Source organism: Hamadaea tsunoensis DSM 44101 (assembly GCF_000428945.1).
Lineage (GTDB): Bacteria > Actinomycetota > Actinomycetes > Mycobacteriales > Micromonosporaceae > Hamadaea > Hamadaea tsunoensis.
Genome location: NZ_AUAX01000033.1, coordinates 1 through 100,364, shown reverse-complemented (window position 1 = coordinate 100,364; position 100,364 = coordinate 1). Strand labels below are relative to the sequence as shown.

General features: G+C 71.3%; 90 protein-coding genes and 1 pseudogene. 45 read left to right on the top strand and 46 right to left on the bottom strand.

The window, feature by feature from the left end; all coding sequences use genetic code 11:
- Positions 1-576: HNH endonuclease signature motif containing protein (locus G401_RS55240; RefSeq protein WP_157546683.1), on the top strand; the 576-nt coding region annotated here is incomplete at its 5' end.
- Positions 577-817: 241 nt separating this feature from the next.
- Here G401_RS55240 and G401_RS50275 read toward each other — a convergent pair.
- Together G401_RS50275 and G401_RS0133760 are read right to left on the bottom strand one after the other, a co-directional pair.
- The gene (locus tag G401_RS50275) at positions 818-1,699 is read right to left on the bottom strand and encodes an SDR family NAD(P)-dependent oxidoreductase (RefSeq protein WP_064741916.1); all 882 of its coding nucleotides are present in this window, start codon (positions 1,697-1,699) and stop codon (positions 818-820) included.
- 66 nt (positions 1,700-1,765) lie between these two features.
- Positions 1,766-3,205, bottom strand: coding sequence for an FAD-binding oxidoreductase (locus G401_RS0133760; RefSeq protein WP_027345961.1), 1,440 nt, complete (start codon positions 3,203-3,205; stop codon positions 1,766-1,768).
- Positions 3,206-3,375: 170 nt separating this feature from the next.
- Here G401_RS0133760 and G401_RS50270 point away from each other — a divergent pair, with 170 nt between their 5' ends.
- Positions 3,376-3,987 (top strand): hypothetical protein, encoded by a 612-nt coding sequence (locus tag G401_RS50270; protein WP_034593937.1) that lies wholly within the window; start codon positions 3,376-3,378, stop codon positions 3,985-3,987.
- Between the two features lie 87 nt (positions 3,988-4,074).
- Here G401_RS50270 and G401_RS0133745 read toward each other — a convergent pair whose 3' ends face one another.
- Together G401_RS0133745 and G401_RS50265 are read right to left on the bottom strand one after the other, a co-directional pair.
- Entirely contained in the window at positions 4,075-5,058 is a 984-nt protein-coding gene (locus G401_RS0133745) for a methyltransferase (protein ID WP_027345960.1), read from the bottom strand.
- A 152-nt stretch (positions 5,059-5,210) separates the two neighbouring features.
- Positions 5,211-6,308 carry a glycoside hydrolase family 11 protein gene (locus tag G401_RS50265; RefSeq protein ID WP_034593936.1) on the bottom strand — a complete coding sequence of 366 codons (1,098 nt, stop codon included), beginning with the start codon at positions 6,306-6,308 and terminating at the stop codon, positions 5,211-5,213.
- Positions 6,309-6,730: 422 nt separating this feature from the next.
- On the opposite strand from G401_RS50265, the gene G401_RS50260 reads away from it, so the two are divergent.
- Complete coding sequence (locus G401_RS50260; RefSeq protein WP_034593935.1) at positions 6,731-7,609, top strand: LLM class F420-dependent oxidoreductase; 879 nt, start codon at positions 6,731-6,733, stop codon at positions 7,607-7,609.
- Between the two features lie 21 nt (positions 7,610-7,630).
- Here G401_RS50260 and G401_RS0133730 read toward each other — a convergent pair whose 3' ends face one another.
- Complete coding sequence (locus G401_RS0133730; protein ID WP_027345959.1) at positions 7,631-8,023, bottom strand: hypothetical protein; 393 nt, start codon at positions 8,021-8,023, stop codon at positions 7,631-7,633.
- On the bottom strand, positions 8,020-8,283 hold the full coding sequence (locus tag G401_RS0133725; protein ID WP_027345958.1) for a hypothetical protein: 264 nt from the start codon (positions 8,281-8,283) through the stop codon (positions 8,020-8,022). Before G401_RS0133725 ends, G401_RS0133730 begins: the two co-directional genes overlap by 4 nt.
- Positions 8,284-8,426: 143 nt before the next feature.
- On the opposite strand from G401_RS0133725, the gene G401_RS0133720 reads away from it, so the two are divergent.
- Positions 8,427-9,623 (top strand): hypothetical protein, encoded by a 1,197-nt coding sequence (locus G401_RS0133720; protein ID WP_027345957.1) that lies wholly within the window; start codon positions 8,427-8,429, stop codon positions 9,621-9,623.
- Between the two features lie 176 nt (positions 9,624-9,799).
- Positions 9,800-9,952 (top strand): hypothetical protein, encoded by a 153-nt coding sequence (locus G401_RS56380; protein ID WP_157546682.1) that lies wholly within the window; start codon positions 9,800-9,802, stop codon positions 9,950-9,952.
- Positions 9,953-10,092: 140 nt separating this feature from the next.
- Here the strand turns inward: G401_RS56380 and G401_RS50255 are convergent, their stop codons facing one another.
- Positions 10,093-10,656, bottom strand: coding sequence for a hypothetical protein (locus G401_RS50255; protein WP_034593934.1), 564 nt, complete (start codon positions 10,654-10,656; stop codon positions 10,093-10,095).
- A gap of 278 nt (positions 10,657-10,934) precedes the next feature.
- Here G401_RS50255 and G401_RS50250 point away from each other — a divergent pair, with 278 nt between their 5' ends.
- Entirely contained in the window at positions 10,935-11,783 is an 849-nt protein-coding gene (locus G401_RS50250) for a class I SAM-dependent methyltransferase (RefSeq protein ID WP_064741915.1), read from the top strand.
- On the opposite strand, the gene G401_RS0133700 is transcribed toward G401_RS50250, so the two are convergent.
- Positions 11,707-12,744, bottom strand: coding sequence for a D-alanyl-D-alanine carboxypeptidase family protein (locus G401_RS0133700; protein ID WP_027345956.1), 1,038 nt, complete (start codon positions 12,742-12,744; stop codon positions 11,707-11,709). The two genes, G401_RS50250 and G401_RS0133700, sit on opposite strands and share 77 nt — an antisense overlap.
- 680 nt (positions 12,745-13,424) lie before the next feature.
- On the opposite strand from G401_RS0133700, the gene G401_RS0133695 reads away from it, so the two are divergent.
- The 3 genes from G401_RS0133695 (at position 13,425) to G401_RS0133685 (ending at position 16,363) form a co-directional block, all read left to right on the top strand.
- Complete coding sequence (locus tag G401_RS0133695) at positions 13,425-14,789, top strand: UDP-glucose dehydrogenase family protein (RefSeq protein ID WP_027345955.1); 1,365 nt, start codon at positions 13,425-13,427, stop codon at positions 14,787-14,789.
- 80 nt (positions 14,790-14,869) lie between these two features.
- Entirely contained in the window at positions 14,870-15,376 is a 507-nt protein-coding gene (locus G401_RS0133690; RefSeq protein WP_245601921.1) for a SigE family RNA polymerase sigma factor, read from the top strand.
- Positions 15,377-15,490: 114 nt separating this feature from the next.
- Positions 15,491-16,363, top strand: coding sequence for a hypothetical protein (locus G401_RS0133685; protein WP_027345953.1), 873 nt, complete (start codon positions 15,491-15,493; stop codon positions 16,361-16,363).
- A 17-nt stretch (positions 16,364-16,380) separates the two neighbouring features.
- Here the strand turns inward: G401_RS0133685 and G401_RS56375 are convergent, their stop codons facing one another.
- On the bottom strand, positions 16,381-16,986 hold the full coding sequence (locus G401_RS56375; protein ID WP_051367531.1) for a TetR/AcrR family transcriptional regulator: 606 nt from the start codon (positions 16,984-16,986) through the stop codon (positions 16,381-16,383).
- 169 nt (positions 16,987-17,155) lie between these two features.
- Between G401_RS56375 and G401_RS0133675 the strand changes: the two genes are divergently transcribed.
- The 3 genes from G401_RS0133675 (at position 17,156) to G401_RS56370 (ending at position 19,322) form a co-directional block, all read left to right on the top strand.
- Positions 17,156-17,905: a hypothetical protein gene (locus tag G401_RS0133675; RefSeq protein ID WP_051367530.1), complete on the top strand. Its 750-nt coding sequence runs from the start codon at positions 17,156-17,158 to the stop codon at positions 17,903-17,905.
- Positions 17,906-17,976: 71 nt separating this feature from the next.
- Positions 17,977-18,459 (top strand): SigE family RNA polymerase sigma factor, encoded by a 483-nt coding sequence (locus G401_RS0133670; RefSeq protein ID WP_027345951.1) that lies wholly within the window; start codon positions 17,977-17,979, stop codon positions 18,457-18,459.
- A complete protein-coding gene (locus G401_RS56370) occupies positions 18,459-19,322 on the top strand; it encodes a hypothetical protein (protein ID WP_027345950.1) in 864 nt (287 codons plus the stop codon). The genes G401_RS0133670 and G401_RS56370 overlap by 1 nt, the downstream gene beginning before the upstream one ends.
- Positions 19,323-19,450: 128 nt before the next feature.
- On the opposite strand, the gene G401_RS0133660 is transcribed toward G401_RS56370, so the two are convergent.
- The 7 genes from G401_RS0133660 to G401_RS50230 form a co-directional block, all read right to left on the bottom strand.
- Entirely contained in the window at positions 19,451-21,361 is a 1,911-nt protein-coding gene (locus tag G401_RS0133660; RefSeq protein WP_157546681.1) for a thioester domain-containing protein, read from the bottom strand.
- A 173-nt stretch (positions 21,362-21,534) separates the two neighbouring features.
- On the bottom strand, positions 21,535-24,279 hold the full coding sequence (locus G401_RS0133655; protein WP_157546680.1) for a protease-associated domain-containing protein: 2,745 nt from the start codon (positions 24,277-24,279) through the stop codon (positions 21,535-21,537).
- Positions 24,280-24,296: 17 nt separating this feature from the next.
- Positions 24,297-26,831: a carboxypeptidase regulatory-like domain-containing protein gene (locus G401_RS56365; protein WP_051367528.1), complete on the bottom strand. Its 2,535-nt coding sequence runs from the start codon at positions 26,829-26,831 to the stop codon at positions 24,297-24,299.
- Between the two features lie 17 nt (positions 26,832-26,848).
- Complete coding sequence (locus G401_RS56360; RefSeq protein ID WP_157546679.1) at positions 26,849-27,016, bottom strand: hypothetical protein; 168 nt, start codon at positions 27,014-27,016, stop codon at positions 26,849-26,851.
- Positions 27,017-27,111: 95 nt separating this feature from the next.
- Positions 27,112-30,006, bottom strand: coding sequence for an AAA family ATPase (locus G401_RS50235; RefSeq protein WP_034593933.1), 2,895 nt, complete (start codon positions 30,004-30,006; stop codon positions 27,112-27,114).
- A gap of 360 nt (positions 30,007-30,366) precedes the next feature.
- A complete protein-coding gene (locus tag G401_RS0133635) occupies positions 30,367-30,834 on the bottom strand; it encodes an NUDIX domain-containing protein (RefSeq protein WP_027345947.1) in 468 nt (155 codons plus the stop codon).
- Between the two features lie 7 nt (positions 30,835-30,841).
- Positions 30,842-31,150, bottom strand: a complete 309-nt coding sequence (locus G401_RS50230) for a hypothetical protein (RefSeq protein WP_211240920.1) — start codon at positions 31,148-31,150, stop codon at positions 30,842-30,844.
- A gap of 315 nt (positions 31,151-31,465) precedes the next feature.
- Here G401_RS50230 and G401_RS0133625 point away from each other — a divergent pair, with 315 nt between their 5' ends.
- Positions 31,466-31,801 (top strand): hypothetical protein, encoded by a 336-nt coding sequence (locus G401_RS0133625; protein WP_157546678.1) that lies wholly within the window; start codon positions 31,466-31,468, stop codon positions 31,799-31,801.
- Between the two features lie 192 nt (positions 31,802-31,993).
- Here G401_RS0133625 and G401_RS0133620 read toward each other — a convergent pair whose 3' ends face one another.
- The 4 genes from G401_RS0133620 to G401_RS0133605 form a co-directional block, all read right to left on the bottom strand.
- Positions 31,994-33,202, bottom strand: coding sequence for an MFS transporter (locus tag G401_RS0133620; RefSeq protein WP_034593932.1), 1,209 nt, complete (start codon positions 33,200-33,202; stop codon positions 31,994-31,996).
- 5 nt (positions 33,203-33,207) lie between these two features.
- Complete coding sequence (locus tag G401_RS0133615) at positions 33,208-34,254, bottom strand: LacI family DNA-binding transcriptional regulator (protein WP_027345944.1); 1,047 nt, start codon at positions 34,252-34,254, stop codon at positions 33,208-33,210.
- A gap of 221 nt (positions 34,255-34,475) precedes the next feature.
- Positions 34,476-35,525 (bottom strand): nitronate monooxygenase, encoded by a 1,050-nt coding sequence (locus G401_RS0133610; RefSeq protein ID WP_027345943.1) that lies wholly within the window; start codon positions 35,523-35,525, stop codon positions 34,476-34,478.
- A gap of 89 nt (positions 35,526-35,614) precedes the next feature.
- The gene (locus tag G401_RS0133605; RefSeq protein ID WP_084557918.1) at positions 35,615-36,439 is read right to left on the bottom strand and encodes an SDR family NAD(P)-dependent oxidoreductase; all 825 of its coding nucleotides are present in this window, start codon (positions 36,437-36,439) and stop codon (positions 35,615-35,617) included.
- Positions 36,440-36,549: 110 nt separating this feature from the next.
- On the opposite strand from G401_RS0133605, the gene G401_RS0133600 reads away from it, so the two are divergent.
- Entirely contained in the window at positions 36,550-37,194 is a 645-nt protein-coding gene (locus G401_RS0133600) for a winged helix-turn-helix transcriptional regulator (protein WP_027345941.1), read from the top strand.
- Between the two features lie 3 nt (positions 37,195-37,197).
- Here G401_RS0133600 and G401_RS50225 read toward each other — a convergent pair whose 3' ends face one another.
- On the bottom strand, positions 37,198-38,091 hold the full coding sequence (locus tag G401_RS50225; protein ID WP_034593931.1) for an RNA polymerase subunit sigma-70: 894 nt from the start codon (positions 38,089-38,091) through the stop codon (positions 37,198-37,200).
- Positions 38,092-38,205: 114 nt separating this feature from the next.
- Here G401_RS50225 and G401_RS0133590 point away from each other — a divergent pair, with 114 nt between their 5' ends.
- Positions 38,206-38,892: a DUF899 family protein gene (locus G401_RS0133590; protein WP_027345940.1), complete on the top strand. Its 687-nt coding sequence runs from the start codon at positions 38,206-38,208 to the stop codon at positions 38,890-38,892.
- On the opposite strand, the gene G401_RS0133585 is transcribed toward G401_RS0133590, so the two are convergent.
- On the bottom strand, positions 38,849-39,664 hold the full coding sequence (locus G401_RS0133585; RefSeq protein ID WP_157546676.1) for a hypothetical protein: 816 nt from the start codon (positions 39,662-39,664) through the stop codon (positions 38,849-38,851). The genes G401_RS0133590 and G401_RS0133585 overlap by 44 nt on opposite strands.
- 130 nt (positions 39,665-39,794) lie before the next feature.
- On the opposite strand from G401_RS0133585, the gene G401_RS0133580 reads away from it, so the two are divergent.
- From G401_RS0133580 to G401_RS50215, 5 genes are read left to right on the top strand one after another with little or no spacing between them, the layout of a single operon-like run.
- Positions 39,795-41,243 carry a serine hydrolase domain-containing protein gene (locus G401_RS0133580; protein WP_051367526.1) on the top strand — a complete coding sequence of 483 codons (1,449 nt, stop codon included), beginning with the start codon at positions 39,795-39,797 and terminating at the stop codon, positions 41,241-41,243.
- Positions 41,244-41,245: 2 nt separating this feature from the next.
- Positions 41,246-42,388 carry a sensor histidine kinase gene (locus G401_RS50220; RefSeq protein WP_051367525.1) on the top strand — a complete coding sequence of 381 codons (1,143 nt, stop codon included), beginning with the start codon at positions 41,246-41,248 and terminating at the stop codon, positions 42,386-42,388.
- Positions 42,385-43,035, top strand: coding sequence for a response regulator (locus G401_RS0133570; protein WP_027345937.1), 651 nt, complete (start codon positions 42,385-42,387; stop codon positions 43,033-43,035). The genes G401_RS50220 and G401_RS0133570 overlap by 4 nt, the downstream gene beginning before the upstream one ends.
- Positions 43,036-43,081: 46 nt before the next feature.
- Positions 43,082-43,663 carry a winged helix-turn-helix domain-containing protein gene (locus G401_RS0133565; protein ID WP_051367523.1) on the top strand — a complete coding sequence of 194 codons (582 nt, stop codon included), beginning with the start codon at positions 43,082-43,084 and terminating at the stop codon, positions 43,661-43,663.
- Positions 43,664-43,711: 48 nt separating this feature from the next.
- The gene (locus G401_RS50215; protein WP_051367520.1) at positions 43,712-45,073 is read left to right on the top strand and encodes an MFS transporter; all 1,362 of its coding nucleotides are present in this window, start codon (positions 43,712-43,714) and stop codon (positions 45,071-45,073) included.
- A 50-nt stretch (positions 45,074-45,123) separates the two neighbouring features.
- Here the strand turns inward: G401_RS50215 and G401_RS0133555 are convergent, their stop codons facing one another.
- On the bottom strand, positions 45,124-45,942 hold the full coding sequence (locus G401_RS0133555; RefSeq protein WP_027345935.1) for a class I SAM-dependent methyltransferase: 819 nt from the start codon (positions 45,940-45,942) through the stop codon (positions 45,124-45,126).
- 56 nt (positions 45,943-45,998) lie between these two features.
- Positions 45,999-47,852 (bottom strand): right-handed parallel beta-helix repeat-containing protein, encoded by a 1,854-nt coding sequence (locus G401_RS50210; protein ID WP_084557917.1) that lies wholly within the window; start codon positions 47,850-47,852, stop codon positions 45,999-46,001.
- Positions 47,853-48,068: 216 nt separating this feature from the next.
- On the opposite strand from G401_RS50210, the gene G401_RS0133545 reads away from it, so the two are divergent.
- The gene (locus tag G401_RS0133545; RefSeq protein WP_027345934.1) at positions 48,069-48,497 is read left to right on the top strand and encodes a nuclear transport factor 2 family protein; all 429 of its coding nucleotides are present in this window, start codon (positions 48,069-48,071) and stop codon (positions 48,495-48,497) included.
- A gap of 128 nt (positions 48,498-48,625) precedes the next feature.
- On the opposite strand, the gene G401_RS0133540 is transcribed toward G401_RS0133545, so the two are convergent.
- Together G401_RS0133540 and G401_RS0133535 are read right to left on the bottom strand one after the other, a co-directional pair.
- Positions 48,626-49,375: an SRPBCC family protein gene (locus G401_RS0133540; RefSeq protein ID WP_027345933.1), complete on the bottom strand. Its 750-nt coding sequence runs from the start codon at positions 49,373-49,375 to the stop codon at positions 48,626-48,628.
- Positions 49,372-49,977, bottom strand: a complete 606-nt coding sequence (locus G401_RS0133535; RefSeq protein ID WP_027345932.1) for an ArsR/SmtB family transcription factor — start codon at positions 49,975-49,977, stop codon at positions 49,372-49,374. The genes G401_RS0133540 and G401_RS0133535 overlap by 4 nt, the downstream gene beginning before the upstream one ends.
- Positions 49,978-50,207: 230 nt before the next feature.
- Here G401_RS0133535 and G401_RS0133530 point away from each other — a divergent pair, with 230 nt between their 5' ends.
- A complete protein-coding gene (locus G401_RS0133530) occupies positions 50,208-50,714 on the top strand; it encodes an RICIN domain-containing protein (RefSeq protein WP_027345931.1) in 507 nt (168 codons plus the stop codon).
- 67 nt (positions 50,715-50,781) lie between these two features.
- Here G401_RS0133530 and G401_RS0133525 read toward each other — a convergent pair whose 3' ends face one another.
- Positions 50,782-51,621 (bottom strand): SDR family NAD(P)-dependent oxidoreductase, encoded by an 840-nt coding sequence (locus G401_RS0133525; RefSeq protein WP_027345930.1) that lies wholly within the window; start codon positions 51,619-51,621, stop codon positions 50,782-50,784.
- A gap of 146 nt (positions 51,622-51,767) precedes the next feature.
- Here G401_RS0133525 and G401_RS0133520 point away from each other — a divergent pair, with 146 nt between their 5' ends.
- Positions 51,768-52,295 (top strand): PadR family transcriptional regulator, encoded by a 528-nt coding sequence (locus G401_RS0133520; protein ID WP_027345929.1) that lies wholly within the window; start codon positions 51,768-51,770, stop codon positions 52,293-52,295.
- Positions 52,296-52,319: 24 nt separating this feature from the next.
- Here the strand turns inward: G401_RS0133520 and G401_RS0133515 are convergent, their stop codons facing one another.
- Positions 52,320-52,595, bottom strand: a complete 276-nt coding sequence (locus G401_RS0133515; protein WP_027345928.1) for a YrhB domain-containing protein — start codon at positions 52,593-52,595, stop codon at positions 52,320-52,322.
- 77 nt (positions 52,596-52,672) lie between these two features.
- Between G401_RS0133515 and G401_RS0133510 the strand changes: the two genes are divergently transcribed.
- From G401_RS0133510 to G401_RS50200, 6 genes are all read left to right on the top strand, one after another.
- Entirely contained in the window at positions 52,673-53,437 is a 765-nt protein-coding gene (locus G401_RS0133510; protein WP_027345927.1) for an alpha/beta hydrolase, read from the top strand.
- Between the two features lie 27 nt (positions 53,438-53,464).
- Positions 53,465-54,451, top strand: a complete 987-nt coding sequence (locus G401_RS0133505) for an LLM class flavin-dependent oxidoreductase (RefSeq protein ID WP_027345926.1) — start codon at positions 53,465-53,467, stop codon at positions 54,449-54,451.
- Entirely contained in the window at positions 54,448-54,930 is a 483-nt protein-coding gene (locus G401_RS0133500) for a hypothetical protein (RefSeq protein ID WP_027345925.1), read from the top strand. The genes G401_RS0133505 and G401_RS0133500 overlap by 4 nt, the downstream gene beginning before the upstream one ends.
- 562 nt (positions 54,931-55,492) lie before the next feature.
- Positions 55,493-56,161 carry a class I SAM-dependent methyltransferase gene (locus tag G401_RS0133495; protein WP_027345924.1) on the top strand — a complete coding sequence of 223 codons (669 nt, stop codon included), beginning with the start codon at positions 55,493-55,495 and terminating at the stop codon, positions 56,159-56,161.
- Between the two features lie 16 nt (positions 56,162-56,177).
- Entirely contained in the window at positions 56,178-57,023 is an 846-nt protein-coding gene (locus tag G401_RS50205) for a phosphotransferase family protein (protein ID WP_064741914.1), read from the top strand.
- Positions 57,024-57,084: 61 nt separating this feature from the next.
- Complete coding sequence (locus G401_RS50200) at positions 57,085-59,034, top strand: FAD-dependent oxidoreductase (protein WP_051367518.1); 1,950 nt, start codon at positions 57,085-57,087, stop codon at positions 59,032-59,034.
- Here the strand turns inward: G401_RS50200 and G401_RS0133480 are convergent.
- From G401_RS0133480 to G401_RS0133470, 3 genes are all read right to left on the bottom strand, one after another.
- Positions 58,995-59,981 (bottom strand): hypothetical protein, encoded by a 987-nt coding sequence (locus G401_RS0133480; protein ID WP_027345923.1) that lies wholly within the window; start codon positions 59,979-59,981, stop codon positions 58,995-58,997. The two genes, G401_RS50200 and G401_RS0133480, sit on opposite strands and share 40 nt — an antisense overlap.
- An 87-nt stretch (positions 59,982-60,068) precedes the next feature.
- Positions 60,069-61,694 (bottom strand): L-glutamate gamma-semialdehyde dehydrogenase, encoded by a 1,626-nt coding sequence (gene pruA / locus G401_RS0133475; protein ID WP_027345922.1) that lies wholly within the window; start codon positions 61,692-61,694, stop codon positions 60,069-60,071.
- A gap of 13 nt (positions 61,695-61,707) precedes the next feature.
- A complete protein-coding gene (locus G401_RS0133470; RefSeq protein WP_027345921.1) occupies positions 61,708-62,634 on the bottom strand; it encodes a proline dehydrogenase family protein in 927 nt (308 codons plus the stop codon).
- 170 nt (positions 62,635-62,804) lie between these two features.
- Here G401_RS0133470 and G401_RS0133465 point away from each other — a divergent pair, with 170 nt between their 5' ends.
- Positions 62,805-63,962 (top strand): PucR family transcriptional regulator, encoded by a 1,158-nt coding sequence (locus tag G401_RS0133465; RefSeq protein WP_027345920.1) that lies wholly within the window; start codon positions 62,805-62,807, stop codon positions 63,960-63,962.
- A 116-nt stretch (positions 63,963-64,078) separates the two neighbouring features.
- Here the strand turns inward: G401_RS0133465 and G401_RS0133460 are convergent, their stop codons facing one another.
- The 3 genes from G401_RS0133460 to G401_RS0133450 all read right to left on the bottom strand — a co-directional run bounded on the left by G401_RS0133460 (position 64,079) and on the right by G401_RS0133450 (position 66,446).
- Entirely contained in the window at positions 64,079-65,068 is a 990-nt protein-coding gene (locus G401_RS0133460; RefSeq protein WP_245601920.1) for a sigma-70 family RNA polymerase sigma factor, read from the bottom strand.
- Positions 65,065-65,604: a hypothetical protein gene (locus tag G401_RS0133455; RefSeq protein WP_027345918.1), complete on the bottom strand. Its 540-nt coding sequence runs from the start codon at positions 65,602-65,604 to the stop codon at positions 65,065-65,067. The genes G401_RS0133460 and G401_RS0133455 overlap by 4 nt, the downstream gene beginning before the upstream one ends.
- A gap of 89 nt (positions 65,605-65,693) precedes the next feature.
- Entirely contained in the window at positions 65,694-66,446 is a 753-nt protein-coding gene (locus G401_RS0133450; RefSeq protein WP_027345917.1) for a class I SAM-dependent methyltransferase, read from the bottom strand.
- Positions 66,447-66,576: 130 nt separating this feature from the next.
- On the opposite strand from G401_RS0133450, the gene G401_RS50195 reads away from it, so the two are divergent.
- The gene (locus tag G401_RS50195) at positions 66,577-67,116 is read left to right on the top strand and encodes a hypothetical protein (RefSeq protein ID WP_157546674.1); all 540 of its coding nucleotides are present in this window, start codon (positions 66,577-66,579) and stop codon (positions 67,114-67,116) included.
- Between the two features lie 17 nt (positions 67,117-67,133).
- Here the strand turns inward: G401_RS50195 and G401_RS0133440 are convergent, their stop codons facing one another.
- From G401_RS0133440 to G401_RS0133415, 6 genes are all read right to left on the bottom strand, one after another.
- Entirely contained in the window at positions 67,134-67,556 is a 423-nt protein-coding gene (locus G401_RS0133440) for a hypothetical protein (protein WP_034593929.1), read from the bottom strand.
- Positions 67,556-67,819 (bottom strand): hypothetical protein, encoded by a 264-nt coding sequence (locus tag G401_RS0133435; protein WP_027345915.1) that lies wholly within the window; start codon positions 67,817-67,819, stop codon positions 67,556-67,558. Before G401_RS0133435 ends, G401_RS0133440 begins: the two co-directional genes overlap by 1 nt.
- 11 nt (positions 67,820-67,830) lie before the next feature.
- Positions 67,831-68,475, bottom strand: coding sequence for a hypothetical protein (locus tag G401_RS0133430; RefSeq protein ID WP_027345914.1), 645 nt, complete (start codon positions 68,473-68,475; stop codon positions 67,831-67,833).
- A gap of 187 nt (positions 68,476-68,662) precedes the next feature.
- A complete protein-coding gene (locus G401_RS0133425) occupies positions 68,663-69,076 on the bottom strand; it encodes a DNA-binding protein (protein ID WP_245601919.1) in 414 nt (137 codons plus the stop codon).
- Positions 69,077-69,207: 131 nt separating this feature from the next.
- Positions 69,208-71,655: an excinuclease ABC subunit UvrA gene (uvrA, locus tag G401_RS0133420; protein ID WP_034593928.1), complete on the bottom strand. Its 2,448-nt coding sequence runs from the start codon at positions 71,653-71,655 to the stop codon at positions 69,208-69,210.
- Between the two features lie 581 nt (positions 71,656-72,236).
- On the bottom strand, positions 72,237-72,791 hold the full coding sequence (locus G401_RS0133415; protein ID WP_027345911.1) for a helix-turn-helix domain-containing protein: 555 nt from the start codon (positions 72,789-72,791) through the stop codon (positions 72,237-72,239).
- A gap of 52 nt (positions 72,792-72,843) precedes the next feature.
- Between G401_RS0133415 and G401_RS0133410 the strand changes: the two genes are divergently transcribed.
- A complete protein-coding gene (locus tag G401_RS0133410) occupies positions 72,844-74,061 on the top strand; it encodes a benzoate/H(+) symporter BenE family transporter (protein WP_027345910.1) in 1,218 nt (405 codons plus the stop codon).
- Positions 74,062-74,160: 99 nt separating this feature from the next.
- Positions 74,161-74,586 (top strand): annotated as a pseudogene (locus tag G401_RS0133405) (SGNH/GDSL hydrolase family protein); the annotation flags it as partial.
- Between the two features lie 456 nt (positions 74,587-75,042).
- Here G401_RS0133405 and G401_RS50190 read toward each other — a convergent pair.
- The 3 genes from G401_RS50190 to G401_RS0133390 all read right to left on the bottom strand — a co-directional run bounded on the left by G401_RS50190 (position 75,043) and on the right by G401_RS0133390 (position 77,478).
- A complete protein-coding gene (locus tag G401_RS50190) occupies positions 75,043-75,606 on the bottom strand; it encodes a dihydrofolate reductase family protein (protein ID WP_034593927.1) in 564 nt (187 codons plus the stop codon).
- A 107-nt stretch (positions 75,607-75,713) separates the two neighbouring features.
- Positions 75,714-76,568, bottom strand: coding sequence for an SCO6745 family protein (locus G401_RS0133395; RefSeq protein ID WP_027345908.1), 855 nt, complete (start codon positions 76,566-76,568; stop codon positions 75,714-75,716).
- 7 nt (positions 76,569-76,575) lie between these two features.
- Positions 76,576-77,478: a hypothetical protein gene (locus G401_RS0133390; protein WP_157546673.1), complete on the bottom strand. Its 903-nt coding sequence runs from the start codon at positions 77,476-77,478 to the stop codon at positions 76,576-76,578.
- Positions 77,479-77,781: 303 nt separating this feature from the next.
- Here G401_RS0133390 and G401_RS0133380 point away from each other — a divergent pair, with 303 nt between their 5' ends.
- The 4 genes from G401_RS0133380 (at position 77,782) to G401_RS0133365 (ending at position 82,503) form a co-directional block, all read left to right on the top strand.
- On the top strand, positions 77,782-78,753 hold the full coding sequence (locus G401_RS0133380; protein WP_027345905.1) for a hypothetical protein: 972 nt from the start codon (positions 77,782-77,784) through the stop codon (positions 78,751-78,753).
- A 281-nt stretch (positions 78,754-79,034) separates the two neighbouring features.
- Positions 79,035-81,215 (top strand): hypothetical protein, encoded by a 2,181-nt coding sequence (locus G401_RS0133375; RefSeq protein WP_027345904.1) that lies wholly within the window; start codon positions 79,035-79,037, stop codon positions 81,213-81,215.
- A 70-nt stretch (positions 81,216-81,285) separates the two neighbouring features.
- Positions 81,286-81,663, top strand: a complete 378-nt coding sequence (locus G401_RS0133370; RefSeq protein WP_051367515.1) for a hypothetical protein — start codon at positions 81,286-81,288, stop codon at positions 81,661-81,663.
- Positions 81,664-81,696: 33 nt separating this feature from the next.
- Positions 81,697-82,503, top strand: a complete 807-nt coding sequence (locus tag G401_RS0133365; protein ID WP_027345902.1) for a helix-turn-helix domain-containing protein — start codon at positions 81,697-81,699, stop codon at positions 82,501-82,503.
- Between the two features lie 31 nt (positions 82,504-82,534).
- Here G401_RS0133365 and G401_RS0133360 read toward each other — a convergent pair whose 3' ends face one another.
- Positions 82,535-83,911 (bottom strand): lamin tail domain-containing protein, encoded by a 1,377-nt coding sequence (locus G401_RS0133360; protein ID WP_027345901.1) that lies wholly within the window; start codon positions 83,909-83,911, stop codon positions 82,535-82,537.
- Positions 83,912-84,089: 178 nt separating this feature from the next.
- On the opposite strand from G401_RS0133360, the gene G401_RS0133355 reads away from it, so the two are divergent.
- Positions 84,090-84,896 (top strand): hypothetical protein, encoded by an 807-nt coding sequence (locus G401_RS0133355; protein WP_211240919.1) that lies wholly within the window; start codon positions 84,090-84,092, stop codon positions 84,894-84,896.
- A 9-nt stretch (positions 84,897-84,905) separates the two neighbouring features.
- The gene (locus G401_RS53680; protein WP_051367512.1) at positions 84,906-85,343 is read left to right on the top strand and encodes a ribosomal protein L7/L12; all 438 of its coding nucleotides are present in this window, start codon (positions 84,906-84,908) and stop codon (positions 85,341-85,343) included.
- 33 nt (positions 85,344-85,376) lie between these two features.
- Here the strand turns inward: G401_RS53680 and G401_RS0133345 are convergent, their stop codons facing one another.
- Complete coding sequence (locus tag G401_RS0133345) at positions 85,377-86,222, bottom strand: LPXTG cell wall anchor domain-containing protein (RefSeq protein ID WP_027345899.1); 846 nt, start codon at positions 86,220-86,222, stop codon at positions 85,377-85,379.
- A gap of 155 nt (positions 86,223-86,377) precedes the next feature.
- On the opposite strand from G401_RS0133345, the gene G401_RS0133340 reads away from it, so the two are divergent.
- Positions 86,378-86,743 carry a nuclear transport factor 2 family protein gene (locus tag G401_RS0133340; protein WP_027345898.1) on the top strand — a complete coding sequence of 122 codons (366 nt, stop codon included), beginning with the start codon at positions 86,378-86,380 and terminating at the stop codon, positions 86,741-86,743.
- A 132-nt stretch (positions 86,744-86,875) separates the two neighbouring features.
- Here G401_RS0133340 and G401_RS0133335 read toward each other — a convergent pair whose 3' ends face one another.
- Entirely contained in the window at positions 86,876-92,362 is a 5,487-nt protein-coding gene (locus tag G401_RS0133335; RefSeq protein WP_027345897.1) for an ATP-binding protein, read from the bottom strand.
- Between the two features lie 254 nt (positions 92,363-92,616).
- On the opposite strand from G401_RS0133335, the gene G401_RS0133330 reads away from it, so the two are divergent.
- The 5 genes from G401_RS0133330 to G401_RS0133310 form a co-directional block, all read left to right on the top strand.
- Complete coding sequence (locus G401_RS0133330; protein ID WP_027345896.1) at positions 92,617-93,567, top strand: Gfo/Idh/MocA family protein; 951 nt, start codon at positions 92,617-92,619, stop codon at positions 93,565-93,567.
- 219 nt (positions 93,568-93,786) lie between these two features.
- Entirely contained in the window at positions 93,787-95,982 is a 2,196-nt protein-coding gene (locus G401_RS0133325; protein ID WP_084557909.1) for a carbohydrate-binding module family 20 domain-containing protein, read from the top strand.
- Positions 95,983-96,105: 123 nt separating this feature from the next.
- A complete protein-coding gene (locus G401_RS0133320; protein WP_027345894.1) occupies positions 96,106-97,236 on the top strand; it encodes a LacI family DNA-binding transcriptional regulator in 1,131 nt (376 codons plus the stop codon).
- A gap of 202 nt (positions 97,237-97,438) precedes the next feature.
- Positions 97,439-98,884, top strand: a complete 1,446-nt coding sequence (locus G401_RS0133315; RefSeq protein ID WP_051367510.1) for a ricin-type beta-trefoil lectin domain protein — start codon at positions 97,439-97,441, stop codon at positions 98,882-98,884.
- 207 nt (positions 98,885-99,091) lie between these two features.
- Positions 99,092-100,364 (top strand): HNH endonuclease signature motif containing protein (locus G401_RS0133310; RefSeq protein WP_169734281.1); only part of this gene is annotated, 1,273 nt, incomplete at its 3' end.

Genomic DNA, 100,364 nt, shown 5'->3' with positions numbered 1-100,364 from the left:
GACACCCGCACCGCCGCCGCCCGCCGCGCCGACGCCCTGACCTTCCTCTGCGCCCAAGCCTTAGCCGAGGGCAGCCTGCCCGAATCCGGTGGCGAACGCCCACACCTCGTAGTGACACTGTCCTGGGAACAACTACGCGACAAGTACAGCTACGGCATCCTAGACACCGGCGACCTACTCACCCCCGAAACCGTCCGCCGACTCGCCTGCGACGCGAAGATCATCCCCGCCGTCCTCGGCAGCGAAGGACAGATCCTCGACATCGGCCGAGCCCGACGCCTGATCGACGGCCCACTACGCCGAGCCCTCGTCCTCCGCGACCGCGGCTGCGCCTGGCCCGGCTGCGACCGACCACCACGCTGGTGCGAAGGCCACCACATCCTGGCCTGGCAGCACGACGGACCCACCAACCTCGACAACTCCACCCTCCTCTGCGGACACCACCACCGCGAAATCCACCGCGGCGCCTGGGAAATCCGCATCAACCCCCACGACCGACAACCAGACTTCATCCCACCCAAACACCTCGACCCACTCCAACGACCACGCCGCAACAACCTCCACCGGCGAACATGAGCATCATCGGTTGAATCGTCCATCGCCGCGCTCAGCGGAGCCGGAACACAGGATCGCTCGTCCTCGTCCTCGTGCTCGGCGGCGGGCCAGCGGCGGTGCGCGGCGGGGCGGCGGGGCGGCGGCGAGCTGAACGCGGGCATCGAACACGGCGAGGGCGGACGCTGCGCCGCGCCTGCCCTCGCCCTACCCCGACCCGCGCACCGTGGACAGTCTCTCCGTGGCTGTACTCAGACTGATCCAGCTATGACAGATCCAGCTGAGACTGATCCAGCTGAGACTGATCCAGCTGAGACTGATCCGGCTCGGGCTGGTTCGGCTCGGAGTGCTGCCGGGTCTTCTCCCAGTCGGCCCACACCTGGAGGCGGTCGGCGTACGCGGGTTGCACAATGGGGAACCCTTGGCCGTCGAGGAAGGCCCGCAGCGGTGCCGGGTCCGCGTCCGCGATAGCGAGCAGGGTACGCCCGGCTGCGGCCGGATCGCCGTGCTGGATCGAGGACGCGAGCGCGCCGAATCCCTGCCGGAGGGCGTCGTAGTGCGGAAGCGGCGCCGCCTGGACGGCCTCGGGGATGGCGTCGGTGGCGTACGAGCCTGGCTCGACGATCGTCACGGCGATGCCGAACTGCGCGACTTCCTGGGCCAGGGATTCGCTGAGCCCTTCGAGCGCCCATTTCGACGCGTTGTAGCCGCCGCCGAGCGGCATCGCCGTCACGCCGCCGACCGACGAGATCTGGAGGATCCGCCCGCCGCCCTGCTCACGCAGGTACGGCAGGGCGGCCCGCACGACGCGCAGCGGCCCGAGCAGGTTCGTCTCCAGCTGCCGGCGTAGCAGCTCGTCGGGCAGTTCCTCCACCGCCCCGAACAGGCCGTACCCCGCGTTGTTCACGATCACGTCCAGCCTGCCGAAATGCTCATGTGCCCCGCGTACGCCGGCCGCGACGGCGTCTTCGTCGTTCACGTCCAACGCGAGCGGCAGGATCGCGTCGGCGTACGCGGAGACGAGATCGGTCAGCCGTTGCGGATTCCGGGTCGTGGCGGCCACCCGGTCTCCCCTGGCCAGGGCGGCCTCGGTGAAGGCACGGCCGAGGCCGCGGGCGGCACCGGTGATGAACCAGACCTTGCTCATGGAACTTCCCTCACTTCTCACGAATGCGAGCGTCTACAGTGGGCAGACATCTACTGGGACGGACGCCTACTGGGGGCGGACGTTGTGGTTGCGAGCGAACAGGTTCTCCGGGTCGTAACGCCGCTTGACGCTCGCCAGCCGCTCATAGGTCGCCGGCGGGTAGACCGCGGCGACGTCCTTCTCGTCGGCCGTCGACAGGAAGTTGGCGTACGCGCCGGCCATGTGGGGATCGAGGCGGTCCCAGAACGCGGCGAGCACCGGCTTCGCGGCCTCGATGGCGGGTGCCGGTCCCAGCGTGGTCGTCGAGAGCATCAGCTCCGCCTGCCGGTACGCGTACGCGGTCGCGTCGTCGGCCACCTGGGACACGGCGCCGCCGACGCTGCGGATGGCGAAGTAGGGCGTACCCGGGGCGGAGGCGACATCGGTGATGACGGGCAGCGCGGAAGAGACGGCCTTGGGATCGACGAAGGCGGAGCGGGTGACGAGCTGGATGCCCGGCGGCGGGGTCATCGCGTCGACGAGGATGTCGGCGTACGCCTTGCGCTCGACCTGATCGGAGAGGACCGTGCCGAGGGCGCGGACGGGCGCGATCGCCGCCGCCGCGGCCGCCGGGTCGTCCCCGTCGTACGCGACCATGACCTCGACCGGTGCCGCCGGGCCGCCCGCGAACGGATTGCCCAGCATGATGATCGACGTCAGCTCGACCGGCGCTTCCCGCAGGTACGCCGCCCAGCCGTCGAGGACCTCCACCGCTTCGGTCGCGGGGAACGTGATACGTCCGAAGTGGACATCGGTGGTCCGGTGCGCCACGAACGTGAACGCGGTGACGATGCCGAAGTTGCCGCCGCCGCCCCGGATCGCCCAGAACAGGTCGGGGTTCTCGGTCGCGCTCGCGGTGCGCACCTGGCCGTCGGCGGTGACGATCTCCGCCGCGACCACGTTGTCCAGGGCCAGCCCGTACTTGCGTACTTTCCAGCCGATGCCGCCGGACAGGGTGAGGCCGCCGACGCCGACGTTCCGCGTATCGCCGGCCGAGATCGCCAAGCCGTGCGGGGCCAGGGCCGCGGTCACCTGGCCCCAGTTCGCGCCGCCGCCGACGCGTACGAGCCGGCCGCCGCCCGACGCCGAGCCACCCGACGCCGTGCCACCCGACGCCAAGCCACCCGACGCCGAGCCGCCGACTGCCGAGCCGACGACCACTGGGCCGCCGGCTACTGGGCCGCCGATCTCGATCTCCGCGAGGGCGCCGAGGTCGATGACGATCCCGCCGTCGTTGGTCGCGAAGCCGGGGAAGGCGTGGCCGCCACCGCGTACCGACAGCGGAAGCCCGGCGGCGGCCGCGAACCGGACGGCGACGCGGACGTCGTCGACGCTGTTCGGCCGCAGCACGTAGGCGGGGCTTCCGTCGACGAATACCGAACCCCGGGCGGCCGCGTACGCCTCAGCGTCCGGTTCGATGATGTCGCCGCCGAAGTCGCGGCGCAGGATTTCTTCCGATGAAGTCATGACATTCCTTCCCAGTGGTGCATTTCGTGAGCGAGCTACGACCACCAGACGAACGGGGAGGGAAGGATGTGACAGGTCGGGCCTCGTGACCCAGGCCACAGTCGGAACCGCAGGGCGCTGCCCCGGAGGCCCGGCTGCGATCTCGGGCGCGCACTGCCTACGCTGGCGCGATGTCCCGCCGCGCGCTCTACGCCTTCACCCTCCACGCCTTCGCCTGGCTGATGATCGGGCTCATCGTGATCGGCTGGGTGGTGGCCGGCCTGTCCCTCTGGGTCGGGTTCCCCGAGTGGCTGGGTGTCGCCATGATGGGAGTCGGCGTGGGGGTCGCCATTCTCGGCGCGTTGCTGTGCTGGCCCTTCCTCGTGGTCAGCGGCCCTGGTTTCCGGCTCGGGCCGCAGGCCGGCGATCCGCCCAGATGGCTCACGGCGCTGCTGATCGTCAGCGCCGTCGTCGCGATCGCGCTGGTGGCGTCGGGGCTGAGCCCATCGCACGGGCTGGGTCAAGCAGACGGGCTGGGTCAAGCTGGCGGGTTGGGTCAAGCGGGCGGGCTGGGTCAAGCGGGCGGGCTGGGTCAAGCGGACGGGCTGGGCCAAGCGGGCGGGCTAGGCCAAGCCCACGGGCTGGATCCATCGCACCGGTTGGGCCCACCGCACCAGTTCCGGGCGCTCATCGGGATGGCCGGCCTGTTCCTGACGATATCCACGGCCTGGTGTGCCGGGTCCGCCCGCGGAACACCGCCGGACAGCCGAAGACCACATGGCGACGATCGACCTCACCGATGACGCGGTCATGGCTCCTGTGCGGTACCGGTGTCACTGCGCGTACCCGGCGTCACCGCGCGTACGCGGCGTCACTGCGCGTACGCGGCGTCACTGCGCGTACGCGGTGACCAGGCCCATCGGCCCGGACAGCGGGGTCAGGCCGTCGGCCCGCCATCCGGTCTCGGCGAGCCAGTCGGCCGCCTCGTCGACCCGGTAGACGTCACCGCCGCCGACGGTGAGGAACTCGCCGGCCACCATCACGGTCCGGCGGTGCGGCGCCACCGGGTCCAACCACCAGTCCACCAGCAGCAGCCGGGCACCCGGCTCGACCGCCGGCCGCAGCCGCGCCAGCAGGGTCCGGTTGCGGTCCGGCGGGAGCAGGTGCAGCACGTTGGCCAGCACCACCACGTCGTGGCCGGCCGGGATGGGATCACCCAGCATGTCGCGCCCCACCACCTCGACCCGGCCGGCCAGCGGGCCGGCGGCCAGCCGGGGCCTGACCAGGTCGGCCATGGCGGGCAGGTCGAGCAGCGTACCGGTCAGATGCGGGTGGCGGTCCAGGATCGCGGTGAGGAACATGCCCGCTCCCCCGCCCACGTCCAGCACTCGCCGGCTCTGTCCGAAATCGACGGTCGCGGCCAGCTCCCTCGCCGCGGGTGCCGTCACCGTCGCTATCCCTTCCTCGTACGCCTGAGTCTGCGCGGCGGTCAACGGCGCGCGTACGCCTTCGCCGGTGCGGAACGCGCGGAGGGCGTCGACCCAGCCGGGGAAGCTGACGGCGTGGAAGTAGTGCAGCAGCGGACGGACATCGGCGGGGCCGCGTCCGGTCAGGAACGCCTCCGCGTCGGGCGCGTTGCGGTACCGGTCGCCGTCGCGCTCGACCAGCCCGAGCTGCGCCAGCGCATCGATGAGCAGCCGGGTGGTACGCGTCGGCAGCCCGCACCGGCCGGCGATCTCTTCCAGGCCGAGCCCCTGCGGACCGGTTCCGCCGAGCTGCGCGAAGACACCGGTCTCGGCGGCCACCATCACGTACTGGGCGGCCATGAAACCGTTGGCGTACTGGAGAATGCGCTGCGGATCGGGGGCGGTCATCGCAACACCTCTCGGATCCGCCGGGCAGGCCGGTGACGGCGGCCGATCCGAGCATATCCACTGTGGCGGGCCGTCAGCAGCCCGTGGCATCAGGCTTCCGCAGCGGCGCCACCCGCGTCGACAGCTCGCGGGGGGCGCCGGTCAGGAGGGAATCAGCTGCTGCAGGCCGCGCCGTTCAGCGTGAAGCCGGATGGCGCCGCGGTGTTGCCGGTGTGTGTCGCCTGGAAGCCGATCGTGGTCGACCCGCCCGGCGGTATCGAACCGTTGTAGTTGACGTTGGTCGCCGTCACCGCCCCGCTGGACGGCGAGTACGTCGCGCTCCAGCCGGAGGTGATGGTCTGGCCGGACGCCAGGTTGAACTTGAGCGACCAGCCGTTGATCGCCGCCGTGCCGGTGTTGGCGATCGTGAGGTTGTCGGTGAGGCCGTTGTTCCAGGCGTTGACCGACTGCGTCACCTTGCAGGCGCTGGTGCCGCCCCCGCCGGACGTGGGCGAGGTGCTCGGCCGCGGCGAGCCGGCCGTCGGGCTCGGCGACGTCGGGCCGCTGCCCGCGCTGACCGTGATGCTGGCGCTGCCGCTGCTCTGGTAGCCCTCGGTCGCCATGATCTGGTAGTCGAAGGAGCCGAGGTTCAGGCCGAGCGCCGCCCACGCGTTGAAGTGGTTGGCGGTGGTGATGGTGCCGCTGCTGCGGTGCGACTGGCGGACGCTCCAGTACTGGTAGAACGTCGCCGTACCGATGATCGACGGCTGGTTCACCCGCTGCGTGCGGTAGATGTCGTACGTGCTGCCGTCGGTGGTCACCGAACCCAGGTGGGTCGCCCCGGAGCTCGGGTTGTAGCTGCCGAAGTTCTCGACGACGTAGTACTCGATGAGCGGGTTGGTCGTCCAGCCGTACAGCGACAGGTAGCCGTTGCCGTTCGGGCTGAACGAGCCGGAGTAGTTCACGGTGTGGTTCGAGCCGGGCTTCCAGCCCTTGCCGACCACCATGTTGTTCATGTTGCTCCACTGGACGCCGTAGCTGCCGCCGGCGCCCAGCGTCATCGTGACGTTCCCGTTGTCCTTCCAGTACGAGTAGAAGTAGCCGTTGTGCGTACCGGTGGTGTTCGAGGTGACCGTCTGATCGGCGTCGGCGTGCGCGACGCCGGTCAGGGTCAGCGTGGTCGCCGCCAGCACGACGGCGGCGGCTGCGGCGATGAGCAACTTGAAGCGTCTGCGGCCGTGGAGTTCCGGGTGGGCGGGGGTGTCGTTCACGGGCGTACTTCCTTTTCGCGAGGGCAGCCCGAGGACCGGGCTGCGGAACTCGACGCCGTCGCCGGTTCGCCTGGGCGGGCCCCCTGCGTGGCGTCGGACCGCGCCGGGACGGTCGCGGTCGTCTGGAGGGAGGAGTTCGCTGGGAGGATCAGCGAAGGGCGGAGGATCAGTGATGGGCGGTCATCGATGGTGGAAGTATTGGAGCGCTCGCCGCTGTTGTCAACAATTTCCGGAAGAAGCGCGGAAGTCCCAGCTAGCACGGCCGGGAGACATTTCTCCAGCAGAAAGCGAGATCTACCGGGCCACACCGTCCACTTTCGAGTCAGTTCGGAGGCTCAGATCGGCACGTGACGTTCCGAAAGTTTCGGGGTCGGACCGAGCCTTTCCGGGGCAGCCGCCGCCCGCCTCGGTACGCTGACCGCGTGAACATCGGAGTCGTCTTCCCGCAGACCGAGATCGGTGCCGACCCCGTGGCCGTCCGTGCGTACGCGGCGGCCGCCGAGGAGCTCGGCTACGGCCACGTGCTCGCCTACGATCACGTGGTCGGGGCGGATCCGGCGGCGCATCCGGGCTGGTCGGGGCCGTACGACATCGACACGACGTTCCACGAGCCGATGGTCCTGTTCGGCTACCTCGCCGCGATCACGGCCATGGAACTCGTCACCGGGATCATCATCCTGCCGCAGCGCCAGACGGTGCTCGTCGCCAAGCAGGCCGCCGAGCTCGACGTGCTGACCGGCGGCCGCGTACGCCTCGGGGTGGGTCTGGGCTGGAACGAGGTGGAGTACGAAGCGCTCGGCAAGGACTTCGGCGACCGCGGCCGGCGCATCTCCGAGCAGGTGGAGCTGCTCCGTCTGCTGTGGACGCAGCGGTCGGTGACGTTCGACGGCGCGTACGAGAAGGTGACCGGGGCCGGGCTGAAGCCGCTGCCCGTGCAGCGGCCGATCCCGGTGTGGCTGGGCGCGAACACGGCCCCGGCGCTGCGCCGCGCGGGCCGGATCGCCGACGGCTGGTTCCCGCAGGTGCAGCCGGACGCCGGGCTGGCGGAGGCGCGCGAGATCGTGCACCGCGCGGCCGAGGAGGCCGGGCGCGACCCGGAACTGCTGGGCATGGAAGGGCGGGTCAGCGTCGCCGGCGGCGCCGACGGGGCGGCCCGCGCGATCGCGCGCTGGTGGAAGGCGGGGGCGACGCACGTCTCGGTCAACACGATGGGCGCCGGGTTCACCGGACTCGAAGGGCACATCGGGGCATTGGCGGAGGTGGCGCGGGCGGTCGGCCTGAGCCCCCGCCCGGTCAGCTAGAAGCCGTCCAGGAGCGGGATGTCACGACAGTTCGAGGACGTCGTAGGGGTCGACCAGGCCCTTGACCCGGCCGGGCTCGTAGGTGGCGAGCGTCGACTCCCCGTGCGCGAGGATCGAGGCCACCACGTGCGCGGTGGCGTGACCGACCTGCCCGGCCAACGCCGACACCGGAGGAACGGCGGTCTCGTCGAGCGGCAGCACGACGACCGGACCGCCGTCCTGCGAGTAGAGGTCGGTCACGATCGCGCGCTGGGCATCGTCCAGCTCCGGCCATGCGTCGACCAGCACCAGTGCGGGGATGCCGACCATGGCTCCCGACTCTTGAACGGTGTAGATCAGCTCCCCGACGGCCACCCCGTCCAGGCTGGCGTACGCCAGCACCGCCGAGGTGTCGAGCACGATCGAGACGTTCATGCGGCCTTGTGCTCGCGCTGAGCCGCGGCCTGCCGCTTCCGGTCCCGGAGACGGGCCGCCATCGTGGCCGCTCCGTCGTCGGTGACCTGCTTGTCGCCGGTGTAGCCGTGCCGGGAGAACATGGCCAGCAGGGTGTCCCGCTTGCGGTCCCGCTCGATGAGGTCGGCGATGTAGCTCGACGTGTTGCCCTTGCCCTTCGCCCTCGCGTACTCGGCGAGGTCCATGGGCAGGCTGACCGAGGTGCGTTCCGTGCCGCTCATACCGAAAGCTTAGAACCGTAATAACGATCCGCCAAGCTCGATCACCGAATCCGCCGACCCCGAAGGGGGCCTTCGAGCTGGACAGATGCGCGCGGCGGGCGCGTACGGCGCTCGGAGTGTCCGCTTTTGCGATAATCGGCGCCGTGCTGCGACGCCTCCTCGCCGTGTTCCTGGCCGTGCCCCTGGCCGTGCCCCTGGCCGCTGTCTCCCTCACCGGTTGCACCGCCCCGCACATGCCCACCGGCCCCGAGCCCACCGGCGCGGCGCCGGAGCCCGTACCGTCCGGCGTGCTGTACGGGCGGGTGCTGCGCCAGGACGGCCGTGCGGCCACCAGGTCCACCGTCACCGCGTTCCAACTGTCCGATGAGGACATCGTGCGTACCGGCGCCGCGGTGGTGTCACTGGGATTCTTCTGCCTGGTCCCCGACTTCTGCCCGCGCTCCGTCTCCGCGACGGTCGAACCCACCGGCGAGTACGCCTTCCCCGCCGACAAGATGAAGCCGGTGCCGCACGTGACCGTGACGGCCCGCCACGCCGCCGAGTCCGGCCAGGCGACCGGGCCGGCGGTGGTCGTCTCGTTCGACCGCGCGCAGGGCCGCCAACGCGTACCGGACCTGCGCTTCTGGGAGCCTTCGATCACGGTACGCACAACCGGCGCCGACACCTCCGCCGACACCGGCGCGGTCGTCACCTGGACGGGATTCCCGGGCGGGGCCGACTACGCGCTCTGGACGGTCACCGGCACCGACTCGCCGCAGCCGACGGGCGTCACGACCCGCGAGACGAGCGCCCGGCTGGATCTGCGGCCGTTCGAGGACCTGCCGACCGCGCTGATCGTCGTCGCGAGTACCAGAAGCCCCGCTGATGGGGAGATCGCCCAGGGGGATTTCGCGTACCACAGCGGGAGCGTCGCCCTGCCGTCCGCGGGCGGGCCGCCGTCGCGCGAACATCCGTGCTCGCTCGGCGACCCGGGTGGGCGCCTGACGGCGGCGGCGATGCCGTGCCCGTTGACCGACGGCGATCTCGACACCAACGCGGTGGTGGCCGCGCCGTGCGCCACGTCGTCCTGTGCGACGGTCACCCGGCATCGGATCTGTGTCGACCTCGGTACGCCCCGGCCGGTGTCGCTCGTCGCGTACCGCACGCCGTTCCTGACCGAGGGGACGATCGTCGAGCTGTCCGGAGACGGGACACACTTCCACCGGGCGGGGAACGTGACGGACAGCGGAGGACTTCACATCGCCCGGATCGCGCCTGCTCAGACGGCCCGGCTGGCCTGCGTACGCAACGACCGGTTCGGGTTCGCGGGGGCGATCCTCAACGAGATCTCGGTCTGGTGAATCCGGATCTTTCCAGTGCTGGATCTCTCCGGTGCTGGATCTCTCCAGTGAAATGCTGAATCCTCCAGTGAAATAAAAGTAGCAGAGTTCCCCATCGCGCGGTATCGGTCGGAACTGCGAGTGCGTCACGCCCGCGACCTGCCCTAATGTCTGCCTCCGGTGACGAAGGGAGCAGCGTGACCCATCCACGCGGCATGAACGAGCTGTATCTGCAACTGCACGTCCAGACGGAGCGGGACCTCGAACCGAGGGGTGCGAAACCGCGTACGGCCCGGCGCATCGCCATCAAGGCGCGGCACCGGCAGGCCCGTCAGCTCGGCAACCTGTAAACCACCGAGATCCACAACAACGGGGATGTACACCGCCGAGGTTCACAACAGCGGGGATGTACACCGCCGAGATCCACAGCGCCCGGCCCACGTCGTGGGCCGGGCGCGTGTCTACAGTGGATTATTTTGCCGGCATCGGATCACTTGGTGGTGTCGGATGACTTGGCGGCATCACCGTGGCCGGGGCCACCGCCGCCCATCAGGACGCCCGCCTCGGCCGCCTTCGTGATCGCGTCGGCCTCGGCCTGGGTGAGCTTGCCGTCCTTGACCGCCTGGGCCAGCCGCTCCTTCAGCTTCGCGGCGCGGTCGGCGGCGTCGGGCTTCGGGGACTGGTCGCCCTTCCGATCGCCGCTCTTCTGATCCCCGCCCTGGGGCTTGAGCTGCTCGCGCACCTTCGTCAGGGCGTCGGACACCTTCTGCTCGTCGACGCCGAGTTCCTTGGCCAGGGCCTTGGCGAACTCGCCCTGGTCCGCTCCGCGGTGCCCGGCCTGGCTGGACGGCGACTGCGAAGACTGCGACGACGAAGACTGCGATGCCGAAGACTGCGATGCCGAGGACTGGGACGACGAGGACTGGGACGACGAGGACGTCGAGGGGGACGGGGTCGAGTCGGCGGCGTACGCCACCGCGGGGGCGGCGAGGCCGAGGGCGAGGACGCCGCCGGCACCAAGGATCGCGATCCGCTTCTTCGAAAGGTGAGCCACGAGAAATGTTCTCCTTCTCCATCGGGGTTGAGCCGCGACCAGGCCGCGGCTCGATCGGGTGGAGCTTCGATCGGTTGTCGATCAGTGCGGGCTCGACGGTGGCCACGAAGTCTCGAAGAAATGCCTGGTCAAGCTCAAGAGAACCTCGTAATCACGAAGATCCCATGTCCGCTTTGTCGGCCGGGGCGAAGGATCCTCCCCCACGCGTTCAGGCCAGGTCCAGGGGCCGCCGAAGAAATGCGTTGCCCCGGTTCAGGGGACGAAACGATCATCGACGGATGGACACCCCCGAGCTGCGACCCGAGATCCGCGCCTACTACGAGCGGGGCGGCGAGCGTACGCGGCTGCGCCAGGGCGTCGGCCGGCTGGAGTTCCTGCGTACGCGGGACGTGCTGCGGCGGGTCCTCCCCGAGCCGCCCGGGCGGCTGCTCGACGTGGGCGGCGGGGACGGGGTGCACGCCGAGTGGCTGGCGGCCGACGGCTGGCAGGTACGCCTGATCGATCCCGTACCCGATCACGTGGCCGCGGCCGCCCGGATCCCCGGGATCGAGGCGGAGCTCGGCGACGCCCGGAAGCTGGCCGTCGATGATCATGAAGCCGACGTCGTGTTGCTGCTCGGGCCGTTGTACCACCTGACCGAGCCGGCCGACCGGGCGCGTTGCCTGGCCGAGGCCGTCCGCGCCGTCCGGCCGGGCGGTCTGGTGGTGGCCGCGACGATCAACCGGTACTCGGCCCTCCACGACCAGCTCAATCGGGGCGGCTGGTTCGAGCCGGACCGCCGTGCCCGGCTGGCCGAGACGACCGCGACCGGTGTCGTGGCACCCGACGGCCACTTCACCGTCGCGTACCTGCATCAGCCGTCGGAGATCGCCGCCGAGACCGCCGCCGCCGGGCTCACCGGCATCCGCCAGTACGCCGTCGAAGGAGCGGCCTGGCTGCTCGGCGACATCGGGGACTACCTGGACGATCCCGAGCGGGCGCAGGGCGTACTCGATGCCGTGCGGCTGACCGAGGCGGACCCGGCGCTGCTCGGGGTCTCAGGGCACCTGCTCACCGTCGGGCACGCCGACGGCGGTGCAGCAGACCCGCGAGCAGCGCGACCGCCAGGACGAACGCGCTCGCGATGAACAGCGGCGGCCCGAGCCGGCTGTCGCCGGTGGCGGCGGCGGCGACGGGGGCGCCGATCGCCGCGGCGGTGCCGGTGGGCGACGGGCTCGCGCCGACCTCGCCCGGCTCGACCAGGTGGCCCACGGACGCGTCCGCGGGCAGGGTGAACGCCCAGTTCAGCAGCGCGGCGCCCTGCTGCCAGCCGCGCAGCGGCGCGGGTTCGCCGGCCAGCAGGGTGACCACGAGACGGCGGCCGTTGCGCTCGGCGAGACCGACGTAGGTGTGCCGGGCCAGGTCGGTGAAGCCGGTCTTGCCGCCGAGCGCGCCCGGGTACTTGAAGATCAGCTGGTTCTCGTTCTGGATCTGGAAGCCCTTGTACTTCGGGCCCTGCGCGGGCATCTGCGCGGTCTTGGTGAGGGTGTAGCGGCGGAAGGTCTCCTTCCGGAAGTCCTGCCGGGCGATGAGCGCGAGGTCGTAGACGCTGGTGAACTGGCCGACGCCGTCCAGGCCGGACGGCGTGATCGCATGCGTCTGGTACGCGCCGAGCCGGGCGGCCTCGTCGTTCATGGCCTGGATGCCGGCAGCCCTGCCACCAGTTCCGCCGCCGACTCCACCGCCGAGCCGGGCGAGCACGTTGGCCGCGTCGTTGCCGGACTGCAGCAGCAGGCCGAGCCACAACTGCTCGACGGTGTACCGGCCGCCCTCGACCAGGCCGACGAGCGAGGTGCCCGGCTTGATCGCGAGATCCTCGTGGGTGACGGTGACGACCTGCTTCGGGTCGAGCTTGTCCAGGAAGGTCTCGATGAGCAGCAGCTTCAGTACGCTCGCCGGCGGGCTGCCCTCGTGCGCGCCGCAGGCCGCGACGACCGCGCCGGAGTCGAGGTCGGCGACCAGCCAGTACAGCGCGGTGACCGCCGGCGGCTGCGGGACGCCGGTCGGCAGGGCCAGGCCCGGTGTCGCGAGCTGATCTCCGCCGATCACCCGGCGGTCCTCGCTCGCGGGCGAGGGAGTCGGCCGGGGCGGGCGCTTCATCGGCGGCGCGACCGCGTGCGGGCAGGCCACGGTGCCCTGCGCGGTAGCCGTGGCTGTGGCGGCAGTGGACGCCGGCTGCCCGGCTGTTTGCGAGGCCCCGGGCGCGGGTACCGCCGAAGCGCCCGGCACTGAAGAGCTGTTCGGCTGGGCCGAGCTGCTCGGCAGGGCTGAGCTACCCGGTACTGCTGAGCTGAGAGCTGGGGGAACCGCCGCGGCGGGACTGCTGAGGAGGGGAAGGACCAGGCCTGCGGCGGCCACGAGGGCGGGCCAGCGCCGCACGGGGGCGTTCCAGATCACCGGCGTACCGTAGCGGCAATCCCCGCGATGTCGCCACATACCCCGGAGTCGCCACATACCCCGGACCGTCCCGGGCGGTTCGCCATCGCCACTGAGCTTCGGGGCCACTGAGCTTCGGGGCCACTGAGCTTCGTGGCCACTGAGCTTCGGGGCCACTGGACAGCCACTGCATAGCCGCCGCAAGACACTGCATTGTGGTCGCCTCAGAAGGCACCACTGAATACCTGCCAAAACCCCTGGTTGCCGTCAAATACCGCGTTCCGCGTCCCCCCGCACGGCCGCACCGCGGGTTAGCCTGGGCCGAACGGGGGGACCGTCGAAGGAGAACCGCAATGAAGGTCAGCGTCGTCGGCACGGGCTACGTCGGTCTCACGACCGGTGCGAGCCTCGCGTACCTCGGTCACCAGGTCACCTGCATCGACCTGGATCCCAAGAAGATCGAGATGCTGCGCGCCGGTCGCTCCCCCATCTTCGAGCCGTTCCTGGAAGACCTGCTCGCCGCCGCGTCGGCGAATCTCACCTTCACCACCGAGTACGCCGACGGCGTACCGAACGCCGACGTGGTCTTCGTCGCGGTGCAGACGCCGTCCCTGCCCGACGGGAACCCCGATCTGCGCTTCCTGCGCTCGGCGGCCGAGAGCGTCGGGCAGCACGTCGCGGGCGATTACACCGTGGTCGTGAACAAGTCCACCGTCCCCATCGGCAGCGGCAACTGGGTCGACGCGATCCTGCGGGACGCGTACGAGGAGCGGCACGGGGCCAGCGCGGACGGCCGCCTCGGTGTCGCGTCGAACCCCGAGTTCCTGCGCGAGGGCTCGGCGATCGGCGACACCCTCTACCCGGACCGGATCGTCATCGGCTCGGACGACGACCGCAGCCTCGAAGTCCTGACCCGCCTCTACCGCACGGTGCTCGACCAGTCCTTCACCGCGCCCGCGTTCCTGCCCCGCCCCGACGACCTGGGCGCGGTGCCGCTCGTCTCGACCGACCTGGCCTCGGCCGAACTGATCAAGTACGCGGCCAACGCGTTCCTCGCCCTGAAGATCAGCTACATCAACGAAATCGGCTACCTGGCCGGCAAGGTCGGCGCGGACATCACCAAGGTCGCCCGCGGCACCGGCCTGGACAGCCGGATCGGGTCGCGTTTCCTGCAGCCCGGCGTCGGCTGGGGCGGCTCCTGCTTCGGCAAGGACACGGCCGCCCTGATCTCGACGGCCGCCGAGTACAACTACGACATGCCGATCGTGCGGGCGGCCCGCGAGGTCAACGAGCGCCAGCGCGGCGCCGTCGTCGACCGGCTGCTCGACGAGCTGCGGATCATCAAGGGGCGGCGGATCGGCGTCCTCGGGCTGGCGTTCAAGCCCAACACCGACGACCTGCGCGACGCCCCGGCCATCGACATCGCGCGTACGCTGGTCGCCCGCGGGGCCCGCCCGAAGCTGCACGATCCCGTGGCGGCCGAGCGGTTCCGGCGCGAGCAGCCCGACCTCGCCGAGTACCTGTGCGACTCGGCCGAGGACGTGTTCGACGGTGTCGACGCGATCATCCTCGTCACCGAGTGGTCGCACTACCTGGAGCTGGACTGGGCCAAGCTGATGGGCATGATGCGCACGCCGATCGTGCTCGACGGCCGGTACGCGCTCGACCGCGCGCGGCTGGAGAAGTCCGGCTACCGCTATCTGTCCATGACCAACTGACCCTCCACCGCACAGTTTTCGGGGGCCGGTCAACCTTTTGACCGGGGCCGTCGTCCTTGCCGACGACGGAAGGAGAACTGGTGCGCTGGAAGAACAGCTATGAGGGATTGGACGCCCTCGTCGCCGAGCGGGGCAGTGCCCTGCTCGGTACCGCGGTCCTGCTGACCGGCAGCCGGGCGGCCGGTGAGGACCTGCTGCAGACGGCACTGGAGCGCCTGGTGCGGCACTGGAACGGCGTCCGCGGGGACCGGGAAGGCTACCTGCGCCGCACCCTGTACCGCCTCGCGGTCGACCAGTGGCGCGTGCGGCGCCGCCGCCCGGAGGTGCTGACCGAGGTCGAGCCGCCCGGGCAGTCCGACGGCACCGACCTGCTCCACCTGCGGCACGCGCTGGTACAGGCGCTTGCCACCTTGCCGCCCCGCCAGCGCGCGGTCCTGGTACTGCGCTACTGGGAGCAGCTCAGCGAGGCCGAAGCCGCCGAGGTCCTCGGGTGCTCCGTCGGCACCGTCAAATCGTCGGCCTCGCGCGGGCTGGCCCGCCTCCGCGAACTCACCGCCGCCTGGGAACCCGAGGACGTCCAGGCGTAGGCGGGCAGCCCGAACTTCCGGCTGCCCAACTTCCGGCTGCCCAGCTTCCGGCTGCCCAGCTTCCGGCTGCCCCGTCATTCCCGAAGAGCTCACCTCATGCACAGGGAGAACACCATGACAAACCTCATCGAAGAGCAGCTCACCGCCGGTATGCGCGAACACGTCGAGGGCCTGGCCCCGGACCGCGATCTCGTCGGGCAGGTGGTCCGCGCCCAGCACCGCCGCACCACGATCACCAGGACGGCGTACGCGGTCGGCGTGGTCGGGCTGGCCGGCGCGATGGCCGCCGGGGTCCTCACCGCGAACGGCGGGCCGGCCGCCCACCCGCAAGGCCGCTCGGATACGCCCGCGGCGGCCGGGACTCCACAGTTGCGGCTGGCCGCGGCCGTGGTCGCGAGCCGGCGTACCAGTTATCGGGTGAAGAACGTCATCACCGCCCGTGACCTGCCCGGCCACCCGACCATGGTCGTCGAGGGCGCGTTCGACCCGGCCACGGCGACCGGATACCTGCGAGCGCCGTTCGACAACGGTGCGACCTGGTACGAGGAGCGGCTGGTCCAGGGCGATCTGTACACGGCGGACGGCCGCCGGGGGGAGCCCATCGTCTGGCGGCACGACGAAGGCAAGCACACCGGCCTCTCCTACGACCCCAAGACCGGCATCCTCGGCATCTCGGCCGACCCGCAGGACCTGCTCGACTCCCTCAGCCGGGCCGACGCCACGATCACCCAGACCGGCCCGGACACGTACCACTTCGTGGTGGAGCTCCGCACCCGCGAAGGGCTCTCGCGAGGCAGCATGACCGGCGACGTGACGGTCGGCCCGGGGCAGCGGATCTCGAAGGTGGTCTACACGGCGACGGTGAAGTCCACCACCAACCCCGCCGACGTCGGCCGGTTCGACGCGACGCTCGAGCTGTCCGGGTACGGCGACGGGATCTTCGTGTCCCGCCCCGAGGGGACGTTTGAATCCCTGCCCGGGAAGTAGGACCTCGCCGGAATAGGTCAGGTCCGGCCCGAGGTCGCCACCAGCGCGGCCTCGGGCGCGGCCGTCGCGCCGGCCACACCCGGGCTCGCGAGAGCCCCGAACAGCGCCGCCACATGGTCCGGCCCGCCCGCGAAGTCCGTACCGATCCACCATGTGAGCAGGCCCAGCAGGGCGGCGGCGTAGAACTCCGCCACCACCTCCACCGGAACCGCGCCCACCCCGGGGCGGGCGGCCAGGTGTACGCGTACCCCGTCGGCGATCATCCGGTGCAGGTGTCCATAGACGACGGTCCCGCCGGGCCGGCCGCACATCGCCTCGTACATGCGCCGGTGGGCGTACGCGTGCTCGAAGACGACGAGCGACGGACGGCGGTGATCGGCGGGCGGCCGGCCGGGGTCGACGGCCGCCAGCTCGGCCGCGAGCGACTCGCGCAGCCCGTCGAAGCACGAGAGCAGCAGGGCCTCCTTGTCGCGGAAGTGGCTGTAGAACGTCGACCGGCCGACGTCGGCCCGGTCGAGGATGTCCTGCACGGTGACGCGGGTGTAGCCGCGTTCCAGCACGAGGCCGACGAGGGCCTCGGCCAGATCGCGCCGCGTACGCCGAACCCGCCGGTCCTCACCCATCGCGCACCGCCTTCTCGCACAGCTTCCGGTTCCCGGACAGTTCCCGAGGTCCGTTCAGAAACGGACAAAGAGCCGTAACTGCCCCTTGGTACGCCGAACACTCACGCCAATACTGAACAGAGTGTACGGGAACTCACGCGTACCGACCTCGACTCTGGGAGGGATTTCCATGACCGCACACTTCACAGCCGCACACTTCACGCCGGCGCTCACGGCCGTGCTGTGGATCGTGGTGCTGATCGGCACCATCGGCCTGCCGATCTCCGTCGCGCGGGCGCTGCGCCGCCGGGGCGTCCTGTTCGGCACCGTCTGGCTGGCCTCCTGGTCGGCCTGGATCGTCGTCAGCGGCGTGCTCGCGTACGCCGGGGTCTACGCCCAGCGCACGGACGCCGTCGTGGTCTCACTGCCGATCGCCTTCCTCACGGCATTCGCCGCCGCGTACGCCTTCGTCGGACCGGCCGACCTCGCCGGGCTCACGCGGGGGCACGCGTTCCGGGTGGCCGGGGTCGGCTTCCTGCTCGCCTGGGCGGCCGGGCAGCTGCCCGCGGTCTTCGCCCTGCCGGCCGGGTTCGGCGACATCGCGGTGGGGCTGGCCGCGCCGGCGGTCGCCGCCCGCCTCGCGGTCGCCGGCTCCGGCTCCGGCTCCAGCGACAGCGACAGCGACAGCGGGAGTACCCGGGCCCGCGCCCTGTGGTTCCACGCGCTCGGCCTGCTCGACCTCGTCGTCGCCCTCGGTCTCGGCGTGGCGGCCGCGCTCGGCCCGGTCCGCATCCTGTCGGTCGAACCGTCCACGGCGGACGCCATGCTGCTGCCGATCGTCCTCATCCCGACCACGGCGGTGCCCCTCCTGGCCGCCATGCACGTGCGGGCGCTGCTGCGGCTGCGGCACGCTCCCGCGCCCCGGCCCGTCCTCGCCTGACCGGCCGGCGCGTCGGCGGGTGTTCGCGGGCGGCGAAATATCGGCGATCTTCTCAACCTTTCCGGGCAGCTATGCGTACCACTGCTGTGAAGGACGAAGGTTTCGCCGAATACTTCGCCGCCCGGGCCCGGCCGCTGCGCCGGGTCGCGTACGCGATGTGCGGCGACTGGCACCTCGCGGAGGATCTCGTGCAGCACACGTTCGTGCAGCTCTACCGGCATTGGCGACGCGTACGCACCGAGACCGTGGACGCGTACGCTCGGCGCACGCTGCTCAACGCGTACCTCAGCAGCACCCGGCGCAGCCGCTGGGAGCGCAGCGTGGCGGAGGTGCCGGACCAGCCGGGGCCGGACGATGCGGACGGTCCGGCGGCCGACGTGCTGGCCCTGCTCGCGCAGCTGCCGCCGCGGCAGCGGGCGATGATCGTCCTGCGCCATCTGGAGGATCTGCCGGTGGCCGAGGTCGCCGAACTGTTCGGGGTGAGCGAGGGTTCGGTCAAGAGCCAGACCTCGCGCGGGCTGGCGGCGCTGCGTACGCGCCTGATGGAGGCGTGATGACCGGCAAGGGCGAAGAGTGGTTCACCGAGGCGCTGCGCGACCGGGTCGGGCAGGACGAGCCGCCGCTGATCCTGACCGCGGCCGGGGTCGCGGCGGTCGGGCGGCGGCAGCGGATGATGCGGGCCTGGGGCGCCTCGGCGATGGCCGTGGGGGTCGGGGTGTCGCTGATGGTCGTCGGCCTGCAGGTGATACCCGGTGAGGAGAACAGCGCCGCGGCCGGCTGCGCGCCGCCGGTCCCCGCGACGAGCGTGCCGCTGCCGGAGGGGTCGGCGTGGCCGTTCGTGGACGAGCTGCCGCAGGTCGGGCCGACGGCGGGGCCGCCCGACCGGGTGGGCCCCCGCCCCGACCTGAAGGCGTTCGAGTGCGCCGTCCGCGAGAACGTCCTCGGTGAGCTTCCGGACGCCAGGTTCGGCCGGATCTACACCGGCGACGGGACCACGCCGGCACCCTTGCAGGGGATGGCGGCCGACCACGCCCTGGGCGACCGCCAGGACACCCGGTACGGCGTGATGGCGGCGGCGGTCGCGGCGACGCGGGCCGGGCACGGCGCGATCCTCGTGTCGGCGCAGCCCGTCGACGGCGACCCCTATCCCGGCCGGTGTGGGCCGGGGAAGGTGTGCGATGCGCGTACCGGGCCGCATGGGGAACCGGTCGAGCTGTTCGTACGCCAGTCCCCGGCGAACCCCGGGGCGATCGGCTACACGGTGTATGTCTACACCGGACGGACGGCCGTCGTGGCGACGGTGACGAACACCCCCGACGCGGACGTCCGGCTGCCGGTGACCGCGCCGACGCCGCTGCTCACGGTGGACCAGCTCATCACCCTCGCCTGCGACCCCCGGCTGGCCCTCTGGCCCTGACCCCTCCGCCCCGCTCCCCTGCCTCGCACCCTCCGCGCCCCACCGCGTGCCCCTAGATCCCGTTTGGATCAGGGAAGTCACCCGAATCATGGGCCATGATTACGGTGAATTCCCTGATCCAAACGGGATCATCGGCGAGGCGGCGGCGGTGGGCGGCGGCGGCGGGTGGCGAGCAGGGGCGCCGTGCCGAGGAGGAGGCCGAGGAGGAGTAGGAGCAGGCCCAGCCCCGCGAGGTAGGGCGTGTGCGGGCCGCTCGTCACCGGAAGCGGGCCCGGCCCCGGTCCCTGTGACTGCCCCGGTGACGGTTGCGTGGTCGGCTCGGCGCCGGTCACGAGGACGAGTTCCGCCGGCGCCCCGAGTCCTTGCGGCGCAGGTACTTCGCCGCCGGTCACCAGCTCGGTGGTCGTGACGGCGGCGAAGCTGTAGCAGCCCGGACGGCGTACGGTCGCCGTCGCGGAGTCGTACGCGCCATCGCCCGTCACGGTCACCGGCGGCAGTGTGGCGGCGACCGGGATGCCCTCGGCCCGCCAGTTCGCCGTGGTGCAGTCGCCGGGCGTGGCGGGGATCAGCGGACCGTAGAGCGTGGTCGCGACGGTCAGCGTGGCGCCGGGGGCCAGGCCGGTCACGGTCACGTGGTCCGAGACCAGCGCGCCGACGGCGACCTTCGCGGCCGACGCCGTCGTCGCGACCTGGTAGGGCGGCGGGGGGACGTCCGGCTTCACCAGCACGGTCTCCAGCGGATCGCCGGGCGGCACGGTCACGTCCCCGGGTACGCCGACGAGCCCGAAGGAGTAGCAGCCGGGACTTGTCACGGTCTGCGGCGGCAGATCGGTTGCGCCGTTCCCGGTGAGGTCGACGGACGGATAGACGTGGCCCACCGGGACGGGACCGGTCCAGTCGACCCCGCCGCAGCCGCCGCCGACCGGGTCGAGGGGCCCGTACAGGGTCGGCGTGACGACGATCGATCCGCCGTCCGCCAGGCCGCTGGCGAAGACGGTGTCGCCGACCTGCGCGCCGACGGTCACCTCGGCCGCCGAGACCCGGCTGCGCAGCCGGACCGGTTCGGCCGGCGGGCGTACCTGGACGACGCGGGCGGCCTCGGACTCCAGGGTCAGCGCCTGGGCCAGCATCATCTGCTGCACGGGATGCGCCGGGTCGGGGACCATCAGCGTACCGATCTGGGCGACGACCGGGCCGGTCACGGAGATCTCCGCCGGTCCCGCCGCCGCGCGCAGCCACAGCCGCCCGCCCGGGGGCAGGGTCGATCCCGACGCGAACGCCACCGTTCCCGCCGCATCCGTGTACGCGTCCGCGCCCGTCACGACGGCGGTCACCGGACCGGTCGCGTTGGCCCCGATCGTGAACGGCCCGGCCAGGACGCCGGCGGTCGCGATGAGCGGCCCGTCGATCTCCGGCGTCGGGTTCGGCTGCTCGGGCATCGGGCCGACCGCGAGCGCCTCGGTGACGATCGTGCGTACGACGTCGTAGAGGGCGCGGTCCTGGTAGTTCGGCGGCAGCACGATGCCGTCGGTGAAGTAGTGGATCGCCATGGCGACCGTGCCGGACCGCTGCCGGTTGGCGACCGTCGGATTGGCCGACGGTACCGCCGGGGCGCTGGTCGCCGGCCAGTAGTTCGCGAGAATGCGGCGGACGTAGCCGGCGTCGGCGATGCGCCCGAGCGTCGGCCGCGGGTCGTAGCCGGTGCCGGAGCGCTGGCCGGCTCCCCATTGGACGCAGTAGCCGGAGCCGATGACGTTGCCGTCGTTGTCGCGGAAGTTGTAGCGGCACGAGTTCGTCCCGCTCGTCTGCGTGTAGCCGGCCGGGTCGTAGCCGTACGCCGGATACCCCGCGGTGAGGTCGGTGCCGTCCGGGACGGCGAAAGGTCGCGGCTGGTTGTAGGGCGGGTCCGGGCGTGCGCCGACCTCGATGCAGCCGTTGGTGCCGTACTGGACGGCCGCGAACGGCGGGCTCGCGGCCTCGGCCGCACCGGTCGCCGGCCCGATGCCGACGAGGGTCCCGAGCAGCACGAGAATTCCCATAAAAGCCGCATAGCTCGCCTTATTCACTGGCACTGTATACCAAATGCCGCAGACGAACAGAGTCGCTGTGTTGCCGTGTCGCCGTGCTGCCGTGCTGCTGTGTTCGGCAGCAGCGGTGCCGGCGACGCGTACGCCGCCGGCACCGTGCTCATGAGGGTCAGGACAGATGATGCTCAGGACAGGTGGACCGCCTCCAGCACCGTCTGGTCCACCTGGTTGCCGGCCGCGTCCACCGCCACGACGCGTACGCTCAGCGCGCCCGTCCCCTTCATATGCGGGGTGACGGTGTACCCGTCGCGGCCGGCGTGCACGGTCGCTGGTGTCCACTGTGCACCGTCATCCGTGCTCGTCCAGACCTGCACCTTGGTGATCCGCGGCGCCTGCTCGTCCTGGTGGTACGCCTCGACCGTGAACCCGCGCCCGGGGCTGTCCCCGAAGTGGTACGCGACGAACACGAGCGGCGTGGCCGCGCACGGATCCGTCGAGTTCGACACGAGCGTGCCGATGCAGATCGCGCCCGTACCCGGCCTGTCCACCGCGGGGAGGGCCGAGGTGAAGTCCCACTGGGTGCGCACCTCCCCGTAGGACGACAGGTGATAGGCCGTCACCAGCTTGTACGCCGACCGCTCCGGCGGCAGGGTGTACGCGACCAGCCCGGCGACCGACCCCGCGGGCACTTCCGTGCCGTCCCGGTAGAGGTGCGCCGCGGTGGTGTCGTAGCCGTACAGGCCGCTGTACAGCGAGCGGTCCGACTCCATGTAGCCGATGGGGTAGAAGGTGTTCCCCTGCCGGCAGTAGGAGCACAGCTGCACCGGATTCAGGGTCGTCCCCCAGCTTCCCGGCTGCGCGGCGAGCACGTCCGGCACCGCCGCCGGGCTGCCGGGCACCAGCGGCCGGGCCAGCCGTTCCTGCGTACGCCAGGCGGTGTCGGCGTACACGTGCAGGGACGCCTGGTACATCCCGGGGCTCTCGACCTCGTCGCGGTGCACGAGCTCGGGCGAGATCGGTCCGGTGTACTCGGTCCGCGTCACGGGCGCCCCGACGGCGTCCGCGACCCCGCCGGTGAGGAACTCGCTGGGCTGGAACGCCGCGGTGAACCGGTAGTCCAGCACGTCGTCGGCCGTATCGGTCCGGTAGACGGCCCGGGTCGGCGCGAGGTCCGCGGACCGGACCACGAAGCGCTGGTCGGCCGGCAGCCCACCCTGCTCGTAGAACTTCAGGTCGTAGACCTCGGTGGCCGGGCCGCCGTCGGCGTACGCGATGCTCGCCGGGCCCTTCGCGAGCCGGGTCCGCAGGGCGGCCGCGTCGGACGGGGTGACCGAGACGAACGGCATCGCCGGGACGGGCTCCTCGCCGACGACCCAGCCGCCCAGTACCGGCAGCGCGCAGAACTCACCCGGCGTCACCGACGGGGTCTCCGGGTCCACGAGGACCCCGGCGGCACCGGCCCGGATGGCGTTCTGCAGCTGCCAGCTCGCCACCTCACCCATCGAGCCGCCGTAGCACCGCAGGCCGGTACTGCTCGCGACGGTCAGCAGGACCAGCTTGCCCCGGGCGTTCACCTTCGCGAAGTCCGCCTCGGTCCCCTCGCCCGCGGCCACCACGCCGACCGTCCCGCGACCCTGCAGCCGGTACATCGGGTAGCCGGGGAAGGAGGCGTACGTGGGATAGAGCGGGTGCAGGGCCGGGCCGCCCTTCACCGTCATCGCCACCGGTGTCGGTCCGGCCGCCCAGCCCAGCTCCACCCGGAACTGGCCGGTGGCGGCCCGGTCGGACGGCGTCACCCAGTACTGGTGGTTGCCGTACGAGCTGAACATCATGTCGGAGATGTACTGGCCGTCGGGCAGCGTACGGGTGTCCTGCAGCATCGCGTTGTACACGGAGGACGGACGCGGCGTCTGGACCGACATCTGCCGCGCGTCCGCCACCTCGAACGACACGTCCGTGGCCCCGGCGACCGTCACCTCCGGCTTCTCCAGCCACACGTTCTGGTCGAGCGCGTCGCGGTAGAACGACACCCAGCCGTTGATCCAGTAGGTGCCCGACGGGACGTTGGCTTGCAATCCGTAGGTGGTGCACGGGTCGACGTCGGCGCAGCCGAGCAGGTTGGCCGTGAAGGTCTGGCCGGCGGCCGGGCCGGTGACGCCCATCAGGGTCACGCCCATCACGCACATCGTCGTGCGCAGACCGTTGCAGGCGAACACCGAGTGGTCCTTGTCGGCGCCCAGGTGCACGGTCACGGTCACCGGATAGGCCGCCGCACCGGGAGAAGCCGCCGTGCCGGAAGAGGCCGGCTTCGCGTACCCGAGGATGTGGTCCTTGAGCCAGAGGCGCGCGATACCGGAACCGAGCCGGCCGCCCGGCGCGACCGCGGTCCAGAAGGAAGCGGCCTGGCCCAGGTCGACGGCGAGTTCGGCGGTGTGGTCGGCATTCGCCTTGGTGACCGTCGCCCCAGGGAATACAGCACCGGGGAAGCGGGTGCTCGGGTCGGCGGTGCCCGCGTACTGGACGACCACCGGCAGCTTGGCGTCCTTGGCCGCGTAGCCGTGGGCGGCGAGCCAGGTGACGTCGAACAGGCCGGGGTCGACCGCGGCGCCGAGCCGGGCGACGTCGGCGGGCAGCGCGGTGATCCGCTGCACGCCGCCCGCCGACCCGGTCGCGGTGACCCGGATCGCGGGACCGCCGGGCCGGGGCTGCGCGGTGGCGGTCACCTTCGCCCCCGCTTCGGTGATCTTGCCGGTGCCGCTGAGCCGCACCGAGTCGCCGGTGACGAGCGGTACTACGACCGGCCCGGTGACGGGCTGTGCCGCAACCGGGAGTCCGGATCGGGCTGCCGCGGCGGGCGTACCCGCGACGGCGGCGGAGGTGACGGTCGCCAGCAGGGCCGAAGCCGCCACCGCGATCCCTATGCGGCGCATGGATTGTCTGCGCGGATTCATCGGGCCGCTCCTTCCGTGAGCGTCCAGTCCTTGCGGGTGACGTGGTCCGGCGCGGCCGTGACCGGGCCCGACGCCGTCAGGTAGCCCTTCGCGGAGGCGGTGTAGGTGCCCGAGCCGTTGGCGAAGAGCCAGTAGAAGCCGTGCGGCAGAGCCGGATCCTCGGACGCCGCGCTCAGCGCGACGCTCCCCGGCCCGGCGACGGTCGCGTTGTCGATCCCGGTCCCGGTGGTGTTGCCGTCCGGGCCTGGTCCGGAGACGACCCCGGCGACCAGTCCGCCGCCGGCGGTGACGCAGGTGTGTGTACCGAGGAAGACGTCGTCGACGCCCCACCACCAGCCGTCCCGGGCCTGGTAGTGGAATCGGACCCGGACCTGCGTGCGCCCGGCGGCCTGCGGCACGGCGACGGTCTGCGGCCCGAGGACGTTGGCGTCGGCCGCCCGCCACACGGTGGTCCACCGGCGGCCGTTGTCCACGCTGAGCTCCACGGTCGCGTGCTGGCGGCCGGCCTTCGCGTAGTACGCGCTGTCGAACCGCAGTTCCGGCGCGGACTGCCCGGCCAGGTTCACGGCCGGCGAGGTCAGGTACGCGTCCCCGCCGCCCGACGCGAGCGCGAAGGTGTCGTCGCCACCGGGCGGGGCCGACCGGTTCGCCGGGTTGTCGAACACCCAGCCCTGAGCGCGCCACCCGGAGCGGTCGGTGAAACCGTTCCCGTAGCCGTTCCACCGGTAGCCCGGCGCCGCGCAGGCCGTCAGGTCGGCGGAGATCCGCACGTCGTGCCGCACGTCGGCACCGCCCAGGTGCACCGGTTCCGCCGCGGTCTCGTAGCCCGGGTACACCGGTTGCACGTGGACGGTGTAGTCGCGGCCGTCCACGAGCCGCACCGCGTACGCGCCGGTGAACGGGTCGGTGTAGACGGGGTCGCCGGGGTAGCCGTCGATGGTGATCCGCGCGTAGACCGGCCAGCCGTGGCCGGAGCCGTCCGTCACGGTGCCGGCGAGGACGTTGCTGTCCACCGGATGCAGCTGCGCGTCCACCGTCGCCGTCTGTCCTTCCGCGACGGTCGCCGACCGGCCGGACACCGTGCCGTAGCCGTACTTGTCGAACGTCAACGTGTAGCCGCCGACGAGCGCGCCGTCGATCGCGTACGTGCCGTCGGCCGCGGTCGTGGTCGCGTACGCGCCGGGGTCGGCCTTCACGGTGACGCCCGCGAGCGGCTTGCCGTCCGCGTCGGTCACCCGCCCGGCGATGCGCCCGTGCGGGCCGCTGCTCAGCGCGCCGACGCCGTTCGGGCTGCCCAGGCCGGTCGGCCCGTCCCAGCCCGGCGCCGCCTGGCACAGCTGCGTACCGCAGTCGGCCACCGCACCGTCGGTCACGTCGAACAGGTGCGCCGAGCGCTGCGGGTCGTGGTACGGGAACGCGACCGGGTCGGTGTCGGCGGCCGGGCGGCCGGCGAGCGCGTACATGGCCGCCGTCAGCGGGGACGACAGGCTCGTCCCGCCCACCTGCAGCCAGCCGCCGTTGGTCGTGTCATAGACGCCGAGGCCCGTCGCCGGGTCCGCGACGGCCGAGAGGTCGGCGATCGCGCGCCGGTCGCAGCCGGTGTCCACCCCGTTCTGGTACGCGGGCTTCGCCTCGTAGGTCGAGCAGCCCGACCCGGCACCGGGGCCGCCGGCAGGGCTGCCCCAGGCGGATTCGTGCCAGCCGCGCGCGGAGCCGTCACGGGTCAGGCTGGTTCCGCCGACCGACACGACACCCGGGCTGGCCGCCGGGAAGTTCACGATGTAGCCGGTGTCCCCCGTGGACGCCGTGATGACCGTCCCCGGATGCGTGTAGTGCTCGTCGAACTGCACCTGCTCCGCGAACTCCCCCGGTACGCCGTAAGAGTTGGACACGAAACCGGCGCCGAGGCGTACGGCGGTGTCGACCGCGGCGGCGAGGTCGTCGACGGACGCGGAGTCGCCCTGGACGAGCAGGATGTGGCAGTTCGGGCAGGCGGCCGAGACGGCGTCGAGGTCGAGCGCGGTCTCCAGCCCCCAGCCCGGGTCGTCGGGCGGGTACGCCGTCCCGCCGTGCTGGTCGACCTTGCGGAAGCAGCCGTTGGCGGTGGTGCACGCGGACAGCCCGTAGTGTGACCGGAACACGGCGAGGTCCTCCTCGGCGTGGGAGTTGCCGAGCGCGTCGACGATCGCGACCGTCTGCCCCTGACCCCCGTCCGGCAGCTTGTACGCGTCGCGGATGTCGGCCGGCCCCAGCGCGGTCGCGGGCGGCCCGTCGGCGGCCGCGGCGGCCCGCAGCCGGTGGTCGGTGCCGGTGAGCACCATGGCGTAGCACTGCGCGGTCTTCGCGGAGGTCCACTGGTTGCAGCCGGCCGGCGTGTACCGGTCGCGGACGCTGGGATCGGCGGAAAGTCCGGGGGTGCCGGTCTTCGCGGCGGGTGAGGGGGCCAGGGCGGAGGCCGCCGCGGGGGTGAGGGCGAGGGCCAGGGACAGCGCGGCGATGATCCAGCGCCGCGCGGACAGGGGTGGTGACATGGGGGTATGCCTTTCCTTCACAGGGGCTCGTACTCGTCGTCGCGCGGGCCGGCGGTCGCGGCGCCACCACGCTCCACATCGGAGGTGGCACGCTCCGATGCGGGCGTGGTGGTGGAGGCCGCTGGCGGGACGGCCTCCCCGGCGGGCGGCGGCGGTGAGCCGGTCGGCTCGTCGTCGGTGCTCACGCACTGAGTCTTGGCACGCCGGACGGCGGTGACGAGGCGGCAGATGCCGGGTTTAAATCCGGCCCGCCCGACCCGGATAAATCACGGGGTCCTGCTCAGAGGAGATCCTGTTCGACGGCCGCCACGGCCAGGGCGGTACGCGACGAGACCCGCAGTTTCCGCATCGCCGACTCGATGTGCCCGCCGACCGTCTTCGCCGACAGGGTCAGCGCCTCGGCGATCTGCGGGGTGGTCTGCCCGGCCGCGACGAGCCGGACCACCTCGACCTCGCGCGGGGACAGCCGGTCGCCGTACCCGGGACGGCCGCGGCGGCGCGGTTGCGCCGGTGCCGACAGCCGGGCCGCGTCGGCCGTCGCCCCCAGCGCCCGCAGGGCCGTGGCCGTGCTCGCGAGCAGCGCCTCGGCAGCCGGCCGCCGGCCGAGATCGAGCAGGCACCGCGCCTGCCGTTCCCTGGCCAGCAGGGCGTCGTAGGGCCGGCCGATGCTCGCGTACGCGTCGGCTGCGGCGGCAAACGTTTCCGGATTGGGGCGCACGCTCACCTGGTGCAGGATCGCCCGGCCGAGGAGCAGGGCGGCCGCCGGAGCCGGAGCCCCCTGCGGGATCCCGCCCGCGTACGCCTCCAGGAACGCCGCCGCCTCATCCGGGCGGCCGACAGCGAGCAGGGCGTCGAGGCGTACCGGGAGGAGTTCGGTGGCCCACAGCCACAGGCCCTTGTCCTCGATGAGCTCCGCCGCCGCGCCGGAGGTCCGGGCCGCCTCGTCCGCCGAGCCGCCGCGCAGCAGCAGCCGCCCGATCGCGGCCAGCGGTTCGACGAGATGATCGTCCGCGCCCGCCTGCTCGGCCAGGCCGATCGCGATCGCGTACTGGGCACGGGCCGTGTCGGGGTCGCCCGCGGCGGCGGTCAGATGTCCTATCACGACGGTCGCTTCGCTGCGGGTCAGCGGCTGCACCGCCGGATCGCCGGCCAGCGCGGTCACCCTCGGCAGCAGGCCGGCCCAGTCCGCGCCGGTGAACCAGTCCACGTGCGCCCGCGTCGTGAGGATCATGTCGTGCAGCAGCAGGTGCTCGTGCTGCTCCGCGAGCGATCTGGCATGGTCGAGGCGGTCGCGCGCGTCGGCGTACCGGCCCCAGACGAGGGCGGCGTGGCCGAGGTTGAGCTGCCCGGCGGTCACCAGCGACGCGAGCTCCGGCATGGCCGGGACGTCCGGGATCTCGGCCGCCGCCGCCCAGCCCACCGGGTCGCCGAGCGTCAGCCGCGCGGTCACACTCGCGATCACCAGCCGCAACCGGTCGGGCGGCGGCAGCGCGTGCGTCAGCGGCGCCGCGCGCTCCAGCCACCGCCGGTGCGCGCTCACCGGCACACCGCGCCCCCGCGGGAAGGCCAGCAGCATCATCGCCCGCGCCGCCGCGGCCGGACGGTCGGCCAGCCCCGGGACCGCCGCCTCCATCGCGGCCCGCCCGGCGTCGTACTCCTGCAGGTAGAACAGCACCTCCCCGGACAACGCCAGCGCCTCGGCCGCCGCGCTCCCCTCGCCGGGTACGCCGCCGTTCCTGACAGCGCCGCCGTCCTCGCTAGTTCTGCCGTTCCCGAGTACGCGGGCCAGCTCCCGGTACCGGGCGGGATCGGTGACGCTGCTCAGCGGGATCATCCGGGCCAGCCGCAGCACGACGGGAAGATCGAGTTCGGCGTGCAGCAGCAGGTCGAGCAGGAGCGCCACGGCCCCGTCCTCGTCACCGGCGGTGAGCGTACGCGCGGCGGCCCGTTCGGCGTACGCGCACCACGACGCGGTGTCCCCGGCTTCGCGATGGTGGCGGGCGAGGCGCAGCAGCGGCTGGGGTTCGGCGGTCTCCAGGAGCCGGGCCGCGCGCTCGTGGGCCCGGCGGCGCCACGGAACGGGGATCGCGTCGTGCACCGCCCGGGCCGCCAGTTCGTGCCGGTACGCGAGCCGGCCCCGCTCGTCGGCCACCAGCAGGCCGGAGTCGAGCGCCGCCAGCGTCGCATCCAGAGCGTCCTCTTCGGACAGTCCGGCGACCCCCACGAGAACGGATTCCGTGGCGGGCGCGGCGAGGACGGCCGCCGCGTACAGGAGATGGCGGGCCTGCGGATCGAGCCGGTCGACGCGCTCGCCGACGGCGTCGCGGACGGTCGCGGACACCGCGATGTCGGCGAGCCGGCGGCGGACCCAGCGCCCGTCGCGACGCACGAGGTCGGCGCGCGCGTGCATGAGCCGGACCGATTCCTCGACCGACAGCGGCACCCCTTCCGTACGCTGATGCACGAAGGCGGCGAACCGGCGCGAGACGGGTTCCCCGGCGAGCATCGAGGAGATCAGCTCGGCGGTGTCCGCGACGTCGAGCGGGGACAGCTCGACGCGGAGCGTGCCGCGGGCCGACAGCCGCCGCAGCAGCGAGTCGGCGGGGACGTCCTCGGGCCGGTAGCTGACGACCAGCGCGACCTCGGCGGCCGGGCGGGCGGCCAGGAACAGCAGGAATTCCAGCGTGGCCGGGTCGGCCCAGTGCACGTCCTCGACCACCAGCACCCGTACGCCGAGCGCCGCGAGCAGTTCGGCCAGCGCCCGCAGCAGCCGGTGCCGCGCGGCCGAGGCGTCCGCGACGGGCTCGGGCGCGGGCGGCAGGTGGTCCGTCCACTCGGGAAACGCGGGCCGCAGCGCACCCGCGAGCGGGGTGAGGGCCAGCCCCTCCGGCGTACCGACGGCGTTCCGCAGGGCGTCCACGATGGTGCCGAGCGTCAGCGGTTCGCGAAACGGCGGGCATACGGCGAGCAGCGTGTGCGGACCGGTGACGGCGGCGCGGACCAGGCGGGACTTGCCGACGCCGGGTTCGCCCTCGACGAGCGCCACGCCCGACCCGTCCCGCACGAAGGCGCGCAGCGCCGCCAGCTCGCGGTCACGCCCGACGAGCCGGGGCGCGGCGATGGCGTGCTGCGCAACCGGAGGATGCTGTGCCCCGGGGGGATCGTGGCCGATCATGATCCACCAGCTTGCCCCGCGACGGCCGCCGACGCCAGCCCCGCGACCCTCTTGATCCCGCGCGGATCAGGTATTCGCACGTCGTCACAGGCCGCGATTCTGGAGAATCGCCCTTGAGCTGCTTGAACATAATTCAGCCAGACACTAGATGACGCTCAGCTGGCATCTTTGTCCGCTTCCTGGAGTACTCGGGAGCCTCGCTCACCGCTGGAGGGGGTCCGGCTCGACGGCGTGGACCATGTACTGAACGGCAATCATGGCTGAGGGCGTCCTTTTCATGGCACCGGGGTGGCGCCGCCACTCGCCAAGGTCCCGAGTTCTAGCAGCTGAGAGCACATTTGTGGCCGACTTCGCCACACGCTAGTCAAAGTGTGGCATCGTGTCGTTCACGTAGTGCGCGATCTGACGGCGCATCGTCCCATGGATATCAAGATCATCGATCTGGTCGATGCGGAACCAGCCCACTTCGCTGGCTTCATCGTTGGAGGTTGGATCACCCGCGATCGGGCGGGCGAGAAAGGTGACCTCGTACTCCTGGCGCACCTCGCCGTCTGTGTACGCCACGATGTGAGTGGGGTCCGAGAAGATCCCCAGGAGGCCTGTCAGCTCGACTTCGATGCCCGTCTCCTCCAGCGTCTCCCTCACGGCACAGGCGGTTGGTGATTCACCGATTTCCATCTTGCCCATGGGAAGCGCCCACTGCCCGGTATCTCGCCGTCGTTGCAGCAGTATGCGGCCATCTCGATTGATCGCTAGGACTCCGCAGGCCGGTACGAGACTGTTTGCCTTGGGGGCGGAGGGATCGTGCCAGTATTCAATACGTCCCATGACGTCGTCACACCTCCGTTCCGAGCCACGGCAGCGCCGTTTCCCATACGGCGTTAAAGCTCTCACTGTAGAGCCCGAACAACGCGCCGCCGTCGACACGCCGCACGTGCCACGTGGGGTTGAGACTCGCCGGCTGACCGTACACGTGCGAGTTGGCCAACACGTCGTCGTCGTACCGGAACAGGCTGTTGTAGAGCGTCGTGGGGTGTAGGCGAAGCTCGAAGCCATCGAGCTCTACGAGGCTTCGATAGTACGTCAAGGAGGCGCGGATCTTCGCTGCAAGCGTTCCCCCAAGCCGCTCCTCGCGGTCGCGCACTGCTACCGCCTCGCTACTCCAGCTCCGGCGGCACCTACGGCAGCGTCCACTATGGCGGGCGCATCGACTGCGACACGACCGGACTGCTCACCTTCACCTTGGAGCTGTACACCCTTCAGGGGACAGGCGACCGGGAGCACAAGGTCCTGGAGGAGACCCAATTCTTCCAGAGGGTCTCTTCGGGCGACGGTGACAGCTGGTTCACGACCTGCCTGGGAACGACAAACACGCGGTGGGAAACAGCGATCTACGCGAGCTTCAACCAGAACCCCTTCACCCCCTATCCGGGATGGGGTTCGGTCTACACTCTCCCCTGTGCTGCATGACGTGCGTAAATGGACTGTAGTCGATCACGAGGATGACGTGGGCGATGGCGTCGAGATACTCGCCGTGGCGGAGAGCCCCAAGAACCTTTGGCTCTGGATAGCCTCCGCGCCGCATAGCGCTGGGCCGCCGGCCCGTATCAGCTGCTCGGCCGTAACGGCGTCGGGCGAGCCGCTGACGTTCAGGCAGATGCAGGGCGCGGGAAGCTCGGAAGACCAGTTCTACTGGGTGCGGTTCAACGCACCCCCGGATGACGTCGTGCAGCTTGACGTGACGGTTGAAGTGGACGATGTCGTGCGGCTTCGCAAGCGGATCAATCCTCTGTAGCCGAAAGACACCGGCGCCCGGTGGCGTCCGAAGGATGCCACCGGGTGGCCGACCGCTCAGGTCCAGGGGGTCTTGGCGCGGTAGGTGACGGTGAGGTCGAAGCCTCCGACCGGGACGCTGCCGCCGACGGTCAGCCCGATGGTGTACGGGCCTCCGCGCGACGGGCGGAGCCCGGGATCGAGGGGGCGGGGATCAGAGGGCGGGTGAGCGGCGGGTCATCGCGGCCAGGCCCGCCACTGCGGCGAGGCCGAAGCAGGCGGGCAGGAGGAAGACGTGCGGCAGCCCGATCCCGGCCGCGCCGAGGCCCCCGGCCGCCCCGCCGATCGCCGAGGCGAGCGCGGTCGAGCTGAGGAAGACCGCCGACGCCGTCGCGACCGCCGTCGGCAGCAGCCGCTGCGCGACGATGATCCCGAGCGCCGCGAACACGCCCCACACTCCGCCCATGAGTACCTGCCCGGCGAACAGGCCCGCCGCGCTGCCGGACAGCGCGAAGCACAGGTTGGCCGCGACGCCGAAGCCCGCGCCGGCGACCATCAGGCGCATCATCCCCGTCCGGCGGGCGACGATCACGGCGAGCGGCATCAGCACGATCTCGACCAGCGGCTGGATGCCGATGATCGCGCCGCTCAGCCCGGCCGGGAAGCCGAGCTGCTCGCGCATGTAGATCGGCAGGTACGCGTACTTGACGGGCTCACCCGCGTACACGAGGACGTAGAGACCGGTGAAGGCCAGCAGCGGCAGCATCGCGCGCGGGCCGGGGCTCGCGGGCCGGTCCCGGACGACGGTGACCGCCCGGGTACGCAGTGTCCCCAGTGGAATGATCTGGGCGAGGGTGCACAGGGCGGTCGCGAGCAGCATGGTCCGCAGGGAGGTCTGCGCGGCGAGGAAGGCGCCCGCGACCGGCCCGACGACCCACCCGGCGGTGAGCGCCATCCGCACCACGGCCACCACGCCGTCGTTGCCGGGGCCGCCGTCATTGCCGGGGCTCTCATCGTGGACCGCGGCGAACAGCTGCGACGTCGCGGCTCCGGCGAAGCCGAGGACGACCGCGCTGATCACGTAGGGCAGCCACAGCCACGGCGAGTACGCGATCCCGGCCCAGCCCGCGAACCCGGCCACGGCACACAGGCGGAACAGCCCGAGGCGGCCGCCGGTGCGGTCGGAGCGGCGGCCCACGAGGTAGCCGGCGACCGGCGCGGTCAGGCTCGTCAGGTAGAACAGGCCGGCCGTGGTCAGCGAGCCGCCGAGATCGTCGACGAGGAACGACGCGATCTGCGGGGCGGCCGCCGAGAACCCGAGGCCGGACAGGAACAGGGCGGCGGTGGCGCCGCCGTAGAGCGGGGACGCGAGGGTGAGCCGGAGCGCCGAGGTGCGTACCGGCGGGTCGAGAGCGAGATCCACGTCAGTCACTGTCCGTGCCCGCTGCTCGCCCGGACGACCAGGTCGACCGGGAACCGTTGCCGGTATCCGGCCGCGGGCGTGCCCTCCAGGAGCAGGCGTGCGGCGGCCGCGGCCATCTCCTCGACCGGCAGCCGCATCGTGGTCAGCGGCGGATTGGTGCAGACGGCCGCGATGCTGTCGTCGAAACCGATGACGCTCACGTCCTGCGGTACGCGCCGGCCGCTCGCCGTGATCGCCTGGACGGCGCCGGCCGCCATCAGATCGCAGGCGACGAACATCGCGTCGATGCCGGGGTCCTGGTCGAGCAGGGTCCGGGCGGACGCGTACCCGCCTTCGCGATGGAAGCCGCCGTCCGCGCTGTGCTCGCCGAGGCCCAGCTCCGCGACCGCCCGCCGGTACCCGGTACGCCGGTCGATCGCGCACGGGTTGAACTCGGGCCCGTGAATGGCGGCGATCCGGCGACGGCCGAGGCGGTACAGCTCGTGCACGGCCGCGTACGCGCCGCCGACGTTGTCGGCCTCCATGCCCGGCACCGCGGAGCTGGTCGGGACCATCGAGACGGTCCGGCGGCACCGGCGCAGGAACCGTGTCGCCAGGTCCGGGGTCACGTCGGCGAGCACGGCACCGAGCGTGGCGTTCGCCGCGATCTCGTCGATCGCCGCGGCCGCCGCTTCCCGTCCGCCTGTGTTCCCGTCGCCTGTGCCCCCACAGCCTGTGTCCCGGCTTACTGAGTGCAGCCGCAACTGGGCGCCCGCGCCCTCCAGCACCGGCATCATCCCGGCCAGGACGCGGCTGAAGTAGGGATGCGTACCGAGCCAGCCGATGCCGGGGCCGTAGGTGACCGCGACCACGTCGACCGCCCGCGGCCGGCCGGACGCCAGCGCCCGGGCCACCTCGTTCGGCCGGTAACCCAGCTCGGCGACGGCCGCGTGCACCCGGTCGCGCAGCGGTCCGGAGGCGCCCGGCGCGTTGTTGACCACGCGCGAGGCGGTCGCGCGGGAGACGCCCGCCGCCCGCGCGACGTCCTCGATCGTCGGCTTGAATCTGCTCATCGGGCTGAAGGTTAGACCTGAGAGCGCTCTCAGGCGAAGAGCTCAATTCAAGATCAAATTCAAGATCACATTCGGGTCCCGGGTCCGTCGATCTCACCTCCGCTCCTCGCGCGGGAGACCGCTCCGGCACCTCCGCTTCGCTCCGGCGCCTCCACTGCCAGGCGAGTGGGGCGACGCATCGTCCGCCGTCGCCCGGTCACCGTTGCACCCCTACACGTATGTCAGTCCCGGAGAGCCGCCACCAGATCCGCGACCGGGCCGGGGCGGATGGACGCGTAGCCGGTGCCGGCCCAGAGGTTGAGCGCCTGCGCGTCGCCGCGCGCCGCGGCCGCCGCCCGGATCGGCGCCGTCAGATGGTGCACGGCCGGATAGCCGATGGGCGCGATCTCCGAGTACGCCTCCGTGAATCGGTTGCGCAGCGCCCGCGCGGGTTGGCCGGTGAACGCCCGGGTGACGACGGTCCCGGCAGCAGTCCCGGCGGCAGTCCCGGCAGCAGTCCCGGCAGCGCTGCCGGCGACGAGCGCCGTGCGGTGGGCCGGTCGGGTGCCGGCCTCGTCGGCGAGGAGGAACCACGTTCCACACTGGACGGATGCGGCCCCGGCCCGGAGGAGTGCCCGCACGTCGGCCGGTCCCGCCGTCCCGCCCGCCGCGACGACCGGGAGTTCCGTCATCGCGCGTACGCTCGCCAGCACCTCGGCGGCCGTCGTGGTCCCGGTGTAGCCGGCCGGGTTCGTGGTGGACGCGTGCCCGCCGGCGGTACCCGCCTGGGCCACGAGCCCGTCCGGCTCGACGGCCAGCGCCTCGGCCGCTTCCCGCGCGGAGGTCACCGTGATCAGCACCGCGCAGCCGGCTCCGCGCAGCAGCCGCACCGATTCCGCGTCCGGTACGCCGAACGCGAAGCTGACCAGCGGCACCGCGTACGCGGCCGCCAACTGGACCTTGTCGGCGAAGAAGTCGTCGTCGTCCACGCGTACCGGCGGAAGGTCGATCTCGTAGCGGTCGGCCTCGGGCTGTAGCGCGGTGCGGTAGTGCTCGATGGGCCGGGGATCGGCGAGCGGGGGCGAGGGCACGAAGATGTTCAGCCCGTGCGGTACGCCGGCCGCCGCGCGCAGTTCGTCCTCGACGACGGCGGGCGTCTTGTACCCGGCGGCGAGGAAGCCGACGGCGCCGGCCCGGGCGGCGCCGGTGACCAGCGCCGGGGTGGTGGGACCGCCGGCCATCGGGGCGACGGTGATGTCCGCGAGGCCGGCGGCCCGCAGCGCGGTACTCATGCTCTCAGGGTGCCCCACCTGCGGGGGTGATGTCCGCGCGGGGCGTGTATCGCCCCGCGCGGACGGTCGCGCAGGATGATCCGGCCGGATCAGTCCGTCAGCGCCCCGCCGGACACGTTGATCACGGTTCCGGTCATCGTCGCGGCGCGGTCGGACGCCACGAAGGCGGCCGTCTCCGCGACCTCGGCGAGCGTGGGCAGCCGCCGCAGCAGCGTTCCCGATGCCATGCCGCCGTCGAGGAACTCCTGGACGGACTGCCCGCCCGCAGCCGCCATCTTGGCGAAGAGTTCCCCGGTGTAGGAGCCCGCGGCCGGCGCGTCGGCGACGGCGTGCGGCCGGATGGCGACGACCCGGATGTTGGCGGGGGCCAGCTCGGCCGCGAGCAGGCGCGAGAACGCCTCCTTGCCGGCCGCGCTGACGCCGTGGCCCAGGATGCCGCCGACGGCGAGCTTGGCGCCGGGCTCGGACAGGGTCAGCACGACGCCCGGCCGGTCGCCGCCCATGTGCCGTGACACGGCCTTGCTGGTGATGAACAGCGACCGCAGGAAGTCGTCGATCGGCCGCATGAACTCCGCCAGCGACAGGTCCGCCAGCAGGGTCCCCTGGTCGTGCATGAAGCTCGTGGCGTTCAGGGCGATGTCGATCCCGCCGGCCGCCTCCGCCACGGCGGCGGCGTGCCGCTGCACGGCCTCTTCGTCGAGGACGTCCACCGTTGCCGTCTCGACCGCGGCGGTCTCGGCCGTCGCGCCCGCGGCCGCGATGTCGGCCGCGACGGCGTCGAGCCTCGCCTGCGTCCGACCGGCCAGGAACACCCGCGCGCCCTCCCGGGCGAAGACCCGGGCGACGGCCCCGCCGATCGCGCCCCCACCGCCGTAGATCACCGCGGTCTTCTTCTCCAGCAGCAACCCGCTCATGATTCCCCTCCCAATGATCATGTCTGGTGCATTAAACTAACCACAGTCGGTTGTTAAATACAACCGGCGTACGCGGTGGTTTAGGATCCCGCGGGACGAGGAGAGTGGTCATGCCAACCAGCCGCAGCTACCGGGACATCTGCGCGATCGCCCGGGCGCTCGACGTCGTCGGTGAGCGCTGGGCCCTGCTGGTCGTCCGCGAACTGCACTTCGCACCGCAACGCTTCTCCGACCTGCGGCACGCCCTGCCCAACATCAGTTCGAACCTGCTGTCCGACCGGTTGCGCGAGCTGGAGAACAACGGCGTGATCAGCCGTACGGCGGCGCCTGCGGACGGCCCCCAGGTCTACGAGCTGACCGCCCGCGGCCGGAAGCTGGAGCCCGTCCTGCTCGCGCTGAGCGACTGGGGCATGGACGCGCCGCAGCCGCCGGAGCCGGCCACGCTCAGCGCGACCTCCGTGATGTTCTACCTGGGCCTCGCCGCCCGGCCCGACCCGGCGGCACCCCCGCTGACGTGCCGCGTCGAACTCGACGGTCGAGTATGGACAGTCGAACTGACCGCGGGGCGGGCCGAGGTGCGGGCCGGCGAGCCCGCGACGGCGGCGGCGTCTCTGCGTACGAACCCGGCGACGTTCAGCGCGCTGCTCGCCGACCCGTCGACGCTTTCGGGCGCCCGCGACCGGGGCGAGGCCGCCGTGATCGGTGACCCCTCGGCAGTCGACCGGCTGCTGCGGTCGGTCAGCGCGACTGCGTGACAGTCAGCCTTCCCACGTGATGTGGCCGAATGCCGCTACGTGGCCCGCTCCGACGAAGGCGTTGATCTCCGCGATCCGCCCGTCCTCGATCCGCAGCACGTCGACCACCAACCCCCGGTAGACACTCTCCCCCGGCGTACGCAGATAGTTGATCAACGCCGGCCGCCCGTTGGCCGAGGACGGCACGGTACGCCAGTCCAGCGGCCGGCCCAGGAACTCCGCGACCGCTGCGATCCCCAGGACGGGCGGCTCCGGCGGCATGGTGATGCGTACGTCGGCGGTCAGCAGGGCGCGGAACTCGGCCGGGCGGCTCGCTTGCGCGTACCTGCGCAGGATCTCCTCGTCGGCGCTGGTGAGCGGCGGGCGGCGCCAGTCGGCCGGATCGGCGGGCACGTGACTGCGCAAGGTGTCGCGGCCGCGCTGCAGGAGGCTGTTGACGGCGGGGACGGCCGCGCCGAGCAGGTCGCCGACCTCACGCGCGGTCCAGCCGTGGATGTCGCGCAGTACGAAGGCGGCACGCTGGCGCGGCGGCAGGAAGCGCAGCGCCGCGATGAGCGCGAGTTCGACGGTCTCGCGGGCGCCGAGGTCGGTGTCCGGGCCGATCAGGGCGTCCGGGTAGGGACCCAGCTCGGCCGACCATTCCAGCGGATCGCCGCTCGGGACGGTGCGGCGGGCGGTCGACTTGCGGGCGTCGAGGAAGGCATTGGTGGCGATCCGGTACAGCCACGTACGCGCCGACGCCCGGCCCTCGAACCGGTCGCGGGCCTGCCAGGCGCGCAGGAACGTCTCCTGCAGCAGGTCGTCGGCGTCGGGGACGTTGCCGGCCAGCCGGTAGCAGTGCCGGTGCAGTTCCCGCCGATGGAGGTCGAACGCCTCGTCCAGCCAGTTGTCACCCATGACCATGTTGACGATAGCGGGGCGTGATCGTCATCGGTGACCGATGACTTCGAGCCGGTGGTGTCGTCGGTACTGGTGCCTGGTCGGTACTTGTGTCTTGGAAGGAGACCACTCATGACCGAACCCACCGCCCTGCCCCTGGTCGTCGACCGCGACGAATGGCTGCGCCAACGCGACGAGCTCTTGGTACGCGAGAAGGCGCACACCCGGGAAGGCGACGCGATCGCGGCCGCCCGCCGGCGGCTGCCGATGACCCGGGTGCCGGACGTGTCGGTGACCGGGCCGAAGGGTGAGACCCGGCTGCTGGACGTGTTCGAGGGCCGGCGGATGCTGATCGCGTACTTCCACATGTGGCACGACGGGGCGCCGTTCGAGGAGCAGTGCGAGGGTTGCACGTTCTCGACCTGCCACATGGCGCCGCTGGACTACCTGCACGCCCGCGACGTCACCTACGCCGTCTTCGCCCAGGGCCCGTACGCCGAGAGCGCCCCGTTCGCCGAGTTCATGCGGTACGAGTTCCCGTGGTACTCGGCGTACGGGTCGGATCCGGCGCTGGCGGCCGGCCGCGATTTCGGATTCATCGCCTGTTACCTGCGCGACGGCGAGGACGTCTACGAGACGTACTGGACCACGGGGCGGGGTGTCGAGGCGCTGATGACCAGCTACCACGCGCTCGACCTGACCGTCTTCGGGCGGCAGGAGAGCTGGGAGGACGCGCCGGCGGGCCGGCCGCTGGTCGAGGGGCATCCGTGGCGGCTCAACGGAAGACCGACCGCCCAGTGGAGCCGGCTGTCGGCTTAGCGGGGACCATGAGACTGCCGTGGGACTGCCTTGCCTCCTCCGCTCCGGCGATGGCGGATCGTATGAGGTCCGTCGGATCCACCCGGCCGGAGTCCCGCGCCGCCCTGGCTTCGAGCATCGCGGTGATCCTGCCGCCGGCAACCGACGCGAGCCGGCCGCCCGCGCCCGACGCCCAGAGCAGCCACAGCAGCAGATACCCCATGCTGCCCGCGATGCTCCAAGCGCTGATCCACCAGTAGTGCCAGCCGCCCTCGCCCGCGAAACCGTAGACGCCGGCCCGCTCCCCCGTGTCCAATGCCCGCACGGCCAGACCGACCCGAGCGCCGGGTGGGTCCCAGCGCACGTACACGTCCTTGCGGATGTCCTGGCCCCAGTCGCTGGCGAAGTCGCCGAACCAGTTGCACGACTGCTTCCCGCACTCATGCCTGGTCAACGTCACCGTCCCCGGCCGCCCGATGCGGTGCGCGGCCTGCCATTCCGGCCCGATGTCGGCCAGCCCCAGCAGCAGGACCAGCACCGCGATCGGTGGGAGGAACCACCGCAGGAACCAGCGCATGTACCGCTCCCGGGCGTCCTCCTCCTTCCGCCGCTCGACTGCCGTGCGCCGCGGGCCGTAGCGGCGAGCGAGGTAGGCGTAGACGCACGCCCAGTACACCGCGGCCAGCAACACCGCCAGCACGGGTGAGACGAACACGACCGGGCCCACGGTCACCGCGCACACCAGGACGGCCACGACTTTGGCGGTCCGCGGCCAGCCCCGCTCCTGCGCCACGGCTACCACCTCGGTTACATGGTCACGCAGCTGTCAAGGTTTCCGACCGCCCGGTCCATGACGAAAGTCAGGGGTGCCGACCGACGATCGGCTCAGGCGGTCATGGGGTCGCGATTCCTACCGTGGCCGCATGTTCAAGATCTTGGGAGTCGTCACCGCCGCGGCGGTCGCCTTGTCCGTCCCCGTTCCCGCGTACGCCGCCGGCAGTGTTGCCGGCGGTGTTGTCGGCGGTGTTGCCGGCAGTGGGGTCGATGAGGCGGCCGTGCGGCGGGTCGTCGAGGACTTCGCCCGTTCGTCCGGCTATCCGGGGATCGCCTACGCGCTGACCGACGGCGACCGGCTGCTGTACGCGGACGCGTACGGGGATGTGACCGCGCGTACGCCGATGCCGATCGCTTCGCTGTCCAAATCGTTCACGGCGCTGGCCGCGATGCAGCTGGTCGAGGCCGGGCGGATCGAGCTCGACGCGCCCGCCGGGCGGTACCTGGCCGGGTTCCGGACCGCCGACCCACGTGGCGCGGCGATCACCGTCCGGCAGTTGCTGAACCAGACCTCGGGGCTCAGCGACCGCGGCTTCCCCGAGAAGAGCCTGCCGCAGCCGGACACCCTGGCCGCAGCCGAGCAGCGCGTACGCGGGGCGAAGCTGGCCGCCGATCCCGGCACCGCGTACGCCTATACGAACACGAACTACCACCTCGTCGCCCGCATCGTGGAAGTGGTCTCGGGCCGGCCGTTCGACGACTACCTCCGCGAGAACGTCCTCCGCCCGGCCGGGATGACGTCGACGTTCAGCATCGAGCAGACGCCCCGGGATCTTCCAGCGGGATTCCCGGACGGACACGTGTACGCGTACGGGGCGGCGATCGGCGCCACCGAGCCGAAGCGTTTCGTGGGCGGGTCGGACGGTGTCGTGTCGACCGCCGAGGACATGGCCCGGTGGCTGATCCTGCAGCACGGGCAGAAGAGCCTGGCGAGCGCGGACAGCTTCCGAACCATGCACACGCCCGCCGCCGGTCCACACTCGACGTACGCGATGGGCTGGCAGCGCGACCCCGACGGCCGGCTGCACCACAACGGGATCTGGTTCACGTACACCGCCAGCCAGCTTCTGCTGCCGGACGGGCATGGTGTGGTGGTTCTCGGTGACAGCGGCGTCGGCCTGGCCAACGAGGGCACCGACGCGCTCGCGGACGAGCTCGCGGCGGTGCTGAGCGGCGACCGGCCCGGCGGTTTCGCGCCGGTCCGGTTGATCACCGATCTGGTCCTCGCGGTGTTCACTTTGCTCAGCATCATCCTTGGCCTGCGGGCGGTGCGCCGCGTGGTACGCGGTGAGCCCCGGCCCCGGTGGACGGTCCGCCGCCTGGCGCGGATGGTCGTGCGGCTGTGGCCGGTGGCGGTCCTGCTGGCCCTGCCCGCCCTGGTCGGTGTCGTCTTCGCCGGCCGTGACCTCACCTTCGGCCAGCTCTGGTACGCCGGCCCCGCCCTGGTCGTCTGGCTCGTCGCGGCGGCCGTGGTCAACCTCACGGTCCTGGGAACGAGCCTGGCCCGGCGGTGGGCCCGGCCGGGTAGGGTCGGCTGATCATGACGAGCCGCCGCCTCCCCGTGCCCGCGGGCATCCTGACCACGGTCGGGGTGGCGGCGGTCGTCGTCCTCGTCGGCTCCTGGGCGGAACCCTGGTGGCTGTCGGCCGCCGCGATCGGGGCGCTGCTGATCGGCGTCGGGCTGATCGGCGGATACCCGAGAATCGGATGTCCAGGAATCGCGTACCCGGGAATCGCGTACTTGGGAATCGCGTACCCGGGCATGGCTCTGGCCGTGAGCGCGGCGGCGGGCGTCGTGGCGGCGGCGGCGATCGACGACTCGGTGCCCGTCTGGTGCGTGGCGCTGGCGGCGGGCCTGTTCGCGATCGCGTTGCGGGCGGGCCGGCTGGGCGTGCGACCCCGCGCGGCGCTGATCATCTTCAGCGCGGCCGCCCTGGGTGCCCTGGTCACCGGGGTGACGGGCCTGGTGTTGCTGGCAGTGTCGGCCATCCTTCCGTGGGTGCTGGGGCGCGGGCAGCGCCAGCAGGACCAGCTGGTCACGGTCACCGCGGAGCGGGCGCGGCTGCGCGAGCGCGCCCGGATCGCCCACGACATGCACGACACGCTCGGCCACGAGCTGAGCCTGCTGGCGCTGCGCGCCGCGGCCCTCGAACTCGACCCCGGCCTCGGCGAGCCGCAGCGCCGCGCGGCCGGGGAGATCCGGGCCGGGGCGGGCAGCGCGACCGGGCGGCTCGCGGAGATCGTCACCCTGCTGCGCGACGACCGTCCGGCGCCGCTGCATCCGGCGGACGAGAGCATCGAAGATCTGATCCAGCGCACCGTACGCGCCGGACAGCCGGTCACCCTCGCCTGGAGCGGGCCGCGCGACCTGCCCGATCACGTGGCGGGAACGGCGTACCGGGTGGTGCAGGAGGCGCTGACGAACGCGGTCAAGCACGCGCCCGGTGCCCCGGTGACGGTACGCATCGCCACCACCACCTCCACCACCACAGTCGGCCGGACGACGGTCACCGCCACCAATCCGCGGGTACCGGGCGGTGCCCGCGCGCCGGGCGGCGGTTCCGGGCTGGCCGGGCTCACCGAGCTGGCCGGGCTCGCGGGCGGGACGCTGCGCGCCACGGATACCGGCGGCCGTTTCGAGGTCGTCGCGGTCCTGCCCCATGCCGTATCGGAGGACCGATGATCCGGGTGCTGCTCGCCGACGACGAGACGCTGATCCGCGCCGGTGTGCGTACGCTGCTGGGCGCCGACCCGGCCGTCGAGGTGGTCGCCGAGGCGGGTGACGGGCGGGCCGCGATCGACGCCGCGCTCGCGTACCGGCCGGATGTCGCGCTGCTGGACATCCGCATGCCCCGCCTGGACGGGCTGGCGGCCGCCGCCGAGATCGTCCGGGCGCTGCCCGCCACCGGCGTCGCGATGCTCACCACGTTCGGCGAGGACGAGTACGTCGCCCGGGCGCTCGACAGCGGCGTACGCGGCTTCCTGCTGAAGTCCGGCGATCCCCGGGAACTGCTGGCCGGCGTCCACGCGGTGGCGGCCGGCGGGGCGTACCTGTCGCCGACGGTGGCCGGCCGGGTCGTCGAGCGGCTGCGCGGCTCCGGCACCCGCGAGACCGGCGCCCGGAGCCGGGTCGCCGCCCTCACCGAACGGGAACGCGAGGTCCTCGCCCTGGTCGGCGCGGGGCTGTCGAACGCGCAGATCGCCCGGCGGCTGCACCTGGTGGAGGGCACCGTCAAGGGTCATGTCAGCACGATCCTGACCCGGCTCGGTACGGCGAACCGGGTGCAGGCGGCGATCGTCGCGTACGAGGCCGGTCTATGCGCCCCGTAATCAAGACATCTTGATTACGGAGTACTAATCAAGGTACCTTGATTACATGGCGCAGAACGATCCCGGTGACGATCCCAAGCTCGCGACGATGCGCTTGCGCGCCCTCGCGCATCCCTTGCGCTGGAAGCTGCTCGACGTCGTCACGCGCGACGGGTCGGTGACGGCCACGAGGTGCGCCGAGATCCTCGACGAGAGCGTTGCCAGCTGCTGGTACCACCTGGGAATCCTTCGCAAGTACGGCTATGTGGAGCCGATCCCGGGCACGTCGGGCCGGGAGAAGCCGTGGCGCGCGACGGCCGCCCTGCAGGGAGACCTGTCCGGCCCCACCGGCGACGCCGACACGGAAGCCGCCGGGTTCGCGGCCGCCGACGCATTCCTCGACCACGAGGTCGGACGCGCCAAGGAACGCATTCGCCGACTCGGTGCCGAGCCGCCGGAGTGGCAGGCGACGAACATGGTCGCCGCCGCGTCGGTCTACGTCACGGCCGAGGAGCTGGCCGAGATCAAGGCCGAGTTGGTGGCGATTCTCGAGCGGTACGCGGAACGCGCCTCCGATGCGGAGCGCCGTCCAGCCTCGTCCCGAGCCGCACGCATCTTCGTCAGCACGGGCATCGAACCCTCGGCCTGAGCCGGTCATCGCCGCCACCCCTGATAGCGACGACAAGAGGTGCACACCATGAGTGAGGAAGTACGCACATCCCCGCTGTCCGGAAACAAGAACTGGCAGCGGATGTGGCGCGGTCAGGCAATCTCCACCTTCGGTGACATGGTCTTCATGGTGACGGTCATGTTGTGGATCGCCACCCGCATCGCCGACGGCAAGTCGTGGGCGCCGATCGCGGTGAGCGGGGCGTTGATCGCCACCGCGGTGCCCGCCCTCCTCGTCGGTCCCGTCGCCGGCGTCTGGGTCGACCGATGGGACGGGCGGCGGACCATGCTGGTAGCCGATGCCGCCCGGATGTTGCTCATCGCGGCGCTGCTGACGATCCCGCTGCTCCAGCACACCATCTCCACCGCGGCGCAGCTCGCGATCCTCTACGCCGTGCTGGCGGCGGCGAGTTCCTTTGCCGAGTTCTTCCACCCGTCACGGCTGGCCGTCATCGGCGCCATCGTTCCCTCGGCCGACCAGACCACCGCCTCCGGCCGGCTCCAGGCGGTGACGGCGCTCGCTCAGGTCCTCGGGCCGCCGCTGGCGGCGCCGCTGCTGCTGACGTTCGGTGTGCAATGGGCGCTGATCGCGAATGCGCTCAGCTTCGGAATCTCCTGGCTCTACGTTCGAGCGATCGGCATTCCGGCCGCAGGGCAGCCGGTCATCCGGGCGCGGTCGAGCTTCGGTACCGAGTTCCGCGCGGGCATCAGGTTCTTCGCGGGCAGCAGGGTGCTCGTCGGACTCGCCGTCGGAGCGGTGATCTTGATGGCCGGCGTCGGCGCGATCAACGCGGTCGTCGTCTTCTTCGTCGTCGACAACCTGCACGCGTCCGCCGGCTGGGTGGGCGTGATATCGGCCGCGATCGGCACCGGCGCCGTCCTCGGCACGATCACCACGGGTGTTGTCGCGCGCGTCGTCGGTCTCGGCCGGCTCCCGTGGCTCGGGCTGCTCGGCGGTGGCATCGCGATCATCGCGCTGTCGCGGTGTACCGCGGTGGGACCGGCGATCGCGGCGAGCTTCGTGCTCGGCATCGCCGTCGGCATCATCAACGCGACGGATCAACCGATCACGTTGCGGGTCACCCCGCCTGACATGATCGGCCGGGTCAGCGCGGTGTTCAGCCCATTGGTGCAGCTCGCAAACCTAGTCGGGATGGGCTTGGCCGGACTTCTCGCCGGCGGAGCCTGGAAATCACTGCACCGGGCCGTTGCCGGCACGACATTCGGGCCGTACGACACCATCCTCGCCGTCGCCGGTGTGCTGTTCATCCTGGCCGCGCTGGTCACGATCCGACCGATGCGCCATCTGCCCGAGGCCGCACCGCACCAGGCCATGGCTGAGGACGGCGCAGAACCCGTACTCGCGACCGGCGAGTACGGGGCGCAATAGCGGCAGGAGGCGAGACCGGCCGCTCGTCGGCAGCGTTCGCGGACCGCGGCTTACTCCTTGACGGCCTGCAGGGTGTAGGTCAGCGGCACCCGCTCGCGGTGCTCCGCCAGCCGCCACTCCCCCCGCTCGTCCTCGACCATGCCCTGGTCGAGCGCCTTCCACGGGACGCTGTCGTGCTCCACCAGCATCGTGATCCGCAGACCCTCGGCGAGCAGGGCCGTGACCAGCTCACCCAGGCCGTGGTTCCAGCTGTGGCTCACCGTGTGCGTGAACTCGCGGTCGGCGTCCACATACGTCCCCGGCTCGTCGGAGACCAGCGGTTCCGGCGTCTCGAAATACGGGTACGCGACGCGCAGCCCGTCGGCGGTGTCCTCGTGCAGCGCCCAGAGCATCGGGTGCCCCTCCCGCAGGAAGAGGCGGCCGCCGGGCTTGAGCAGCCGCGCCACGACCGCCGCCCAGCGCCGGATGTCCGGCAGCCAGCACAGCGCCCCGATCCCCGTGAAGACCAGGTCGTACGCCTCGTTCGGCAGGACGTCCGCGGCCGCGTACAGGTCGGACTGGACGAAGTCGGCCGTCACGCCCGCGGCCTCGGCGAGCCGGGCGGCCTCGGCCACCGCGGCGGGCGAGAAGTCCAGGCCGGTCATGCGCGCGCCGAGGCGGGCGAGCGAGACGGTGTCGGTGCCGATGTGGCACTGCAGGTGTACGCCGCGCAGCCCCGCGATGTCACCGAGCCGGGGCTGGTCGAAGCGCACCACCTCGGAGAGGTGGCCGGGGTCGGCGGCGAACTTGGCGAGACCGTAGTCGGCCGACCGGGCATGGGCGGGGGCGCGTTCGTCCCAGTTGGCGAGGTTGATAGCGAAGCTGTCCACCGGGCATTCATACCGGGTGCCCGGCGCGCGGGCACCCGGATTTCGGCACCCGGATGTCAGATGTGCGCCCCGACCGCCGCCCCGTTCGCCGGCACCAGATAGACCGACGTCGGGATCGCCCCGCTCGCGGTACGCGCGCCGGTGATGGTCGAGGCGTCGGTGCTCTGCAGCGTCCAGGTGCCGCCGATGTTCCAGGAATTGCCGGAGGCGGTGGACGAGCCGAGGGCGACCGGGGCGGCGTTGCCGACCGCGAGGTTGGCGGTGAGGTTCGCGACCGACCCGCCGTCGAAGTCGAACCCCGTCTTCACGTTGTCGTACGCCGTGCACCGGTTGACGACGATCGCGCCGGTGTTGCCGTTGTCCGTGAAGCCGGCCGCCGAGTTGCCCCACGCCATCGAATTGCTGACGGTGTGCGCCGCCGCCGGGCCGGTCGTGTCGGAGCCGCCGAGCTTCCAGCCGTTGCCGTCGCCGGAGTAGTTCGGGATGCTCCAACGGTTGTACCCGTTGCCGTACGCGACGCTGTCCTGGATCGTGATCGGCGAGGTGAACAGCCACGCGTCGAACCCGTCGTCGGAGTTGTTCCACAGCCGCGCGCCGCGCACGAGGTTGCCGGAACCGCCGCCCTGCTTGATCGCCAGACCGTCGGCGCTCTCCCCGTTCTTGCGCGGATCGCGGTTGGCGTAGCTGTCGAGGTTCAGGATCTGGTTGCGGGCCGAGGTGCCCTGCAACTGGAAGCCGCTCTCGTAGTTGTCATGCGTCACCAGGCGGTCGAAGACGTTGTCGTTGCAGCCGTCGCAGTAGACCGCGTACGGGCCGTGCTCGATCTCCAGGCCGGTGATGCGCCAGAAGTTCGCCGACATGTGCACGGCACCGCGCTGCGCGGCCGGAATCGTCGACCCCACATCTCCCGGCGTGTACGCCAATCCTTCGCCGTCGATCGTCACGTGCTCGCCGTTGTAGTTCGTCAACGTGATCGGGGCGGCGGCCGTACCGCTCTTGGCGATCGTGATGTTCGTGGTGAGGGCGTAGGTGCCGCCGCGTACCGCGATCGTGCCGCCGGCCGCCACGACCGAGACCGCCTTCTGCACGGTGGCGAACGGGGCGGCCAGCGTACCGGCGTTGCCGTCGTTGCCGTTCGTGGCGACGAACAGGGTCCCGCTCGGCGTACTCGCACTGGGACTGGGACTCGCACTGGGGCTGGCACTGGGGCTCGGGCCGGCGCTGCGGCTGGGGCTCGGGCTGCTGCTCGGAACCGTGCTGGCGCTGGCCGTGGGCGATGGACTCGAACCCGCCGACGAGACCGTCACGTCGTCGAACTCCGCGCTCGCGTACGCGGTCTGCAGGCCGATCCGCCCCTGCGTGATCCGGGCGTCCGTCGCGCTCACCACCGTGGTGCCGTTCACGCTGCCGGTCAGCGTACTGCCCACTATGGACAGAGCGAGCGTGGACCAGCCGGCCGCCACCGGCTGCGCGGAGGTCGCCAGCACCGTGACCGTGCCGCTCCAGACCTGCTGCAGCTGCACCTGACCGGCCTCCACCACCGCGAGCCGGTAGAACGTGGTCGACCCGGTGGCCCGGCCGAGCAGCGCGGCGTGGCCGCCGGAGCCGATGCTCAGCGGTTTCACCCGCGCCTGCACGACATAGTCCGTCCAGCTTGTGTCCCCGGCGAACAGGCGGGCGTTGTTCGTGGTCGTGTTGGCCTGCTGGGCGACCTGGCTGCCGTCGGCCACCACGCTCCAGGTGCCGCCCGACTTCGACCACGCGTTCAGCGTCCCGTCCTCGAACGTCGCGCTGAACAGAGTCGCCGCCTGGGCGGTGGCGGCGAGGACGAGCCCCGCGGCGCCCACGGCCACGACGAGCGCCGAGACCGCGCGGATCACGGTGGAGCGGCGGCGTGCGAACCACGACATCGGTCAAGCCTCCCGGCCGGAGCGCGCCTTCGCGGAACGGGACCGCGGGCTGGAAAGCGCATTCCACACCGGAACAACTTCGCACCTGCATCCGCGCCGATCAATAGCTCACGCTTGCAGGTTTGTTGCAGCGCCTTCATTGCAGGGCTTTCGTTGCGGGATCACCACGTCCGATTCCCGCCGGACCCATGCCGTCCGGGTCGCCACAATCGGTGGGTGACCGAGGAGAGCACGTTGGACGTGCTGCAGAAGTTCTACACCGCCGAATCCGCCTACATCGCGGCCGGAGGCATGGGGAAGGCCTCATTCGGCGGGATCGCCGCGTGCCTGCATCCCGATGTGGTGATGTACCAGGCGTCCAGCCTTCCGTACGGCGGCATCTGGCGCGGGCCGGGCGGCATCGAGAAGTTCATGGCCGCGATGAGCGACGCGTGGCAGTCGCTGGAATTCCTGGAGCAGCGGTTCGTCGTCGGCGACGACGCGATCGTGGTCCTGAACCGGGGCCGCCTGACGGCCCGAGCCACCGGCCGGACGCTGGAGACCTCCGTCATGCAGCTGATCACGGTCCGCGACGGGCTGATCAGCGAGATGCATCCGTTCTACCAGGACACGATGGCGGTCGCCGAAACCCTCGGCCGACCGTAGCCCGACGGCCCTTGGTTGTTGCTCTTCCCGCGACAGGAAGAACATCGACAACCAAGGGCCGTCCATATGCGACAGTGTGGTCGCTCTCAACCCTCGGCGGGTCAAGGCTCAGGTCAGGCTGCGTCAGGTCAGGCTGCGTCGGTCGGCGCCGCGAGTGTGCCCAGCCAGGCCTGCCACGCCTCGGTCTCGGCCGTCCGGTCGCTGTCGTCGAAGTAGTGCGCGGTCGCGAACATCATGTCGTTGTACCCGTGGACCAGCGTGTACATGGCGTCCGCGGTACGCATACCGACGAAGCTGGGCGCGTGGACGAACTCCACCACCCCGTCGACCGGCTCGATGCCGGCGACGGTGAGCCGGGCCGGCTGCCCGTCCGCCGCGTCGGTGCCGGCGCCGACGGCCGCGGTCATGGCCGCCCACGAGTCCGCGGTGACCGGTCCGGGCAGGAACGTCGACAGCTTCGCCGTACGCGGCGCGAAGTGCTCGACGTACACCGCGAGCTTGGTCAGGTACGCCTGGTCGCCGACGGACAGCCCGTTGTATTCGGCTTCCCAGTCGTCGCCGAGCAGTCCGCTGTGGACGAACCGCACCACGGCCCCGCCCCCGTCACGTGCCTCGATCAGCCACTCGAAGGCCATGAACGTGCCGTCCGGGTTCTTGTCCCCCTGCGTCGCGTACCGGTGGCCGGGCTCCCAGGCGGTGATGGCCGAGGTCGCCTTGTCGCCGAACATCTCGAACGTGGCGGTCCGGCCCTCGCCGTCGATCTCGGTACGCCCCATGAGCCACGAGTCGACCCCCGGCCCTGTCGTGATCGCGTCCCAGACCTGGTCCGGCGTGGCGTCGACGGTGATCTCACCGGTCACCTCGAAGGGATGTGTCATGGCTTCTGCTCCTCTGCTGGCGGGTCGGCGTCTTCGGTGATGCTCGGGTGCACCGCGACGATCACGCGGTGCGGCCGACCGGTTTCCGAGTGGTACTTGCTGATGAGTGCGGCGAGCGAGTCGGTCATCTCGCCGATGAAAGCCGCACGGTCGGCCGGCCGGGCGAACCGCACCTCGGCGTCGAGCCCGAACGTGGCGAGCGGTTTGCGGGACCGCGCCGCGCCGTTGATGAGCGCGCCGGTCTCCCGGACCAGCCGCGCGGCGAGCGCGAGCAGCCACCGCGCCGACAGCCGGTCGGGCGACCGGGCCGGGTCGGGCGCGACGGCGGCGAGCGCCGCCGGCGAGATCACGTAGGCCGCGGCCGACGCCCGCATCACGCGCTCGGTCATGTTGCCCTTGCGGCGCTCCTCCACCAACTCCACGAGACCGTGCTGCTCCAGCGTCTTCACGTGGTAGTTGACCTTCTGGCGGGCCAGCCCGAGGCGCGCCGCGAGCGTGGTCGCGGTGTGCGGCTCGGCCAGCTCGGCGAGCAGCCGGGCCCGGGTGGGATCGAGCGAGGCCTCCGCGGCGGCGGCATCCTCGATCACTTCGACGTCCTGCATGAGGCCAGCCTGTCACCGAAAATTCTTTTTGTCAAGGAGAGGAATATTGTCAAATCGCGAGGCCGGCGATCCACCATCGCGACCCGATGCCCTCGCCGCCCGGCGCGAGCGGCCGCGACCCTGACCGCCGATGCACATAGCGGAACCGGCAACCGATCATTGACTCGCCAGCGTTACATTGCTGGCGATCAATACAGATGATCAATGCAGATGATCAATATAGTCGAGCCATGTCGAAGGCGATTCGGATCCTGGTCCTGCTACTACTGGTCGCCGGCGCGACACTCGCGATGCCCGGCGCGGCCAACGCGGCTTCCGACATCTACCCCATCCAGAGTGCCGCCGGCGCGGGCAAGTGTGTCGGCTTGGCCAACTATGGCAGCACCGCCAACGGCACCGGCCTGATCATCTGGGACTGCCACTACAACGCCGACCAGTGGTGGTACAACGGCGACGGCGGCACGATGCGCAGCTACGCCTCCAGCTGGCCCTACGGCAAATGCGTCGGCCTGGCCAACTACGGCAACACCGCCAACGGAACAGCGCTGATCCTGTGGGACTGCAACTACAACCCCGACCAGATCTGGAGCTGGCGGGCTTTGGGCAACGGAAACTACGCCCTGTACAACCCGCCGTCGGGCAAGTGCGCGGGACTGGCCAACTACGGCAGCACGGTCAACGGCACACGCCTGGTGATCTGGGACTGCCACCTCAACCCCGACCAGCAATGGAACTGAGCCCAGTTCCTCGGCCGCACGAAGGCGGCAGTGAGGATGCAGGAGCGGGTCACGCTGGTGGTCCGCCTCACCGGCTGACAATGACCTTGTTCAGGCCGAGCGTGCGCAGGATGAGGCGATCGCGCGTACCGCGGGGAAGCTTCGTCAGCAGGTCGAAGATCCGGGCGTTGCCGACGACGTAGCGCGCCTTGGGTCTCGTGTCGAGGACCGCGGCGAGCACCGCCTTCGTCACCTTGCCGACCGGGTCCAGCGGCGTACGCGCGTTCGCGGCCGCCACCGCCTCGATCGCCGACCGATACCGCCGCAGTGCTTCGGGATCTACTGTGGCCATGACGTCCGCGCTGGCCGTGGCCGCCTTCGCGAAGATCTCCGTACGCGTTCCGCCCGGGATGACCTGCACCACCGGGATCCGCCACGGGGCCAGTTCGACCCGGACGGCGTCGTTGAGCGCGTGCAGAGCCGCCTTGCTGGCCGACAGCAACGCGGCGAACGGCAGCCCGACGTCACCGGCCGGGGCGCCGATGTTGACCACCCGCCCGTGCCCTTGACGCAGTTGCGGCAGGAATTCGCGCAGAACGCGTACCGGGCCGTAGACGTTGACCTCGAAGCTGCGCCGCAATTCGGCCTCCGGCAACAGTTCCAGCGGCCCCTGCACGATGACGCCCGCATTGTTGATCACGGCGTGCAGACCTCGGCCGCCCTGTCGCCGGTCGATCTCCTGGGCGGCCGCCGCGACGCTGTCCGGATCGGTGAGGTCCAGGCGTACCGGGATCGCCCCGGCCAGTTGCGGGGCCGGACCGCGGACGCCCGCGTACACGGTGACACCACGTTTGAGCAGGGCTTGGGTGACAGCGGTGCCGATACCGCCGGCCGCTCCGGTCAGCAGGACCGCGCGTGACTCGCTCATGATTTCCCTCCGGGGGTCGCGACATGGTCTAGAGGACATGTCCCTAGGGACACCATATGCTGAACGTGTCCCCCGGTACATATCGCGGGACAGATGTGACCCACGCCACCGGCCGCCCGCCGATCCCCAGCCGAAGGGAGCGCCCCGTGTCGCTGCGACATGGCCTGCTCGGCCTGCTCGCCGAGGGTCCGGCCAGCGGCTACGACCTCGCCCGGCGGTTCGCCGAGGTGCTCGCCCCGGTCTGGCCGGCCCAGCACCCGAAGATCTACGCCGAACTCGGCCGATTGACCGCCGACGGGCTGGTCGCGGTCGACAGCCACGGCGCCCGGGGCCGGAAGGCGTACCGCATCACCGACGAAGGACTCGCCGAGGTACGCCGATGGCTCACCTCCGTCGAGGTGGACCACACCATGCGGCTGGAACCCTTGCTGCGCTCCATGTTCTTCTGGCTGATGGAGCCCGAAGCCCTGACCCGGCACCTCGACGCCGAGGCGAGGTTCTACACCGCCCAGGCCGCCGCGTTCCGCGCGTACGCCGACCGCAAGGACGCCGGCGAGTTCGGGACCGGCCCGCAGACACAGTCGATGCGCATCACCATCGAGGGCGGCATCCGGGTCTACGAGGCGCTCGCGGCCTGGGCGGAGTGGGCCAAGGACCACCCCATCCAACCCTGATCCGGTCCTCTTCTGTGGCAGGACCTATTCGCCCTGGCTGCGGCGCCGGAACTCGAACGACTCGTCGAGGTCGACATACCTGCACCGGCCGGTCGCCAGGTTCACCGCGATGTCGGCGTTACCGGCCAGTTCCGCTTCCTCGTCCCCATCGTCCAGCAACGCCTTCGAGTTCCAGGAGACGATCAGCTCGCCGTCGATCCTGAAAGCACCCTCGTGGTAGACGCGGACCGAGCCGTCGCCTTCGGTCGTGTCGGCCAGATATCGCTCGGCCTGCTCCAGCGCGGCGCCCGTGGAAAGCATCTCAGTGGGTCCTCATCAGGAAGCATCGATCATACCGGCCTGACCTCCGTGGCCGCCCGATGGCGTACAACTGATCCATGGCTCATCTACGCTGCGACTTCTTCTCCGACGCCCTCGGCTTGAGCACCTCGATGACGGTGATCCTGCCGCAGGCGTCCGGCAACCAGATCGGGATCGAGTCCGTCGCGCAGGCCACCGAGCCGCCCGTGCTCTACCTGCTGCACGGTCTCAGCGACGACGACACGATCTGGCTGCGCCACACCTCGATCGAGCGGTACGCCGCCCAGCGCGGACTGGCCGTGGTCATGCCCCAGGTGCACCGCAGCTTCTACGCCGACGAGGCGTACGGGATGAAGTTCTGGACCTTCCTGTCGGAGGAGCTGCCGGCGGTCGTCGGACGGTTCTTCCGGGTGTCCGAGCGGCGCGAGGACAGCTATGTGGCCGGGCTGTCGATGGGCGGCTACGGCGCGTTCAAATGGGCGCTGCGCCGGCCCGGGCGGTTCGCCGCCGCGGCGAGCCTGTCCGGCGTCCTCGACCTCGACCGCCGCGTACGCGAAGACGACACCGGCCTGTTCCGCCCGGTGTTCGGCGACCGGCCGGTGGCGGGCTCGGACGACGACCTGCTCGCCCTGCTCGGCCGGGCCGGGGCGGACCTGCCGCGGCTCTACGTCGCCTGCGGTACCGAGGACGTCCTCTACGCCGACAACCGCTCCTTCGTGGCGGCCTGCGCGGCGGCCGGGATCGCGGTCACCACGGACTTCGGCCCGGGCGAGCACGAGTGGGGCTACTGGGACGCCCGGATCCAGAACGTCCTCACGTGGATGTTCCCGCCTCAGCCCTGAGTTCGCGTACTGTTACCCTCCCTCGTCGTGGCTGTTCAGTGGGGTGTCGTCCTGCCGCAGGGCTGGCGATCGGATCTTCGTGACCGCGGCGACGCCGCCGCCCAGTTCGAGACGATGGTCGGCGTGGCCCGGGAAGCCGACCGGCTCGGCTTCGACTCGGTCTGGCTCTACGACCATCTCCAGGCCGTCAGCGGCGATCCCGACACCACGTTCGAGTGCTGGACCAGCCTGGCCGCGATCGCCCGGGAGACCGGGCGCGTCCGGCTCGGCCAGATCGTCACCTGCAACGGCTTCCGCAACCCCGCGCTGCTGGCGAAGATGGCCGCGACCCTGGACGCCGCCAGCGCCGGCCGCGCGATCGTCGGCCTCGGCGCCGGCTGGGACCAGCGCGAGTACGACGCGTACGGGTTCGCGCAGCCGTATCCGCCCACCGGCGAGCGCCTGGCCCGCCTCGGCGAAGCCGCCGCCGTCGTGCGGAGCATGCTGCGCAACGAGATCAGTACCGTCGAGGGCCGCTATCACCGGGTCCACGGCGCGGCCAACATCCCGGCCGCGCCTGGCGTACGGCTGCTCATCGGCGGGGCCGGCGAGAAGGTGACGCTGCGGATCGTCGCCGAGCACGCGGACGCCTGCAACCTCACCGACAGCACCGATCCCGCCTTCTACCGCCGGAAGCTGGCGATTCTCGCCGACCACTGCGCGGCGGTCGGCCGGGACTACGACAGCATTCTGCGTACGGCGAGCTTCTCCGTCTTCGCCGCCGCCACCGAGGCCGGCCTCGACCAGCTGACCGCGCCCCACCTCCACGGCCGCGACCGGGCCGAACTCGCGGCGGGCAGCGCCGTCGGGACACCGGCCCGGCTGATCGACACGTTCAACTCGCTCGTCGACGCCGGCATCCAGTACTTCATCCTGTACGTCCACGCGCCCACCGACCTCGACCGCCTCCGCCTGCTCGCCGCCGAGGTCATCCCGCACGTCGGCGACAGGGCGGACACCGCGGTCACCCGGTGACAGCACAATTCGGCGATCGGGCCGCCTTCGCGGTGGAGATCGGGGAGGCTCTGTCCCCCGACCTCCGCGTGGTCGACCTGTGGGCCGCGGGCGTTCGGATCACCACTCAGGACGACGTGGCCTACGTCCCGTCCCTCGTTCACTACATGCGCTCTACCGCGGTGCGGGTGCGACAGGGCCAGGTCCGGCCGTGTCCTTTCCCGGCGAAATCGCCTGCGGAGGTCTTCCAGCAGCTCGAGGCGGATCAGACCGACTTCCGTGAGCGGTACTGGTTCATGCGATGGAGCGAGATCGTCGACAACGTCGCAAGCTACGCCTACCTCGACGACCTCCTGGTGATCGCCTTCGCCTTCCGGCGAGCCGACCCTCCTCTACCCGAGCACCCAGGCACGGTATTCGTCGCGCGGATTCCGCCAGAGGATTTCGCGACCATAGTTCTCCAAGCGGTCGATCTGCTTGAGGCCGCGCCGATCATGTAACGCACACGTGTTGCGGCGGCCGGATTTCGACATACGAGCTACATGATCGAGGCCCGGCGCGCACGTGCGCGCGGCGGCCGACAGCGGTGATCGTTTGCGGGTGAGGTGTGAAACGGCCGACGACCGCATGATCGTTTACGGTTCCGGGGTGCACATACGACTCCTGGTCGCACCAGACGCGTAAACGATCATGCAATGAGGGCCGGAAATGACACCTCAGCCGTAAAAGATCAAGAAAGCGGCGACTGCGATCCAGCTGGCGGAAGATCTGTCCCGCATCGCGGGCGACCAGCGGCGGCGGAGCGGCTTGGGCGTGATCCACGGCGGCTGAGATGCAGAAACCGGCCCTCGTCCAAGATCCAAAGCGCTCCAGATGCAGGAAACCGGCCCCGCCTGCATCCCCGCCGCAAACGATCGAGGCAGCAGGCCCGAATCCACATCCCAGCCGCTTTCGATCACCAAGACCCGATCGAAGCCGCTGGCCGCTCCGGACACTCCGACCGGTACGCCCCGCGCTGGAGCCCACCCGCTAACGTGGGCCACAGCCTGCGAAGGGATTCCGATGCGGCCTCAGGACCCACCCGCGAACGAGACACCCACCGAACGCCAGCGCCGGGTGTGGGACCGGATGGCGCCCGTGTACGACCGGCAGATCGCGTTCTTCGAGCGGATCCAGTTCGGCGGCGGCCGGGAATGGGTGTGCTCCCGGGCCACCGGCGACGTCCTGGAGGTCGCCGTCGGCACCGGCCGTGACCTGCCTTTCTATCCCCCGGGCGTACGCGTCACCGGCATCGATCTGAGTCCGGAGATGCTCCTGATCGCCCAGCGGCTGTCGGCCGAACTCGGGATCGACGCGGACCTGCGGGAGGGCGACGCCGAGGCGCTCCCCTTCCCCGACGCGAGCTTCGACAGCGTGGTGTGCGTCCTCGCACTGTGCTCGATTCCCGATCCGCGGCAGGCGATCGCCGAGATGGTACGCGTGCTGCGGCCGGACGGCCGGTTGCTGCTGTTCGACCACATCGGCAGCCACTGGTGGCCGGTCTGGGCCGCGCAGCGCCTCGTCGAGGTGGCCACCGCGCGGTCGGGCGAGTACATGACACGCCGGCAGCTGCCGCTGCTGGCGCCGGCGGGCCTGCGGGTGGTGGAGTCCGAGCGGCTGAAGCTCGGCACCGTCGAACGCATCCACGCCGTCAAGCAAGCAGCTCACGCCGCCGGAGAGGAAGACCAGTGACACAAGAGGACAGCCAGTGACGCTGGGCACGAGGATCGCCCACGGGCGCGAGGCCGAGGTGTACGCCTGGACCGGCGTCCCGAACGCAGTCGTGAAGCTCTACCGCGCGGGATTCACCGGCGGCAGGGCCGAGGTCGCCGCCCTCCGTGGACTCGCCGGATCGGGTGTGGCGCCGAAGCTGCTGGACGTCGTCGAGGTGGACGGGCGTACCGGGCTGGTGCTGGAGCGGCTCGACGGGGCCGATCTGCTGTCGGTCCTGCAACACCGGCCGTGGCGCGTCGGCGTGCTCGCCCGGGAACTCGCCGGGGCCGCGCTCCGGCTCCACCGGGTGGCGGCGCCGGCCGAGCTGCCGGACCTCAAGGAGATGCTGGCCGAGCGAATCGACGCGGCCGGGCTCGACCCCGCGCTTCGGGACCACACGTTGCGGGTCCTCGACGGGCTGCCCGCCGGCGACCGGCTCTGCCATGGCGATCTGCATCCCGGCAACGCGGTCCGGACGGCCGCCGGGGTGAGCATCATCGACTGGCCGGGCGCGAGCCGGGGCGTTCCCTCGGCGGATCTCGCGCGGTCGTTGTTCCTGCTCCGCCTGGCCGATCCCCTGCCGGACACGGCGTGGACCATGCGCGTCATCATGGCCACCGGCCGGTACGCCTTCGCCGCCGCGTTCGCCCGCGCCTACCGCAGAGGTGCCGCGCAGCCCCTGGACCGGATCGACGAGTGGCTGCTCGTGCACACCGCGGCCCGGCTCGCCGAGGGTGTCCCGGCGGAACGCGACCGCCTCGTCGCCGCCGTCGTCGCCCATGCCGCGTCGCCCGCGCGTGCCGCCGGCACTACGCCTCAGGGCGCACGCACCAACGGGTGAGCCGCGCTCCGGTCGGCCTTTCTTCATTGGCGAAGACTCCGGTATACCGGATAATAAGGACATGTCCGGATCGACGTCTGAGGGCACGCGCGTACTCGTGATCGGCGCGGGGATCGCCGGCCTGGCCTCCGCCCGCGCCCTGCATGACCGCGGCTACCGGGTCACCGTGCTGGAGGCCCGGGAGCGGATCGGCGGGCGCATCTGGACGGACCACCACGGTGTGGATCTCGGCGCGCACTGGATCCACGGCACCGACGGCAATCCCGTGACGGAACTCGTCGAGCGCCTGGAGATCCCGTACAGCTACGTCGGCGGCGACAGCGCGTACACGGGCGGGTTCGACAGCCTGAACCTGGTCGGGGCGGACCGGCGGCCGGCCGGGCACACCGCCAAGCATCGGACGCTGGAACTGGCGGACGGCGTACTGCATGAGCTTGAACTGCGAGCGGAACTCGCGCGGCGCCGGGGGCTGCCCGACGTGCCGCTGGCGACGGCGATCGGCGAGATCCTGGCGGAGCGGGCGTACGCGCCCGAGGACGAGCAGGCCGTGCGCTACCACCTCAACGTGATCCTGCGCGAGGACGTGGGTGAGGACGCCGACAAGCTGTCGCTGAAGTTCTGGGAGGACGGCTACCTGGTCTACGGCTACGGCGACAGCGTCCTGCACCACGGCTACCAGTCGGTGGTGGCGGCCCTGGCCGACGGCCTGGACATCCGCCTCGGCGAGGTCGTCGAAAGCATCACCACGACGACGTCCGTCACGGTGTCCACATGCGACAGTGAGTACAGCGCCGACAAGGTGATCGTGACGCTGCCGCTGGGCGTCCTCAAGGCGGGGACGGTGGTGTTCGAGCCGCCGCTGCCCGACGCGAAGCAGTCGGCCGTCGCCCGGCTCGGGTTCGGCACCCTGAACAAGATCGCCCTGCACTACGCCGAGCCGTTCTGGCCCGCGAGCCAGTACGTGTTCGGCTACCTGTGCCGCGAGACCGACCGCTACCCGACCGTCGTGATCAACATGTGGAAGTCGCACGGCAAGGCCGTTCTGGTCATGCTGCTGGGCGCGTCACTCGGCCGCTCGATGGAGGACTGGGCCGACGACGAGGTGCACCGCTACGCGACCACGGTCGTGCAGGACATGTTCGGCCCGGACGCGCCCGCGCCGGAGCATGTGACGCGTACTGCGTGGACCGCCGATCCCTACGCGCGCGGCTCCTACACCTGCATCGGCGTCGACGCGTCCGCCCGGGACCTCGACGCGCTCGCCGAACCCGTCGGCGACCGGCTGTTCTTCGCCGGCGAGGCCACCAACGGCTACCACTGGGGCTGCGTGCACAGCGCGTACGAGTCGGGGTTGCGGGAGGCCGGGCGGATCTGCGGCGATCCCCGCCTCTACACGCCGCCGAGCGCCGAGACGTCGCGCCGCCAGCGCCGCGACGTCGACCGCATGAAGCGGTTCGCGCGGCTGCGGATGTCCGATCTCGACCCCGCCGAGCTGCGGGCCCGCGTCGAATGCCTGCGCGGCGGCACGGACCCTTTCGGCGTACGCCTCTTCGCTCCGCTGGCGGATGCGGAGCTGGAGACGCTGGCCTCGATGTTCGGCGAGCTGATCTTCGAGCCGGGCGACGCGCTGTGCCGCGAGGACGACGCGGCCAACGGCGTGTACCTGGTGTCGGCCGGGGAGGTGGAGGTCGACTTCGGCGGTGTCTACGAGCCCGCCGCGCTCGGCCGCGGCGCGCTGGTCGGGGCGCACGACCTGTTCTTCGGGGCGCGCACCACCACGGTCACCGCGCGCACCGGCGTCACCGCCTACTACCTCGATCACTACCGGTACAAGACTTTCCTGTACGCCTTCCCCGACGTCCTGATGCTCATGACGGCGGATCTGGTCGGCCGCTGGGAGCAGCTGGAAACCGCGCTCGGCGCGGCGGCACTGCCGGGGGCTGTGCTGCCCGGGACGGCTCGGCGGGCGCGTCAGCCGATCGGCTTCTCGCCGGAGTCGCCGGCCAGGTAGACGTCCGGCGGCGTCCAGTCGATGCTCACCGTTCCGGCCGGGCCGACCGAGCGACCGGCGAGCTGGTAGTGCGCGGTCACCTGACCGCCGGCCGGGATCGGCCCGACCGTGCAGCGCAGGTAGCGCACCGGTCCGGTGCCGTGCACGTCGGTGCAGCCGTCCCAGCCGAGACCGCCCGGGTGCAGGGTCTCCGGCACGGTGAGCAGGATGCGGGCCGACGGCATCGCGGCCGTTCCGGTGTCGCGGACGACCACGGTCAGGTCGAAGCCGTTCTTCACGGCGGACACCGCGAGCTTCGCGGCCGGCGCCTCGTCCGGGTCGGCCCACCGCGTCGGGCCGCCGACCTGCTCGATGCCGCCGTCCCGCCACGCGTACGCGCGCCGCTGGGTCGGTACGCCGCTCATCGGGCCGTCGGTGTACACATGGGACACCAGGACCGACACCCGGCCCGGCCCGTCCGTACGCAGGAAGTCGGTCATCGCGGCGCCGTCCTGCGTACCGATGAGGCGACCCATCGGCCGGAACACGTCCCCGTCCCGCCGGTACGCGACGACCTGCCGGCCAGGGCTCTCGGGCCCCTCGCCGCACAGCAGGTACACCACGTAATCCTGGACGCCGTCGCCGTCGAGGTCGGTGGCCGCGTACGCCATGACGGTGACGGCCGTCTTCCCGCTGTGCTCGACGAAGTACTGGCCGTGCTTCAGGCGTACGCGACCGGTCCAGCACCGGCTGCCGGCCTGCCGCCCCCAGCTCGGCACGACGACGTTCGCTTCGGCCAGCGGGCCGGGTCCCGTGGTCGGGTCGTCGTCGGGCGCGGGCAGCGCGACCCGGGACGGGGCCGGCGGGCTCGGCGAGGCGAGCGGCGAGGCGTTCGGTGCGGCGGGCCCGCAGGCGGCCGGCGCCATCCAGGCGGCGAGCAGCAGAGCGAGCAGGGCGGCTCTTCTCATACCTGTCTCGACGCGAGTCGATCTCCGCCGGTTGCCGCCGCGAAATGTCAGTTCGGCGGCAACCCGGCGAGGGATCAGCCGACTCCGCTACAGCTGGTGCGGGTACGCCGACCGGACCGGCGGGTCGAAGTTCTCCTTGAGCGTGCGGGGACTGGTCCACCGCAGCAGGTTGTAGATCGAACCGGCCTTGTCGTTGGTGCCCGAGGCGCGGGCGCCGCCGAACGGCTGCTGCCCGACGACCGCGCCCGTGGGCTTGTCGTTGACGTAGAAGTTGCCGGCCGCGAACCGCAGCGCCCGGCCGGCCCGCTGGACGGCGGTCCGGTCGTTCGCGATCACCGCGCCGGTCAGCCCGTAGGCCGAGCGCTGGTCGATCCGGCGCAGCACACGGTCGAAGTCGGCGTCGTCGTACACGTGCACGGCCAGGAGCGGGCCGAAGTACTCCGTGCCGAAGACCTCGTCGGCCGGGTTGTCGCCGACGACGATCGTGGGCCGCACGAAGTAGCCGTCGCTCGCGTCGGCCGTTCCCCCGGCGACCACCTCCAGGCCGGGCGTCGCGTGCGCCCGGGTCAGGGCGGCGTCGAGGCGGTCGAAGGCCCGCCGGTCGATGACCGCGCCGAGGAAGTTGCGGAAGTCGGCGACGTCGCCCATCTCCAGCGCCTGCGTCTCGGCGATCAGGTCGTCCTTGAGCCGGGCCCACACCGACCGCGGAATGTACGCCCGCGACGCCGCCGAACACTTCTGCCCCTGGTACTCGAAGGCGCCCCGGACCAGGGCGGTACGCAGGACGTCCAGGTCGGCCGAGGTGTGGGCGAGCACGAAGTCCTTGCCGCCGGTCTCCCCCACCAGCCGCGGGTAGCCCCGGTACGTGGCGATGCTCGCCCCGACCGTCGACCACAGGTGCTGGAACACCGCGGTGGAGCCGGTGAAATGGATGCCGGCCAGCGCCGGATCGGCCAGCGCGACGTCGGACACCGCGCGCCCGTCGCCGGTGACGAGGTTGATGACGCCCGGCGGGAGGCCGGCCTCCTCCAGCAGCCGCATCGTCAGGTGCGCCGCGAGCCCCTGGGTCGGGGCGGGCTTCCACACGACCGTGTTGCCCATGAGCGCCGGTGCGGTGGGCAGGTTGCCCGCGATCGCGGTGAAGTTGAAGGGCGTGACCGCGTAGACGAACCCTTCCAGCGGCCGGTAGTCCATCCGGTTCCACACCCCGTCGGCGCTCTCGGGCTGCTCGGCGTGGATGCGGCGGGCGAAGTGGACGTTGAACCGCCAGAAGTCGGCCAGCTCGCACGCCGCGTCGATCTCGGCCTGGATCGCGGTCTTCGACTGCCCGAGCATCGTGGCCGCGTTCAGCGTGTCCCGCCACGGACCGGCGAGCAGGTCGGCGGCCCGCAAGAGGATCGCCGCCCGATCGTCGAAGGGCATGTCGGCCCAGCCCGGCGCCGCCCGCACGGCGGCCGCCGTCGCGGCCCGGGCGTCGGCGTGCGTCGCGTTCGCGTACCGGCCGAGGCGCAGCTTGTGGTCGTGCGGGGCGGAGATCATGTGCCGGTCACCGCCGGCCATCCGCTGCTCGCCGTCGATCGTGCAGGTCAGCTCGACCTCCCGGCCCGCGAGCTCGGCCAGCTTCGCTTCCAGGCCCGCACGCTCCGGGGAGCCGGGCGCGTACGCGCGGACGGGCTCGTTGACCGGGATCGGCGTACGCGTGATCGCATCCATGTTCGCTGGTCTCCTACCGATGGACGAGAGAGGTCAGGAAGAACTTGACGTTCGCGGGGCGCTCGGCCAGGCGGCGCATGAAGTAGCCGTACCAGTCCGCGCCGAACGGCACGTACACCCGGCACACCTCGCCGCCCGCGACCAGCGCGCGCTGCTCCTCGGTGCGGATGCCGTGCAGCATCTGGAACTCGTAGGAGTCCGGCGTGCGGCCGGTCTCGGCGATCAGCCGGTGCGCGATGTCGATCATCCGCGGGTCGTGGCTGCCGACCATCGGGTACGCGGCCGAGCCGAACAGCGTCGCCAGCGCCCGCGCGTACGCGGCGTCGATCTGGCGCCGGTCCGGGAACGCGACCGAGGCCGGTTCGGCGTACGCCCCCTTCACGAGCCGGATGCGCGACCCGGCGACGGAGAGGTCCCGCAGATCGCCCTCGGTACGCCGGAGCATGGCCTGGATCGCGACGCCGACCCACGGGAAGTCCTTGCGCAGCACGGCGAGCGTGCCCAGGGTGGCGTCGACGGTGGTGTGGTCCTCCATGTCCAGGGTGACCGTGGTCCCCGCGCTGCGCGCCGCTTCGCAGATGGCGTACGCGTTGTCGAGCGAGATCCGCCCGGCGTCCCGGGGAAGGCGCTGGCCGAGCGCGGACAGCTTCACCGACACCTCGGTCCGCCCGGCGATGCCGAGATCGGCGAACCGCCCCAGCATCCGCAGGTACGCGTCGCGCGTCGCGGCCGCGTCGGCGGCGTCGAGCGTGTCCTCGCCGAGCCGGTCGACGGTCACCGACAGACCTTCGCCGACCAGCCGCTGGATCACCCAGGCGGCCTCGCCCAGCGATTCGCCGGCCACGAACCGGTCCACGACGCGGCGGGTCACCGGGACGCGGGTGATGACGCGCCGGGTCCGCCCGCTGCGCGACATGGCGAGGAGGGTGCGGCTGAGCATGGAGCCTCCGAGGAACTGCGGGCGGAACTAGGACGGAACCAGGACGGAACTAGGACGGAACAGCGGGACGCAACGGCAGAACCGTAGGGCCACCCGCCAGTCCCGGACCATGGACGAACGCCACGACGTACCACCCGATCCGTCATACATCTGTCTGATAGCGTCCGCGTGTGCTCACCGATCGCCTCCAGGACCTCGTCGACCGGATCTCCCGGCACGTCGCCGCCTCGGCGATCCTCGAGGACCGCGACTTCCACCTGGTCGCCTTCGCCTCCCAGTCCGGCGGGCTGGATCGCGTACGCCAGGCGTCGATCCTGGAAAGGCGGTCCACCCCCGAGGTCCGCGCCTGGTTCGAGGGGTTCGGCATCGCCCGCAGCGACCGGCCGGTCCGCATCCCCGCCGACGCCGGACTCGGCACCCTCGCCCGCGTCTGCCTGCCCGCCCGCTGGAACGGGGTGACCTACGGCTACGTGTGGCTCCTCGACGAGCACGGCGACATGCCCGAAGACCTGGTCAACGAGGTGATGCACGAGGCGTCCCGGGCCGGCGCGATGCTCGCCCAGCAGGCCCGCGTACGCGAGCACGCCGAGCACCGCCTGCAGAACCTGCTCTCGCCGGAGCGGCCGGTCGCCGAGTCGGCCGCGGAGGAGATCAGCGCCCTCGGCCTGCTCGACCGGGACCAGCCGGTCGTGGCGATCGTGCTGGAGACCGTGCACGCGGCGGACTGGCGGGCGGCCCCGCTGAACATGTGGCGCCTGCCCGGCGATGTGCTGCTGGCCAGCGAATCCGACCACATCAGCCTGCTGGCCCCGGATACCCGCGACGTCCCGGGCCTCGCCGCCCGCGTCCGCGACCTGTACGCCGAGCGGCTGCCGGCCGGAGCGCGCGACGGCGTCCTCGTCGGCATCGGCGCGCCCCGTGACGACCTCGCCGACGCCCGCGCGAGCTGGCGCGAAGCCCGCCTGGCGGTGCGGGTCAGCCGCGAGGTGCCGGCCCTGCGCCCGGTCGCGACATGGAACGAGCTGGGCATCTACCGGCTACTGGCCTGCGGGCCGCAGCGGGAGCTGCGCGACGCCGTGATCGATCCGGCGGTCCGGCGCCTCCTGCGCGAACCGGACGGCACGCTGCTGGCGACCGCCCGCGCCTACCTCGACCATGCCGGGGGCGTCCAGCCGACCGCGGCCGAGCTGAGCATCCACCGCCAGACCCTCTACCACCGGCTGGCCAAGATCGAACGGCTGACCGGGCTCGATCTCGCCGACGGCCGCGACCGGCTGCGCCTGCACCTCGGGATCTCCCTCGCGCCCCTGATCGCCGGACGCCAGTGACCGCCGGAGCTTCAGTGACCGCCGGACGTCAGTGACCGCCGGAGCTTCAGTGACCGCCGGACGTCGGTGACCGCCGGACGTCGGTGACCGCCGGAGTGTCGGGAATCGCCGGAGTGTCAGTCCGGCAGTGAGCGCGGCAGGCCGAACCAGGGCAGCACCGTGCTCTCGAACCGGGTCATGGCGCTGATCCGGTCCCCGTCGAGCTCGATCACGAACAACCCGGTCCCGTGCCAGCCGGTCGGCGTACGCAGATAGGTGCCGAAGGCGGGCTGGCCGTTGGCGCGGGTCGGGACGAGGTGGAACCGGCGGTCGGAAGCGAGGATCTCGGCGCAGAACCGGGCCGCGGCCTGCCGGCCGACGTACTCCAGCGGCATCGGCGGCATGGAGATGAAGACGTCGTCGGTGAGCAGGGCGATCAGAGCATCCAGATCCGCGGCCTCGTACGCGCTGACGAACCTGCTCACGAGCGCTTCCTCGGCGGGCGACCCGGCCGACGGCGGCGTACGCCCGGCCGGCTTCTGCAGCCCGGCCCGCGCCCGCTTGAGGGCACTGGTCACGGACTCGGCGGTGGTGTCCATCATCTCGGCGACCTCGGCGGCATGGAAGCCCAGGACGTCGCGCAGGATGAGGACGGCGACCTGGCGCGGCGGCAGGACCTGCAACGCGGTGACGAAGGCGAGCGAGATCGCCTCGGTCCGCTCGTAGCGGGCCTCGGGCCCCTGCTCCAGCGCGCCGTCGAGCAGGGCGTCCGGGATCGGTTCGAGCCAGACGACCTCGCCGAGCCGCGTGGGCTCGGGCGGCTGCACGCCGGGAATGTTCCACTGCAGCGGAGGCCTGCGCCCGGCGGCGCGGCGGGCGTTGATGCAGCGGTTCGTGGCGATCCGGTACAACCAGGTCCGCAGCCCCGAACGCCCTTCGAAGCCGGCCAGCCCCTGCCAGGCCGCCAGCAGCGTCTCCTGCAGCACGTCCTCGGCGTCCTGGAACGAGCCCAGCATCCGGTAGCAGTGCACCCGCAGTTCCCGGTGATGCGGCTCGGTCAGCGTCCGGAAGGCGTCGCCGTCACCGGCACGGGCCCGCGCGATCAGGTCGGCGGCTTCCGTGGTCACGTTCTCCATTCTCGTACGGACACCGGAAGGGCGCGGAAATGGGCGCAGCGAGTCTCATCGCATTCCGAGGCGTTCCTGGAGTGCGCGTACCGCTGTGAAGTCGACCGGATCGCCCGCGGGCCGCGGTGATACGCATCGAGATGGAGCCGGTGCCGGCCGTGCCGGTACGTCAGCGTGAGCGCCTCCGTCACGAGCGGCAGGCTCGCGGCCGGCTCGTTGAGCCCGGCGTGCGCAAAGCTCGCGTCCAGCAGCGCCGAAGTCAGGACATCCTCGGCATGACGGGCTTTCCGCAACTCGGTGATCGCCGGAAGCAGATGCGTCAGGGCGTCCTCCCACCGCCCGACGTGCGCCAGCTGCCCGCCCAGGACCGCCTGCCCGTACGCGGCGGCAGGACCACCCCAGGCCTGCGTACGCTCGTACGCCGTCCACGCGAGTTCCAGTGCGCGGCCCGGCTCGCTCGCGGCCGCCGCCTGGATCGCCGCGAACTCAGGGACGCTCTCGACCTGCCGTATCCACCGGATCACCTCGAAGATCACGAGCGGGAAGCATAGCGGCGGAAACGATCTTGCGTGGCCCGCGTTTCCGCCGGTACCGACTCAGGGCTTCGATCAGCTCAGAGCTTCGGTCACGCGGCCGTGCAGACGCAGAGCTGCACTGGCGCCTGGCCGGTGAACGGCCGGCCAGACCAGTCGCCGAACCGCTCGACGAGCCGAAGACCGCCGAGCGAGACCAGCAGTGGCAGCTCCTGCGGGAAAATGCTCCGGATCTCCAGCGGCACGACGACGAAGTCGGGCTCGGTGTCCGTCGACAGGTGCCACGTCCCGCGGGTGACCTGCGCGGACGCATCGTAGATCTCCTCGACGTCGACGCTCACCTCGCCGCGGTCGGGATCCACGAACGACAACGACTCCCGGGTACGCCGTACGCCGTCGGCATCGGCGAGCAGGCGCACGCTCGGGTTGAACACGTCGAAGACGAACCTTCCACCGGGAGCCAGGTGCTTTCGGACCGCTCGGAAGCAGTTCGCCAGATCCTCAGCCTCATGCAGATGCAGGAGGGAATTGGCGGTGATGAACACGAAGTCGAACGTGCGCCCCAGATCGAAGGCACGCATGTCGCCCTGGACCCATTCCACTGCCACACCGCGCTCGTCCGCCTTACGCCGGGCCTCGGCCAGCATGTCCGGTGAGAAGTCCAGCCCGACACACGGACGCCCGTCGGCGGCGACGGGGATCAGCTTGTGTCCGGTGCCGCACCCGAGTTCCAGGACGCTTCCGCCCTGCCGCCGGGCTTCGGCCCGGTAGAAGTCGACCGCGGGGCCGCCGCCCGGGAACATCAGGTCGTACAGCTTCGCGTGCGAGTAGAACGCTGCGCTCATCGAGCGGTCGCAAGGTGGAAGTCGGCCATGGCCCGACACTGTGTCAGAACTCAGCCGAGCCGGCGAACCGTTTCCGTGTACTCCTTCACGAGTGTTGCGCTTCGGCGCGTACACGATGATCATGTGCGGCGTGACCGACGCGGACCTTGACTATCAGCGTGAGCTCGACCGGCTGACTTCCGCTGTGGAGCGGCTCGCGCCGCGGCAGCGCCTCGGGTGGCTGCTCGCGGCGATCTCCCCGCTGCTCGACCAGGTCGCGGCGCGCGACGGCGACCTCTACGACGAGCAGGAGATGACCACGCCGGAGGCGGTGGAACGGTTCCGGCGCTACGCGGGCGGCGGCACGCGGCTCGATCCCGCGCCGATCCACTACCACCTGACCTACTTCTCGCTGGTCGAGTCGGAGGACCAGGACGTACGCATGCACGTGCGCTCGCAGGCGGCCTGGCTGGCAGCGCAGTGGCTCCAGCTGGAGACCGGGCGCGAGCTGCCCGCGGTCGAGGACGATTTCGAGCTTCGGCCGACGGCCGACATCGCCAACACGCTGGCCTGGACCCGCTCGGGCCAGATCGAGCTGCTGCCCGAGGACGCCGCCCACGGCGACGCCGGCGCGGCGGTGCGGGAGCTGCGGCTGATGCGCGACGAGCTGGCGGGGTGGCCCGAGGCCTGAGCCCGGGCCACCCCGCGCTAGCGGGCGTCGGTGACCACGTACGAGCAGGGTGAGCACGCGGCCGGCCCCTGCTCGGCGAACCAGCGGCAGGTACGCCGGATGGCGCACTTGGGCAGGTCGACCGGCTCACCCCCGACGGCCTGGTACGACTCGACGAGTTTGGCTCCCAGACCGCAGTGCTCACCGGTCCAGAAGCCGCATTTCGCGGTGACGCACGGCCCGGCGAACCGGTACGCGGCCTCCAGCGGCTGCCCGGCCTCCCCAGCGTCCATATCGGACAGAAGGACGGACGCGGGTACCGCGGGGGTCACGTAGGCCACCTTGCCGGCCGGCGTGATCATGCCGAGGAACACCGTCGCGTTGCTCGTCGGGGTGCTCGGGCACATGCGCTCGGCGGTGTCGCCCTCGGGGTGCCCGGCCCGAGGCTGGTCCTCGAGCATTACTGGTAGAAGCCGAGGTTGTTGATCTGCGCGCCGACCTGGTCGGCACGGGGGCCGTCGAGTACCCACAGCCCGTACCACTCCGGCCGCAGACCCGGCCAGTTGGCATGACCGACCGTCACCGGGCGCAGGAGCTTGACGCTGGCGGTGGCCAGCGCGGCGAGGCCGGCCTTCTGGATCTCGTTGGCGATGCGCACCTTCTGGTCGTCGGTGAGGTCCACGCCGTCGACGACGAAGGTGAACTGCTGACGGGAAGTAGCCATGGAACACTCTCCTAGAGACTGTGGTGGTTGGACAGACCTTGGCGCGCCGTGGCCTCGGTGAACGCGTTCCAGCCGGTACGGCCGGCGATGTCGGACGGGGCCTGCGCCTGTCCCCAGACCTGGGTGAGGCTGGCCCGGACGAAGCCGATCTGCTCCGAGCTTCCGGTGAAACCGGCCTGCCCGTCGGAGATCTCCAGGTGCCCGGCACGTGCCGTCACCGAGGGAAAGTGCCGGTACAGGCTGGCGACGGTCGCCCAGTACCGGCTGTCGCGGACCGCCGCGTCGAAGCCGAGCTGGGACTTGCCGGCCCGCGTGTACCCGATCCCGTTGAGCAGCAGGGCGTGGCCGCCCTGAGCGGTTCCCGAGGTGATCACGTGGAACGGGGCGATCCAGGCGCTGGGCGCGCTCGCCCACCACATGCGGATCCAGTCGCCGAGCCGGTCGTGGAAGTCGGCGGCGTAGGTGTGCGCCACCGGCAGGCCGGCCGGCGACTGGGTGACCACGGTCGCGATCCGGTCGTGCTCCCGGAACTCGGCGGGCACGGTGGATACATGGGCCGATGCCCGGGCGGGCGCGGTCAGGACGAGGACGGATCCGGCAGTGGCAGCCGCGGTGAGCAGGCCACGGCGAGACACGGCCGGTGAGACGGGCTCCATGTGCCTCCCTTCATAGATGCGCATAGTTCAATGCGTATCGCGAAATATGGTCGACACATTTACGTCTATAGATAAGTCTCGAGTCCTTGATCTGACACAGAGTCGACACGCGGTGACACACGGTGTCGAACTGTTCCGCGACGTCCTGATCGCGGTGACCGATCAGGGCATCAGCGCCGGGACCCGCTCAGGAAGCCGCCCGGCCCGCCACCCGGTCGTAGCGCTGCTTCGCCGCCTGAGCCGTGTTCAACCCTAGCCCGTACGCGATCGACTGCCAGGTCAGGCCGCGGTTGCGGGCCAGGTCGAGCAGGCCGGTTTCGAGCGTGTCGAGGTCGGCGCGTACACGCGGCAGCAGGGTCAGCGCGGCGAGGAGATCCGCCTCGTCGATCGGCGCCTCGTCCGCCTCCGGCAGCGCCGCTCCGGCCGCGAGGGACACGATCAGGCACACCGCCTCGTACGCGTCGATCACCGTCGGGTGGCTCCACCGGGACCGCTGCGCCTCGGTGGCGCCGTGCCGTTCCATGATGCGGTGCAGGGCGGCGAAGTCGCGGTGCGCGCGGGCCAGCCCGGCGTCGGGTGCGGCGAACAGCTCATCGGTCATGGGCACCATCCCAGCATGATCATGCCGATCGCGTCAACAGAATGTTGAAAACATGCTGTTGACATCAGCTCATTGGCAACAGCATGTTGGCAACAGTTCGTTGTTATCAGCTCGTTGTCATCGGCTCATCGTCAGCGCCGGGCCAGCGCCTCGGCGAGGTAGGACGCGGTCCGGCTGTCCTGGGCCGTCGCGACCGTCGAAGGCGTACCGGCAGCGACGATCCGGCCGCCCTCGTCACCGCCGCCCGGGCCGAGATCGATGACCCAGTCCGCGTACGCGACCACGCTCAGGTCGTGCTCGACGACGATCACGGTGTGCCCCTGGTCGACGAGGCCGTGCAGCTGCCGGGACAGCACCTCGACGTCGGCCGGGTGCAGGCCGGTGGTCGGCTCGTCGAGCAGGTAGAGGGTGCGACCGCGCCGGCCGCGTTGCAGCTCCGTCGCCAGCTTGATGCGCTGCGCCTCGCCGCCGGACAGCTCCGTCGCGGGCTGGCCGAGGGTCAGGTAGCCCAGGCCCACCGACGCGAGCACGGACAGGCTGCGCGCGGCGGCCGGCACGTCGGCGAGGAACGTGGCCGCCTCGTCGACGGTCAGGCCGAGCACGTCGGCGATGGACCTCCCCCGGTACGCGACCTCCAGCGTCTCGGCGTTGTACCGCGCACCGCCGCAGGTCGGGCACGCCTGGTAGGTCCCGGGCAGGAAGAGCAGCTCGACCGCGACGAAGCCCTCGCCCTCGCAGGTCTCGCACCGGCCTCCGGCGACGTTGAACGAGAACCGGCCCACCTTGTAGCCGCGGCTCTTCGCCTCCGGAGTGGCCGCGAAGATCTTGCGGACGGCGTCGAACAGCCCGGTGTAGGTGGCCAGGTTCGACCGCGGCGTACGCCCGATCGGCCGCTGGTCCACGCGTACGAGCCGGTCGATCGCGTCGAGACCGCCGGCGGTGACACCGACCGAGGCGTCGACGGGCTCTTCGTCGTCCTCGTCAGCGGCCGGCTCCGCGTCGTCCGGCCCAGTGTCGTCCGGCGAGGTACGCAGCGCGGCGGCCACCACGTCCGCGAGCACCTGACTGACCAGAGTGGACTTTCCCGAACCGGAGACCCCGGTGACCGCGGTGAACACGCCGAGCGGGAACTCCGCGGCCAGCCCGCGCAGGTTGTGCCGGTCGATCCCGGCCAGCCGCAGCCAGCCGGCGGGCTCGCGGGGTTTGCGGTCGGGCGGGGGCGGCGGGTCGAAGAGGTACCGGCCGGTGGCCGACTCCGCCACCCCGGCCAGGCCGTCGACCGGTCCGCTGTAGAGCACCTCGCCACCGTGGACGCCCGCACCCGGGCCGACGTCGACGATCCAGCCCGCACGGCGTACGACCTGGAGGTCGTGCTCGACGAGCAGCAGCGAGTTGCCCGCGGCCTGGAGGCGCGCAAGCAGGGTCAGGAGGGGTTCGGTGTCGGCGGGATGCAGTCCCGCGGAGGGCTCGTCGAGCACGTAGACCACACCGAACAGGCCGGAGCGCAGCTGCGTGGCGAGCCGCAGGCGCTGCAGCTCGCCGGCGGAGAGCGTGGGGGTGGGCCGCACGATGCTGAGGTAGCCCAGGCCGAGCTCGACGAGCAGCTCGACGCGGGCGAGCAGGTCGCGCACGATGGTGGCGGCGGGTTCGCCGGAAGCCGTGTCGCGCAGGGCGTCCGCGAGGCCGGACAGCGGCAGCGCGGCCATGGCGGCGAAGTCACGGCCGGCGTACGTGACGGCGAGCGCCTCGGCCCGCAACCGTGCCCCGCCGCACACCGGACACGCCTCCGTACGCAGGAACCGCCGCATCCGCTCCCGGATCGGCAGGCTCTGCGACGTGGCGAACGTGTGCAGCACGTAGCGTTCGGCGCTCTGATACCTCCCCTGGTACGGCCGCTGGATGCGGCCCGGCTCGCGTTCGGGGTGGACGGTCACGACCGGCTGGTCCTCGGTGAACAGGATCCAGTGGCGGTCGCGCTCCGGCAGGTCGGCCCACGGCCGGTCGATGTCGTAGCCGAGGGTCGCGAGGATGTCGCGGAAGTTCTTGCCCAGCCACGCACCCGGCCACGCGGCGATCGCCCGGTCCCGGATGGACAGCGACGGGTCGGGCACCAGCGAGTCCTCGGTGACCTTGTGCACGAGCCCCTGCCCGTGGCACTCCGGGCACGCGCCGGCGGCGGTGTTCGGCGAGAACGCGTCCGAATCCAGCCGGGCCGCGCCGGGCGGATAGTCGCCGGCCCGCGAGTACAGCATCCGCAACAGGTTCGACAGGGTCGTCACGGTCCCCACCGACGAGCGCATCCCCGGCACGGCCCGCCGCTGGCCGAGCGCGACCGCCGGGGGCAGTCCCGAGATCTCGTCGACCTTCGGCGCGCCGACCTGATGCAGCAGGCGCCGCGCGTACGGGGAGACGGATTCGAGGTAGCGGCGCTGGGCCTCGGCGTACACGGTGCCGAAGGCGAGCGAGGACTTGCCCGACCCGGAGACGCCGGTCACCGCCACGATCTCGTCGCGGGGGAACTCGACGTCCACGGATCGGAGATTGTGTTCCCGGGCGCCCCGGACGCTGATGAACCCCACGCAGTCATCGTCACACAGCGGTTTTGGAGATCAAGTACGGTTGACGAATCCCGCCAAGATCACGAGATGCCCCCGTGGCGCTTCGAACCCGATCTTGGCTATGTATACGGATGGGGTGTATCAACGGCCGCGATACACCTCATCCGTATACATCAAAAGATCACCGGGCTGGCGACGAGGCAGTAGGGCCGACACCCGAGACACTTCACCCCGACTGTCCGATGTAGGCACTCCCCCATGCCCAAGCTGCCGCATACGGGGACGCTATGGGTCGGGGCCACGGCACGATCGGCATGATCGAATACCCTTATTACGGCACTGCGATGGCGATTCCCTTGATCAAATACCACTATTGTGGCGAGAGAGCGCTTTCTGCCGTATCAGCGGTATTTGATCACGACGAGAGGGCCGAAAATGCCGTCATAGCGGCAAACGATCACCGCCAACCACTCCACGGCCGAACCACGCCCCCGATATCGAAGATCTCCTCGGACACGGTCGGCGCCGCAACGCGTATTACCGCATATCAAGAAGAAGACCGACGGCGCGCAAGCAAGCCGGAAAGGCAGAAAGGAAGACGATCACGAGACTCGCGGCGTGCGGATCAGAAGACTCGCCTCCGCCTCCCCTTCGGAAGCTGCGTAGATGTGGGGGACATCGGCGACCCAACTGAGGTGGTCGCCGGGCCCGCCGGTCTGCGGCGCCTCCACCGGCCCCGCCACGATCCGTCCCTTATAGACCGTCAGGTGCTCGGTCACCCCCGGCAGATGCGCCGGCGATGTCTGCACTACGCCGGGCACGACCACGAGGCGGAAGTACTCGTACGTCGCCGCGGGCTCGTGGAACACCTCCAGGAGCGTCGACACCACGGCCGCGCCCCGGATCGGGTCCGCCGTGCGGGCCGGCGCGCCCGGGTCGACCGTCAGCGCGCTCATCGGCAGGCCGAGGGCGGCCGCGATCGCGTACATGGTCTCCAGGGTGGGGTTGCGGGTGCCGTTCTCCAGGCCGGACAGGGTGGCCTTGCCGACGCCGGCCGTGCGGGCCAGCTCGGACAGCGAGATCCCACGCGCCTCACGCAGCTCGCGCAGACGCCGGCCGATGGCGGGGTCATAACGGCTTGTGCCACGGACGGTCATGCCCGTATCGTTCCACCCGTTCCGTAAACGGAACAGCCCGGAGGTGTGAGTCATGCGTACGCTCCAGCCGGTCCTCACCGGCCTGGTCAGCGCGGTCGTCGGGTACGCGAGCGCGTTCACGGTCGTGCTCGCCGGCCTGCACGCCGTCGGAGCGACCCAGCGGCAGGCGGCGTCGGGCCTGCTCGCGCTCTGCGCCGGCATCGCGGTCGCGGGCATCTTCCTCGCCCTGCGGTACCGCATGCCGATCGCGATCGCCTGGTCGACCCCGGGCGCGGCCCTGCTGGTGGCGAGCGGCCCGGTCACGGGCGGCTTCCGGGTCGCCGTCGGCGCGTTCCTGGTCAGCGCGGCCCTGACCGTCCTCGCGGGAGCGGTGCCGTGGCTGGCCCGCCTGGTGGCGGCGATCCCCCGCCCGATCGCGGGCGCGATGCTCGCCGGGGTGCTGCTGCCGCTGTGCACCACGCCCGTGCACGCCGTGGTCGACGTGCCGCTGCTCGCCGTACCGGTCACGCTGACGTGGGCGGTCCTGTTCCGGTTCGCCCGGCCGTGGGCCGTGCCGGGCGCGCTCGCCGCCGCGATCACGGCCATCGCCGTCCAGGGCACCCCGGGTCTGTCGGCCGCCGCGCTGCGGCCCGCCCTGGAGTTCACCACGCCCGGCTTCACCGTCGCCGCGGCCGTCGGCCTCGGCGTACCGCTGTTCCTGGTCACGATGGCGGGCCAGAACGTACCCGGCGCCGCGGTCCTGTCCACCTTCGGCTACGACCCGCCGCTGCGCGGCGCGCTGATCACCACCGGCCTCGTCAGCGCCGCCGCCGCGCCCTTCGGCGGCCACGCGATCAACCTCGCCGCGATCACCGCCGCGCTCACCGCCGGCCCCGACACCCACCGCGACCCCGGCCGCCGCTGGATCGCCACCGTCGCGCTCGGCGCCGGCCAGCTCGTCCTCGGCCTCGGCGCGGGCCTGGCCACCGCGCTCGTCGCCCTCTCCCCGCCCGTCCTGGTCACCGCCGTCGCCGGGCTCGCGCTCATCCCCGCGCTCGCGTCCGCCCTCACCAACGCGCTCGCCGAACCCGAGCGCCGCGAGGCCGCCGTCGTCACCTTCGTGGTCACCGCGGCAGGACTGTCCATTGTGGGCATCGGGTCGGCCTTCTGGGGGCTGCTGGCGGGTCTGGCCGCACTCCTGCTCACCTCTGCGCGTACGCGTACCCGGCCGCCCGCCGTCCGGGAGGTTCCCGATCCGCGGCCGGCCGCCGAGCCCGTTCCGGTCGACTGACGACCGCGTACGCAGGCCGGGCGTACGATGCCGCGATGATGGCCGCGATGAAGACGGTGCTGTGCTTCGGCGACTCCAACACCCACGGCGCGCCAGCCCCTCGACGTCATCGTGATCATGTTGGGTACCAACGACGTCAAGACCGAGTTCGGCCTGAGCGTCGACAAGCTGATCGGCCAGTGGGAGGCGTTCCTCGACGACGTGGCCCGGTACGCGCGGGCCGCGACGGTCGTCCTGGTCAGCCCGATCCGCATCGATCCTGAGCAGCCGAGATTCGCCGTGGACATGGTGGCGTTCGACGCGGGCTCGGTCGCGAAGGCCGACCGGTTCGCCGAAGCGTACGCGGCCCTGGCCCGCCGGCGGGGACTGCTGTTCCTCGACGCGGCGGGCGTGGCGGCCGCCGGCGCCGACGGCATCCACCTGACCGGCGCCGGCCACGCCCGCCTGGCCGACGCCGTGGCGGCGGTGATCCTGACCGGTCAGCCCTCCTCGACGACCGCCGGCGCCGCAACGGGTACGCGATAGGCGACGAGCAGGTGCTCTTTGTGGGAATGATCTTCCGCCAGGTGGTCCGGGTCGCCGATTTCTTGATCGTTTGCGGGCGAGGTGTAATTCCGGCCCAATCCGCATGATCGTTTACGCGTGAGGTGTAACCGGAGGCGGTCAGCGCGCTCCAGGGCCGTAAACGATCATGCGCTCGGGGGTCGTTTCTACACCTGAGCCGTAAATGATCACCCTGCCTGAAATGATCACCACGCCTGTCGACCCCATGTCCCCATATCGGACAGTCGCGACAAAGGCCAAGCACGAGGGGTGAAACGGTGACCGGACGACGGTGAAGGATGCGTCGCCCCACCACCTGGCAGTGGAGGCGCCCCGCGCCGGAACGGTCTCCCGCGCGAGGAGCGGAGGTGAGATCGACGAACCCGGGACAAGGATCTTAAAATGATCTTGAAGTTGCTCTTGACCGGAGAATATGGGTCAGATTTCCTCCCCCACCTCCGGTGACGCGGCGAGTACGCGGTAGTCGACGAGCAGGTACCCCGTCGGCGACGTCTGGCTGCGGATGACCTCCAGCCGGACCCCCGGTACGCCGTCGAAGAGCCGCCGCCCGCCGCCCGCGACGCAGGGGGCGACCACGAGCCGGAGTTCGTCCACGAGCCCGGCGATGAGCAACGTCTGCGCGACCGAGAGGCTCGCGTGTACGCCGATGTCGCCGCCCGGCTTGCGGCGCAGATCGTCAACGAAGGCCACCAGGTCGCCGTCGATCGCGGTCGAGTGGGCCCACGGCGCGTCCAGCGGCGTGGAGGTCGCGACGAATTTCGCGACCCCGTTGATGAACGTCGCGAACGGCTCGATCTGGCTGTCGGGCCAGAACTGCACCCAGTCGTCGTAGCTGCGACGGCCGAGGATCACCGCGTCCTGCGTCCCGATCACCTCGGGAATCTTGGCGTCCACCAGGTCGTCCCACTCGGTGACGAAGGTGTTCGGGGCCTCCGCGACCCCGTCCAAGGACACGTACTCGGTGACGACGATCTTGCGCATTTCCCCTGCACCTCCGGTAAGAATCCCGACTGACCTCGATGGTCACGGTGCAGACGGGAGACGGCCCCGAAACTCATCGCCGCGGCGGTCACCAGATCCGGCGAGCGTCAGCGCGGCGGTTCCGGCAGCCCGATCGGGTTCCAGGCCGGCAGGTCCCGGTAGGCCGCGTGGGCCAGCGGCGTCAGCAGTTCCGCCAGCCGGGCCGTCCGCTCCTCGCCCAGCCCGTCCCACGGCCGCATCGCCGCCCGGTCGGTCATCGCCTCGATCGCGTCGTGCGCCTCGACGCCCGTCCGGGTCGCGGCCCCGGCGGCCGACAGCCACCCGCGCCCGGCCAGCCGGTCCACCGCGGCCGCCCACTCCTCGTCGGTCCAGCCCCGCGCCGGCTGCAGGTGGTCGCGCCGCAGGTCCAAGCCTGAACGCCAGGCCTGCGTCTCGCATCCGTCCAGCCCGTGCACGACCAGCGCCGCGACATGCCCGTCCCCGCGGTGCTCCCGCAGGACCGTCGCCGCCTGCCATAGTTTCCCCAGCACATCCTCGGGTACGCCGAGGGCGGCGTTCGCGGCCCCGAGGACCCGACCGGCCGTGTCGGCGTACGCGGCGGCCTCGGCGAGCAGGTCGGCGGCCTCGGACAGGTGGTCGGCGGCGGTCCCGTCGAGCAGCCGCGCCAGCGCCGCCCGGGCACCGTCGAGCCGGGCGGAGATCGCACGCTCGGGTGTCGCGCGCGTCCACACGTCGGGCAGCGCCCTGTGCACGGTTCCCGGGGCGAAGCCGAAGAAGGCGGCGACGACCGGCGGCGCGCCGACGGCACCCAGCGGCGCGGCCCGGCCGGCGAAGTAGCCCCGCCAGAAGCCGCGCAGCCCGGCTGCCTCGAAGTGCTCCCGGCACTCCGGGGCGAAGTAGGTGACCGCGTGCAGCGGCTCGAACAGGGTCCACATGCGGCGTGCCTGATGCATGCGGGTCATTATGCGCTCAGGAGCCGGTCGCGGTCCCCGCCAGCGCCGCCACCGAGGGGGCGAGCAGTCCGTCGAGCTGCGCGTACGGGACGACGGCCGCGGGGACGCCGCACGAGAACGGGCCCAGGGCACCGCCCTCGAAGGTGAACTGCATTCCCTTGTCCGTCCAGTTCGGGAACACGGCCGTCTTGTCGGGATGGTGGAACAGCCCGGAGATCAGGTCGTTCACGGCCGACGGGTCGCCGCCGACGCACGAGGCGACGTCCGGCTGCTGGGCGACGGCGGCGGCCACCTTCGCCACCTTCGCGTCGTCGGGCGTACCGGCGAACATCGCGGTCATCTGGACGAGCTCGGCGGTGTCGATGCGTACCGTGACGGTGGCGACGCTCAGGTTGCGGTCCCCGGCGCCGGGGAACTGCGACTCGAACAGGTAGCGCACCGACACCAGCCGGCCCGCCTGGTACGCGACCGCCTTGGCGGCCAGGAACCCGTCGCCCGCTCCGCTGCCGTAGCCGCTCACTTCCTTGGTCATCGCGGCGGCCGTCGTGTCCATCGGCTGGCGTACGAGCATGTTGACCCGTCCCTGCAGACCGGCGTCGGCCAGGCCGGACACGACGGGGTACTCGGAGTCGATCGCGAAGTTCGGCATGCCCGGCACGGTGGAATGCGCGTCGTGCAGGGCGATGGTGATCTTCACCGGGGCGGCCGGCCCGCCGGACGGGGACGACGCGGGCTGCCCGCCGTCCGAACGGTGCCGGACGATCAGGACGGTCGTCGTGACCGCCGCGACGATCACCAGCACTTCGAGCACGATCAGCGCCCGCAGCCACGGCCGCCGGCGCCGAGCCGGTCGCGCCGGTCCCGACGGGAGTTCCGGCCGGCCTTCCGGGGGGACCTCGGGTGAATCGTCCGGCTGCATCGGCCCCGGCCCTCCATCGGCTCGTCCATCGGGCCGGTCCACAGTGGGCTGACCGGCCGCGTCAGGATAGCGAGCGCCGGCAGATCGCGTACCGGGTCACGGAACCGTTCCACCGCCGGCGTTCCACCGGCCCGGTCGGCGAACGGACCGGTCGACCACATCGATGATCCCCTCATCGCGGCCACCCGCCGTCCGTTACGCCGGTACGCTCCGCGAAACGGCCCGCACGGCGTACCGTCGGGCGGACAGCGCGGTCGTGAACGGTGATGGTGACCGCGGCCCGGCTCGCGCAGCATCGGAGCCGTGGCGACCGACTCGACCCCGGCAGACGCGGACGGCCCCGCGAGCACGGACGGCCCGGCAGGCACCGGCAGCCCGAAGCCGGCCGAGCAGCAGCCGCCCAAGCAGCCTCACTGGCTCACGGCCGGGCACTGGGCCGGGATCGGTGCCATCGCCGGCATCCTGAGCGTCGCCATCGCGGTCGCGGTCGCCGTCTTCCCGCCGAAATCAGACGGGCCGGGAACCGCGCAACCGAACTCCGCGAACTCGATCACCGGAACGTCCGCCGGTACGCCGTCCCCCGGCGCGCAGTCCACCGCGGGCGCCTCCGGCCCGCCGGTACTCATCGAATCGGTCACCCCGCTGAGCAGCGATCCGGACCTGACACTCGTGCTCGCCGACAAGGTGGAACTGACCGCCGCGCAGCTGAGCCGGCTCGACAGCGAAGGCCTGCAGAACCTGGAGAAGATCGTCCCCCTGACCACGCGGCCGGTGCCGGTACGGTTCGGCTTCACGAACGTGACCCTGATGGGCAACGCGGCCGCGACCGTGACGATCACCCAGCTGGAGATCGACAAGAAGTGCCGCCCGCCGCTGACCGGGACGCTGCTGTACAGCCCGAGTCAGGGCGCCGGCGACACCATCAAAATGATCTTCGACTTGGACGGCACGGCGGTCGTGGCGCAGAACGCGTCCGGCCTGACCGCGACGGGCAGCTACTTCAAGGACCACATCGTGACGCTGGCGCCGGGCGAGGCGCAGACGCTCTCGATCACGGTGAAGAGCGACCAGCACGACTGCACCTTCACACTGCGGATGACGGTCGCGGGGCCGACCGGCACGGTCGTGGAGAACATCGACGACAACGGGCAGCCGTTCGAGCTGACCGCGGCGCCGCCGCACAACTCCGACTACCAGGCGGTCTACCTCAGCCCCGTCTACAGCCCGAGCCGGCACTGGACCCGCGTCGACCCGGCGCGCGCGCCCGGCCGCTGAGCGGCCCGTCCGACAAGTATCGAAAATCATCGACGACCTCCGGTCGCGACGCATACGGTCTGGGCCCCTGGGACAGGAAGGAGCCCACCCATGCCTCGGCCGCACCGCGCCCACGGTTCGCCGCTCGCCACCCCCCACCGGCGGCCACCCACCGTCCACTCGGGACTCCGACAGGACCGCCGACGGAGCCGCCGGGCTGTGCCTGTCCGGCCGAGGCACGATCTTGCCACCATCGATCATGATGAGTCGCGTACGCGCGACGGGTGTGAACGGGGGCGATCGTGGACGAGCTGCGGATCCGGCTCGGCTCGTGGCTGGAAGGAGTCGCGACGCGGCTCGACCGGGCGGACGCGCTGCTGGAGCGGACGGCGGCCGGTTCGTGGCGGCAGTGGCTGCGCCTCATCGCCGCCTCGCTCGGCGCGTCGGTCGTCCTCGTGCTCCTGCTGCACCTGGTCGTGGCCGGTCTGTTCGCGGCCGGGCCGGGGCCGCGGTGGACCGCCGTGGTCCTCGCCGCCGGGGTTGCGGCGATCCTGCAGGTGATCGTCGTCCGCAACGTGGTGATCTCGATCGCCGAGCCCGGCCGGCGGCGGTTCCTGCTCATCGCCTCGCTGGTCGCGGTGGCCGCGCTGCTGACCAGCGTGGCCGCGTTCGCCACCGCCACGGCCGCGGTCCGGTCGATGCCACTGTGGACGGCCGAGCGGATGTACCTGTGGCAGCTGGCCGACTCCGTTCCGCTGCTGGCGATCCCGCGCCGTCTGCAATGGACGGAGGCCGCCCTGACCGGCGGGGTCGGCGCCCGGCTGACCCTGCTCGCCTTCAAGATCGTCGTGATCGCCCCCCTCGTACGCCTCGTCGTCGCGTTCTACGAGGTCGTCGAGGCGCAGCGGACCGACCCCGCCGCCCGGCCGCGCCCACCGGGAAAGCTGATCTTCCGGGTGACCCGGGTCCGGGGCCTCACCCCGGCGGTCGCGGCGGCCGGTTTCCTGTGGGGCGCCCTGGGCCCCGGCACGAAGCTCGGCCACCAGATCGGCGGGCTGCCGGCCAGCGCCCGGGTCGCCGCCGTAGCCCTCATGGTCCTCGCGGTGGTGACCGCCGGCCCCTACTGGGGGGTGCTGCTCACCCTCGTCGAGGCACTGATCGGGCTCGTGGTCGCGCCGGGGGTCCTGGCGTTCGCCGCCGTCGTCGGGCTGGTCTGGTTCGACACCCCCGTACGCCGGGCGGCCCTGCCGTTCATGTCCGCCGGCGGCCTCGCGGCGAAGCTGTCGATGACGGTGGTCCTCGGCACCATCGCCGTCATCGTCGTCACCCGGCTGTGGATCCTGGACGAGCCCACATCGGTCGCGTTCTTCCTGCTGCTCGGCTTCGTGGGCACGACGGCACCCGGCCGGGTGTGGCTGCTCACCGAGGTCAGGGCGGCTCCCGTCGGCCTCGCCCTCGGCCGCGGGCTCGCGACATCTGCGGTGTGGTTCGCGCTCGCGTACCTGGTGGTGCGGTTGGGGCAGTTGCCTGCGTCGGCGGCCCGGGCCGGCGGCATCGACACCCGGTACCACCCGGGCTGGTTGCGCCACCGGCTCCAGCGCTACCTGAACTCCGCCCTCCAGATCCTCTGCGCGGCGGCAGCCGCACTGGTGGCGCTGCACGGAACGGCGACGCTCGGCCTCCTGCCGCAGACCCCGGCGCGCCCGTGCACCGGCGGGTTCGTCCTCGGCTGCGCTCCCGGCGTCGAGGCCTGGCCCGCGTTCGTCGACGCCGCCTGGAACGTCGCCGACGCGATCCCCGGACCCGACATCCCCGCGGTGCTCGACTGGCGCCTGGCCACCACCGTTCCGAGCCGCGCCGCCGGACTGGTCCTGCTGCTCACCATCCTGGCTGTCGCCCTGCTGGCCGCGTTCCCCGCCGTCCGCTCGATCCTCGGCTGGGCCCGGTGGCGGGCCGGGGCGGCCGCCGACCCGATCGGCCTGCGGGCTCCCGAACAGCTCGTGCGCCATCTGTGGGGCGTCGTCGACTTCGTGGTCAGCGAACCCGCCGACGCCGACGACCGGTCACCGCTGGCCGGTTCCCGCCGGGCGCGCATCGCCGAGGCCGAGCTCGCCTTGGCCGAACGCGCCTACACCGCCCTCCGCGAGCGGTGGAACGAGGGAACCCCCATGCACACCAGCGCGACCGAGGCGATCCAGCTGGTCCGCAGCGCGTACGCGGCGACCCTGGCCGGTACGCGCGACGGCTACGAGCAGCTGGCCGCCCAGATCTTCGTCGAGGACCTGGAGACCTACGTCGCCCGCTGGTCGGACGCGTTCGCCCTGGCCGGCGGCGAGACCCGGCCCGATCCTCCGCTCGACCCGTTCGACCTCGCGGGCGCCACCGAAGACGTCCTGCTCGCCCTCGCCTCCCGCCGCGACGCCGGACCGGGCCCGGGCACCGGACTCGATGACGGCGAGCCGCCGGCATTACCTCGGAGGTAATCGACGCTGTGCGGCCGGACGGCGACAGTGTGGGCAGTAACAGTGGGCAGTGATCGAGAAGGGGAATCCCATGAAACTGCTGCGCTTCGCCCTGCGCCTGGACGCCGCCGCCTCGGCCGGGCTGGGTGTGCTCACACTCGCGCTGAGCGGCCGCCTCGACGACTGGCTCGGTACGCCGACCGCCTTCACCATCAGCGTCGGCGTCTTCCTGCTGGTCTGGGCGGCGGCGCTGGCCCTGATCGCGCAGCCGCCCCGGATCTCGGCCGCGGCCGCGTGGACGGTCGTCGTCCTGAACGTCGGCTGGATCGCGGCGAGTCTCACCGTCGCGTTCGGCGGGGCGTTTCCGCTCAACGGCTGGGGCGTCGCGTTGACCGCGCTGCAGGCGGCTCCCGTGCTGCTCTTCATCGACCTGGAGTATCTGGGTCTGCGGCGGGCGCGTACCGCCTGAGAGTAGTTTCCTCGTGGGGGAAGGAAGTGGGCCATGACCGCATCCGTGCTGGAGCCGCCGACCGTCGGAGACCTGCTGCGGCACTGGCGTACGCACCGGCGGCTCAGCCAGCTCGACCTGGCCGGCCTGGCCGAGGTGTCCACCCGGCATGTGAGCTTCGTGGAGACCGGCCGCGCCCAGCCGAGCCGCTCGATGCTGCTACGCCTGTCGGAGATGCTCGACATCCCGCTGCGGGAACGCAATCGGCTGCTGCTCGCCGGCGGGTACGCGCCCGCGTACACCGAAAGCGCGGTGACCTCGCCGCGGATGGCGGGTGTGTGGCAGGCGGTACGCCAGGTCCTGAGTGGACACGAGCCTTATCCGGCGGTGGTGGTGGACCGGTTCTGGCGGCTGCTGGACGCGAACGCGGCGGTGGACCTGATGACCGCGCTGTGCGCGCCGTGGCTGCTGGAGCCGCCCGCGAACATCCTGCGCGCGGGCCTGCACCCGGAGGGGCTCGCCCCGCACATCGTCAACTTCGGCGAGTGGCGGGCGCACCTGCTCGGGCGGCTGCGCCGGCACGCGGCCGTGACCGCCGACGAGGACCTGCGGGCGCTCTACGAGGAACTGAGCGCCTACCCGTGCGACGACCCGGAACCGGAGATCGAGTCGCCCGGGGCCGGTGACGTGGTCACGCCGCTGCGCCTGCGTACGCCGGCCGGGGAGCTCACGTTCTTCAGCACGATCGCGACGTTCGGCATCCCGGCCGACATCACGGTCGCCGAGCTGGCGATCGAGTCGTTCTTCCCGGCCGACCCGGTCACCGCGGACGTCCTGCGGGCCCGCCAGACCGCGCGCTGATACCGCGGCCGGCGGGCCCGAAGGCATGCCTTCAGCAGTTCACGGTGCCGCTGCGGATCGCGTGGCTCTTGTCGTCGGTGTCGTCGCTCCACAGCACCTGCTTCGAGCCACCGGAACAGCTCGGCGACAGGGCGAAGCCCTCGTTGTTGTAGTTCGACATCCCGCTCGGCCGGTTGTAGGTGGCCGTGGTCGCGAATTTGCCGGCCGCGTTGACCGTCAGCGTCGCCGTACGCCCGCTGCACGTGTCGTCGCACGCGGCCCACAGCCGCCCGGTCGACGCCTCGTACTCCAGGTCCATCACGGCCGCCAGTCCACTCGGGATGGTCGCGATACGCGTGAACGTACCGCCTGCCAGGTTCAGCGCGTACGCGTACACGATGCCCGTGGCCTCGGCGCCGACGAAGTAGACACCGGTGCCGTGGTTGGCGTACGACGCGGGGTTGTACGCGGCGCCGGTGCGCTCGTCGCGGAAGCCGGCCGCGGTGAGGGCGCTGTCCGGGATCCACGCGATGCCTTCGAGTCCGCTGTTGGCGTCGGTGCCCGGCAGGTCGGCCGTGAGGTTCCATTCGGCGGTGGCGCTCAGGGCGCTCGCGGTGCCCGCCGGGTCGTAGCGCAGGATCTTCTGCAGGCTGGTCCCGTTGTGGCTGTTGTCCCGTTCCGTCGCCACCAGTACGCCGTCCGGCGTGTACACCACGCCCTCCGCGTCCGGGTCGCCCGAACCGTTCGCGTAGCGCAGCGCCTTGCCCGCCGACCAGCCGCCGGTCGTGTCCGCCTGCCACAGGGAACCGTTGGGTACCAGGCGGTAGAGCGTACCGGCGCCGTTCTTGACCGCCCAGACGACGCTCGCGGACTGGTAGGACAGGCCACTGAGGTTCTCACCGAAGAAGCCGGTCACGTCGGCGTTCGCCACCGCCGTGCCGCCGGGCCACGTCACCGGCGCGGGCGGCGGGCAGGCGTTGGCCGCGCCCTTCGTCGCCGTCGTGGTCGTCACGAACGAGCCCGTCCCGTCCGCGCACCGGCCGTACGTCGTGCTCGCGTGGCTCGTCCACGCGTACGAGTCGACGAGGGTTCCGCCCTGGTAGACGCGGACGGAGTCCGAACTGCCCAGACCGTAGGCCGACTCCACGTCCAGCGCGAGGAACGCGCCCGGCGCGAGCGTCACACCCGAAGCCACCGTGTACGCGTGACTGTCGTCGTTGTCCTTCACCACCCAGCCGGACAGGTCGACGGTCGCCGCGCCGGTGTTCGTCAGCTCCACCCAGTCGCCCGGGCTGCCGCCGCTGGACTCCACCTCGTTGATCCGGATGCCGGTGGTGTCGGCGCCGACGGCCGGGGCCGCGGACACCAGCGATCCGGCGAGGATCAGGACCGCCGCGCCGAGCCCGAGGCCCACCCGATGGATACGCACTGATGATTCTCCTTTGTCGATGCCATGTTCCGAGGCGAGATCGTGCAGGGGCCCGGCGACCGGGTTCCGTCGCGGCCTCATCGGGCAGCTGAACGGAGCGCGAACAGCCCGCCCACGCGAAGCGGCAATTTCTGTTATGCCAATTGACACGACAGAAACCCGTCCCTACCCTCGTCCCATGAGCGATGCCCGGCAGCCCGGCCGCCCCCGCAAAGACCCGTCCACATTGGCCCGATGGGTTCCGCCCGAGGGCTGGTCACGCCTGGTCGCCTGGATCTCCCCGGCGGAGAAGAAGGCGCTCAAGCGGGTCGCGGTCGAGGCGGACGTCTCGGTCGCGGACCTGGTCCGCTCCCTCGCGAGCGGGCTGGCCGCCGGCGTCGTCACCCACGAAGACCTCCTCGGACATGTCCGGAAGGGACTGCAGGTCATGGAGAAGATCCCCACGCTCTTCGAACGCGACGAACACTTTCACGTCGTCGACCGGCCCAGGGCCGAGTGCTCCTGGGTCTTCGACGGCGAGGGCGTGGGCACGGAGAAACTCGACGGCACCAACATCCGGCTGACCGTGCGGTCCGGCCTGCTCGTCCGCGTCGAGAAGCGCCGCAACCCGTCCAAGGCCCAGAAGCAGCAGGGCATCGTCGACGGCTGGTACGCCGACGCCGACGAGTACGCCGCCGACGACAAGTGGATCTTCGCGGCCGCCCGCGCTACCGACGTGTCGGCATGGCCGGACGGCGAGCACCCCTGCGAGGCCCTCGGCCCGCGTATCCAGGGCAATCCGCTCGGGCTCGACGGCGCGGTGTGCGTACCGTTCAACATGGCGGTACCCAGCTACGACGACGTGCCGCGCACCTTCGGGGGGCTCCGGGAATACCTGGCCGGACTGGACAGCCGCTACGCTCCGGGCAGCTTCGCGGAGGGCATCGTCTTCCATCACCCGGACGGCCGACGAGCGAAGATCAAGCGCAAGGACTTCGCCCGATAGGATCAGCGCATGACGTTCGTCTGGATCGCCGCCCTCGTGGTCGTCGCCGTGGTCGCGTACGCGATCGGGCGGGCCTCCCGCAAGGGCGGCGATCTGGTCGGCGACCAGCTCGACAGCCGGAAGGCCGCCGCCGTCACGCCGCCCTCGGCGGACCTCAACGAGCGGGCGCGGCAGCTCACCGCCCAGGGCAAGAAGATCCAGGCGATCAAGGAGTACCGCGAGGCGACCGGCCTCGGTCTCCTCGACGCCAAGGAGGCCGTCGAGCGCCTCGCCGCCGGAGCGCCGGTCGAGCCGGTGAGCCCGCAGACGACGGCCGAACTCGGTGACCTCGCGACCCAGGCCCGCGCCCTGAAGCAGAGCGGCGAGATCATCCGGGCGGTCAAACTCGTCCGCACCGCGACCGGGCTCAGCCTCAAGGACGCCAAGGACTTCGTCGACGACCTCTGAAGTCCGTAGGAGCATCCGCTGTCGGAGCGCCCGCTATCGCAGTACGCGACGACGGGCGGCGACCACGATCACGAAACCCGTGATCAGCAGCAGACCGGCGGCGATCAGCATCGGCCGCGTACGCGTACCCGTCAAAGGCAGTGTGGGACCGGTGGTGGGTGAGGCGACCGCAGAGGGCGACCGCGTCGTGGTGGGCGGTGGGTCGAAGTTGGTGTTCTGGGTGGTGGCCCCGTCCACGAGGGTGACATCGTCGGCGAACCCGTCGGCGGGACCGACCACGCCGGTGCCGATGCCCAGCTGCGCCTGACCCCACGCGCCCTGCGGGTACTGCGCGACGAACGCGGCGAACGTGCAGGGCGCGCCCTGGCCGCAGAACCCGTCCGTGGTGTTGGTCTGCCAGACGATCGCGTCCGGGCCGAGCGTCCACGACTGCCACTGTCCCGCGAGGAATGTACCGTTGCGCTTCGGCTCGAAGCTCAGCGTCGTGAAATTGGCCGGGGCGGGAGTCACCGTCTGGAACCCGGCGAAGCGGAGCGTCGGCGTGAACTCCTGCGACCCGCCCGCCGCGACGTAGGTCGAGTACGTGGCACCCAGCCCGGACCAGGGCCGGCTGATCAGGCTGCCGAGATCGGTTCCGACCAGCACCCGGTCGGTCTCCGCGGCCACGTGCAGGTGCAGGCTGCCGGTCCCGGCGGGCGGCGTACCGGGCCCGCTGACGATGGCCGCCGAGCCGGCGGCGGTGGTCTCGGGCAGAACGCTCCAGGTACCGGCGGGCAACGTGGAGACGGTCTGCGCAGCGGCGGGCACCGCGCTCGTCAGCGCGGCGGCGGAGACGCAGAGCGCGGCGGCCAGAGTACGCAGCGGCAGGTGTTTCGCCATAAGGGACAAAACTACCCTATGTCCCGTTTATCCGGCATGCGACACGGGTGACAGAGGTCGACTACAGCGCGCGGGCCGCGTATTGAAAGGCGCTCATAGGTCGACGACGATCGAGAGTGGACCGCACCCGCGGGCACCCCTCTGGAAGGATCGCCGTGAGCCGAGCCCCTCTCGTACGCCAGATCTTCGCCGACATCGACACCTTCGATCCCGACAAGTTCGTCGCGCACCTGACCGACGACGCCGTGTTCCGGTTCGCCAGCACCGATCCCGTCGTCGGGCCCGCCGCCGTACGCGAGGCCGTCGCCGGTTTCTTCACGACGATCGCCGGGCTGAAGCACCACATCCTCAACATCTGGGATGTCGAGGATGACGTGGTGATCGCGCAGATCGACGTGGAGTACACGCGGCTCGACGGGCGGCACGTGACCGTCCCGAACTCCGACATCCTCACGTTCGACGGCGACAAGGCGAAGATCTGGCAGATCTACATCGACCTCGCCCCGGTCTACGCACCCTGACCGGTGTGGTGATCCGGTTTGGATCAGGGAAGTCCACGTAATCATGACCCATGATTCGGGTGATTTCCCTGATCCAAACCGGATCTTGGCAGGCAAGCGCAAGCGGGCAAGCGCAAGCGGGCCGTGGGTGGGCTAGGAGCGCGCGAGTCCTCGCTCCACCGCGGCGATGATCTGGGGCCGCAGCTCCTCCGGCCGGATGATCGCGTCCACCGACCCGACCTCGACCGCCCGCTGGATGCTGTGCACCGCGTCGAACTCCGCCGCGACCTCGCTGAGCTTCTCGGAGCGTACGGCGGCGCGGACGTCCTGCAGCTGGGTGAGCAGGACCGCCCGATCCCCACCCGTCGCCGCGGCCGCCTTCGCTTCGAGGTCGGTCACCCGCGGGTCCTTCGCCGTACGCGCGTTCACGTCACCGGCGAACACGGCGGCCGCGGCCGGGGCGCCGCCGATGACCGAGGCGAACGAGCCGTCGACGGCCAGGACCGTCATGTTCGGGTTGAGCGCCTTGGAGAACACGACGAACGCGCCACCGTGGTAGCGGGAGATCACGCAGAACACGATCGGGCCGTCGAAGTTCACGATGCCCCGGCCGATCTCGGCGCCGAACTCCAGCTGCAGCTGGCGCATCGATTCGGGGGAACCGTCGAAGCCCGACAGGTTGGCCAGCACGACCAGCGGCCGGTTGCCGCTCGCCGCGTTGATCGCCCGGGCGGCCTTCTTCGACGAGCGCGGGAACAGCGTGCCCGCCGTGTACGCGTCCGGCCCGTCGGTGGGCGGGAAGCCCCGGCGGGGTACCGAGCGGGACTCGATGCCCAGCAGGCAGACCGGGATGCCGCCGAGGTGCACGTCCTGCACGACCGCCGTCTCGGCGTCGGCCATGCCGGCCCAGCGTTCCAGGGTCGCGTGGTCCTGGTCGGCGAGGGCGCGCATGAGCGTACGGATGTCGAAGGCCTTCTTGCGGTCGGGGTTGCGCTCCTTGGAGAAGATCTCGCCGACCGTGGTGAAGTCGCTGTCGGGCACCGAGTGCGGGTAGCCGGAGATGTCGCGGTCGACCGGGTCGGTGGTCTCGGCCCGGCGCGGGCGGTCCTCGCCCGGCAGGACGTAGGTGTGGTCGTAGTGGGCCATCAGCACGTCGTGCGCGCCGCGCAGGTCGGGCGCCCAGTACTGCGCCTGCCCGTTGGGACCCATCACCCGGTCGTAGCCGCCGATGCCGAAGTTGTCCTCGGCGGACACGCCGCCGGAGAAGTCCAGCGCCTGCTTGCCGGTCAGCACCATCGCCGAGTCCGGCGTCATCACCAGGATGCCCTTGGTGTGCATGAGCATCGTGGCCTCGGCGTTCCAGTACGGCTGCGCGCCCACCGTGATGCCCGCGACGACGATGTTGATCTCACCGCCGGCCTGCGTGAACTCCACGATCCGCTTCAGCGCCGCGGCCACCCAGTCCATGTTCTCGGTGCCCGAGGTCATCGAGATCCGCGCGCCCGCCGAAAGAGCGAACCAATCCAGGGGTACGCGCATCCGCTCGGCCAGGTTCAGCGCCTCGATGACCCGGGTGCACTCGGCTTCGGCGAGGGCGCCCAGCGCCTTCGTGGGGTCGCCGAGCAGCACGACGCGCGTGACGCCTTCGGGGTAGCGCTCGGTCGGGGCGCTGACGACGCCCGCGACCATGCCGGACTTGTTCTGCCCCTTGGGCCGCTCGACGGGGACCAGCCGGCCGGAGTCGTCCAGGTCGTACTCGGTGAACGTGCCGTTCTCCCCGGCCAGCATGTCGGTCAGCTCGTACGGGTACGTGGTGCCCCGGCGGCGGGCCGACAGGACCTTCTGCCGGTAGCCCGACAGCGGCTCGATCGGTTCGGTCGTCGGCGACGTGATCGACACGCGCATGCCGGCGTCGAACGAGACCTCGACGGCGATGTCGGCGAGCTCGCCGGTCTCCGGGTCGCGCTGGCGGCCGAGGAACAGCACCTCCTCCAGCCCGGCACCGGCGGTCAGCGGCAGTACGCGCTGGATCACCGCGTTCAGGTCCTGCAGGCTCAGCTCGCTCGACGGCCAGACGTACAGCGTGATCCGGTTGGTGTCGAACCGCTTCTGGGCCGGGCGCTGCGCCTGCACCTTGCGGATGGCGTCGAGGCAGGCGTCGAGCGCGCCTTCGAGGGCCGGCAGGGCGAGGATGCGTCCGCTCTCGTCCTGCAGCGGGGTGAGGTCGCGTACCTGGGCCATGGCGGCGAGGCGCTCGTCGGCCGGGTTGTCCGGGGCCACGCACCGGAACAGGTAGACCTCTTCGTCGGCCGAGGGCAGCCGGGTCAGGTCGAACGCGGCCAGCCTCGGCAGCTGCAGACGCTGGGCGATCTGCGGGTGCAGGCCGCGGATGACGCGGTCCTCGCCCAGCCCGGGCCGGAACGTGAAGTGGTGGTGCATCGCCGAACCGGTACGCCCGGCCACCGAGATCGTCACCCGCTGAGCGACGCCCAGCAGCCCCGATTCGTCGACCACGGTACGCAGCGCGGCCGCCATCGCGTCGGTGTCGGGCTGGTCGGCCCAGGTGACGTAGACGTCGGCCACGGAATCGCCGTTGGCGAGTTCGGCGGTCTTGGTCAGGGCCGCGGGCAGTTCGGCGAAGTCCGTCGCCGTCGAGAGGAGCCGGAAGCGCTCGCCGTCCCGGTCGTACTCCGCGGCGAAGAACGGGTGCCCGGCGATGTCCAGGCAGCGCGCCTCGCTGATCCCCCGGTTGCCGTAGTACCGGCGGCTCAGGACCTCCAGCATCGGGCCGTTGTCCGCGCTCGGGCGGCCGATGCGCTGGCCGAGCAGGCGTACCAGGGGTTCGGGGGAGGCGACCATCTCGGCGATCCGGTCGGCCCGGTCGGGCGCCTTCGGGTTCTGGTCGAGGTGGCGCAGGTGGGCGCGGACGTCCGCGTACACCTCGGCCCGCTTGCGGCGCAGCATCGGCTGGCCGGCCCACCGGAACACGAGGCTGCGGGCGAGGTCGCCGACGGCCGGGAAGCGTACCTGGGTCGCCGCGATCAGGTGCTCGATCGCCTGGCCGACCTGCTCGCGTACGCCGTCGTCCGCCGGCAGCGGCTCGGTGAGCCACTGGCGCAGGAGGGCGACCACGACGGACACGTCCGCGGCGGCGCGCTGCTGCGCGAGGAAGATGCGGAACACGGCGTCCTCCAGCGCGGGCGTGCGCTCGAAGTCGGTGACGCCGTAGTGCGCGAGGACGCGGGCGAGGCGGCTGCGGAAGGTGTCCGGCAGGCCCGCGCGGTCGACGTCGAGGCTCTGCAGGTACGCGTGGAAGTACTCGCGCGGGCTGTGGACCCGGTTGTCCGCCTTGGACTCCTCGCCGGCCGGCCGGTTGCGGCTCAGCTCGGACAGGTCGGCGAACACCTGCAGCAGGCCGACCTCGGCCTCGACGGGCCGGCGACCCAGCTCCGCCCGCGCGCTCAGGTACGCCGACAGCACCCGGCGCTCGTCGCGCGGGTCGACGTCGTAACCGAGCAGCAGGCTGCGCAGGTCGGCGATGCTCCACGCGGCACGTTCGGCGGCCGGCCGGCCGGCGGTCTCCGGCGGCAGTTCCAGGTCGATCGCGGCGGTCTCGGTGGCCTCCGCCTCGGCTCCGTCGCCGACCGGTTCGAGGCGCAGCAGCGGCGCGCCCGTCTCGACCTGGCTGCCGACGATGACGTGGCACTCGCGCAGCTTGGCCTTGAACGGCGCGCGGATGACCGTCTCCATCTTCATGCTCTCCAGCACGAGGACCGGGGCGCCCGCCTCGACCTCGGCACCGACCTCGTGCGGCACGGCGACCACGAGCGCGGGCGCGGGCGAGCGCAGCACGCCGCCCTCGTCCCGGCTGACCCGGTGGGTGACGCCGTCGACCTCGACCAGGTGGATCGGGCCGTGCGTGTCGGTCACCAGCCGGTAGCGGCGGCCGTTCACCGAGAACCGGCCGGTGTGCTCGTCGAAGCGGTCCACCTCGACGTCCATGGTGGCCGATTCGCCGATCGCGACCCGGAACCGGCGCGGTCCGATCTGGGCGACCGTCACGCGGTAGCCCGCGCCGCGCAGCTTGAGGTCGATCGGGCGGCCGCTGCGGTGCTGCACCTGCGGCCGGCCGCCGTGCGCGGTGGACAGCAGCCGCTGCCGTTCGACCGCCGCCTCGTCCTCGTACGCCTCGATCGCCGCGGCGGCCAGCGCGACACCGGAGTGCTTGGTGGACACCAGGCGGCCCTCGGCGCGTACGCGGTCGATCCAGCCGGTGTCGGCGCTGCCGTCGATGACCTCGGGCTGGTCGAGCAGGTCGAGCAGGAAGCTCTTGTTGGTCGCGCCGCCCTCGATGATGACGGTCGTCTCGGCGACCGCGCGGCGCAGGCGGGCGAGCGCCTCATCCCGCGTACGCCCGTACGCGATGATCTTGGCGATCATGGAGTCGAAGTCGGCGGGGATGACGTCGCCCTCGCTGACGCCGGTGTCCACCCGGACCCCGGGGCCGCTGGGCAGGACGAGCCGCACGATGCGGCCGGGCGACGGGGCGAAGTCGCGGTCGGGGTCCTCGGCGTTGAGCCGGGCCTCGACGGCGTGCCCGAGTTCGGCCGGGCCCTGCCAGCTGGCACCCTCGGCCGCGCCGGGGAACAGGTCGCCGAGACGGCCGCCGCCGGCGACATGGATCTGGGCCTTGACCAGGTCGAAGTCGGTGGTCGACTCGGTGATCGGGTGCTCGACCTGCAGGCGGGTGTTGACCTCCAGGAAGGCGAACAGCTTCTCGCCCGGGTGGTAGAGGAACTCGACGGTCCCGGCACCCTTGTAGTCGACCGCGAGGGCGAGGCGCTCGGCCGCCGCCTTCAGCTCGGCCGCCTGCTCGGGGGCGAGCACCGGCGAGGCCGACTCCTCGATGACCTTCTGGTTGCGCCGCTGCACCGAGCAGTCGCGGACGCCGAGCGCCCACGCGGTGCCCTGACCGTCCGCGATCACCTGCACCTCGACGTGCCGAGCGCCGGTGACCAGCCGCTCCAGGAAGACGATGCCGCTGCCGAACGCCCGCGCGGCCTCCTGGCTCGTCCGCTCGTACGCGTCGGTCAGGTCGTCGTCGTTGCGCACGACCCGGATGCCGCGCCCGCCGCCGCCGGCGGTCGCCTTGAGCATCAACGGGTAGCCGACCTCGGCGGCGGACCGCTTGGCGGCCTCCAGGCTCTCGACCGCGCCGCGGCTCCACGGCGCCACCGGGACGCCGACCTCCTCGGCGATCAGCTTCGAGCCGATCTTGTCGCCCAGCTTCCGCATGGCCTCCGGGCTCGGCCCGATGAACGTGACGCCGATCTTCTCGCACAGCTCGGCGAAGGCCGGGTCCTCGGCGACGAAGCCCCAGCCGACCCAGGCGGCGTCGGCGCGCGTCTCGATCAGCGCCCGCTCCAGGACCGCGTGGTCGAGGTAGGGACGGGCGGACGCCGGACCGAGGCAGTAGCTGTCGTCGGCCTCCCGGACGAAGGTCGCCGCGCGCTCGGCCTCGGTGTACAGGGCCACCGTCTCGATGGGGGGCCCGGACGCCTCCGCGTTGAGCTCGCGTACGGCGTGGATGAGCCGCATGGCGGCCTCTCCGCGGTTGACGATGGCGATGCGCCGGAACACCGTGCGACTGAACACCGGGTTAGCCTCCTGAACGAGCGATCGGGGACTCCCCCGCCGAGGCATCCCCGTCACCTACCTTTGCATCTCGGGCGCGGGAGCGAACCATTGGACGCGCCAGGGGGCGACAGCGAAACTTGTAGGGTTCCTCCAAAACTGGGGTCCCTAGAAACGGACTAAGTTCGCATAAGCTGACAAGTAATCAAGATCAGCGAGCCCCGTCGATCGCTCCCGACCTTGATCGTTAAGGTGTGCGGATGTTCACGTTGGGCATCATCGGGCTCGGCGCCATGGGCGCGGACATGCTCGAGGCCGCGGCCGGTCACCCCGATTTCACCGTACGCGTCGCCGCCGACCTGCGTACCGACCTTGTCGAGCAGACGCGGGCCCGGTACCCGGACATCGCCTGCTCGACCGAGCCGCGGGACGTCCTGGCATCCGATGTGGACGCCGTGTACGTCGCCACTCCGCCGGCCACCCACGCCGACCTCGTGGTGGCCGCGTTCGCCGCCGGCAAGGCCGTGTTCTGCGAGAAGCCGCTGGCGGTCGCCGGCCCGGACGGCGACCGCATGGTGACCGCCGCCCAGGTGTCCGGCCTGGCCAACGCCGTGAACTTCGCGCTCGCCGACCGGGCCGCCGTCCTCGAGATCGGCCGGGCCCTCGCCGCCGGTGACGTCGGCCGCGTACGCGCCGTCGAGATCCGCCTCGTCTTCCCGGTCTGGCCCCGGGCGTTCCAGGCCCACGCGACCTGGCTCGACGGCCGGGCCCAGGGCGGCTTCGTACGCGAGGTCCTGTCGCACTTCGCGTACGTGACGGACAAGCTCGTCGGACCGATCCGCACCGAGTACACCCACATGGAGTACGCCGGCCCCGAGCGCAGCGAGTCCACCGCCATCGGCCTCCTGTACGCCGGCGGCGTACCGGTCCACGTGTCGGGTGCCGCGGGGCTGTCCGGGCCGGAGGTCTACGAGTGGACCCTGTGGGGCGAGCACCGGTCATACCGGCTGACCGACTGGGGCACACTGTCCATATGGGACGGTGTCGCCTGGGCGACGGTCGACGTACCGGGTCCGCGGGGTTCGGAGGCCACCCGGCTGAGTCGGTTCGCGGCGGCGATGCGCGGGGAGCCGCAACCGGACCTCGCCGATTTCGCGGCAGCGCGCCGAGTCCAGACCGTCATCGAGTCCTTCCACCAAGACGGATCTTGACGTCAACATCAAGATCCTTAAGGGCATTTGCCCCAAAAAGGTATTTGATTCCCAAGGGATCTTGACCTCGATAACCACATGATCTTTGAAACCAGGTTTCAGCAGGACTCGCGGGATTGACACTTTCAAGCATGGAAATGTGGTGCTAACGTTGCCGCAACTTCCGCAAGAAGTTGCAGCGCTCTCCACCCCTCCCGCACCGTCCCGCTCGGAGGATCCATGCGCGCGAAACCCTTGCGCACCAGCACCAGCACCAGCACCAGCACCAAACCCAACACCGACACGGTGCCGACCCCCACTCAGCAGGGCCGGCGGTTCGGCCGGCTGCGGGCGATCGCCGTCGCCGCGGCGCTCGTGGCGGCGGTGGCGGCCGTCCCCCTGACCCGCGCCGGCCAGCCCGCCGTCGCGGCCGCCGCTCCCCACGACGTCATCGCCAACCTGTTCATGTGGCCGTGGCCGTCGGTCGCCAACGAGTGCACCACCACCCTCGGCCCGGCCGGCTACGGCGCCGTCCAGGTCTCCCCGCCCGGTGACTCCATCTCCGTCTCCGGTCACCCCTGGTGGGAGGTCTACCAGCCGGCCGCGTACGACCTCAACAGCCGCATGGGCACCGCGGCCCAGTTCGCGAGCATGGTCGCCACCTGCAACGCCGCAGGGGTCAAGGTCTACGTCGACGCCGTCATCAACCACATGACCGGCGTCAACCAGTCCAGCACCACCAGCTACGGCGGCGCCTCCTTCACCAACTCCTACAGCTATCCCACCGCCGGGTACGCGTACGCCGACTTCCACCATCCCAACGACCTGTGCCCGAACTCCGACATGACCATCAAGGACTGGAACAACCAGACCCAGGTCCAGGAGTGCGAGCTGCTCCAGCTGGCCGACCTCTACACCGAGAAGGACGGCGTACGCACGAAGATCGCGAACTACCTCGGCGGCCTGATGGCGCTGGGCGTCTCCGGTTTCCGGGTGGACGCCGCCAAGCACATCAACCAGGCCGACATGGCAGCGATCCTGGCGAAGATGGCGGCGGCCGGGCACGTCCCGTCGTTCTACGCCCAGGAGGTCTGGCCGGGCGGCTCCGGCAACCTCGCGCCCTCGGCGTTCGAGTCCAACGGCGGCCTGCTGGAACTGAACGCGGCCTTCGCGCTGAAGAACGCGTTCAACGGCGACATCGCGAACCTGTCCGCGTGGGGTTCGGGGCTGACGCCGTCGGCCAAGGCCGCCACGTTCGTGTCCAATCACGATACCGAACGCGACGGCAGCACGCTCAGCTACAAGAACGGCACGACCGACACCCTCGCGAACGTGTTCCTCCTCGCGTCCGCCTACGGTACGCCGGCCGTGATGAGCTCGTTCACGTTCAGCAGCAACGACGCGTCCCCGCCCGCCGACGGCAACGGTTTCGTCAGCGCCGTCGGCTGCGGGAGCGGCTGGGAGTGCCAGCACCGGCAGCGGGCGATCCGCAACATGGTCGGCTGGCACAACGCGGCGTACGGGAGCGCGCAGGCGAACTGGTCGTCACCCCAGTCCAATGTGGTGGGATTCAGCCGGGGATCGAATGCCTGGGTCGCGCTGAACAACTCCGGCGGCTCCGTCACGTACGCCTTCACGACCGGCCTCGCCGACGGCGTCTACTGCGACGTCATCCACGGCGACTTCAGCGGCGGCACCTGTTCGGGGCCGACGGTGACGGTCTCCGGTGGCCGGGCGACGGTCGCGGTGGCGGCCAAGGACGCCGTCGCGATCGACGTCAACGCTCGGGTGGGCACGACCACCACCAGCCCGACCGGCAGCTCCAGCCCGACCGGCAGCCCCAGCCCTTCGGCGAGCCCGACCGCGACACCGGCGGCCGCGGCGGCGTTCAACGTCACCGCGACGACGGTCACCGGCCAGAACATCTACGTCACCGGGTCCATCGCCGCACTCGGCAGCTGGAACACCGCCAACGCCGTACCGCTGTCGGCCGCGGCGTACCCGGTGTGGAAGGGGTCGGTCGCCATCCCGGCCGGCACGTCCTTCGAGTACAAGTACATCAAGAAGGACGCCGCGGGGAACGTCACCTGGGAAAGCGGCGCCAACCGCGCCGCGACCAGCCCGGTCACCCTCACCGACACCTGGCGGGACGGCACCGCGCAGGTGAGCTTCTCGGCGTACGCGACGACGGTCTGGGGCCAGAACGTCTACGTGGTCGGTGACATCGCGGCGCTCGGCGGCTGGAACACGGGCAGCGCCGTGGCCCTGTCGTCGGCGAGCTACCCGTACTGGACGGGTTCGGTGAGCCTGCCGAGCGGCACCAGCTTCCAGTACAAGTACATCAAGAAGGACGGGTCGGGCAACGTGATCTGGGAGAGCGGCGCGAACCGCGGCGCCACCGCCCCGGCCACGCTGAACGACACCTGGCGGTCGTAGCCGCGGTCGTAGCCGCGGTCGTAGCCGAACGGGTGGGCCGCTTCATGATTCGGCGGCCCACCCGTTGACCGGTCCGGCGCTTCGGCGATACCTTGGCCGCCCCGGCGAATCACGAGGCGGCCCATGGCGGACGACCGGCTGTTCAGCGTCCAGCGCCAGGAGCACCTGCTCAACGAGCTGCGGCGGCACGGTTCCGTGCGGGTCCGGCGGATCGCCGCCGAGCTGGGCGTGAGCGAGCTGACCGTACGCCGGGACATCGCGGCGCTGGCCGAGCGCAACCTGGTGGCCAAGGTGCACGGCGGTGCGACGCTCCCCCACCACGCGCGGCCGGTGCCGGCGCCGAACCGGCGGCAGAACCAGTTCACGATCGGCATGGTCGTGCCGTCGCTGGACTTCTACTGGCCGCAGATCGTCGCCGGCGCCCGGGCGGCCGCGGCGGCGCTGGGCGTCACCATCCAGCTGCGCGGGTCCAGCTACGACCCCGAGGAGGACCGCCGCCAGATATCCCGCCTGGTCGAGGCCCAGCAGGTGAACGGCCTGCTGCTGGCCCCCAACCTGGACCACGACGGCGACGGGGGCGGCGACGGGGGCCTGGAGAACGACATGGTGGACTGGATCGGCCGGCTGCCGGTGCCGACGATCCTGGTCGAACGCCAGCCCCAGCGCTGGACGGACACGCCCCGCCAGATCGAGTGCGTCCGCAGCGACCACGCCCTCGGCCTGGAGATCGCGGTGCACCACCTGTACGAGCAGGGCCACCGGCGGCTCGGGCTGCTGCTGTCGCGGGGCAGCCCCACCTCGTCGTACCTGCTGCGGGGCTGGCGGGCGGCGTGCGCGGACGTCGGCATCGTCGACAGCCTCGTCGTCCGCGAATCCGTCGGCCTCGGTACGCCGGGCCACCGGCAGATCATCCGCGACGTGCTGGCCGACTGCCGCCGGGCGAAGATCACCGGACTGATCGTGCACAGCGACCCGGACGCGATCTCGGTCGCCCAGTTCTGCGCCGAGCAGGGCGTCGCGATCCCGGACGACCTCGCCCTGGTGTCCTACGACGACGAGGTGGCCCATCTCGCCGAACCCGCCCTCACCGCCGTACGCCCCGCGAAGAACCACGTCGGCCGGCTGGCCGTCGAGGTGATGGTGTCGCGGCTGCTCGACGGCGAGCGGCGGCCGTCGCAGCGCGTACTGGTCGCGCCGGAGCTGATCGTCCGGAGCTCGTCGCTGTCGCACCGCCCGGTGAGCGTCCGCGCCTGATGTTCGGATCTGACACCGTTGTTCGAGTCTGACCTGTTGTTCGAGTCTGAACGGTTCTGAACGCACCGGTTCGCTTGCTGGCGCCGGATTCCGCGGGCCTGTCCGATGTTATCCACGCTGTCATCCGCGCGAAGCCGGTCCCGTCCGGGGACCGGCCCGCGCCGTCCCGTCCCGTCCCGTGAAGTTCCCGAAGGGGCTTGCCATGTCCCAGCTCAGAACAACTCTGCGCACAGGTCTGCGCGCACTGACGGTCCTCGCCCTGGCCGCGTGCGGCCTGACCGCCGTCTCCGCCCCCGCGCATGCCGCGACCTCCCAGTTCAAGGGCGTGAACTGGGCCGACGCGCGCGACAACTTCGTCAACGGCGTCCTCTACGTGTCCGGGCTGTCCGCGTCCGACACGTACGCGTCCGCCACCACCGTCGGCAACCAGGTCGTCGGCCAGCTCTACTCGATCACCGGCGCGAACACGGTCCGGCTGCCGATCAACGAGCCGACCGTGTCGAGCTACTGGAGCACCTACACCGGCGCCATCGACGCCGCCCTCGCCAAGGGCTCGGTCATCCTGGCCTACTGGGCGTACGCGAACGGCAAACCGGCCAGCACCTCGGCCTTCAACGCCATGTGGGACACCGTCGTCGCGAAGTACGCCGGGAACGCGAACGCGTACTTCGAGGTGATCAACGAGCCGTACGCGTACTCGACGACCGATCTCGCCAACTTCTACAACGACTGGCTGACCCGCTATCCGAGCGTGCCGAAGGGCCGGGTGATCCTCGACGGCGCCGGGTACGCCCAGAACGCGGCCGCCGTCGGGGGCGACAGCCGGCTGTCGGGAACCCTGATCGGGGTGCACGACTACTCGTTCTTCGTGAGCCCGCCCTACGAGGACGAGAACGACTGGGGTACGCACCTGTCCAACTACATCGGCTCGTACGCGAGCCGCACGGTCGTGACCGAGTGGGGCGGCCCGATGGGTCCGGGCTCGAAGAACGGCGTCTCGTTCAACACCATCGACTACAGCATCCCGAGCGGGACGTACTTCGCCGACTACATCCGGGGTGAGAGCAGCAAGCTGCGCAGCCTCGGCGTCGGCAGCGTCTACTGGCCCGGCCTGCGCGACGGCGACTGGTACAGCCTGACCAGCAAGACCGGATCCGGCTCGTCGATCAAGCTGACCCTGGTCAACGCGTCCGGCCTGACCCGCCTGCAGTACGCGTGGAACGTCGGCACCGGCGGCACCACCTACGTCCAGATCCGCAACGCCGCGACCGGCCTGGACCTCGACGGCATGGGCCGCACGACCAGCGGATCGGCCGCCGGGCAGTACGCGGCCAGCGCCGGCAGCACCAACCAGCAGTGGACGATCGAGAACGACGGCAGCTACGTCCGGATCAAGAACCGGGCGACGGGCCTCTACCTCGACGGCATGGGCCGCACCACGAACGGGTCGGCGGCCGGCCAGTACAGCGACACCAACGCGAACAACCAGCAGTGGACGGTGGTGACCGTCAACAACACCGTACGCGTCAAGAACCGGGGCACGGGCCTGTTCCTCGACGGTATGGGCCGCACGACGAACGGCGCCGACCTCGGCCAGTACGCCGATTCGAGCAGCACCAACCAGCAGTGGAACATCATCCCCGCGTAACCTCCGGCGCAGCGAGTCCCGGGCCGTCCAGGTGGGCGGCCCGGGACTTTCGTTTCGTCGTGGACTCGGCGGCTTTTAGCGTTGATCGTCTCTGTCTGTTGTGGACGTTGTGCGTACGGTGACTGTGGTCTGGCCTGCGGTTTTGGCTCTGATCTTGGCTCTGGTTTTGTCGTAGGTGATGGCTAGGGTCGGGGTGTGAGTGAGGCGTTGGCCGCGGCGGTGGAGGACCTGTTGGTCGCCCCGTTGTCGTCGCTGCCGGACGACGCTCTCCTGGCTGAACTGTCGGCGGTTTTCACCGCGACGCAGCAGTTGACGGCCCGGATGGTGGCGCAGGTCGGTGAAGCCGCCGCTCGTGGTATCCCAGCCCGGCACGGCGCCTCCAACACCCGAATATGGTTGGCCGACCTCCTGGCCGTGTCGATACGGTCCGCGGCCGGCTGGGTGAAACTCGCCAACACGCTGCCTAGCCGGCCCATGGTCGCCGAAGCACTCGCATCCGGTGCACTGAACACCGAACAGGCCACGGCCATCACCCGGCTGATCGGCGACCTACCCCCCGAGATCGGCGCAGCCGGTAAGACCCGCGCGGAACAGGTGTTGACGGACTTGGCGGTGGGGCAGCGCCTGCGGCCGGAAGTACTGGCCGAACACCGGCGGGCCATCCTGGAAACAGTGTCGCCCGAAACGGCCGAGGAACGGCTGCGCCGGGAGTTGGAGCGGGCGAACCGGTCGGCGTTCCAACGACGCGCGTTCACCCTGACCCCCCACGGCGAAGGCGAATACCGACTGTCCGGAGTACTCGACAGCGCCGCAGCCGCCTACGTCCGAGCCGCCATCGACCCGATCAGCGCACCACGATCACTCCTCGACCGCCTGGCCAACACTGCCGACCCGGCTGGCGACGCTGAACCGTCTGCTGCTGAACCGTCTGCTGTGGCGGGTTCCGGCTCGGCTGGTGGCGGGTTCAGCGGCGGCCTGACCGGGCGGCTCGACGATGTTGTCGACGACGCCGGCCGGGACACCCGCACCGCCGCCGCCCGCCGCGCCGACGCCCTGACCTTCCTCTGCGCCCAAGCCTTAGCCGAGGGCAGCCTGCCCGAATCCGGTGGCGAACGCCCACACCTCGTAGTGACACTGTCCTGGGAACAACTACGCGACAAGTACAGCTACGGCATCCTAGACACCGGCGACCTACTCACCCCCGAAACCGTCCGCCGACTCGCCTGCGACGCGAAGATCATCCCCGCCGTCCTCGGCAGCGAAGGACAGATCCTCGACATCGGCCGCGCCCGACGCCTGATCGACGGCCCACTACGCCGAGCCCTCGTCCTCCGCGACCGCGGCTGCGCCTGGCCCGGCTGCGACCGACCACCACGCTGGTGCGAAGGCCACCACATCCTGGCCTGGCAGCACGACGGACCCACCAACCTCGACAACTCCACCCTCCTCTGCGGACACCACCACCGCGAAATCCACCGCG

What these genes read in the sequence shown, in the direction of transcription:
- G401_RS50275 (WP_064741916.1), bottom strand. Translation starts at nt 1,699, where the DNA reads ATGAGCAAGGTCTGGTTCATCACCGGTGCCGCCCGCGGCCTCGGCCGT.
- G401_RS0133760 (WP_027345961.1), bottom strand. Translation starts at nt 3,205, where the DNA reads ATGACTTCATCGGAAGAAATCCTGCGCCGCGACTTCGGCGGCGACATC.
- G401_RS50270 (WP_034593937.1), top strand. Translation starts at nt 3,376, where the DNA reads ATGTCCCGCCGCGCGCTCTACGCCTTCACCCTCCACGCCTTCGCCTGG.
- G401_RS0133745 (WP_027345960.1), bottom strand. Translation starts at nt 5,058, where the DNA reads ATGACCGCCCCCGATCCGCAGCGCATTCTCCAGTACGCCAACGGTTTC.
- G401_RS0133730 (WP_027345959.1), bottom strand. Translation starts at nt 8,023, where the DNA reads ATGAACGTCTCGATCGTGCTCGACACCTCGGCGGTGCTGGCGTACGCC.
- G401_RS0133725 (WP_027345958.1), bottom strand. Translation starts at nt 8,283, where the DNA reads ATGAGCGGCACGGAACGCACCTCGGTCAGCCTGCCCATGGACCTCGCC.
- G401_RS50250 (WP_064741915.1), top strand. Translation starts at nt 10,935, where the DNA reads ATGGACACCCCCGAGCTGCGACCCGAGATCCGCGCCTACTACGAGCGG.
- G401_RS0133695 (WP_027345955.1), top strand. Translation starts at nt 13,425, where the DNA reads ATGAAGGTCAGCGTCGTCGGCACGGGCTACGTCGGTCTCACGACCGGT.
- G401_RS0133685 (WP_027345953.1), top strand. Translation starts at nt 15,491, where the DNA reads ATGACAAACCTCATCGAAGAGCAGCTCACCGCCGGTATGCGCGAACAC.
- G401_RS56375 (WP_051367531.1), bottom strand. Translation starts at nt 16,986, where the DNA reads ATGGGTGAGGACCGGCGGGTTCGGCGTACGCGGCGCGATCTGGCCGAG.
- G401_RS0133675 (WP_051367530.1), top strand. Translation starts at nt 17,156, where the DNA reads ATGACCGCACACTTCACAGCCGCACACTTCACGCCGGCGCTCACGGCC.
- G401_RS0133670 (WP_027345951.1), top strand. Translation starts at nt 17,977, where the DNA reads ATGCGTACCACTGCTGTGAAGGACGAAGGTTTCGCCGAATACTTCGCC.
- G401_RS56370 (WP_027345950.1), top strand. Translation starts at nt 18,459, where the DNA reads ATGACCGGCAAGGGCGAAGAGTGGTTCACCGAGGCGCTGCGCGACCGG.
- G401_RS0133660 (WP_157546681.1), bottom strand. Translation starts at nt 21,361, where the DNA reads ATGGGAATTCTCGTGCTGCTCGGGACCCTCGTCGGCATCGGGCCGGCG.
- G401_RS0133655 (WP_157546680.1), bottom strand. Translation starts at nt 24,279, where the DNA reads ATGCGCCGCATAGGGATCGCGGTGGCGGCTTCGGCCCTGCTGGCGACC.
- G401_RS56365 (WP_051367528.1), bottom strand. Translation starts at nt 26,831, where the DNA reads ATGTCACCACCCCTGTCCGCGCGGCGCTGGATCATCGCCGCGCTGTCC.
- G401_RS50235 (WP_034593933.1), bottom strand. Translation starts at nt 30,006, where the DNA reads ATGATCGGCCACGATCCCCCCGGGGCACAGCATCCTCCGGTTGCGCAG.
- G401_RS0133635 (WP_027345947.1), bottom strand. Translation starts at nt 30,834, where the DNA reads ATGGGACGTATTGAATACTGGCACGATCCCTCCGCCCCCAAGGCAAAC.
- G401_RS0133615 (WP_027345944.1), bottom strand. Translation starts at nt 34,254, where the DNA reads ATGAGCAGATTCAAGCCGACGATCGAGGACGTCGCGCGGGCGGCGGGC.
- G401_RS0133610 (WP_027345943.1), bottom strand. Translation starts at nt 35,525, where the DNA reads ATGAGTACCGCGCTGCGGGCCGCCGGCCTCGCGGACATCACCGTCGCC.
- G401_RS0133605 (WP_084557918.1), bottom strand. Translation starts at nt 36,439, where the DNA reads ATGAGCGGGTTGCTGCTGGAGAAGAAGACCGCGGTGATCTACGGCGGT.
- G401_RS0133600 (WP_027345941.1), top strand. Translation starts at nt 36,550, where the DNA reads ATGCCAACCAGCCGCAGCTACCGGGACATCTGCGCGATCGCCCGGGCG.
- G401_RS50225 (WP_034593931.1), bottom strand. Translation starts at nt 38,091, where the DNA reads ATGGGTGACAACTGGCTGGACGAGGCGTTCGACCTCCATCGGCGGGAA.
- G401_RS0133590 (WP_027345940.1), top strand. Translation starts at nt 38,206, where the DNA reads ATGACCGAACCCACCGCCCTGCCCCTGGTCGTCGACCGCGACGAATGG.
- G401_RS0133580 (WP_051367526.1), top strand. Translation starts at nt 39,795, where the DNA reads ATGTTCAAGATCTTGGGAGTCGTCACCGCCGCGGCGGTCGCCTTGTCC.
- G401_RS50220 (WP_051367525.1), top strand. Translation starts at nt 41,246, where the DNA reads ATGACGAGCCGCCGCCTCCCCGTGCCCGCGGGCATCCTGACCACGGTC.
- G401_RS0133570 (WP_027345937.1), top strand. Translation starts at nt 42,385, where the DNA reads ATGATCCGGGTGCTGCTCGCCGACGACGAGACGCTGATCCGCGCCGGT.
- G401_RS0133565 (WP_051367523.1), top strand. Translation starts at nt 43,082, where the DNA reads ATGGCGCAGAACGATCCCGGTGACGATCCCAAGCTCGCGACGATGCGC.
- G401_RS50215 (WP_051367520.1), top strand. Translation starts at nt 43,712, where the DNA reads ATGAGTGAGGAAGTACGCACATCCCCGCTGTCCGGAAACAAGAACTGG.
- G401_RS50210 (WP_084557917.1), bottom strand. Translation starts at nt 47,852, where the DNA reads ATGTCGTGGTTCGCACGCCGCCGCTCCACCGTGATCCGCGCGGTCTCG.
- G401_RS0133540 (WP_027345933.1), bottom strand. Translation starts at nt 49,375, where the DNA reads ATGACACATCCCTTCGAGGTGACCGGTGAGATCACCGTCGACGCCACG.
- G401_RS0133535 (WP_027345932.1), bottom strand. Translation starts at nt 49,977, where the DNA reads ATGCAGGACGTCGAAGTGATCGAGGATGCCGCCGCCGCGGAGGCCTCG.
- G401_RS0133530 (WP_027345931.1), top strand. Translation starts at nt 50,208, where the DNA reads ATGTCGAAGGCGATTCGGATCCTGGTCCTGCTACTACTGGTCGCCGGC.
- G401_RS0133525 (WP_027345930.1), bottom strand. Translation starts at nt 51,621, where the DNA reads ATGAGCGAGTCACGCGCGGTCCTGCTGACCGGAGCGGCCGGCGGTATC.
- G401_RS0133515 (WP_027345928.1), bottom strand. Translation starts at nt 52,595, where the DNA reads ATGCTTTCCACGGGCGCCGCGCTGGAGCAGGCCGAGCGATATCTGGCC.
- G401_RS0133510 (WP_027345927.1), top strand. Translation starts at nt 52,673, where the DNA reads ATGGCTCATCTACGCTGCGACTTCTTCTCCGACGCCCTCGGCTTGAGC.
- G401_RS0133495 (WP_027345924.1), top strand. Translation starts at nt 55,493, where the DNA reads ATGCGGCCTCAGGACCCACCCGCGAACGAGACACCCACCGAACGCCAG.
- G401_RS50200 (WP_051367518.1), top strand. Translation starts at nt 57,085, where the DNA reads ATGTCCGGATCGACGTCTGAGGGCACGCGCGTACTCGTGATCGGCGCG.
- G401_RS0133480 (WP_027345923.1), bottom strand. Translation starts at nt 59,981, where the DNA reads ATGAGAAGAGCCGCCCTGCTCGCTCTGCTGCTCGCCGCCTGGATGGCG.
- pruA (WP_027345922.1), bottom strand. Translation starts at nt 61,694, where the DNA reads ATGGATGCGATCACGCGTACGCCGATCCCGGTCAACGAGCCCGTCCGC.
- G401_RS0133470 (WP_027345921.1), bottom strand. Translation starts at nt 62,634, where the DNA reads ATGCTCAGCCGCACCCTCCTCGCCATGTCGCGCAGCGGGCGGACCCGG.
- G401_RS0133450 (WP_027345917.1), bottom strand. Translation starts at nt 66,446, where the DNA reads ATGAGCGCAGCGTTCTACTCGCACGCGAAGCTGTACGACCTGATGTTC.
- G401_RS0133440 (WP_034593929.1), bottom strand. Translation starts at nt 67,556, where the DNA reads ATGCTCGAGGACCAGCCTCGGGCCGGGCACCCCGAGGGCGACACCGCC.
- G401_RS0133435 (WP_027345915.1), bottom strand. Translation starts at nt 67,819, where the DNA reads ATGGCTACTTCCCGTCAGCAGTTCACCTTCGTCGTCGACGGCGTGGAC.
- G401_RS0133430 (WP_027345914.1), bottom strand. Translation starts at nt 68,475, where the DNA reads ATGGAGCCCGTCTCACCGGCCGTGTCTCGCCGTGGCCTGCTCACCGCG.
- G401_RS0133425 (WP_245601919.1), bottom strand. Translation starts at nt 69,076, where the DNA reads ATGACCGATGAGCTGTTCGCCGCACCCGACGCCGGGCTGGCCCGCGCG.
- G401_RS0133415 (WP_027345911.1), bottom strand. Translation starts at nt 72,791, where the DNA reads ATGACCGTCCGTGGCACAAGCCGTTATGACCCCGCCATCGGCCGGCGT.
- G401_RS0133410 (WP_027345910.1), top strand. Translation starts at nt 72,844, where the DNA reads ATGCGTACGCTCCAGCCGGTCCTCACCGGCCTGGTCAGCGCGGTCGTC.
- G401_RS50190 (WP_034593927.1), bottom strand. Translation starts at nt 75,606, where the DNA reads ATGCGCAAGATCGTCGTCACCGAGTACGTGTCCTTGGACGGGGTCGCG.
- G401_RS0133395 (WP_027345908.1), bottom strand. Translation starts at nt 76,568, where the DNA reads ATGACCCGCATGCATCAGGCACGCCGCATGTGGACCCTGTTCGAGCCG.
- G401_RS0133390 (WP_157546673.1), bottom strand. Translation starts at nt 77,478, where the DNA reads ATGCAGCCGGACGATTCACCCGAGGTCCCCCCGGAAGGCCGGCCGGAA.
- G401_RS0133370 (WP_051367515.1), top strand. Translation starts at nt 81,286, where the DNA reads ATGAAACTGCTGCGCTTCGCCCTGCGCCTGGACGCCGCCGCCTCGGCC.
- G401_RS0133365 (WP_027345902.1), top strand. Translation starts at nt 81,697, where the DNA reads ATGACCGCATCCGTGCTGGAGCCGCCGACCGTCGGAGACCTGCTGCGG.
- G401_RS0133355 (WP_211240919.1), top strand. Translation starts at nt 84,090, where the DNA reads ATGAGCGATGCCCGGCAGCCCGGCCGCCCCCGCAAAGACCCGTCCACA.
- G401_RS53680 (WP_051367512.1), top strand. Translation starts at nt 84,906, where the DNA reads ATGACGTTCGTCTGGATCGCCGCCCTCGTGGTCGTCGCCGTGGTCGCG.
- G401_RS0133345 (WP_027345899.1), bottom strand. Translation starts at nt 86,222, where the DNA reads ATGGCGAAACACCTGCCGCTGCGTACTCTGGCCGCCGCGCTCTGCGTC.
- G401_RS0133330 (WP_027345896.1), top strand. Translation starts at nt 92,617, where the DNA reads ATGTTCACGTTGGGCATCATCGGGCTCGGCGCCATGGGCGCGGACATG.
- G401_RS0133325 (WP_084557909.1), top strand. Translation starts at nt 93,787, where the DNA reads ATGCGCGCGAAACCCTTGCGCACCAGCACCAGCACCAGCACCAGCACC.
- G401_RS0133320 (WP_027345894.1), top strand. Translation starts at nt 96,106, where the DNA reads ATGGCGGACGACCGGCTGTTCAGCGTCCAGCGCCAGGAGCACCTGCTC.
- G401_RS0133315 (WP_051367510.1), top strand. Translation starts at nt 97,439, where the DNA reads ATGTCCCAGCTCAGAACAACTCTGCGCACAGGTCTGCGCGCACTGACG.